General features: G+C 69.5%; 76 protein-coding genes and 4 pseudogenes. 27 read left to right on the top strand and 53 right to left on the bottom strand.

What is annotated here, in order from left to right:
* Positions 1-163: 163 nt before the first annotated feature.
* The 6 genes from FZN60_RS24340 to FZN60_RS24315 all read left to right on the top strand — a co-directional run bounded on the left by FZN60_RS24340 (position 164) and on the right by FZN60_RS24315 (position 6,370).
* Positions 164-1,252, top strand: coding sequence for an ABC transporter ATP-binding protein (locus FZN60_RS24340; protein ID WP_158876112.1), 1,089 nt, complete (start codon positions 164-166; stop codon positions 1,250-1,252).
* A 10-nt stretch (positions 1,253-1,262) separates the two neighbouring features.
* Positions 1,263-2,345 (top strand): ABC transporter ATP-binding protein, encoded by a 1,083-nt coding sequence (locus FZN60_RS24335; protein ID WP_158876111.1) that lies wholly within the window; start codon positions 1,263-1,265, stop codon positions 2,343-2,345.
* Positions 2,342-3,229 carry a carbohydrate ABC transporter permease gene (locus FZN60_RS24330; RefSeq protein WP_158876110.1) on the top strand — a complete coding sequence of 296 codons (888 nt, stop codon included), beginning with the start codon at positions 2,342-2,344 and terminating at the stop codon, positions 3,227-3,229. The genes FZN60_RS24335 and FZN60_RS24330 overlap by 4 nt, the downstream gene beginning before the upstream one ends.
* Before the next feature lie 68 nt (positions 3,230-3,297).
* A complete protein-coding gene (locus FZN60_RS24325) occupies positions 3,298-4,128 on the top strand; it encodes a carbohydrate ABC transporter permease (protein ID WP_246727147.1) in 831 nt (276 codons plus the stop codon).
* A gap of 68 nt (positions 4,129-4,196) precedes the next feature.
* Positions 4,197-4,481: a DUF2160 domain-containing protein gene (locus FZN60_RS24320; RefSeq protein WP_158876109.1), complete on the top strand. Its 285-nt coding sequence runs from the start codon at positions 4,197-4,199 to the stop codon at positions 4,479-4,481.
* Positions 4,482-4,579: 98 nt separating this feature from the next.
* Positions 4,580-6,370 (top strand): ABC transporter substrate-binding protein, encoded by a 1,791-nt coding sequence (locus FZN60_RS24315; RefSeq protein ID WP_158876108.1) that lies wholly within the window; start codon positions 4,580-4,582, stop codon positions 6,368-6,370.
* 745 nt (positions 6,371-7,115) lie between these two features.
* On the opposite strand, the gene FZN60_RS24310 is transcribed toward FZN60_RS24315, so the two are convergent.
* A complete protein-coding gene (locus FZN60_RS24310; RefSeq protein WP_158876107.1) occupies positions 7,116-7,850 on the bottom strand; it encodes a FadR/GntR family transcriptional regulator in 735 nt (244 codons plus the stop codon).
* A 160-nt stretch (positions 7,851-8,010) separates the two neighbouring features.
* Between FZN60_RS24310 and FZN60_RS24305 the strand changes: the two genes are divergently transcribed.
* From FZN60_RS24305 to FZN60_RS24280, 6 genes are read left to right on the top strand one after another with little or no spacing between them, the layout of a single operon-like run.
* Positions 8,011-8,994: an arabinose ABC transporter substrate-binding protein gene (locus FZN60_RS24305; RefSeq protein ID WP_158876106.1), complete on the top strand. Its 984-nt coding sequence runs from the start codon at positions 8,011-8,013 to the stop codon at positions 8,992-8,994.
* A gap of 60 nt (positions 8,995-9,054) precedes the next feature.
* Positions 9,055-10,569, top strand: coding sequence for an L-arabinose ABC transporter ATP-binding protein AraG (gene araG / locus FZN60_RS24300; RefSeq protein ID WP_158876105.1), 1,515 nt, complete (start codon positions 9,055-9,057; stop codon positions 10,567-10,569).
* 6 nt (positions 10,570-10,575) lie between these two features.
* Positions 10,576-11,526, top strand: a complete 951-nt coding sequence (gene araH / locus FZN60_RS24295; protein ID WP_158876104.1) for an L-arabinose ABC transporter permease AraH — start codon at positions 10,576-10,578, stop codon at positions 11,524-11,526.
* 5 nt (positions 11,527-11,531) lie between these two features.
* On the top strand, positions 11,532-12,428 hold the full coding sequence (locus tag FZN60_RS24290) for an aldose 1-epimerase (RefSeq protein WP_158876103.1): 897 nt from the start codon (positions 11,532-11,534) through the stop codon (positions 12,426-12,428).
* Positions 12,425-13,573, top strand: coding sequence for a galactonate dehydratase (dgoD, locus tag FZN60_RS24285; protein ID WP_158876102.1), 1,149 nt, complete (start codon positions 12,425-12,427; stop codon positions 13,571-13,573). Before FZN60_RS24290 ends, dgoD begins: the two co-directional genes overlap by 4 nt.
* Before the next feature lie 5 nt (positions 13,574-13,578).
* The gene (locus FZN60_RS24280; protein ID WP_158876101.1) at positions 13,579-14,358 is read left to right on the top strand and encodes an SDR family oxidoreductase; all 780 of its coding nucleotides are present in this window, start codon (positions 13,579-13,581) and stop codon (positions 14,356-14,358) included.
* A gap of 169 nt (positions 14,359-14,527) precedes the next feature.
* On the opposite strand, the pseudogene FZN60_RS24275 reads toward FZN60_RS24280, so the two are convergent.
* A pseudogene (locus tag FZN60_RS24275) lies at positions 14,528-14,731 on the bottom strand (transposase); the annotation flags it as partial.
* A gap of 260 nt (positions 14,732-14,991) precedes the next feature.
* Between FZN60_RS24275 and FZN60_RS24270 the strand changes: the two are divergent.
* Positions 14,992-15,666: an HAD family hydrolase gene (locus FZN60_RS24270; protein ID WP_158876100.1), complete on the top strand. Its 675-nt coding sequence runs from the start codon at positions 14,992-14,994 to the stop codon at positions 15,664-15,666.
* A 651-nt stretch (positions 15,667-16,317) separates the two neighbouring features.
* Here FZN60_RS24270 and FZN60_RS24265 read toward each other — a convergent pair.
* From FZN60_RS24265 to FZN60_RS24240, 6 genes are read right to left on the bottom strand one after another with little or no spacing between them, the layout of a single operon-like run.
* Entirely contained in the window at positions 16,318-17,007 is a 690-nt protein-coding gene (locus FZN60_RS24265; protein ID WP_158876099.1) for an ABC transporter ATP-binding protein, read from the bottom strand.
* Between the two features lie 3 nt (positions 17,008-17,010).
* On the bottom strand, positions 17,011-17,763 hold the full coding sequence (locus tag FZN60_RS24260) for an ABC transporter ATP-binding protein (protein ID WP_158876098.1): 753 nt from the start codon (positions 17,761-17,763) through the stop codon (positions 17,011-17,013).
* Positions 17,756-18,748 carry a branched-chain amino acid ABC transporter permease gene (locus FZN60_RS24255; protein WP_158876097.1) on the bottom strand — a complete coding sequence of 331 codons (993 nt, stop codon included), beginning with the start codon at positions 18,746-18,748 and terminating at the stop codon, positions 17,756-17,758. Before FZN60_RS24255 ends, FZN60_RS24260 begins: the two co-directional genes overlap by 8 nt.
* Positions 18,741-19,661, bottom strand: a complete 921-nt coding sequence (locus tag FZN60_RS24250; protein WP_158876096.1) for a branched-chain amino acid ABC transporter permease — start codon at positions 19,659-19,661, stop codon at positions 18,741-18,743. Before FZN60_RS24250 ends, FZN60_RS24255 begins: the two co-directional genes overlap by 8 nt.
* 15 nt (positions 19,662-19,676) lie before the next feature.
* Positions 19,677-20,813 carry an ABC transporter substrate-binding protein gene (locus FZN60_RS24245; RefSeq protein ID WP_158876095.1) on the bottom strand — a complete coding sequence of 379 codons (1,137 nt, stop codon included), beginning with the start codon at positions 20,811-20,813 and terminating at the stop codon, positions 19,677-19,679.
* Between the two features lie 52 nt (positions 20,814-20,865).
* Positions 20,866-22,536, bottom strand: coding sequence for an AMP-binding protein (locus FZN60_RS24240; protein WP_158876094.1), 1,671 nt, complete (start codon positions 22,534-22,536; stop codon positions 20,866-20,868).
* Between the two features lie 584 nt (positions 22,537-23,120).
* Here FZN60_RS24240 and FZN60_RS24235 point away from each other — a divergent pair.
* Positions 23,121-23,978, top strand: coding sequence for a hypothetical protein (locus tag FZN60_RS24235; protein WP_158876093.1), 858 nt, complete (start codon positions 23,121-23,123; stop codon positions 23,976-23,978).
* On the opposite strand, the gene FZN60_RS24230 is transcribed toward FZN60_RS24235, so the two are convergent.
* Positions 23,975-24,205 carry a DUF6471 domain-containing protein gene (locus FZN60_RS24230; protein ID WP_158876092.1) on the bottom strand — a complete coding sequence of 77 codons (231 nt, stop codon included), beginning with the start codon at positions 24,203-24,205 and terminating at the stop codon, positions 23,975-23,977. The genes FZN60_RS24235 and FZN60_RS24230 overlap by 4 nt on opposite strands.
* Positions 24,206-24,341: 136 nt before the next feature.
* Between FZN60_RS24230 and FZN60_RS24225 the strand changes: the two are divergent.
* Positions 24,342-24,656 (top strand): annotated as a pseudogene (locus FZN60_RS24225) (transposase); the annotation flags it as partial.
* 250 nt (positions 24,657-24,906) lie between these two features.
* Here FZN60_RS24225 and FZN60_RS24220 read toward each other — a convergent pair.
* The 11 genes from FZN60_RS24220 to FZN60_RS24170 form a co-directional block, all read right to left on the bottom strand.
* Positions 24,907-26,343 carry an NAD(P)(+) transhydrogenase (Re/Si-specific) subunit beta gene (locus FZN60_RS24220; protein WP_158876090.1) on the bottom strand — a complete coding sequence of 479 codons (1,437 nt, stop codon included), beginning with the start codon at positions 26,341-26,343 and terminating at the stop codon, positions 24,907-24,909.
* 13 nt (positions 26,344-26,356) lie between these two features.
* Positions 26,357-27,931, bottom strand: coding sequence for a Re/Si-specific NAD(P)(+) transhydrogenase subunit alpha (locus FZN60_RS24215; protein ID WP_158876089.1), 1,575 nt, complete (start codon positions 27,929-27,931; stop codon positions 26,357-26,359).
* Positions 27,932-28,299: 368 nt separating this feature from the next.
* Positions 28,300-29,928, bottom strand: a complete 1,629-nt coding sequence (locus FZN60_RS24210) for a GMC family oxidoreductase (protein WP_158876088.1) — start codon at positions 29,926-29,928, stop codon at positions 28,300-28,302.
* A gap of 105 nt (positions 29,929-30,033) precedes the next feature.
* Entirely contained in the window at positions 30,034-31,548 is a 1,515-nt protein-coding gene (locus FZN60_RS24205) for an FGGY-family carbohydrate kinase (protein ID WP_158876087.1), read from the bottom strand.
* The gene (locus FZN60_RS24200) at positions 31,541-32,383 is read right to left on the bottom strand and encodes a class I fructose-bisphosphate aldolase (RefSeq protein ID WP_158876086.1); all 843 of its coding nucleotides are present in this window, start codon (positions 32,381-32,383) and stop codon (positions 31,541-31,543) included. Before FZN60_RS24200 ends, FZN60_RS24205 begins: the two co-directional genes overlap by 8 nt.
* A complete protein-coding gene (locus FZN60_RS24195; protein WP_158876085.1) occupies positions 32,313-34,103 on the bottom strand; it encodes a glycerol-3-phosphate dehydrogenase/oxidase in 1,791 nt (596 codons plus the stop codon). The genes FZN60_RS24200 and FZN60_RS24195 overlap by 71 nt, the downstream gene beginning before the upstream one ends.
* Positions 34,104-34,165: 62 nt before the next feature.
* A complete protein-coding gene (locus FZN60_RS24190) occupies positions 34,166-35,161 on the bottom strand; it encodes an aldo/keto reductase (protein WP_158876084.1) in 996 nt (331 codons plus the stop codon).
* The gene (locus FZN60_RS24185; protein ID WP_158876083.1) at positions 35,151-36,131 is read right to left on the bottom strand and encodes a sugar-binding transcriptional regulator; all 981 of its coding nucleotides are present in this window, start codon (positions 36,129-36,131) and stop codon (positions 35,151-35,153) included. Before FZN60_RS24185 ends, FZN60_RS24190 begins: the two co-directional genes overlap by 11 nt.
* 3 nt (positions 36,132-36,134) lie before the next feature.
* Positions 36,135-37,058, bottom strand: a complete 924-nt coding sequence (locus FZN60_RS24180) for an ABC transporter permease (protein WP_246727145.1) — start codon at positions 37,056-37,058, stop codon at positions 36,135-36,137.
* Between the two features lie 80 nt (positions 37,059-37,138).
* Positions 37,139-38,659, bottom strand: a complete 1,521-nt coding sequence (locus FZN60_RS24175; RefSeq protein ID WP_158876081.1) for a sugar ABC transporter ATP-binding protein — start codon at positions 38,657-38,659, stop codon at positions 37,139-37,141.
* 75 nt (positions 38,660-38,734) lie between these two features.
* Positions 38,735-39,748 (bottom strand): substrate-binding domain-containing protein, encoded by a 1,014-nt coding sequence (locus FZN60_RS24170; protein WP_158876080.1) that lies wholly within the window; start codon positions 39,746-39,748, stop codon positions 38,735-38,737.
* A 557-nt stretch (positions 39,749-40,305) separates the two neighbouring features.
* Between FZN60_RS24170 and pqqA the strand changes: the two genes are divergently transcribed.
* From pqqA to pqqE, 5 genes are all read left to right on the top strand, one after another.
* Positions 40,306-40,413: a pyrroloquinoline quinone precursor peptide PqqA gene (gene pqqA, locus FZN60_RS29460; RefSeq protein ID WP_422570069.1), complete on the top strand. Its 108-nt coding sequence runs from the start codon at positions 40,306-40,308 to the stop codon at positions 40,411-40,413.
* Between the two features lie 73 nt (positions 40,414-40,486).
* A complete protein-coding gene (gene pqqB, locus FZN60_RS24165; RefSeq protein ID WP_158876079.1) occupies positions 40,487-41,413 on the top strand; it encodes a pyrroloquinoline quinone biosynthesis protein PqqB in 927 nt (308 codons plus the stop codon).
* A complete protein-coding gene (pqqC, locus tag FZN60_RS24160) occupies positions 41,410-42,165 on the top strand; it encodes a pyrroloquinoline-quinone synthase PqqC (RefSeq protein ID WP_158876078.1) in 756 nt (251 codons plus the stop codon). Before pqqB ends, pqqC begins: the two co-directional genes overlap by 4 nt.
* Positions 42,162-42,455: a pyrroloquinoline quinone biosynthesis peptide chaperone PqqD gene (pqqD, locus tag FZN60_RS29065; RefSeq protein ID WP_246727138.1), complete on the top strand. Its 294-nt coding sequence runs from the start codon at positions 42,162-42,164 to the stop codon at positions 42,453-42,455. Before pqqC ends, pqqD begins: the two co-directional genes overlap by 4 nt.
* Entirely contained in the window at positions 42,452-43,570 is a 1,119-nt protein-coding gene (pqqE, locus tag FZN60_RS24155) for a pyrroloquinoline quinone biosynthesis protein PqqE (RefSeq protein WP_246727136.1), read from the top strand. The genes pqqD and pqqE overlap by 4 nt, the downstream gene beginning before the upstream one ends.
* Positions 43,571-43,662: 92 nt before the next feature.
* Here the strand turns inward: pqqE and FZN60_RS28700 are convergent, their stop codons facing one another.
* The 12 genes from FZN60_RS28700 to FZN60_RS24090 form a co-directional block, all read right to left on the bottom strand.
* Positions 43,663-46,179: a flagellin N-terminal helical domain-containing protein gene (locus tag FZN60_RS28700; protein ID WP_199266640.1), complete on the bottom strand. Its 2,517-nt coding sequence runs from the start codon at positions 46,177-46,179 to the stop codon at positions 43,663-43,665.
* 185 nt (positions 46,180-46,364) lie between these two features.
* Entirely contained in the window at positions 46,365-46,592 is a 228-nt protein-coding gene (locus FZN60_RS24140; RefSeq protein WP_158876076.1) for a hypothetical protein, read from the bottom strand.
* A 244-nt stretch (positions 46,593-46,836) separates the two neighbouring features.
* Positions 46,837-47,934 carry an ABC transporter ATP-binding protein gene (locus tag FZN60_RS24135; RefSeq protein ID WP_158876075.1) on the bottom strand — a complete coding sequence of 366 codons (1,098 nt, stop codon included), beginning with the start codon at positions 47,932-47,934 and terminating at the stop codon, positions 46,837-46,839.
* Positions 47,931-49,877 (bottom strand): glycoside hydrolase family 127 protein, encoded by a 1,947-nt coding sequence (locus FZN60_RS24130; RefSeq protein WP_158876074.1) that lies wholly within the window; start codon positions 49,875-49,877, stop codon positions 47,931-47,933. The genes FZN60_RS24135 and FZN60_RS24130 overlap by 4 nt, the downstream gene beginning before the upstream one ends.
* Before the next feature lie 20 nt (positions 49,878-49,897).
* Positions 49,898-50,740 carry a carbohydrate ABC transporter permease gene (locus tag FZN60_RS24125; protein WP_158876116.1) on the bottom strand — a complete coding sequence of 281 codons (843 nt, stop codon included), beginning with the start codon at positions 50,738-50,740 and terminating at the stop codon, positions 49,898-49,900.
* Between the two features lie 65 nt (positions 50,741-50,805).
* Positions 50,806-51,741, bottom strand: coding sequence for a carbohydrate ABC transporter permease (locus FZN60_RS24120; RefSeq protein ID WP_158876073.1), 936 nt, complete (start codon positions 51,739-51,741; stop codon positions 50,806-50,808).
* 107 nt (positions 51,742-51,848) lie between these two features.
* Positions 51,849-53,102 (bottom strand): ABC transporter substrate-binding protein, encoded by a 1,254-nt coding sequence (locus tag FZN60_RS24115; RefSeq protein ID WP_158876072.1) that lies wholly within the window; start codon positions 53,100-53,102, stop codon positions 51,849-51,851.
* Between the two features lie 109 nt (positions 53,103-53,211).
* Complete coding sequence (locus FZN60_RS24110; RefSeq protein WP_158876071.1) at positions 53,212-54,294, bottom strand: LacI family DNA-binding transcriptional regulator; 1,083 nt, start codon at positions 54,292-54,294, stop codon at positions 53,212-53,214.
* A 354-nt stretch (positions 54,295-54,648) separates the two neighbouring features.
* Entirely contained in the window at positions 54,649-56,661 is a 2,013-nt protein-coding gene (locus FZN60_RS24105; protein WP_158876070.1) for an acetyl-CoA carboxylase biotin carboxylase subunit, read from the bottom strand.
* 26 nt (positions 56,662-56,687) lie between these two features.
* The gene (gene scpA / locus FZN60_RS24100; protein WP_158876069.1) at positions 56,688-58,820 is read right to left on the bottom strand and encodes a methylmalonyl-CoA mutase; all 2,133 of its coding nucleotides are present in this window, start codon (positions 58,818-58,820) and stop codon (positions 56,688-56,690) included.
* A gap of 14 nt (positions 58,821-58,834) precedes the next feature.
* Positions 58,835-59,251, bottom strand: a complete 417-nt coding sequence (gene mce, locus FZN60_RS24095) for a methylmalonyl-CoA epimerase (protein WP_199266641.1) — start codon at positions 59,249-59,251, stop codon at positions 58,835-58,837.
* A 22-nt stretch (positions 59,252-59,273) separates the two neighbouring features.
* Positions 59,274-60,800, bottom strand: a complete 1,527-nt coding sequence (locus FZN60_RS24090; protein WP_158876067.1) for an acyl-CoA carboxylase subunit beta — start codon at positions 60,798-60,800, stop codon at positions 59,274-59,276.
* A 118-nt stretch (positions 60,801-60,918) separates the two neighbouring features.
* On the opposite strand from FZN60_RS24090, the gene FZN60_RS24085 reads away from it, so the two are divergent.
* Together FZN60_RS24085 and FZN60_RS24080 are read left to right on the top strand one after the other, a co-directional pair.
* A complete protein-coding gene (locus FZN60_RS24085) occupies positions 60,919-62,313 on the top strand; it encodes a helix-turn-helix domain-containing protein (RefSeq protein WP_158876066.1) in 1,395 nt (464 codons plus the stop codon).
* A gap of 399 nt (positions 62,314-62,712) precedes the next feature.
* Positions 62,713-64,821 carry a HAMP domain-containing methyl-accepting chemotaxis protein gene (locus FZN60_RS24080; protein ID WP_246727134.1) on the top strand — a complete coding sequence of 703 codons (2,109 nt, stop codon included), beginning with the start codon at positions 62,713-62,715 and terminating at the stop codon, positions 64,819-64,821.
* Positions 64,822-64,926: 105 nt separating this feature from the next.
* On the opposite strand, the gene FZN60_RS24075 is transcribed toward FZN60_RS24080, so the two are convergent.
* The 4 genes from FZN60_RS24075 to FZN60_RS24060 all read right to left on the bottom strand — a co-directional run bounded on the left by FZN60_RS24075 (position 64,927) and on the right by FZN60_RS24060 (position 70,785).
* On the bottom strand, positions 64,927-67,143 hold the full coding sequence (locus FZN60_RS24075) for a GumC family protein (RefSeq protein ID WP_158876065.1): 2,217 nt from the start codon (positions 67,141-67,143) through the stop codon (positions 64,927-64,929).
* On the bottom strand, positions 67,140-68,249 hold the full coding sequence (locus FZN60_RS24070) for a glycosyltransferase family 4 protein (protein ID WP_158876064.1): 1,110 nt from the start codon (positions 68,247-68,249) through the stop codon (positions 67,140-67,142). The genes FZN60_RS24075 and FZN60_RS24070 overlap by 4 nt, the downstream gene beginning before the upstream one ends.
* A 62-nt stretch (positions 68,250-68,311) precedes the next feature.
* On the bottom strand, positions 68,312-69,463 hold the full coding sequence (locus FZN60_RS24065) for a glycosyltransferase family 4 protein (protein WP_158876114.1): 1,152 nt from the start codon (positions 69,461-69,463) through the stop codon (positions 68,312-68,314).
* A 65-nt stretch (positions 69,464-69,528) separates the two neighbouring features.
* Positions 69,529-70,785: a polysaccharide biosynthesis/export family protein gene (locus FZN60_RS24060; protein ID WP_158876063.1), complete on the bottom strand. Its 1,257-nt coding sequence runs from the start codon at positions 70,783-70,785 to the stop codon at positions 69,529-69,531.
* A gap of 406 nt (positions 70,786-71,191) precedes the next feature.
* Between FZN60_RS24060 and FZN60_RS24055 the strand changes: the two genes are divergently transcribed.
* Complete coding sequence (locus FZN60_RS24055; protein WP_158876062.1) at positions 71,192-72,490, top strand: O-antigen ligase family protein; 1,299 nt, start codon at positions 71,192-71,194, stop codon at positions 72,488-72,490.
* On the top strand, positions 72,487-74,580 hold the full coding sequence (locus FZN60_RS24050) for a right-handed parallel beta-helix repeat-containing protein (protein ID WP_158876061.1): 2,094 nt from the start codon (positions 72,487-72,489) through the stop codon (positions 74,578-74,580). The genes FZN60_RS24055 and FZN60_RS24050 overlap by 4 nt, the downstream gene beginning before the upstream one ends.
* Before the next feature lie 37 nt (positions 74,581-74,617).
* Here FZN60_RS24050 and FZN60_RS24045 read toward each other — a convergent pair whose 3' ends face one another.
* The 15 genes and pseudogenes from FZN60_RS24045 to FZN60_RS23980 all read right to left on the bottom strand — a co-directional run bounded on the left by FZN60_RS24045 (position 74,618) and on the right by FZN60_RS23980 (position 92,214).
* Complete coding sequence (locus FZN60_RS24045; RefSeq protein ID WP_158876060.1) at positions 74,618-75,349, bottom strand: response regulator transcription factor; 732 nt, start codon at positions 75,347-75,349, stop codon at positions 74,618-74,620.
* 364 nt (positions 75,350-75,713) lie between these two features.
* Positions 75,714-76,754: a hypothetical protein gene (locus FZN60_RS24040; RefSeq protein WP_246727131.1), complete on the bottom strand. Its 1,041-nt coding sequence runs from the start codon at positions 76,752-76,754 to the stop codon at positions 75,714-75,716.
* A 55-nt stretch (positions 76,755-76,809) separates the two neighbouring features.
* Complete coding sequence (locus tag FZN60_RS24035) at positions 76,810-77,979, bottom strand: DegT/DnrJ/EryC1/StrS family aminotransferase (protein WP_158876059.1); 1,170 nt, start codon at positions 77,977-77,979, stop codon at positions 76,810-76,812.
* On the bottom strand, positions 77,976-78,965 hold the full coding sequence (locus FZN60_RS24030; protein ID WP_246727130.1) for an SDR family NAD(P)-dependent oxidoreductase: 990 nt from the start codon (positions 78,963-78,965) through the stop codon (positions 77,976-77,978). Before FZN60_RS24030 ends, FZN60_RS24035 begins: the two co-directional genes overlap by 4 nt.
* Positions 78,966-78,976: 11 nt before the next feature.
* Positions 78,977-80,092 carry a DegT/DnrJ/EryC1/StrS family aminotransferase gene (locus FZN60_RS24025; protein ID WP_158876057.1) on the bottom strand — a complete coding sequence of 372 codons (1,116 nt, stop codon included), beginning with the start codon at positions 80,090-80,092 and terminating at the stop codon, positions 78,977-78,979.
* On the bottom strand, positions 80,089-81,117 hold the full coding sequence (locus FZN60_RS24020; protein WP_158876056.1) for a Gfo/Idh/MocA family protein: 1,029 nt from the start codon (positions 81,115-81,117) through the stop codon (positions 80,089-80,091). The genes FZN60_RS24025 and FZN60_RS24020 overlap by 4 nt, the downstream gene beginning before the upstream one ends.
* On the bottom strand, positions 81,114-81,665 hold the full coding sequence (locus tag FZN60_RS24015) for an acyltransferase (protein ID WP_158876055.1): 552 nt from the start codon (positions 81,663-81,665) through the stop codon (positions 81,114-81,116). Before FZN60_RS24015 ends, FZN60_RS24020 begins: the two co-directional genes overlap by 4 nt.
* Positions 81,666-81,787: 122 nt before the next feature.
* Positions 81,788-83,071, bottom strand: a complete 1,284-nt coding sequence (locus FZN60_RS24010; protein WP_158876054.1) for a glycosyltransferase family 4 protein — start codon at positions 83,069-83,071, stop codon at positions 81,788-81,790.
* Positions 83,072-83,106: 35 nt separating this feature from the next.
* The gene (locus FZN60_RS24005) at positions 83,107-84,594 is read right to left on the bottom strand and encodes an oligosaccharide flippase family protein (RefSeq protein ID WP_158876053.1); all 1,488 of its coding nucleotides are present in this window, start codon (positions 84,592-84,594) and stop codon (positions 83,107-83,109) included.
* A 263-nt stretch (positions 84,595-84,857) separates the two neighbouring features.
* Positions 84,858-85,763: pseudogene (locus tag FZN60_RS29060) on the bottom strand (glycosyltransferase family 2 protein); the annotation flags it as partial.
* 276 nt (positions 85,764-86,039) lie between these two features.
* Positions 86,040-86,837, bottom strand: a pseudogene (locus tag FZN60_RS29055) (glycosyltransferase family 8 protein); the annotation flags it as partial.
* Positions 86,837-88,603 (bottom strand): glycosyltransferase family protein, encoded by a 1,767-nt coding sequence (locus FZN60_RS23995; RefSeq protein WP_158876051.1) that lies wholly within the window; start codon positions 88,601-88,603, stop codon positions 86,837-86,839. The pseudogene FZN60_RS29055 and the gene FZN60_RS23995, both read right to left, overlap by 1 nt.
* Positions 88,600-89,694: a hypothetical protein gene (locus FZN60_RS23990; protein WP_158876050.1), complete on the bottom strand. Its 1,095-nt coding sequence runs from the start codon at positions 89,692-89,694 to the stop codon at positions 88,600-88,602. The genes FZN60_RS23995 and FZN60_RS23990 overlap by 4 nt, the downstream gene beginning before the upstream one ends.
* A 31-nt stretch (positions 89,695-89,725) precedes the next feature.
* The gene (locus FZN60_RS23985; RefSeq protein WP_158876049.1) at positions 89,726-90,745 is read right to left on the bottom strand and encodes a UDP-glucuronic acid decarboxylase family protein; all 1,020 of its coding nucleotides are present in this window, start codon (positions 90,743-90,745) and stop codon (positions 89,726-89,728) included.
* Positions 90,746-90,780: 35 nt separating this feature from the next.
* Positions 90,781-92,214: a sugar transferase gene (locus tag FZN60_RS23980; RefSeq protein ID WP_158876048.1), complete on the bottom strand. Its 1,434-nt coding sequence runs from the start codon at positions 92,212-92,214 to the stop codon at positions 90,781-90,783.
* Between the two features lie 335 nt (positions 92,215-92,549).
* Here FZN60_RS23980 and FZN60_RS23975 point away from each other — a divergent pair, with 335 nt between their 5' ends.
* The 3 genes from FZN60_RS23975 (at position 92,550) to FZN60_RS23965 (ending at position 95,399) form a co-directional block, all read left to right on the top strand.
* Positions 92,550-93,320 (top strand): WecB/TagA/CpsF family glycosyltransferase, encoded by a 771-nt coding sequence (locus tag FZN60_RS23975; protein ID WP_158876047.1) that lies wholly within the window; start codon positions 92,550-92,552, stop codon positions 93,318-93,320.
* Between the two features lie 131 nt (positions 93,321-93,451).
* On the top strand, positions 93,452-94,435 hold the full coding sequence (locus FZN60_RS23970; protein ID WP_158876046.1) for an NAD-dependent epimerase/dehydratase family protein: 984 nt from the start codon (positions 93,452-93,454) through the stop codon (positions 94,433-94,435).
* Positions 94,436-94,499: 64 nt separating this feature from the next.
* Positions 94,500-95,399 carry a phytanoyl-CoA dioxygenase family protein gene (locus tag FZN60_RS23965; protein WP_158876045.1) on the top strand — a complete coding sequence of 300 codons (900 nt, stop codon included), beginning with the start codon at positions 94,500-94,502 and terminating at the stop codon, positions 95,397-95,399.
* A gap of 78 nt (positions 95,400-95,477) precedes the next feature.
* On the opposite strand, the gene FZN60_RS23960 is transcribed toward FZN60_RS23965, so the two are convergent.
* Positions 95,478-96,638, bottom strand: coding sequence for a polysaccharide biosynthesis/export family protein (locus FZN60_RS23960; RefSeq protein ID WP_158876044.1), 1,161 nt, complete (start codon positions 96,636-96,638; stop codon positions 95,478-95,480).
* A 142-nt stretch (positions 96,639-96,780) separates the two neighbouring features.
* Positions 96,781-97,452 (bottom strand): protein kinase domain-containing protein (locus FZN60_RS23955; protein WP_210253431.1); only part of this gene is annotated, 672 nt, incomplete at its 5' end.

Raw genomic sequence — 97,452 nt, 5'->3', positions numbered from 1 at the left:
GAATGGGCGCGCAGCGCCGACGACATCCTGTGGCGGCGCTCCAAGCTCGGCCTGCGCTTCTCGGCGGAGGAGGCCGAGGCGCTGGAGGATTACGTCGCGCAACGCGTGCGGGAAAGGCTGATGGCCGCCTGAAGCAATAAGGCGGCGCGTCGGGGAGGAAGACGTGCTGGAACTCGATGACGTCAGCCGATCCGTCGGCGGCGAGACCCATATCTCGGACGTGTCGCTGACGCTTGCGCGCGGCAGCCTCAACGTCCTGCTCGGCCCGACGCTGGCCGGCAAGACCAGCCTCATGCGGCTGATGGCCGGCCTCGACCAGCCGACAGCCGGGCGCATCCGCATGGACGGGGCGGATGTTACCGGCGTGCCCGTGCGCCGGCGCAACGTCGCCATGGTCTACCAGCAGTTCATTAACTACCCCGCAATGACGGTCTACGAGAACATCGCCTCGCCGATGCACTTGAAGGGCATTGGAAAAGCCGAGATCGACGCGGCCGTGCGTCGGGCGGCCACCCTCCTCAAGCTCGAGCCCTATCTCGACCGCACGCCGCTGAACCTGTCCGGCGGCCAGCAGCAGCGCACCGCGATCGCTCGCGCCCTCGTCAAGAATGCCGACCTCGTGCTTCTGGACGAGCCGCTCGCCAATCTCGACTACAAGCTGCGCGAGGAGCTTCGCGAGGAGCTGCCGCGGATCTTCGCGCAGACCGGCGCGATCTTCGTCTACGCCACCACAGAGCCGCACGAGGCGCTGCTTCTCGGCGGCACCACGATCACCCTCTCGCAAGGCCGCGTCACGCAGGTCGGACCGACGGCGGACGTCTACCGCCGCCCCGCCGACCTCCTCACCGCCCGCACCTTCTCCGACCCGCCGCTCAACGTCCTGTCGCTGGAAAAGCGCGGAGGCGTCTTTGCCTCGACCTCCGGCTTCCGCGTGGCGGTCCCGCAGCGCTTTGCCGCCTTACAGGATGGCCCCTGGCAGATCGGCATCCGCCCGCACGCGCTGCGGCCCTGGAGCGGCCGGCCGGAAGCGACGCGGCTGAAAGGGCGCGTCGTTTTATCGGAAGTCACCGGCTCGCAGAGTTTCCTCCACGTCGACTGGGACGAGACCCGGCTCGTCGCGCTCCTGCGCGGCGTCCACCGCGTCGAGGCGGGCGATCCGATCGAGCTTGAGTTCGAGCCGGACGACATGCTGGTCTTTTCGCCCGACGGCCGCGCGGCGCAGGCTTGCGCATCCACCCCTTTGGCGGCGTGAGGAGGCAGAGATGGCCCGCATCCGGCTCGACCACATCCGCCACGCCTACACGCCCGAACTCGCGAAGGCCGGCACCTACGCCCTGCGCGAGGTCGACCACGCGTTCGAGGACGGCGGGGCCTACGCGCTTCTCGGTCCCTCGGGCTGCGGAAAGACGACGCTCCTCAACATTATTTCCGGCCTTCTCACCCCCTCGGAGGGCCACGTGCGCTTCGACGAGAAGGACGTGACGCGTCTGACGCCGGAAGCGCGCAACATCGCGCAGGTCTTCCAGTTCCCCGTCGTTTACGACACGATGACGGTCGCGGAGAACCTCGCTTTTCCCTTGCGCAACCGCCGCCTGCCGGCGGGCGAGATCCGCAGCCGCGTGTCCAACATGCTCGCCCGCCTCGGGCTCGAGGTGAAGGCGAACCGCAAAGCGCGTGGCCTCACCGCCGACGAGAAGCAGAAGATCTCGCTCGGCCGCGGCCTCGTGCGCTCGGAGGTCAACGCGATCCTCTTCGACGAGCCGCTGACGGTCATCGACCCGCACATGAAGTGGCAGCTGCGCTCGCAGCTGAAGGACCTCCACCGCCAGTCGCGCATGACCATGGTCTACGTCACCCATGACCAGACCGAGGCGCTCACCTTCGCCGACAAGGTCGTCGTCATGTACGAGGGCGAGGTCGTGCAGATCGGCACGCCCGAGGAGCTGTTCGACCGGCCGCGCCACACCTTTGTCGGCTACTTCATCGGCTCGCCCGGCATGAACGTCCTTCCCTGCCGCGTCGAGAACGGCGCGGCGCTGGTCGGACAGGCGCGGGTGCCCCTGCCCGCCGCCATCGACGGGGCGGGACGCGCCGGTCGGCTGGAGCTCGGCATCCGCCCGGAATTCGTGACGCTGGTGCCGCGCGGCACCGGCCTGCCGGTGAGCGTCGAGCGCGTCGAGGACGTCGGCCACGAGCGCGTCGTGCGCGCCCGCCTGTTCGGGGAGAAGCTGGTCTCGGTGCTGCCCGAGGGAACGCCCGTGCCGGCGGAGGCCGACGCCGCCTTCGATCCCGCCGCCCTCAACCTCTACGCCGATTCCTGGCTCGTCGAGCGGAGGCCCGCATGAACAAGACCTTCGACAACAGGGCCTGGTTCCTGGTCCTGCCGGTGCTTCTCCTCGTCGCGTTCTCCGCGGTGATCCCTTTGATGACGGTGGTGAACTATTCGGTCCAGGACACCTTCGGCAACAACGAGTTCTTCTGGGCCGGCACCGACTGGTTCGTGGACACGCTTACCTCGGACCGCTTCCACGCGGCCCTCCTGCGCAACCTCGCCTTTTCCGCCGTGATCCTCGCGATCGAGGTGCCGCTCGGCATCCTCGTCGCGCTCGCCATGCCCAAAAAGGGCGTCTGGGTGTCGGTCTGCCTCGTCCTGATGGCGCTGCCGCTCCTAATTCCCTGGAACGTCGTCGGCACGATCTGGCAGGTCTTCGGGCGCACCGACATCGGCCTTCTCGGGCGCACGCTCGCCTCGCTCGGCCTCGACTACAACTACGTGCAGGACCCGGTCGACGCCTGGGTGACGCTGATCGTCATGGACGTCTGGCACTGGACGAGCCTGGTCGTCCTTCTCTGCTATGCCGGCCTCGTCTCGATCCCCGACGCCTACTACCAGGCCGCCAAGATCGACGGCGCCTCGCGCTGGGCCGTTTTCCGCTTCATCCAGCTGCCCAAGATGGGGCGCGTCCTCCTGATCGCGGTGCTCCTGCGCTTCATGGACAGTTTCATGATCTACACCGAGCCCTTCGTCGTCACCGGCGGCGGCCCGGGCAACACCACGACCTTCCTGTCGATCGACCTCGTGAAGATGGCGGTCGGGCAGTTCGACCTCGGTCCGGCGGCGGCGATGAGCCTGATCTACTTCCTGATCATCCTCCTGATGTCCTGGGTCTTCTACACCGTCATGACCAATGCCGGTACCGACCGGGCAAACCGGGAGGGCGCGCAGTGACTACGACCGACATCGGCGCCAGAACCGGCGCCGACGCTCTACCCCCGGCCCTCCATTCGGAAGCCGCGATTAAGGCGCGCACGCGGCAGGCCTCCGGGCGCTTCCGCCCGAAGGCCCTGATCCCGATCCTCTACATCGTCTTCCTGCTCCTGCCGATCTACTGGCTCGTCAACATGAGCTTCAAGACGAACACCGAGATCCTGTCGAGCTTCACGTTGATCCCGGCGAACCCGACCTTGCGCAACTACGAGGTGATCTTCACCGATCCCTCCTGGTACATGGGCTACGTCAACTCGATCATCTACGTCGTGATGAACATGGTGATCTCGGTCGCCGTGGCGCTGCCGGCGGCCTACGCCTTCTCGCGCTACCGGTTCCTCGGCGACAAGCACCTGTTCTTCTGGCTCCTGACCAACCGCATGGCGCCGCCCGCGGTCTTCGCCCTGCCCTTCTTCCAGCTCTACTCGGCCTTCGGCCTCATCGACACGCACATCGCGGTGGCCCTCGCACACTGCTTATTCAACGTGCCGCTCGCTGTCTGGATCCTCGAAGGCTTCATGTCGGGCGTTCCGAAGGAGATCGACGAGACCGCCTATATCGACGGCTATTCCTTCCCGCGCTTCTTCTTCAAGATCTTCATGCCCCTGATCGCGAGCGGCATCGGCGTCGCGGCCTTCTTCTGCTTCATGTTCTCCTGGGTCGAGCTGCTAATCGCGCGCACCCTCACCGTCACCGACGCCAAGCCCATCTCGGCGATCATGACGCGCACCGTCTCGGCGTCGGGCATGGACTGGGGCGTCCTCGCCGCCGCCGGCGTCCTCACCATCATTCCCGGAGCGATCGTCATCTGGTTCGTACGCAACTACATCGCCAAGGGCTTCGCCCTGGGGAGAGTGTGAGATGACACAAACGCAAGAATTCGTTCGCAAGACCATCGCCAAGCGCTTCGCCTCAGGGAGAGTGTGAGATGCTCGACTTTTCCTGGATGGCCTGGACCTGGCCGACCGTCGCCTTCTTCCTGACGATCGCCGCGCTGATTGCCGCGATGGGCGTCTGGGAATGGGCCTCGCCGGGAGGTGCCCCGCGCTTCGGCATCCTGCGCTTCCAGACGACGCGCGGTGACCGCCTGTTCCTGTCGCTCCTCGGTTCGGCCTTCATCTGCCTCGGCTGGCTCTGGCTGACCGAGGTGCCGCTCGCTTACGCGCTGGGCGTCTGCGTCCTCTACGCGATCCTCGTCTTCCGCCTCGTGTGAGGCGGCGCCGAACACCCACCCGCGCCCACGGCCGATCGGCGCGCGAAACGGGTTCGAAATCGGTCGGCCCGACCGTTCTCTGGGAGGAGACACCTGCGATGAAGACCCGTGTTCTGATGTCCGGCGCGGCGCTCGCGCTGGTCTGGGCGGCGAGCCCCGCCTTCGCCGGCATGGAGGAGGCCAAGTCCTTCCTCGACGCCGAGATCAAGGACCAGTCGGCGCTGTCGCGCGCCGACCAGGAGAAGGAGATGCAGTGGTTCATCGACGCCGCCAAGCCCTTCGCGGGCATGGAGATCAAGGTCGTCTCCGAAACCATCACCACTCATGAATACGAGTCGAAGGTCCTCGCCCCGGCCTTCACCGCCATCACCGGCATCAAGATCACCCACGATCTGATCGGCGAAGGCGACGTTGTCGAGAAGCTGCAAACTCAGATGCAGTCGGGCGAGAACATCTACGACGCCTACGTCAACGACTCCGACCTCATCGGCACCCATTGGCGCTACAAGCAGGTGCGCAACCTCACCGACTGGATGGCCGGCGAGGGCAAGGACGCGACCAATCCCGGCCTGGACCTCGCCGACTTCATCGGCACATCCTTCACGACGGCGCCGGACGGCAAGCTCTACCAGCTGCCCGACCAGCAGTTCGCCAACCTCTACTGGTTCCGCTACGACTGGTTCAACGACGAGACCAATAAGGCCGAGTTCAAGGCCAAGTACGGCTACGACCTCGGCGTGCCGGTCAACTGGTCGGCCTACGAGGACATCGCGGAGTTCTTCACCGGCCGCCAGATCGACGGCAAGGCCGTCTACGGCCACATGGACTACGGCAAGAAGGATCCCTCGCTAGGCTGGCGCTTCACCGACGCTTGGCTGTCCATGGCCGGTAACGGCGACAAGGGCATTCCGAACGGCAAGCCGGTTGACGAGTGGGGCATCCGCGTCGACGAGAACTCGCGCCCCGTCGGCTCGTGCGTGGCGCGCGGCGGCGACACCAACGGCCCGGCCGCGGTCTACTCCATCACCAAGTACCTCGACTGGATGAAGGCCTACGCGCCTCCCGCGGCGCAGGGCATGACCTTCTCCGAATCCGGTCCCGTGCCGGCCCAGGGCGAGGTCGCCCAGCAGATCTTCTGGTACACCGCCTTCACCGCCGACATGGTGAAGGACGGCCTGCCCGTGGTGAACGCGGACGGCACGCCGAAGTGGCGCATGGCCCCCTCGCCGCACGGCGTCTACTGGAAGGACGGCATGAAGCTCGGCTACCAGGACGTCGGTTCCTGGACCCTGATGCAGTCCACCCCGGTCGACCGCGCGCAGGCCGCATGGCTCTACGCGCAGTTCGTCAACTCCAAGACCGTCGACGTGAAGAAGAGCCACGTGGGCCTCACCTTCGTGCGCGAATCGACGATTCGCCACCAGAGCTTCACGGACCGCGCGCCGATGCTCGGCGGCCTCGTCGAGTTCTACCGCTCTCCGGCCCGCGTCCAGTGGTCGCCGACCGGCACCAACGTTCCCGACTATCCGAAGCTTGCCCAGCTCTGGTGGCAGGCGATCGGCGACGCGGCGGCCGGCGACAAGACCCCGCAGGAGGCCATGGACTCGCTCTGCGCCGAGCAGGAAAAGGTCATGCAGCGCCTAGAGCGCGCCGGCGTCCAGGGCGACATCGGCCCCAAGCTCAACGAAGAGCACGACATGGAGTACTGGGTCGAGCAGGCCAAGGCCAACGGCACGCTCGCGCCCCAACCCAAGGTCGAGAACGAGAAGGAACAGCCGATCACCGTCAACTACGACGAGCTGGTGAAGAGCTGGGCCGACGCCAACGCCGCCGGCGACCCCGGCGACGCGGCCGCGGCGACCCCCGTCTCGGCCCCTGCCGCCAACTGACCCGACCGGCAGACCGAAAGCCGACCACACGCAGAAGCCGGGCGCCCGCCGCCCGGCTTCGTTCCATTGCGCCTCGGCCCGTCACCTGGCCGCGTGTCGTCGGGCGCCGGTTTGGCTGGACCGTCCGAGCGAGCCGAGGCGGTAACACCGGGAACTTCCTCGTTTCCGGTGCGAGCGCCAGCCCGACTCCTCAACCAGTTCACACTTTGGCTTGACGTCCAAGCGGACGCAGCCTGACGAGAGGTCCGGTCAAGCGCGAACGACAACGACGATCTCTGCCTACAGCTGTCAGCATCTGCACGTCTGCTTTAGGGCATGAAGCTTGAGGCCTGGAACGGCTGGATCGGGCGCAAAGCTGCCGCCACGAACCCACAAGCGTGGGTTGGCAAGGCAACTTCTTGAGTTCGCTGATCTTAAGCTGGTGGTTATGCATCGCCGATCAAAAATGCAGGGCGTCCTCGTCCGAGATCGTCCGCGCCATGACCTGATCGAGCACCGCCTGCACAGCGGCCTCGGCGGCCTTCGCTTCGGCGACCGACGTTCAAACGTGGCGGCCGCTTACCTTCACGGTACTTGCTCTTCGACTGGCGGGTTTCGGCTAGGCGAGCGCTCCCGCCTTGGGACCCATCTCGCCAATGGCCCTGGTGTGAAGCGGCAGCAGGCTTCGATGCCGGTCAGCGGCGCGATTTCTTGATCATCCTGATAACCGCGATATCGACGGGCGGCGCCGAATGATAGCCCCGCCTCACGCCAAACGGCGGAGGTCCCGCGCGGCCGTATCCAGCATTTCCTCGGAGGCGCGACGCGCGGCGGGCGCGTCCCGCATCCGCAGGGCCTCGACGAGGCGGCCGTGAACCTCCACGGTGTGGAGGTGCGACTCGACCGAGCGGTTGGCGCGGTCGAGGGCGCGGGTCAGAGCCGCGTCGATGACGCCGGAGAGCTGCACGAAGACGCGGTTGCCGCTGGCCCGCAGGAGGATGCGGTGGAACTCGGCGTCGGCAGCCGTGAAGGCGTCGTCGTCGTGCGGTTCCGCGTCGCGCATCGCCTCCCAGGCCGCGTGAAGCGCGGCGATCTCGGCGAGGCTCGCGCGGGCGGCGGCGAGCTCGGCGGCGAAGGGTTCGACGGCGCGGCGCGCTTCGAGAACGGCGGCGAGGAGCTCGGCGTCGACCACGGCGTCGCCCATCCAGTCGAGGAGATCCGCGTCGAGGAGGTTCCACTCGGCGCGCGAGCGCACGAGCGTGCCGGCCCGGGCTCGCGAGCGCACCACGCCCTTCGACTCCAGCGTCTTCAGCGCCTCCCGCACCACCGTGCGACTGATCGAGAACTCGCCGCATAGGTCCTGCTCGCGCGGCAGGGTCGAGCCTTCGGGATAGCGGCCTTCCACGATCGCGCGGGCGAGCGCCGCGACGAAGTCGCGCCCCACCCGCGGCCGGGGACGCGAGGCGTTCGTACGTGGGGTAAGGGTCGGCGCGAGAGGCATGGCGGTCGGTCCCGTATCATCACCGACGTTGTCTCCCATTTCGCCGGATCCGACAACCGGCCTGTTAAGTCATACATTGCGATTGACTCGTCCGATGCAGCGAGCCTACCAATGACGAGGCGCCGCAGGAGAACCGGCGCCAGCCATTCGGGAGGCACTCATGAAACTCTGGAAGCAGGCGATTCTCGCCGGCGCGGCCCTTCTGGTCGCGGTCGGTGCGGCGAGCGCGCAGGACGTCAAGATCGGCTTCGTCGTGAAGCAGCCGGAGGAGCCCTGGTTCCAGGACGAATGGAAGTTCGCGCAGGAAGCGGCCAAGGAGAAGGGCTTCACCCTCGTCGAGATCGGCGCCGAGGACGGCGAGAAGGTCCAGGCCGCGATCGACAATCTCGGCGCGCAGGGCGCGCAGGGCTTCATCATCTGCACGCCGGACGTCAAACTCGGCCCCGGCATCGTCGCCAAGGCCATGGCGAACGACCTGAAGCTCATGACCGTCGACGACCGGCTGGTCGACAATGCGGGCAACCCGATCGAGGACGTGCCCCACATGGGCATCTCCGCCACCAAGATCGGCGAGACGGTGGGACAGGCCATCGTCGACGAGGTCAAGAAGCGCGGCTGGGACATGGCATCCGTCGGCGCGATCAAGGTCTCCTACGACCAGCTGCCGACCGCCGTCGACCGCGTCGCCGGCGCGACCTCGGTGCTTGAAGCGAACGGCTTCCCCGCTGCCAACATCTTCAACGCGCCACAGGCCAAGACCGACACGGAGGTCGCCCTGAACGCGGCGACGACGGTGATCAACGCCCATCCCGAGATCCAGCACTGGGTCGCGGTCGGCCTCAACGACGAGGCCGTGCTCGGCGCGGTGCGGGCGACCGAAAGCGTCGGCATCTCGGCCGCGAACGTCGTCGGCGTCGGCATCGGCGGCGCGGAGTCGGCGATCAACGAGTTCAAGAAGCCGAGCGAAACCGGCTTCTTCGGGACCGTCATCATCTCGCCGAAGCGCCACGGCTATGAGACCGCGCTCAACATGTACGAGTGGATCGCCAACGACGCCGAGCCGGAGAAGCTGATCCTGACGAGCGGCCAGCTCGCCACGCGCGGCGACTACGAACAGGTCCGCAAGGACCTCGGCATCGAGTAAGGCCTCGCGGCCGGCGGCGCCCTCCGGGCTCGCTGGCCGCCCCTTTCGTGCGGGCGAGCCATGGCATTCCTCGATTTTTCCGGCCTGTCGAAGTCCTATCCCGGCGTGCGGGCCCTGTCCGACGTCGGCTTCTCCGTCCCCGCCGGCCACGTCCACGGGCTGATGGGCGAGAACGGCGCCGGCAAGTCGACGCTGATCCGCATCCTGTCGGGCGACACGCGGGCGGACGAAGGCGCGATCCGCATCGACGGCGTCGAGCAGCGGTCTTCGTCGGCGCGCGACGCCTTCGATGCCGGGGTCGTCGTCGTCCACCAGGAACTTCAGCTCGTGCCCGACCTGTCGGTCGCCGAGAATCTCAGCCTGGGTCGCTTTCCCCGGCGCATGGGCATCGTGGACTTCCGCGCCCTCTACGCCGCGGTCGGGCGCACGCTCGCCGAGATCGGCGTCGACATCGATCCCCGCGCCAAGGTCGCCAGCCTCTCGATCGGCGAGCGGCAGATGGTGGAGATCGCAAAGGCCGTGATGATCGACGCGCGCGTCATCGCACTGGACGAGCCGACCTCTTCGCTCTCTTCGCGCGAGAGCGAGATCCTGTTCCGCCTGATCGGTCGCCTGCGCGAAGCCGGCAAGATCATCCTCTACGTCTCGCACCGCCTGGACGAGATCTTCCGCCTCTGCGACGGCTGCACGGTGCTGCGCGACGGGCAGCTCGCCGCCCACCACCCGACGATGGAGGGGGTAACGCGCGAAACGTTGGTCTCCGAGATGGTCGGCCGCGAGATCTCCGACATCTGGGGCTGGCGTCCGAGGCAGGCCGGCGCGGTGCGCCTGTCCGTCGAGGGCATCGCCGGCACGCGCGTTCCCGAGCCGCAGTCGTTCCAGGCGCGGGCCGGCGAAATCCTCGGCTTCTTCGGCCTCGTCGGCGCCGGGCGCTCCGAGCTGATGCGCCTCGTCTACGGCGCCGATCCCGCAGCGGCCGGAACCGTCCGGATCGACGGCGAGACGCTGTCGCCGGTGACGCCCCGCCGGGCGATCTGCGCCGGCCTCGTCCTGTGCCCCGAGGATCGCAAGGCGGACGGCATCGTGCAGGGGCGCTCGGTGGCCGAGAACATCGCCATCTCCTCGCGCCGCCACCATTCTCCCATGGGTCTCGTGCGCCCGAGCCGCGAGGCCGAGACGGCGGACCGCTTCATCGCGAGCCTTCGCATCCGCACGCCCTCGCGCCGCCAGGACATCGTCAACCTCTCCGGCGGCAACCAGCAGAAGGTGATCCTCGCCCGCTGGCTCTCGGAGCCGGACGTGAAGGTGCTGATCGTCGACGAGCCGACGCGCGGAATCGACGTCGGGGCCAAGGCCGAGATCTACGAGATCCTCTACGCGCTGGCCGAGAAGGGCATTGCCGTCGTCGTCGTGTCCAGCGAGCTGCCGGAGGTGATCGGCATCTGCGACCGGGTGCTGGTCATGTGCGAGCGGCGCATCGCCGCCGAGTTCGCGCGCGGCGACCTCTCCGAGGCCGCCCTTCTCGCCGCGGCCCTTCCCGACCAGGCGACGCCCCGCTTCGCCCAGAAAGCCTGAAGACCCATGACCGCAACGATCAAGCGCATCCTCCTCGGCGAGCAGGGCCTCCTCGTCCTCTTCGTCCTCGCCTTCGCGGTCGTCTCCCTGACCGTCCCGAACTTCCTCACCGAGCGCAACATCCTCGGTCTCCTCCAGTCGGTCGTGACGATCGGCATCGTCGCCTGCACGATGATGTTCTGCCTCGCCTCGCGCGACTTCGACCTGTCGGTCGGCTCCATCGTCGCCTTCGCCGGCATGGTCGCGGTGATGGTGTCGAACGAGACGGGCTCGATTCCGCTCGGCCTCCTCGCCGCACTCCTCGCCGGCACGCTCGTCGGGTTCGTCAACGGCGTCGTCATCGCGAAGCTGCGCATCAACGCGCTGATCACGACGCTCGCCACCATGCAGATCGTGCGCGGCCTCGCGCTCATCGCCTCGGACGGGCGGGCGGTCGGCATCAACGACCCGGCCTTCTATTCGCTGGCGCTGAGCCGCTTTTTTGGCGTGCCCACGCCGGTCTGGATCATGGCGATCCTCTTCGCGATCTTCGCCTTCGTCCTCAACCGGACCGTCTTCGGCCGCAACACGCTGGCCATCGGCGGCAATCCCGAGGCCTCACGCCTCGCCGGCGTCGACGTCGACTGGGGCCGCATCGGCATCTTCGCGCTTCAGGGCCTCGTCTGCGCGGTGGCCGGCATCCTTCTCGCGTCGCGCATCACCAGCGGCCAGCCGAATGCGGCGACGGGGCTGGAGCTCTCGGTCATCTCGGCCTGCGTCCTCGGCGGCGTGTCGCTGGCGGGCGGCCGGGCGACAATGAGCGGCGTCATCGTCGGCGTCCTCATCCTCGGCATCGCCGAGAACGTCATGAACCTCCTCAACATCCAGGCCTTCTACCAGTACGTCGTGCGCGGCCTGATCCTCCTCTTCGCCGTCCTCCTCGACACCCTGCGCTCGCGCGCTCTCGGGCGGCGCTGACGGCGATGGCCATCCTCCACCTCGCGGCGCACGGGATCGAGGCCCGCGTCTCGACGACGGGCGGGCGCGTCCTCGCCCTCGGCTGGCACGGTGGCGGGCGCGGTGCCGTGCCCCTCCTCTGCGAGGCGGTGGAGGGCGCCGGCGCCGACGACCGCTCCGCCTTCCCGCTCGTCCCCTTCGGCAACCGCCTCGCCGGAAACGCCTTTCGCTCCGGCGGCCGCCTCCACAGGCTCGCATCGAACACGGACGACCCATCCTATCTCCACGGCGATGGCTGGCTCGGGGAGTGGCGCGCCGAGGACGCTGGCGACGACGCCCTCACCCTTACCTACCGGCAGGAGGCCGGCCCCTACCGCTACGAGGCGCGCCAGGTCTTCGCAATCGCGGACGGCGCCTTTCGCCTGACCCTCGCCGTCGAGAACCGCGGCGAGGCACCGATGCCCTTCGGCCTCGGCTGGCATCCCTTCCTGCCGCGCACGCCGGAAACGCGCCTGCACTGCCGCGCCCGCGGCTTCCGGACGGAGGCACCCGGGCATCTCCCCGGCCAGGCAGCGCCGCGGCCGGACGATCTCGACTTCGCCGCGCCCGCGCCCCTGCCCGAGCGCTGGGTCAACAACGGCCTGGAGGACTGGGACGGCATCGCGCGAATCCTCTGGCCGGAGCGCGGCGCGACGCTCGTGATCGAAGCCGATCCGGTCTTCGCCCACGCCTTCCTGTTCCTGCCGGACAGCACCTTCTCCCCCGCCCTCGACTGGTTCTGCTTCGAGCCGATGACGCACCGCGCCGGCGCGCACGGCCAGATGGATCGCGGCGGCCTCGTCGTCCTCCGGCCGGGCGAGAGCCTGTCGGCCGCCCTGCGTCTCACCCCCACCATACTTTTCGCGGGGATCGCGAGCCCATGAAGATCACCAAGCTCACAACCTTCCTCGTGCCGCCGCGCTGGCTGTTCCTGAAGATCGAGACCGACGAGGGCGTGTCCGGCTGGGGGGAGCCGGTGGTGGAGGGGCGCGCGGCCACCGTCGAGGCGCTGGTGCACGAGCTAGCCGACTACCTCGTCGGCAAGGATCCATTTCGCATCGAGGACCACTGGACCGTCCTTTACCGCGGCGGCTTCTATCGCGGCGGCGCGATCCACATGAGCGCGCTCGCCGGCATTGACCAGGCGCTCTGGGACATCAAGGGCCGCGCGCTCGGCCAGCCGGTCCATCAGCTGCTCGGCGGGCGCTGCCGCGACCGGATCCAAGTCTATTCCTGGGTCGGCGGCGACCGACCGGGCGACGTCGCCGCGAGCGCGCGTCAAGCCGTCGCAAACGGCTTTAAGGCGCTGAAGCTCAACGGCTGCGAGGAACTTCAGATCGTCGGCGATCACGCCGCTATTGACCGCGCCGTCGAGGTGATCGCGACGGTGCGCGAGGCCGTCGGCCCTCATGTCGGCATCGGCGCCGACTTCCACGGCCGCGTCCACAAGCCGATGGCGAGGACGCTGGTAAAGGAGCTCGAGCCCTACAAGCTGATGTTCATCGAGGAGCCGGTCCTCTCCGAGCATCGCGAGGCGCTGCGCGAGATCGCCGGCCATTCATCGGTGCCGATCGCTCTCGGCGAGCGGCTGTACTCGCGCTGGGACTACAAAGGCGTCCTTCAGGACGGCGTCGTCGACATCATCCAGCCCGACGTGTCCCACGCCGGCGGCATCACCGAATGCCGCAAGATCGCGGCCATGGCCGAGGCCTACGACGTGGCCCTCGCGCCGCACTGCCCGCTTGGCCCCATCGCGCTCGCCGCCTGCCTGCAGCTCGACGCGGTGAGCTACAACGCCTTTATCCAGGAGCAGAGCCTCGGCATCCATTACAACGAAGGCAGCGATCTCCTCGACTACGTCTCCAACCGCGAGGCTTTCGCTTACGAGGATGGCTTCGTCGCAATTCCCGATGGGCCGGGCCTCGGCATCGAGGTCAACGAAACGCACGTAATTGAAATGGCGAAGCAAGGTCATCGCTGGCGAAATCCTGTCTGGCGCCACGCCGACGGCTCCTTCGCGGAGTGGTGAGCGCCATGGCCGGACGGCTCGCAGCAAAGCGCATCATGATCACTGGCGCGGCGCAGGGCATCGGCCTCGCCATCGCCGAGGCCTGTCACCGCGAGGGCGCGCGGCTCCTCCTCCTCGACCGCGACGACGCCCTCCTGGACGAGGCGGCATCGCGCCTGCGGGTGGCGGGCGCAACGCTCGTCCACACTACCGCCGACATCACCGACGCGGAGGCCGTCGCCGACGCTGTTTCAAACACGAGCGCCGCGATCGGGCCGATCAACGCGCTCGTGAACAATGCTGGGATCAATGTCTTCGCCGAGCCCTTGGCCACGACCGACGCTGAGTGGGAGCGCTGTTTCGACGTCAACCTGAAAGGCGCCTGGAATTGCTGCCGCGCCGTCTTGCCGGGGCTGATCGCGGCGGGTGGCGGGGCGATCCTCAACATCGCCTCGACCCACGCCTTCACGATCATCCCGCATACCTTCCCTTACCCGATCGCCAAACACGCGCTGCTCGGCATGACGAAGGCGCTCGGTCTCGAATACGCGGCCAAGGGCGTGCGAGTGAACGCGCTGGCTCCCGGCTACGTCGCGACGCAGAAGGTCGTCGACTACTGGAACTCGTTCCCGGATCCCAAAGCCGCAAAGGCCGCGACGCTGGCGCTCCACCCCGGCGGGCGCATCGCGACGCCTGAGGAGATTGCTCTCGCCGCCGTCTTCATGATCTCCGACGAGTGCCCGTTCATGAACGCCACCTGCCTCACGGTCGATGGAGGCTTGAGCGTCCAACAGCACCAGGTCTGAGCGACCGGGCTTCAGGTGGCGAGGAACGGCGCGACAACCGCGACGTTCCGGCTTCGCTTCATCGGCACCGGCCGCAGCAAACCGCTTCCGTCTTGCTTGGAAAGGGCTGGATACCGCCCCGCCCTGGCTCCTAGCGGCCCGCTTTCATTGCGGAATGAAAATCGGCGGGCTCGTTCTCCTTCTCCAGCTCCTTCAGCCGCTTCACCTGGTCGACCTTCAGCCCGCCATACTCCTTGCGCCAGCGATAATAGGTGAAGCTCGTCACGCCGATCGTGCGCACTGCTTCAGCAAATGGGCGACCTTGCGATACGAAAACGTCCACCTGCCGCAGCTTGGCGACGATCTCTTCCGGGCTCGGCTTCTTCCTCGGCATTCTCGGCATCCTCCAATGGCTCAAAAGCCTACTTCAGGGAGGACCACTTTTCAGGAGGCAGACCAGCGCCAATCAACATAAGATTTAAGCGAACCAGCGGATCAGGGGTCACCTTGGATGTCGAACTCAGCCCGCAGTTAATTCGCGAGCTAGGACTCGGACGAGATCGCTTCTCGATGCAACAAGGTATTCGGCCCACAAAGCGGCGGAAACTCGCCCTATAAGCGCGCGTCCGACACGAGCGATCGAGTTCCCGACAAATGACCGCGACCCTACTCTTCGACATGGACGGCACGATCGTCGAAAGCGACCACCTGCACTTCCGGGCCCTGCGCAGCGTCCTCATGCCCCACGGCATCGACCTTGATTGGGAAACCTACCGGACGCGGGTCATCGGGGTCGCCAACGTCGTCACAGCCGCGACCTTCCTGCCGGCGCTCTCGCCGGCAGAGAGAGCGGCGGTACTGGACACAAAGGAGGCGGCCTATCGCGCCATGATCACGGATCTCGAGGCGGCCTCCGGCCTCCTGCCGCTCCTCGACTGGGCGGACGGCGAGGGGATCGCCTGCGCCGTCGTGACGAACGCGCCGCGTGCCAATGCCGAACTCGTTCTCGAGACGCTACGCATGACCAACCGCTTCGCTTGCTTGGTAATCGGCGAGGAGCTGCCGAACGCCAAGCCGCATCCGCTACCCTACCTCACGGCGATCGAGACGCTGGAGGGCGACCCTGCGCGGGCCATCGCCTTCGAGGACTCGCCTGCGGGCGCAACCTCTGCCTTCGCCGCGGGCGTTGGGGTCGTCGGAATGCTCACCTCCGTCGAGTCGACGGCGCTTCGGAACGCCGGGGCGAGCGTCGTCGCCCATGACTTCAACGACCCGGCACTCCTTTCGTACGTACGAGAGCGGACGCGTGGAGAGCCGAAGAGAGCGTAAACCCGGCAGAATAGGGTGATGTGGTTGTCTAACCGCTTCTCCCTCCTCAAGCGAATGTCTGGTGTCGTGTGTCGCCGGGTGCAGGATTGCCTTCGCGGTCGGCATAGACTGCCGCCTGTTGGAACTCCTTGGCGCGAACCTTCGACGTGGACGACGCGCTCAGCCTACCAATGAGGGGCAGGCCATTGCAGATCGACGGCTCGTCTATTTCCGCGATGAGCTGCGACGTTGCCGTGCATATACCATCATGCTACAATACTGCTGCAGATAAGGCGACTCGCAGCCATAGACATCAATGCGTTAGCGTACTCGGCATCGCTTCCTTTCGGGCGCGCCACTCTCTACATCGAACGCCGTCGCGATCGCTAGGACATCTCGCTTGTCTCCATGGCCGCCGTAACAGGCCTGCTCAAGCAGGCGACGGATGCCGGAGCGCCGACCACCTCGCCGCTCATCGCCGCCGCGCTGATGTACCTGATCCTTCTGCTGCCGGACGTCCGCCTCGTCGCGGTTTTGGACGACCGGACTCGCGTGGGACGCTCATACGCTCCCGGGGAAGCTCAGCCACTTCGCTCCTCGATGGCTCGGCGGAGATAAAAGCCGGCTTACTAGAGCGTCGGTGATGCCTGTCGCTCGCGAGCCGCCTGACCCTCAGACTCCGAGATAGCGAACCTGCATGTCGCGGTCGAGATCGGCTGGGCGGCCGGTCCAGACGGTGCGGCCGTTGGCCAGAACCGTGCAGCGGTCGGCGACGGGCAGCAGCTCGGACAGGGTCTTGTCGACGACGATGATCGACAGGCTCTCGCCCTTCAGCGCGCGGATGGCGGACCAGATCTCGTGGCGGATCAGAGGCGCCAGCCCCTCCGTCGCCTCGTCAAGGACGAGGAGGCGCGGATTGGTCATCAGCGCGCGGCCGATCGCCACCATCTGCTGCTCGCCGCCCGACAGAAGCCCCGCCGACTGGTCGCGCCGCTCGGCGAGGCGCGGAAACAGCGCTTCGACGCGCGCCAGCGTCCAGGGCCCCTTCCGCGCGGCGACGAGGAGGTTCTCGCGCACGCTGAGCGAGCGGAAGCAGCGCCGCCCTTCCGGCACGAGGCCGAGGCCGAGACGGGCGATCTTGTGGGGCGCCACGCCGGACAGGTCCCGCCCGGCGAAGCGCAAGGCGCGGGCGCGCGCCGTCGCAAGGCCGCAGACGGCGCGGATCGTCGTCGTCTTGCCCATTCCGTTGCGCCCGGCGAGCGCCACGACCTCGCCCTCGTTCACCGCGAGGTCGACGCCGAAGAGCGCCTGGCTCGCCCCGTAGAAGGCCGTGAGGTCGGAGATTTCGAGGAGCGGGGTCATGGGTCAGCTCGCCTCGTCGCCGAGATAGGCCTGGCGCACCACGGGATCGCGCCGGATCTCGTCGGGCGTGCCGGTCGCCACGATGCGCCCGTAGACGAGCACCGAGATGCGGTCGGCGAGCGCGAAGACCGCGTCCATGTCGTGCTCCACCATCAGGATCGGCGCCTCGCGGCGCAGCTCGGACAGGAGGGCGGTGAGCTCGCGCGAGCCCTCCGAGCCCATGCCCGCCATCGGCTCGTCCATCAGCAGCGCCTTGGAGCCGAGCGCGAGGACCAGCGCGACCTCCAGCCGCCGGCGCTCGCCGTGCGACAGGACGGCGGCGGGAACATGCGCCCGGTTCTCCAGCCCGACCCGGGCGAGCGCGGCCATGGCGGGCTCGCGCAGCGAGCGGTCGCCGGCGACAGGCCGCAGGAAGCGGAAGCTCGTGCCCTGCCGCGCCTGGACGGCCAGCATGGCGTGGCCGAGCGCGGTGAATTCGGGGATCACGGTGGAGACCTGGAAGGTGCGGCCGAGCCCGGCCCGGGCCCGCGCCGCCGGCGTCGAGGCCGTCACGTCGCGGCCCTCGAAGAACACGCGGCCCTCGTCGGGCGCGAGCGAGCCGCAGATCTGGTGGATCAGCGTCGACTTGCCCGCCCCGTTCGGCCCGATCAGCGCGTGGATCTCGCCGGGCCGCAGGTCGAGGCTGACGCCGTCCGTCACCTTCAGCGCGCCGAAGGTCTTGCGAAGGCCGGAGACGCCGAGGATCGGCTCAGCCATGCCGGACTCCCTTGGGCGCGAGGAGGCTCATCAGGCCGCCGCGCCCGAGAAGCACGACGGCGAGGAGCGCGAGGCCGAGAAAGAACTGCCAGCGCTCGGTCAGCCCGCCGAGGACGTGTTCCAGAAGGACGTAGAGCGTCGCGCCCGCGAGCGGCCCGGCGAGCCGCCCGACCCCGCCCAGCACCACGAGCACGATCAGCTCGCCCGACATGTGCCAGGACAGCATGGAGGGGCTGACGAAGCGGTTGAGGTCGGCGTAGAGGGCGCCGGCGAGCGCCGTGATCATGCCGGACAGGACGAAGGCGACGAGCCGGATGCGGAACGGCTCGACGCCGAGCGAAGCGAGGCGCACGCCGTTCTGGCGCGCCGCCTGGAGCGCCGCGCCGAAGCGCGAGGCCTTGAGCACCGCGAAGAGTGCGAGGCCGAACAGGAGCGCGCCGAAGGATATCAGGAAGAAGGGCATCGGCCGCATGGTGCGCAGGCCGAAGAAGCCGTTGCGCAGCGTGATCGGCAGTCCGTCCTCGCCGCCATAGCCCGGCCAGGCGATGGCGAGGTAGAAGATCATCTGCGCGAAGGCAAGCGTGATCATGATGAAGGCGACGCCGCTGGTGCGAAGGCTGATCGCCCCCATGACCAGCGCGAAGAGGCCGGCGGCGACGGCCGCGAGGAGCCAGACATAGGCCATTTCGGAGATCGCCGGCAGGCCGAGAACGGAGGTGCCCTCCATGGCGTGCGACGCGACGATGCCGGCCACGTAGCCGCCGATGCCGAAGAAGGCGGCGTGGCCGAGCGAGACGAGCCCGCCGAGGCCGAGCGCGAGGTTCAGCCCCGTCGCGGCAAGGCCGAGGATCGCGATGCGGGTGGCGAGCGTGACATAGAAGGTCTCGCCGGCAAAGCTCGCCCACAGGGCCAAGGCGAGCGGCAGGGCGATCACCGCGAGGCTCGCCACGAGGCCGCGGGAAGGGACGAAGGAGCGCTCAGGCATGGGACGCGAACAGCCCCTTCGGCCGCAGTGCGAGGATCAGCGCCATGACGACGTAGATCAGCATGGAGGCGATGCCGCTGCCGACCAGGCCGGCTTCGGCCGGCGGCACGAAGAGCCCGGCGATGCGCGGCAGGAAGAAGCGCCCGGCCGTGTCGACGAGGCCGACGAGGAGCGCACCGAGAAGCGCGCCGCGCACCGAGCCGATTCCGCCGATCACGATGACCACGAAGGCGAGGATCAGCACCGGCTCGCCCATACCGACCTGCACCGACTGGAGCGCGCCGACGGTGGCGCCGGCAAGGCCCGCGAGCGCCGCGCCGAGGGCGAAGACGATCGTGTTGAGCCGGCGGATGTCGACGCCGAGCGCGGCGATCATCTCCCGGTCGTTCTCGCCCGCGCGGATGCGCATGCCGAGGCGCGTGCGGGAGATCAGGAGAAAGAGCCCGAGCGCGACGGCGACGCCGAGACCGATCACCGCCAGGCGGTAGACCGGATATTGCAGGCCGCCCGGCAGCGTCGCCGCCCATTGCAGGAGCGGCGGAATGTCGAGGTAGAGCGGAAAGGAGCCGAAGAGCCAGCGCGTGCCTTCGGAGAAGATCAGGATCAGCGCGAAGGTCGCGAGCACCTGGTCGAGATGGTCGCGATCGTAGAGCCGCCGGATGATGGCGACCTCCACCAGCACGCCCGCCGCGGCCGCCCCGGCGAGGCTCGCGGCGAGCCCTGCCCAGAACGACCCGGTGGCCGCGGCGATCGCGGCGCAGGCGAAGGCTCCCACCATGTAGAAGGAGCCGTGCGCCAGGTTGATCAGCCCCATGACGCCGAAGATCAGCGTCAGCCCGGCCGACATCAGGAAGAGCATGACGCCGAGCTGAAGTCCGTTCAGGAGCTGCTCGACCAGAAGCGCGGGGGACAAGGACCTAGCGTCTCGTCACATCTGGCATTCGGCGGCGTAGGCGTCGCCGTGGTCAGAGAAGATCTTCTCCACGATGTGGTTGGTGAGCGTGCCGTTCTCGTCCACCACCTCGGTCAGGTAGATGTCCTGGATCGGGTGCTGGTTGGTGTTGAAGGAGAACTTGCCGCGCGGCGACTGGATGTCGGCCTTGAGCAGCGCCGCGCGGAACGCCTCCGTGTCCGAGGGCTCGGCGGTCTTGTGGGCGGACAGGATGAGCTGGGCCGCGTCGTAGGCCTGCACCGCGTAGATCGACGGCAGGCGGTTGTACTCGGCCTGGAAGGCTTCGAGGAACTGCTTGCTCGCCGGGTTGTCGAGGTCCTTGGCCCATTGGCCGGAGTTCTTCACGCCGAGCGCCGCCTGGCCGATGGCGCCGAGGACGTCCTGGCTGAAGGAGAAGCCCGGGCCCATCACCGGCACGGTCGAGCCGGACTGGGCGTACTGCTTCATGAAGGCGATGCCCATGCCGCCCGGCAGGAAGACGAAGGCGCCGTCGGCGCCCGAGGCGCGGATCTGCGCGATCTCGGCGGCATAGTCGGTCTGGCCGACCTGGGTATAGAGCTCGCCCGCGATCTCGCCCTTGTAGTAGCGCTTGAAGCCGGTCAGCGAGTCCTTACCCGCCGGGTAGTTCGGCGCCATGATGAACATGGTCTTGTGGTCGCGATTGGCATACTCGCCCATCGCCTCGTGAAGATTGTCGTTCTGATAGGCGGCGTTGAAGTAGAGCGGGTTGCAGCCCTTGCCGGCGAGCGCGGCCGGGGCGGCGTTGGTGGAGACGTAGAACTTGTCCTGCGCCGTCACCGAGGGCGCGACCGCCATCAGGAGGTTGGAGAAGACGATGCCGGTGAGGACGCCGACATCCTCGCTCTGGATCATCTTGTCGGCGATCTGAACGGCGAGCTCCGGCTTCTGGCCGTCGTCCTCCACCAGCACCTCGACATCCGTCACGCCCGACTGCTTGACCGCCAGCATGAAGCCGTCGCGCGTGTCGATGCCCAGCCCCGCGCCCGGCCCCGACAGCGTCGTGATCATGCCGATCTTCAAGGGATCGGCGGCGGCGGCACCGAGGCCGGTCAGGAGCGCAAGAGCCGTCAGGGCGGCGGTCGTCGTCTTCATCGGGGCATCCTTTGTGCTGTCGGGCGGAGCGAAGGGCGGCAGGCGAAGCGTATCAGGTGGCGGCGGCGAGGAGGGCGGCCCCCGGCGGGGTCGCGGCGCCGGCCGGGCCGGCGCGCAGGCGGAAGCGCTGGACCTTGCCGGATTCGGTCTTCGGCAGGGCGTCCAGGAAGACCACCGAGCGGGGATACTTGTAGGGCGCGATCACCGCCTTCACGTGGTCCTGGAGAACCTTCACCATCGCCTCGTCGCCGGTCGCGCCGGGCTCCAGCACCACGTGGGCCTCGACGATGGTGCCGCGCTCCGCGTCGTCCCGGCCGATGACCGCGCATTCGCGCACGGCGGGATGCTTGAGCAGCGCCGATTCGACCTCGGGGCCGGCGATGTTGTAGCCCGCCGAGACGATCATGTCGTCGGTTCTCGCGCGGAAGTGGAAGGCGCCGTCCTCGTCCTGCACGAAGGCGTCGCCGGTAAGGTTCCAGCCCGCGCGCACGAAGTCGCGCTGGCGCACGTCGGCGAGGTAGCGGCAGCCGAGCGGCCCGCGCACGGCGAGGCGCCCGACCGTTCCGCGCGGCACCTCGCGCATCTCGTCGTCGACGATGCGCGCCTCGTAGCCGGAGAGCGGGCGGCCGGTGCAGCCGGGCCGGGCGTCGTCGAGGCGGTTGGAGATGAAGATGTGCAGCATCTCGGTGCCGCCGATCCCGTCGAGGATCGGCTTGCCGGTGCGCGCCGTCCACTCCTCGAAGATCGGGGCGGGCAGCGTTTCGCCGGCCGAAACGGCGATGCGCACCGATGCGAAGTCGGTTCGCGGATCGGCGGAGGCGGCCAGCATCGCGCGATAGGCGGTGGGCGCGGTGAAGACGATCGTCGCCCCCCTGCCCCGGATGATCTCCACGAGCCGCGGGGGCGTCGCGTCCTCCACGAGGATCGCGGCCGCGCCGAAGCGCAAGGGGAAGATCGCGAGGCCCCCGAGGCCGAAGGTGAAGGCAAGCGGCGGCGAGCCGACGAAGACGTCGTCCGGCCCCACCTGCAGCACTTCCCTCGCATAGGCGTCGGCGATGATCAGGAGGTCGCGATGGAAGTGCATCGTGGCCTTCGGCACGCCCGTGGAGCCGGAGGTGAAGCCGAGAAGAGCCACGTCGTCGCGCCCGACCGGCGGGGCCGCGAACACGGTCGGCTTGCCGAGCGCCAGCCGATCCAGCTCGGCATCGTGGGAGGCGGTGCCGTCGAAGGCGACGACGCGCTTGAGGAAGCGGCTGTCGGCCGCCACAGCCTCGATCTCGGAGAGGAGGCGCGCGTCGCAGAGGGCGAAGGCGATCTCGGCCTTGTCGACGATCTTGGCGAGTTCGCCCGCCCGCAGCATGGGCATGGTGTTGACCGCGACGGCGCCGACCTTGGTGACGGCGAGCCAGGCGGCCACCATCGCCGGATTGTTGCCCGAGCGGATGAGGACGCGATTGCCGGGGCGGATGCCGAGATCGTCCACGAGCGCGTGGGCGAGGCGGTTCGTCCAGTCCGCCAGCTCGCGATAGGTGCGCTCCCGCCCGTTGCCGATCAGCGCGACGCGATCACCGAAGCCGCGCTCGACCATGCGGTCCGTCAGCTCGACACCCGCATTCAGCCATTCGGGATAGCGGAAGGGACCGGCCTCAATCACCGGCCAGTCCTCGATCGCGGGAAGGTTGTCTCGCGCGAAGGTATCGGCGTGTCCGGTCGGACCCAGCATGCCTCAGATCCCATGCTTCAATCAGCGCGCCCGCGGCCGGGGCTAGATTTTGAGCATGACACTGCAATGCACGACGATCAACCATATTATTTTAGGTCTATAATATCGAGAGATTGTCGCGGCTCAGGCGAATGGTACGCCTCAACGCTCGCCCGCGAAGCGGTGCTGCTTGCCGCTTGCGAGAGGTGCGTCGGGAGTCAAGCGAACGCGGGCGTGCGCCTTTGCGCTCGTCGTTGCTCCGACCGCACGGCGTTTCGAAGCAGATCGGACCTTTCCGGGCCGAGGCGATCCGGCATCTGGAGCGGGCACTCGCATCCGGGTCTCCCCTCATCAGGCCAGCTCGACGAATGCATTGGGCAATTGTCGGCGTTGCTCTGCTGAGCACGGCTCTGATCGCTGTGGTCGCCCTATGAGCGCTCGCGGCCTGCCCCATTCGGTGGCCCGGTCGGAGTCTCGCGCCCCTATGTAGCAGATGCACGAAGCGTCTGTTGCCGGGGCGGTCCTAAAGAAATGACAGCGCCGATGCGCGCACGGGAATGTTTTAAGACTCCACAAGCGCGGGCGCTCCCGGCTAGTGGTTGTGCATGGGAAAGCTCCTTCGCCTCTTCGGGATTGCCGACAAGAACGTTGACCGGTTCGGCTATTGGGAGCCAGCTTTGCGATGGCTGTGGGCCCTCGCTGGCGGGTCCGCTGTTATGAGCGCGCTCGGAGCCTTCTGGGAAGCGGTATCGTCGCAAGGCTGGGCCGCCGTTCTCATTTTCGGCATCTTTAGCGCCTGCGGGCTTGCGCTCGTGGTCGCCGCCGCAGCCTTTTTGTTCGCCATGGCCTATCGCAAGATGAAACCGGTCACTGGTGGCCCATCATCGCCCCCTGGAGGCACCTTAGCGCCAGTGACTGTAAAATCAGGTCTGATGGGGGTAGCAACAGGAAAGATATCCGACCCACCCGATTTGGTCGGCGATCGCCTTCATGTTGGCCTTGTACGTGTTGATACGCGAGACTTGCTAGACCGACGCGAGCTTGAGTTCTATATTCACAGCTTCAACGGCAGTGGCGCCAGTATCTTGGTGCGAGAAGTGACAGGCAGGATTGAGGTGAACGTAGGCAGCAATCCAACCAAGTTGACCACTACAATCATGTCGGCTTGGTTGGTCGACAACCCTTCGCTCAACAAGATCGAGCCATACAAAGCGTTCTATTTGTCGGCTCGCTGCCGTGTAGGAGAGGATATCGTAGCCGCATTTGAAGAGTTGCACGGCGACAACTCGATTTCATTCATCCTAGAAGAGCTAGACATCAGCGTTCAATCAATTCGCTTCCCGGATCAAAAAGTTCGACTTCCGCTTTGGGATGGGGTTACAGTGTCTCGCGCGGACAACTTCCTCTATAGCAATCAGATAGTGATGCTGCGCCCTGTCGCGATCAAACCAAGAGCGAGCTAGGCGTCCTCCAAGTTGAGTCGCTTGGCATCGAGCGCAACAAGTACTTGGATAAGGAACCCAGCCGTGAACTTGCCGCGGCTAACCTTGTTGCGAAGGTTGCGCTCGTTCTCCTCCACGCCGATTGCCGCCAGCTTCTCGACTAGCTGGGCGTAAGTGACACTTCGCCGGGCCATCTCGCCCCGGATAATCCCCTTGGCTCGCTCTTCCCAGTCAGTCCGCTCGACCATGCAAGCACCCATTGCGACGCGCCGGCATAGGACATAACGCTCGGCGATGCGTTTGTCATCGTCTGAGATGCTTTTGCCCTTGATGCGGTGACAAGCCGTTATCATATTTGATGCACACGCACCGGATATGATGACAATGGCGCAGCATTTCCTTCTCACGGCAGCCTGCCGCACCCTCTCGCTGCGCGCCATCTACAAGGCCGGCGAGGAGAAGGCTTACGAGCAGCTCAAGGCGATCCGCTGGGCTTCGTCCGCTGGCAAGCCGGTCTGCCTGCGCTGCGCCTGCGTGCGCGTCTATCACATCGCCACGCGCCGCCGCTTCAAGTGCGCCGCCTGCTACGCCCAGTTCTCGGTGACGAACGGCACCATCTTCCATTCCCGCAAGATGGCCTTCGTTGACCTCCTCGCGGCCATCGCCCTCTTCGTCAACGTGTGCTCGAAGGTGTCGGTGCGTGCGGCTCGGAACTTCTCCATACCCGCAGCATAGCATCACAGTCGATGACGCTCGACCTGATCGTTGGTGCATCTGCTATATAGGGGCGGAGTCTCTTGCATAGTGGGCTTGCTGGCGGCAGTTGAGGTGGTTGGCGACGCGCGAGGTGGACCTCGGCGTCGCCCCCGCGGCGCGTCTTCATCCGCGCCAGCGTGCTGCCGGCAGGCAAAAGCGCCTGCCGGCAGAAGCCGGACGAGCCGAGGCGGCTTCAGGCGATCTTCGGCAGCAGACTGTCGAGCGAGGCCTTGGCGTCGCCGTAGAACATCCGGGTGTTGTCCTTGTAGAAGAGCGGATTCTCGATGCCGGAATAGCCGGCCCCCTGCCCGCGCTTCGAGACGAAGACGTGGCGTGCCTTCCACACCTCCAGCACCGGCATTCCCGCGATGGGCGAGTTGGGATCGTCCTGCGCCGCCGGGTTGACGATGTCGTTCGAGCCGATGACGATGGCGACGTCGGTTTCGGGGAAGTCCTCGTTGATCTCGTCCATCTCCAGGACGATGTCGTAGGGAACCTTGGCCTCGGCGAGAAGCACGTTCATGTGGCCCGGCAGGCGGCCGGCGACGGGGTGGATGGCGAAGCGCACGGTCTTGCCCTTGGCGCGCAGGCGCCGCGTCAGTTCCGACACGGACTGCTGGGCCTGGGCCACCGCCATGCCGTAGCCGGGGACGATGATGACGCTGTCGGCGTCGTTGAGCGCGGCCGCGACGCCATCGGCGTCGATCGCGACCTGCTCGCCCTCGATCGCCGCGGCCGGGCCCGTCGAGGTCGCGCCGAAGCCGCCGAGGATGACCGACACGAAGGAGCGGTTCATCGCCTTGCACATGATGTAGGAGAGGATCGCGCCCGACGAGCCGACGAGGGCGCCGGTGACGATCAGGAGGTCGTTGCCCAGCGTGAAGCCGATCGCCGCCGCCGCCCAGCCGGAATAGCTGTTCAGCATCGACACCACCACCGGCATGTCGGCGCCGCCGATGCCCATGATGAGGTGGTAGCCGATGAAGAAGGCCAGCAGCGTCATCAGCCCGAGGGCCCAGAAGCCCGCGCCGTTGACGTAGAGGATCAGGAGCAGCAGCGAGAGGATCGCGGCGCCGGCGTTCAGCATGTGCCCGCCCGGCAGCTTTTTCGCCTTGCCGTCCACCTTGCCGGCGAGCTTGCCGAAGGCCACCACCGAGCCGGTGAAGGTGACCGCGCCGATGAAGACGCCGAGAAAGACCTCGACCTTCAGGATGCCGATCTCGACGCCGGTCTTGTGGGCGAGCACGCCGGCAAAGCCGGTGAGCGCCTCGCGCGCCGCCGGCTCCATCGCCAGCACCGCCTGGTATTCCAGGTGCGCGTTGAAGCCGATGAGGACGGCCGCGAGGCCGACGAAGGAGTGGAGCGCCGCGACGAGCTGCGGCATTTCCGTCATCTGGACGCGGCTTGCGACCTGCTGCCCGATCACCGCGGCGACCGCGAACATCAGGAGCACGAGCCAGAGATGGCCGCTGCCCGGCCCGAAGACGGTGGCGACGATCGCCAGCGCCATGCCGGCGATGCCGTACCAGACGGCGCGCTTGGCGCTTTCCTGGCCCGACAGGCCGCCGAGCGAGAGGATGAAGAGGATGGCCGCCGCGATGTAGGCGGCCGAGACGATGCCGAGACTCATGATCGCCGGACCCTCAGGACTTCTGGAACATGGCGAGCATCCGGCGCGTGACCAGGAAGCCGCCGACGATGTTGATCGAGGCGATGAGGACGGCGAGCGCGGCGAGAACCACCACGAGCCAGGACGAGGAGCCGATCTGGAGAAGGGCGCCGAGGACGATGATGCCCGAGATGGCGTTCGTGACCGCCATCAGCGGCGTGTGCAGCGCGTGGGACACGTTCCAGATGACCTGGAAGCCGACGAAGCAGGCGAGCGCGAAGACGATGAGATGCGCCATGAAGCTCGCCGGCGCCACCGCGCCGATGGCGAGCACGACGAGCGTGCCGCCGACGAGGAGCGTCAGCTGCGAGCGCGTCTGCCGGCGAAAGGCCGCGACCTCGGCCGCGCGCTTTTCCTCGGCCGTGAGCTCGCGGGCCTTTTCCTTCGGCTTCTGCGCCGCGATCGCCTGCACCTTCGGCGGCGGCGGCGGATAGGTGACGGCCCCCTCGAAGGCGACGGTGGCGCCGCGGATGACGTCGTCCTCCATGTTGTGGACGATCCGCCCGTCCTTGGCGGGCGTCAGGTCCGACAGCATGTGGCGGATGTTGGTGGAATAGAGCGAGGAGGACTGCGAGGCCATGCGGCTCGGGAAGTCGGTGTAGCCGACGACCGTGACGCCGTTCGGCGAGACGATCTTCTCGTCGGCCACCGTCAGTTCGCAGTTGCCGCCGCGCTCGGCGGCCAGATCCACGATGACCGAGCCGGGCTTCATCGCCGCGACCATGTCGGCGAGCCAGAGCTTGGGCGCGTCGCGGCCGGGAATGAGCGCCGTGGTGACGACGATGTCCATGTCGGGCGCGAGCTCGCGGAACTTCTTGAGCTGCGCCTCGCGGAACTCGGGGCTGGAGGGCGCGGCGTAGCCGCCCGTCGCCGCGCCGTCCTGCTGCTCGCTCGCGAAGTCGAGGTAAACGAACTCGGCGCCCATCGATTCGATCTGCTCGGCGACCTCCGGGCGCACGTCGAAGGCGTAGACCACGGCGCCGAGCGCTGTGGCCGCGCCGATGGCGGCGAGGCCCGCGACGCCCGCGCCGATGACGAGGACCTTGGCCGGCGGCACCTTGCCCGCCGCCGTCACCTGGCCGGTGAAGAAGCGGCCGAAGTTCGCGCCCGCCTCGATCACCGCGCGGTAGCCGGCGATGTTGGCCATGGAGGACAGGGCGTCCATCTTCTGGGCCCGGCTGATGCGCGGCACCATGTCCATGGCGACCACGGTGGCGCCCGTCGCCCGGCAGCGCTCCAGGAGATCCTTGTTCTGGGCGGGGTAGAAGAAGGAGATCAGCGTCTTGCCGGCCGATAGGCGGTCGACCTCGGCCTCGACGGGCGGGCGCACCTTGACGATGACGTCGGCGCCTGCCCACAGCGCCTCGGCCGTCGGCACGACCTCGACGCCGGCGGCGCGATAGCTCTCGTCGGTGAAGCCGGCGGTCAGACCCGCCCCGCTTTCGACCGCGCAGGAGTGGCCCAGCTTCTGAAGCTGCGCGGCGCTCTCCGGCGTCATCGCGACACGCCCTTCGCCCTTCGCGTATTCGCGCGGAGCCCCTATCCTCATGGCCTGCATCCCCCCGCCCGAAGGCTCGTATCGACTTCGGCCGAAATCGAAACGATCCTCGAAGCCTCGATCGTGTTGATATCTGCCCGCAGCGCTTGGTGCCACGGTCGACGCGCTGTTGATAGACGGTTCATCGGCGGGCGGCCTCTTTCGAGCTTCCCGCCGGCGACGTTTGCTAGGACACCGAAATCACGCTCGCGTCCATAGGTCTCTGCGGCAGAGATGGTCGGACAGCGTCGATGCGAGCCCTAAAGACGGCGACATGCATGACCGGAAACCGGCACGCCTCGGCGTCATGTCCTCGCCGCCGCCGTCGTGGAAGGATCGGTGACCGGGCGAGCCCGAGCGCCCTGCCCGTTCCGTGAGCGTCAACGGCCGGCGTGAATCAGCTGCGCAGCCTTCTCCGCGATCATCACCGCCGGGGCGTGGGTGTTGCCGGAGACGATCGTCGGCATGATCGAGCAGTCGGCGACGCGCAAACCCGCCACCCCGCGCAGGCGCAGCTGCGGATCGACCACGGCATCCGCGTCGACGCCCATCCGCGCCGTGCCGACGGGGTGGAAGATCGTGGTCGCGATATCGCCGGCGGCCTGCGCCAGATCGGCGTCGGTCTGGAGATGCGTTCCCGGCTTGAACTCCTCGGGCCGGTGGCGCTCGAGGCGCGACGTCGCCATCAGGCGCCGCGCGGCCCGGATAGAATCGGCCGCAACCTGCCGGTCGCTTTCGGCGGATAGGTAGTTCGGCGCGATCGCGGGGTGCGCCCGCGGATCGCGAGAAACGATATGCACGCTCCCGCGCGAGTCCGGTCGAAGGTTGCAGACGGAAACCGTGATCGCCGGAAACGGGTGCAGCGGGTCGCCGAACCGGTCGAGCGAGAGCGGCTGGACGTGGAACTCGATGTTGGCGGTCTCGAAGCGCGGATCGGACTTCATGAAGATGCCCAGCTGGCTCGGTGCCATGGCCATGGGTCCGGAGCGCTTCAGCGCGTATTGCAAGCCGATCTGCGCCTTGCCGAAAAGCGTGGCCTGCCATTCGTTGAGGGTGCGGGCCCCGGTGATGCGGAAGGCGGTGCGGATCTGCAGGTGGTCCTGGAGGTTCTCGCCGACCGCGGGCCGATCGACGAGGACGTCGATGCCGTGCCGGCGCAGGAGCTCGCCCGGTCCGATGCCCGACAGCTGCAGGAGCTGCGGCGTGCCGATCGCGCCGGCCGCCATCACCACGGTGCCGCGCGCCGCGGCGCGCGCCGGCCGGCCGTCCAGGAGAAGGTCCACGCCGGCGGCGCGGCCGTCCTCGATGCGGATGCGCTCGACCTGCGCCTTGGTCAGGATGCGCAGGTTCTTCCGGTGCCGGATCGGCGCGATGAAGGCGCGCGTGGCGTTGAAGCGGAACCCCGCCTTCTGCGTCACCTCGAAATAGGACGAACCGAGATTGTCGCCGGCGTTGAAGTCGTCGATCTGCGGCACGCCGAGTTCCTCGGCCGCCTCGCGGATCGCGTCGAGGATCGGCCAGGACAGGCGCTGCTTCTCGACGCGCAGCTCGCCGTCTTGGCCGTGGAACGGCCCGCCCGACCCGTGATGGTTCTCCGACTTCACGAAGAGCGGCAGCACGTCGTCCCAGCCCCAGCCGACGTTTCCGAGCTGGCGCCAATGGTCGTAGTCGGCCGCCTGGCCGCGCATGTAGATCATGCCGTTGATCGAGGAGCAGCCGCCCATGACCCTGCCGCGGGGATAGGCGAGGCTGCGCCCGTTGAGGCCCGTCTCCGCCACGGTCGAATAGCCCCAGTCGGTGCGCGGATTGCCCATGCAGTAGAGGTAGCCGACCGGGATGTGGATCCAGTGGTAGCGGTCCGACCCGCCGGCCTCGAGCAGCAGCACCCGCCGGGCGGGATCGGCGCTCAGCCGGTTGGCGAGGACGCAGCCGGCCGAGCCCGCACCGACCACGATGTCATCGTAGTCGCCGAGATCGACCCGCTCCTGCGTGGAAGCCCTATTGCTCATCGTCTTCGACTCCGGCGCGGTCGCGCTGAACCTGGATCTTTGGCGGGGCGCGCCCGGCCGGCGCGGCCGATCGCGGGACCGGCCGGCGGGGCGGCGCCCCTGGCCTCACGCGGCGTGACCGCCGACGGCCTGCTCGCTCCAGAAGGAGGACAGCGCCTCGGACAGCGCCAGGAATGCCCGGTAGCGCCGGTCGTAGTGCGCCTTCATGGCCGGATCGGGGGTGTAGACCGCCCGCGCCCGCGTCATCGCGGAAACCCCCGCTTCGTAGTCCGGGAAGAGGCCCGCCGCGAGGCTCGCGCCGATGGCGGCCCCCAGCGCGCCGGTCTCGCGCGCCTCGGGCACCGTGATCGGCAGGCCGAGGCCGTCGGCGAAGATCTGCGGCCAGTGCGGGCTGCGCGACCCGCCGCCCGACAGGACGGCCGTGTCGATCGTGAGTCCCGAGCGGCGCAGGACGTCGATGTGGCGCCGATGCTCGAACATCACGCCCTCGAACAGGGCGCGCAGCAGGTGGCCCTCCGTATGCCAGCCGGCGACGCCGTAGAAGCCGGCGCGATGATCGGCGCCGAGGCGCGACCCGTAGAGGAAGGGGTGGAAGATCGGATCGTCCGGGGCGGGCGCGACCGTGCCGACCCGCTCGTTGCAGTGGCCGAACGGATCGTCGTGATGGTGGCCGCGCTCGACCAGCTCGCGCACGTACCATTCGAGATTGGCCGCCGAGGTGGCGCTCGACTCGATGTTGACGAAGCGGCCGGGGCCGAAGCGGGCGGCCATGAAGACCTCCGGATCGTTCACCGGTTCTTTCGAGAAGGTCTGGTTGATCGACCAGGTCCCGACGATGATCGACGCCTCGCCCGGCCGCACGACGCCGGCCCCCATGGCGCTCGACACCACGTCGAAGTAGCCGGCGATGACCGGCGTGCCCTCGGCGAGGCCCGTTTCCCACGCGGCCTCGGCGCTCACGCGGCCGGCTATGTCGGCGGGATCGAGAAGGCGCGGGAGCTTGGGCGCCGCGTCCTCCAGTCCGTAAAGGCCGAGGAGCTCGGCATCGTATTCGGCTCCGGGCATGCGCACGAAGCCCGCGCCCGACATGTCGGACACGTCGCTGACGCGCTCGCCGGTCAGGCGGAAGGTCACGAAGTCCTTGCACAGCATGATCGTGCCGGCGTCGCGATAGGTGTCCGGCGCGTACTCCTTGACCCAGGCGAGCAGCGTCGGCGTCTGGGCCGGCCAGGGCTTCTGGAGGCAGATCGCGTGGAGCGCGTCGGCCTGTGCCGAGAGGCGCGCTGCCGTCGGGGCCGCGCGCGTATCGAGCGATTGGATGCCGAGAAGCGGCTTGCCCGCGCCGTCGATGAGGTAGAGCCCGTTGCCGTGGCCGGCGCAGCCGACGGCGGCGATGGCCCCGGGCTTGATGCCGGCCTCGTCGATGCAGCCGCGGATCGCATCGCGGGCGTTGCGCCACAGCTCGTTCAGGTCGCGCTCGACGTGCCCGGGCTTGGGGCTGTGAGACTGCCCGTCGATCGCCCGCATGGCGATCTGGCGGCCCGAAAGGTCGAAGAGCACCGCCTTGATGACCGTGTTCCCGGCGTCGAGGCCGAGGATGAAGCTCTCCCGGTCAGCCATTGTTGTAGATCTCCCAGGCTTCCTCGCCGCCGGCGCCCGAATGGATCATCGCCATCAGCGCGTTCACCACCGCCCTCGGATTGTCGTGCTGATAGATGTTGCGGCCGTAGACCAGCCCCTTCGCCCCTTGGCGAAGCAAGGCCGAAGACTTGGCGAGCACGGTCTTGAGGTCCTCCTTGCCACCGCCGCGAACGAGCACCGGCACCCGTGCCGCCTCGACCACGCGGTGGAAATCCTCCGCCCGGTCGGTCGGATCGGCCTTGATGATGTCGGCGCCCATCTCGGCGGCGAGGCGCACCAGCGTCACGATCTTCTCGGCGTCGCCGTCCACCTGGTAGCCGCCGCGCACGTCGTTGGGCAGCATGACCAGCGGCTCGATCATCAGCGGCATGCCGTACTTGTGGCAGGCGGCGCGAACGCGGCTGATGTTCTTCACGCACTGACCGAACAGGTCCGGCTCGTCCGGCAGCATGAAGAGGTTCACCACCACGCAGGCGGCGTCCATCTCAAGCGCGCCGAGGATCGGCTCCTCGTGGTTCTGGAGATGCGACCACATCACGCGATGGCGCTGGGCGTTGTAGGGATTGCCCATGTCGATGCGCATGACGAGGGCCGGCTTGTCCTTCTCGGGACGCGCCTGGAGGAGGTCGGCCTGCCCGTAGGCGAGCTGCAGGGCGTCGGGCTTGGCTTCGATCAGCGCGCCGACGACGCCGGCCATGTCTTCGAGGCCTGCGAGGAAGCTCGGCTCGTTGCAGACGCCGTGGTCAAGCGCGACGTCCAGACAGTTGCCGTTGGTGAACATCCTGTTCATCCGGGCCTTGGCGCTGATCTTCATGCACTGCTCCCAAGTTCGAGCGGCGGTCGAGCGCTTCGCGCGACACGCCGTGATAGGTGACGAGGTCTTCGATGACGGTTTGCGCTTCGCTGGCCGTCCGGTCGGCATCCCAGCCGAGCTCGCCGGCCAGCGCCTGCGCGACGCGCTCGACGACGGGCCGACTGACGTCGCCCCGGATCGCGAGCGAGGTGCGGCGGAACACGATGTCGGTGGCGCGCGCGACGAGCTCGTGCCGGGCGAGATAGACGACTTCCGCGAGCGTCGTGCCGATGCCGGCGTCCAGCCCCACGTCGTCCGGCCGGTTCCGGCAGAAGGCGATGACGTGGCGCGCCCTGCTGCCGTAGCGGTCGACGAGATGGCGGGCGCGCCCGAGCGAGATCGAGAATTCGGCGGCGAGCGCCGAGACGAGCGCCTCGGCATCGCGGGGAAAGCCGGCGCCGCCGCCGATCGGCAGCTCCAGCGTGCTCTGCCGACGCGGGGTCCCGAGCTCCGCCAAAACGGCGTCGGCCGTCTGCTCGGCGAAGGCGCGGAAGGTCGTCCATTTGCCGCCGACCATGCAGATCTGCGGCACCCGGCCCTCGATGCGCGCGACGGAGTGCCCGCGCGAGATCCGGCCGGTAAAGGCGTGATCGCTTCTCGGCAGAGGCCGGATGCCGCTGTAGCTGTAGACGACGTCGGCGGGGTCGATCGGAATCGAGGGGAACACCTCGCGCGCCGCCGCCAGGATGTAGGCCGTCTCGTCCGGCTCGCAGCGCACGCGCTCGGGCTTTGCCACGCGGATGTCGGTCGAGCCGACGAGCACGCGGCCGAGATAGGGGAACATGATGCAGACCCGGCCGTCCGCGTTCTCGAAGAAGATCATGTGGCCGCCGAGCGCCTCGAGGAGCCGGGCGTTGTCGAGGATGAGGTGCGAGCCCTTCGTACCCTCGACGAGCCGCTCGACCGGGCGGTTTGCGCCGTCCAGTTCGGCGACGGCCGTGTCGAGCCATGCGCCGGCCGCGTTGACGACGATCCGCGCCGTCACCGCCAGTCGGTTTTCCCCGACGCCGTCGCGGACCTCGAACCCGTCGCCGGCGGGACGCACCTCGGCGTAGTTCAGCGCGGCGCTTTGCGGGGCGAGCCGCTTCGTGTCGAGGAGAAGCTCGACGCCGAGGCGCTCGGGATAGCTGATCCAGGCGTCGTAATAGGTCGCCGAGAAGCGGAGCGTCGGATCCAGCGCCGGCCACCGGGCGAAGGTCGCCTTGGCGCCCCGGAAGACGTGGCGGGGCAGGAGCCGGCGGGCGCGGGTGATCCAATCGTAGAGCGCAAGGCCCGTCTTGACCGCGAGTGCGCCGCGCGGCGCGGGCTTGCCGGTCCAGCCGAGAAGGCCGGCCGCGCCGTTGAGGAGCCCCGAGCCGATCGAGCGCACGGGGATCGTGGTCGGCAGCGGCCGGACCATGTGCGGCGCGTTCGTCAGAAGCGCGTCGCGCTCGCGCAGGGATTCCCGCACCAGTTCGAACTCGCCGTTCTCCAGGTAGCGCAAGCCGCCGTGGATCATGCGCGAGGGCGCGGCGCTGCAGCCGGAGCAGAAGTCGTTCCGCTCGACCAGCAGCACCCGAAGGTCCTGCAGCGACAGGTCGCGATAAACGCCGATGCCGTTGATGCCGCCGCCCACGACGAGGACGTCGAACGCGGCATCGGCGCGGATCTCGTCGAGGGTCTCAGCTCTTTGATCGGGCATGGCTTCGCCGTTCGGCCGGCGGGCGCCAACCGTTCCTGTTGATCGAAAAAGGCGGCTTTGATTCAGCCGTCGAGGTTCACGAGGTGGAGCTTTGCGGCGCGACTGATCTGGGCGACCTCGTCGGGAGCCAGCCGAATGCGGCCGGCCCGTGCGTTCTCGCGGGCCTGCTCGACGGTCCGGGCGCCACAAAGGGCGAAGGTGATGCCGGGCTGCTGGAGCGTCCAGGCGATCACGACCTGCGCCTCGCTCGCGTCGTGCGCCTCGGCGACGAAGCGCACGTCCTCCATCAGCCGCGCGACCTTGCGGCGGTTCTCGAGGGAGAAGCGGGGATTGTCCCGCCGCTGGTCGTCGCCCGAGAACTCGCGCTCCGGCCCGATCTTGCCCGACAAGAGGCCGAGGGCGAGCGAGGAGTAGCTCAGCACCGACACGTCGTTCTCGATGCAGCAGGGCAGAAGATCGGCCTCGATGCCCCGCGCGATCATGTTGTATTCCTGCTGGACGGCATCGAGCCGGCCGGCCGCGAGATAGGCGCGCACGTCCTCGACGGTCACGTTGCTCGCGCCGATCGAGCGGATCTTGCCCTGCACCTTCAGGCGCTCCAGCGCCTCCATCGTCTCGGCGATGGGGGTCGTCGGATCCTGCCAGTGGGTGATGTAGTGGTCGATGCAGTCGACGCCCAACCGGCGCAGGCTCTGCTCCACTTCGTAGACGATCGAGTCCGCTCCGAGATAGCGATGCACTGGCTCGCCGTCATAGTCGAAGAAGTGGTTGCCCTTGCGGGTGTGCCAGACGAGGCCGAGCTTCGTCGCCAGCACCACCTTGTCCCTTCGGCCCTTGATCGCCTTGCCGACGATCTCCTCCGACAGGCCCTTGCCGTAGGCCGGCGCCGTGTCGATCAGCGATACGCCCTCGTCGATCGAGGCCTGGATGGCGGCGATGGATTGCGCCTCGTCGGTGCCGCCCCACATCCAGCCGCCGATCGCCCAGGTTCCGAGGCCGATGGCGGAGGCGGAGATGCCGGAGGCGCCGATTTCGCGGTTCAACATGTCAGGCGACATCGCGCATGCTTCCATTAAAGCTGAGGAGGGCGTTGGCCGTGTCCTCGTCCACCACCAGCGACTTGAGATAGCCGCCATTCAGAACGGCCCGGATCGGCCGCACCTTCTCCGCGCCGCTCGCCACGCCGATGACCGATCGGCAGCGGCCGAGATCGGCCGGCGCGAGCGCGACGAGGCGGTCGTTCAGGGCGTAGCTGGCGAGCTTGCCGTCGTCGCGGATGAGGTGGGCGAGGAACTCCGCCGCCGCGCCGCTGGCCGTGAGCGCGTCACGGTCCGGGCTGCGGTCGGGATGGAGGTCGTAGTAGCTCGACCCCGACTCCCGGATCGATCCGATGCCGGCGAGCACCACCGCCGCCCGGCGGGCGAGGTCGAATGCCGCCTTCACCGGCGCCATCTCCAGAAGGAGGTCGCGCTGCTCGCGGGTTTCGGCGAAGAGCGGCGCGTGGAGAAGCATTGTCGAGCCGCCGAGCTTCTCGGCGAGGCGTGCCGCCAGATGGTTGACGTCGGTGTAGTGCTTGCCCTGGACGCCCCCGGTCAGGGGCACCACGGTCACGTCGAAGGCCCGTTCCGGCTGAAGGTTCTGGACGATCGCGCTGATCGCCTTGCCGCCGGTGATGGCGAGAACGTCGCCGTCGCGGATGGTCTCGAGGAGCTGGCCGGCGGCGACGCGGCCGACCTGCTGGAGGGTGCTTTCGGGACTGCCGGGAACGGTCGGCGTCACGACGGCGCTCGCGAGGCTCCCCTTCTCGCGCACCTGCCCTTCGATCTCCACCAGCCGCTGAAAGGGACTTTCCACCGAGATCTTCAGCATGCCGAGCTTGCGCCCCTGCGCGATCAGCCGGTTGACCTTGGAGGCCGACAGGTTCAGCGCCTCGGCGATTTCGTTCTGCTTGAGGCCATCGACGAAGTGCAGGGTCAGAACCGTCTGGATCTGCCGGATCGTCTCGAAGTCGTGCCTGCTGTCGGCCATCGGTCAGCCCCGGCGCTTGTTGAAGTACAGATCCGCGGTGACGGCGGTGAGAAGAATGGAGCCGCGGATGATGTCCTGCCAGTAGACCGAAACGTTGAGGAGGGCGAGCGAGGAGGAAACCACCGAGAGCAGGATCGTTCCGAGGATCGCGCCGAGGATCGTGCCCGAGCCGCCCTTGAGGCTCGCCCCGCCGATCACCGCCGCGGCGATGACGTTCAGCTCCATGCCGACGCCGAAGGTGGGCTGGGCCGAGCCGAAGCGGGCCATGTAGATGACGCCGGCGACGCCGCACAGAGCCGAGCAGAGGGTCGTCGTCAGGAACACGACCTTCTTGGTGCGGATGCCGGAATAGGCCGCCGCCTTTTCGTTGCTGCCGGTGTAGAAGACCTTGCGGAAGGCCGTCGTGCGGCGCAGCACGAAGTCGGACACGGCCACGAAGACGACGAAGATGATGATGACGACCGGGATGCCGGCGACCGCGCCCTGCCCGATGAACTTGAACTCGGGCGGCAGCGTGAAGAGCCCGATCGGCCGCCCGCCGGTGCCCAAGAGACAGAAGCCGCGCGCGATCACCATCACGGCCAGCGACACGATGAAGTGGTGGAGGCCGACCTTCGTGACGAAGAAGCCCATGGCCGCACCGATGGCCGCGCTCGCCGCGATGGCCGCCGCGGAGGCGAGCCAGGGATCGACGCCCGAAAGAAACAGGAGGCCGGCGATCACCATGGCCAGCGCCGTCACCGAGCCGACGGACAGATCGATGCCGCCCGAGATCAGGAGGACGGTCATGCCGACGACGACGATACCCTCCACGGCGAAGGCCATGGCCATCGCGCGCATGTTGTCCCAGGTCAGGAAGTAGGGCGAAGCGAAGGACATCACGAGGAACAGGAGCGCGATGATGAGGATCAGTCCCGTCTCGCGCATCTTCAGGAGATGGCCGATCCGAATGCCCTGCCCGGCCGTCTCGCTTATTCCCGCCGGCGCCTCTGCCACTCTCTGCGTCCTCATGCCGCCCTCTCCTGCTCGTCGGCCAGCGACGCCAGCACCATGATGTTCTCCTCGGTCATCCGGTCCCCGGTGACCTCTCCCGCGATCCGCCCCTCGCGCACGACCAGCACGCGGTCGCACAGGCCGATCAGCTCCGGCAGCTCCGACGAGATGACGAGGATGCCGACGCCGCTTCGCGCGAGTTCGCGCAGGATGCGGTGGATCTCGGCCTTGGCCCCGACATCGACGCCCCGCGTCGGCTCGTCCAGGATGATGACCTTCGGCCCGACCGATAGCATCTTGGCGATCGCGACCTTCTGCTGGTTGCCGCCCGACAGCGTCGAGACGGGGTCGGAAACATTGCCGCATTTCAGCGCGAGCTTGCGGCCGAGCTCCTCGGCCTGGCCGCGCTCGCGGCGCTCGCTGACGAGACCGAAGCGCGTGCCGACGCGCTCCACGGCGAGCGCCGAGACGTTGGCGGCGACCGACAGATCGAGGAACAGCCCGTCGCCCTTGCGGTCCTCCGAAAGGTAGACGATCCCCGCCGCGATGCTGTCGGCGTAGGTCTTCAGCCGGAGCGGCCGGCCATGCAGGCTCACCTGCCCCGTGACCTGCCCTTCGAGCCGGCAGATGCCCTTGACGATCTCGCTGCGTCCGGCGCCGATCAGCCCGCCGATCCCGAGAATCTCGCCCTTCCGCAGCTCGAAGCTGACATCGTGGAAGGCACTCGCCTCGCTGAGGTTCTCGACCGCGAGCACCACCTCGCTTGAGCGTTCGTCGTCGGTGAGCTTGTCAGGGTAGAGGCTGTCGAGCACGCGCCCGACCATCGAGGCCACGACCTCTTCGGGCGTGGTTTCCGCGACGTCGAGCGTCCTGACGTAGCGGCCGTCGCGCATGACGGTCACGCGGTCGCAGTTCTGGAAGATTTCGGCCATCCGGTGCGAGATATAGATGATGCCGATGCCCTCCGCCGCGAGGCTGCGGATGATGACGAACAGCCGGTCGGCCTCGCGCTCGGTCAGCGCGGCGGTGGGCTCGTCGAAGATCAGGATGCGGCAGTCGAGCGTCAGGGCCTTGGCGATCTCGACCAGCTGCTGCTGGGAGATCGACAGGTCGCGCACCATCGTCGCGGGGTCGATGTCGCCGAGCCGCCGGATGATCGCGTCGGCGCGCCGCTCCAGGGCGCGATAGTTCATCAGGAGCGACCGGCTGCTGTTCGTCACCGACATGAAGATGTTCTCGGCGACCGAGACGTCCGGGCAGAGGGCGATCTCCTGGTGGACGAAGCCGATGCCCATCCGCTGGGCCTCCAGCGGCGAACCGATCACGACGGGCCGGCCGTCGAGGCAGATTTCACCGCTGTCGGGCTGGAGGATGCCGTCGATGATGTTCATCAGCGTCGACTTGCCCGCGCCGTTCTCGCCGGCCAGGGCGTGGATCTCCCCGGCCCGCAGTTCGAACTGGGCGTCCCGAAGGGCGCGAACCGGTCCGAACGACTTCGCAAGGTTGGAGACTTTCAGGAGAACGGGTTTGTCCACGGCCTGGCTCTTCGCGAGAAAGGGAAACCTTTGGCATCCGCGCCGCGAGGGGCGCGGATGCGGCGTCGCCCGAGCCTAGTTCGGATCGCGGCCTTCCATGTACTTGTTGAGGTCGAAGGAGTCGGCGTTCTCCTTGGTGATCACCGCGAAGCCATTGTCGGCGAAGGGGATCGCCATCGGGTTGGCGCCGGAGGTCTTGTAGTCGTTGAACGGGTCGATGAGATCGGGATGGGCCGCCATGAAGGTGGCGACGAAGCCGAGATAGCCCTGCATGCCCTGGTTCGGGTTCAGCGCCATGTGGATGTTGCCGGCCTTGATCTGCTCCAGCGTCGCCGGCGTGATGTCGGCGTGCATGATCAGCACATCCGCGTTCGCTTCGAGAACCGCCGCGACCGCGCCTTCGGCCGACCCGGCCTCCGGGATCCAGAGGGCCTTGAGGTTGGGATTGGCCTGAAGCATCGAGGCGACCGCGCGGTTGGCGACGGTGGCATCCTGGTTGGACGCCTGGCGCCCGACCAGCTTCATGTTCGGATAGGTCTTCTCCATGTAGTCGATCAGAGCGGTGACGCGCAGGTCGTGGTTGCTCTGGCCGGGATTCTCCAGAACCGCGTACTCGGCGCTGTCGCCGACCTGGCGGACGATCTCCTCGGCGGCGAACTTCGCCTCCGCCAGGTTGTCCGAGGTGATGTAGGAGACGCGCTTGGAGTTCGGGGAGTCGGCCGCGAAGGTGACGACGCTCGTGCCGTTGTCGACGGCGCGGTTGATCGGGTCGATGAACGGATCGGCCTGCATGGGATGCAGGAGGATGCCGGCCGGCCTCTTGATCAGGTCCTGCTCGAACGATGCGATCTGCTTGGCGATGTCGTAGTCCGGCGTTCCCGAAAACACGGCCTGGCAGCCCATCGCCTCGGCCGCCTGCTTGAAGCCCTGATAGACCGGGATCCAGTAGGGGTGCGCCGAGACCATGACGTTCATCACGTAGGTCTCGTCGGGCTTGCACTGGAACTTGCTCTGCGCCGCGGCGGTGCCTGCCACCGTCAACGACAAGGCCATCGCCAGGCCGGATGCGGCCAGCATGAGCGTCTTCATATCGTCCTCCCGAAGAAATCCGTCCCCCGAGCCCGCTCCCACGGACTCTCTGCAAGAAAATTCGCTTATCGATAAATCTTGCAAGACGAGTTCTACCCGTGGCTGCTCCCACCCGTCAACTGCTCCGATGGAAAAATCATTTACTGAAATTTATTTCACCTTGATGCGGCAGAGCGGATTGCCTGAGATGTTCAAAGGCCGGCCGCGGGACGCGCTTCTCAACGAGACTACGCTTCTGCGACCACCGACTTCGGCGAAACTTACTCCTTGAACGAAACCGTCATGGCGAAGAGCGCGGTCTACGACGCCTGCGGCAAGCGGGTCGGCCAGGCCGAAGAGGACACCGTTCGAAGACGGCCGCCGCCTCCGGACCGGGCTGGCGACGCAGTTCCGAGATTCGCGGGGCGAGGCTCGTTTGCCGGCTTCGGGAGCGCGGCGATCGGCATTCCGGCCGATCGGCAGGAACGCCGCCCGGCCTCGCGTTGTTGACGAGGAGGCGCGACTGTCCCTAGTCTGGGGCGGGCGCCGTCTACGACCGACGATACAGGGGAGAACGCATGACCAAGACCTGGAAGAAGCCGCAGATGTGCCAAGTCGCCGCCGGCTTCGAGATCACGCGCTACGCAGAAGCCGAGATCGCCGTTCGCAAGGACGGCCGCAAGTAATTCTTGCGTCTATGCTTGGCAACGGCTCGCGGCCGGTGCCGCGGGCCGTTTCTTGTTCGGGGTTTGACGCGACGTGCGACTGAAGATCCTGGGATCGGCCGCGGGAGGCGGCTTCCCGCAATGGAACTGCAACTATCGGCTCAGCCGGGCCGCGCGCGCCGGCGAGCTGCGACCCCGCCTTCAATCGAGCCTGGCCGCCACGTCCGGCGCGGATGCGGGATGGGTGCTGTTCAACGCCTCGCCGGACGTCCGCCAGCAGATCAACGAGACTGTCGAGCTCCAGCCCGCCCCCGACGCGCCGCTGCGCTCGACGCCGATCCGCGCCGTCGTGCTCACCAACGCCGACGTCGATCACCTCGCCGGGCTCCTGTCGCTGCGCGAGCGTCAGCCCTTCCATCTCTACGCCACGGCGCGGGTGCTCGCCGTCCTGGCGGCCAACCCGATCTTCCGCGTCCTCGATGAAGCCGTCGTGCGGCGGCTGTCCGTCGAGCTCGGGCAGCCCTTCGCGATCGAAGGGCCACAGGGTCCGACGGGGCTGACGGCCGAGCTCTTCGCCGTGCCCGGCAAGGTGGCGCTGTTTCTGGAAACGGGCCGGGCCGAGACGGATTTCGAGGCCGATCCGGAAGACACCGTGGGCGCACGCATCTCCGATGCGCAAGGGCGCTCGGCCTTCTACGTCCCGGGCTGCGCCCGCGTCGACGCCGACTTCCTCCGCCGCATTGCGGGCGGCGACCTCCTCCTGTTCGACGGAACCGTGTTCGCCGACGACGAGATGGCCGCGGCCGGGGTCGGCACGAAGACCGGCCGCCGCATGGGCCACCTGCCGATCGGCGGCGAGGACGGTTCGCTGCGGGCCCTGGAGCGGGCCGAAGTCGCGCGCCGCGTCTTCGTCCACATCAACAACACCAATCCCATCCTCGACGAGGCCTCGCCCGAGCGCCGGACGGTCGAGCGGGCGGGCTGGGTCGTCGCCTTCGACGGCATGGAGATCACGCTGTGACCGCCGACTTTCGCCTCGACCGCACGCTTTCAGCGCCGCAGCTCGAAGACGTGCTGCGCCAGGTCGGCGCCGAGCGCTACCACATAAGGCACCCCTTTCACCGCTTGATGGTGGACGGCGCGCTGACGCGCGGCCAGATGCAGGCCTGGGCGCTGAACCGCTACTGCTACCAGGCGACGATCCCGGCCAAGGACGCGATCATCCTGTCGCGCATCGAGGACCGTGCCCTGCGCCGCGCCTGGCGCGAGCGCATCGTCGACCATGACGGCGACGCGACCTCGCCGGGCGGGATCGAGCGCTGGATCCAGCTGGCCAGGGGCCTGGGGCTCGACGCCGAGGTCGTGGCCTCCCAGCGCCTGGCGCTGCCCGCGACGCGCTTCGCCGTTCTGGCCTATCTGCGGCTCGTGGAGAAGCGCACGCTTCTGGAGGCGATCGCCTCCTCGCTGACGGAGATGTTCTCGCCGCAGGTCATCGGCGAGCGCGTCTCGGCCATCCTGCAGCGGTATCCCTACATCGACGCGGACACGCTCGGCTACTTCACCCCGCGCCTCACCCAGGCGCCCCGCGACGTCGACGTGGCGCTCGCCTACGTGCGCGAGCATGCCCGCACCCAGGACACGCAGCAGCAGGTCGTGGACGCGCTGATCACCAAGTGCGACATCCTTTGGAGCATGCTCGACGCCCTGCATTTCGCCTATGTCGAGCCGCGCTTCGTTCCGCCCGGCGCCTTCGTGCCCGAGGATGCGGGATGACCCGGCCGCAGCGCCCGATCGCCGGCGCGCAGTCGCGGCCGGCCCTGCCGCGCCACGTGCGCATGCACTTCGACGAGCGGCGCGGCGCCTGGGCGCTGTTGTCGCCGGAAAAGGTGCTCTGGCCCGACGAGATCAGCCTGGCGATTCTGCGCCGCTGCGACGGCCGGTCGGAGGCCGGTGCGATCGCCAGATCACTGGCCCTCGACTACGAGGCGGACGAGGACGAGGTGCTGGCCGACGTGCTGGCCTTCCTGCAGGACTGGAGCGATCGCATGGTGGTGCGGCTGTGAGCGAGGCGGGACCCGGCCTTCCGATCGGCATCCTCGCCGAGCTCACCCACCGCTGCACGCTGCAATGCGCCTACTGCTCGAACCCGCTCGAACTGTTGAAGGCCGACAAGGAGCTCGGCACCGCCGAGTGGCGATCGATCTTCGAGCAGGCGGCCGATCTCGGCATCCTCCAGGTTCACCTGTCGGGCGGCGAGCCGATCCTGCGGCCCGACCTCGCCGAGCTCGTGGGCGTGCTGGCCTCGCGCGGCCTCTATTCCAACCTCATCACCGCCGGCGTCGGCCTCGACGAGACGCTGACGGCGCGGCTGGCCGCGGCCGGGCTCGATCACGTGCAGATCTCGTTCCAGGGCGCCCGCCCGGAAACGACGGAGGCGATCGGGCGCCTGCGCGGGAGCCACGAGAAGAAGCTCGCCGCCGCGCGCGCCGTGCGGGCGGCAGGCCTGCCCCTCACCGTCAACGCGCCGATCCACCGGCGCAACATCGAGGAGGTCGAGCTGTTCATCGACCTCGCGCTCGAGCTCGGGGCGGAGCGCCTGGAGATCGCCAATGTCCAGTATTACGGCTGGGCGCTCCTGAACCGGCCGGCGCTGATGCCGCCGCGCGAAGCGGTGGAGCGGCAGATCGGGATCGTGGAGGCCGCCCGCGCGGCGCTGCGCGGCGTTCTCGCCATCGACTTCGTCGCGCCGGACTATTATGCGAGCTTCCCCAAGGCCTGCATGGGCGGCTGGGCGCGCGACGCCTTCATGATCACGCCCGACGGCACGGCGATGCCCTGCCACGCCGCGGCCTCGATCCCCGGCCTGCGCTTCGACAACGCCGCCCGGCTTCCCTTGACCGAGATCTGGAACCGCTCGCCCGCCTTCGAGGCCTATCGCGGCACCGGCTGGATGAACGAGCGCTGCCGCGGCTGCGAGCGGCGCGACATCGACTTCGGCGGCTGCCGCTGCCAGGCCATGGCCCTGACGGGCGACCCGACCGAGACCGACCCCGCCTGCTCCTTGTCGCCCCTCCACGCCCACGTCCTGGCCCTCGCCGAGAGCGACGCCGCGAGCGCCGAAGCCACCATCCACCCCCGCCGCATCGGCGGAGCGCGGGCCGGCGAGCTGACGCGATAACCGTCAAACGAAGAAACCCCCGGATCGCGAGATCCGAGGGTGCCGATGCTCCGGCCGCACCGCGAGGATGCGACCGGCAATGCCTTCGCCGCTTACTGGAAGAGGCGGAGGAGCTGCTGGGCCGACTGGTTGGCGATCGAGAGCGCCTGCACGCCGAGCTGCTGCTTGACCTGCAGAGCCTGGAGCTTGGTCGACTCTTCCGACATGTCGGCGTCCACGAGGTTGCCGACGCCCTTCTCGATCGTGTCCATCAGCGTCTGCGCGAACTCCTTCTGGAGGTCGATGCGCTTGGCCGTGGAGCCGAGCTTGGCGGCGGCGGCCGTTACGCTCTTGGCGGCCGAGTCAACGATGTTGACGTAGGCTTCGATCGCCTGCTTCTGCTGCGAGGTCGTCAGCGAGGTGAACGCGACGCTGGTGAGGTCAATGTCCACGACCGAGACCGTGTTCGAGCCAGACGTGTTGACGACGTTCGAGATCGCCAGGCTGCCGTCGCCGGCCGTCGCCTTCGTCAGCTTCAGGTTGCCGCTGACGTCCGAGGCGGTGACCGCCGCGGCGAGGCCGGCATTCTGAAGAGCCTTGTTGACGACGGTGGCGAATTGGGTGCCCGAGGACACGGTGCCGGCGGAGCCGCCGAGGGCCGCGTCGACAGTCGCCTTGTTGATCGTCACCTTCGTCGCCGTGCCGCCGTCGATCGCGAGATCGAAGGTGAGCGCGTCCCCGTCATCGAACACCATCGGACCGGAGAAGGTCGAGCCGGCCAGGGCCGACGCGTTCGTGGCAGTCGCCACAGCATCGCGGCCGGCGTTCGAAACGTTCGCCGTCAGGAAGCCGGCGGTCGAGCTAACGGCGCCGTTGCCGTCGAGCGAGACGAAGTTGTCGAAGGCAATACCCGCGCCGGAGCCCAGGGCCGTCGTGTTGAAGCGGATCGTGTTACCCGCTGGGTTCGCAACCGTCACCTTACCGGCGCCATAGGCCGTATCGAAGGCCGACTGAAGGTTGTTCTTCATGTCGGTGACGTTGGCGGCCGAAGCGATCGTCACCGTCTTCTTGTTGGCGATCGGCGCGCCGGTCACCGCATCCGGCGTGTAGAGCGTGACTTCGAACTGCAGGCGGTCGCCGGCGTCGTAGCCGGTGGCGTCGTAGGTGAAGTCGATGTTCTTCGAGGTACCGGAGCCTGCCACCACGCCCGCAGTGATGTGGGCGCCGAGATGCGACTGCGTCGAGAGGGTGCCGTCGTTGTCGGTATCGATGAAGGTCTGCGACAGGATGCCGAAGTTCTTGTTCGGACCCTCGCCGACGGTCGAGAAGGTCAGCTTCTCGGCACCGCCCGTGATATCGGCCACGACGTTGACCTTACCGGCGCCGAGGATGGTGCCGTCGCTGATCTTCGTCGCCGACGCGATGGCGGTCTTCAGATCGGTGGCGAAGGCGGCGGTGGCGGCAACGCCGCCGTTGGTCAGAGCAACGGTCGTCTCGTAGGTCTCGCCGTCGTACTGGAAGCGGAACTTCAGAGAGTCGCCGACATCCTGCGAGGCGGTAGCCGTGAGGGCGTTGACCGGGCCGGTCGTCGCCGCCGCGGACGTGCCGAAGCCGCCGTTCGGGACCATGCCGAGGTTGGAGGTGGTCACGCCGTCACCGTCCACGGCCGCAAGGCTGGTGACCGCAATGGAGGAACCAGCGCCAGTGGCGTCCGACGTGAACTTAATCTTGTTTGTCGTGGGGTCGATCGTGGCCGTGACGCGGCCAGCGCCGACGGCGGCATCGATCGCATTGTTGAGGTCGGTTTCAAACGTAGCGCGCGTGGCGACGTTGGTCAGGGCGACGCGAACCGCAGCCGGCGCACCACCGTCGACGGCGATGTTGAAGGTCAGCGAGTCGTTGACGTCAGCGCCGGTCGCGCTCCAGGTGCCGAGGGTGACCTCACCGGCCTTGACGGTGCCGACCGAGAAGCCGGCCGTCGAGACGGCGGTGTCGAGGCCCTGCTTGGCCGGAGCCGGACCGGAAGCCGCATTGCCGCCGAAGCCGAGGCCGAGAGAGACCTGACCGTCGAGGATGCCGTTGGCGTTGGCGTTGGCGTCGAAGAGCTTCACGTCCGAGATGTCGACGGAGATAGTACCGATCGAGATCGAGCCGCTTGCCGAGCGCGAGAAGGAGGCGACGACCTCCTTGGAGGCGCTATAGGTCGAGTTGTTGGACGAGTCGACCGAGAGCCAGTTCTCGCCCGAGAACGAGGCGCCGCCGGCGATCGACTTGAGCTGGTTCTGGAGATCCTTGATCTCCTGCTGCAGCTTGGTGCGGTCGATGCCTTCCTGGCGTGCCGAAGTGATTTTGGCGGAGAGCTCGTCCAGAACGTCCTTGGTCGAGTTCAGAGCTTCGTAAGCGACGTCGACGGTGGCGGCGCCGAGGCCGAGCGCGTCCTTGACGGTCGCGAGCGACTTGTTGTCGGACTTCAGGGTCGTGGAGATCGACCAGTAGGCCGCGTTATCCTTGGCCTCGCCGATCTTGTAGCCGGTGGAGATGCGATTCTGGGTCGCATCCATGGCATTGTTGGTCTGCTGGAGGGTGCGCAGCGCCGTAAGGGCGGCCGCGTTGGTGTTCACGCTGGTCATGTTTGGGGAAGTCCCTGATACGTAACACGTAGGGACATGCGGCCTGGCCGCGATCGGCAGAGCGGATGCATCTCCTCGACCGCTGCATCGCGGTCGCTGCCGATGAGCTGAAGCTAGTCGTCGACGGTGAAGAATTGCCTAACCGGCGCTCGGATCGGTCACGCAGACTTCGTTTCGCCCCGCGCTCAGGTCCAGTCGTCGAGCGTGCCGAGAAGCTTGTAGCGTGCGTGCTTCTCCAGGGCTTCCTTGCCCGCCTCGAAGGCGTCCGCCTCGCTGGCATAGGCCATCGGCCCCTCGCGCTCGACGGTTCCCGCCTCGCGGCTCCGGATGCGCCAGTGCCATCCTTCCGGCTCGCCCGGCACCGCCTCGACCTCCAGCGCGTACAGCTTCTCGACTTCGTCCGGGATGCTCAAGGATGGTTCTCCGCACCGATACCGACCTGAGGACGAGATAGGGCGCGATCGCGTCGCGACCTCCCGTCGGGAGCGCGGCTTCGACGGAACGGGAGCCGCGAGGCGAAAGGGATCGGGCATCGGGGCTTGAACGCTTCCGTCAAGCTGGCGGCCTGCCCCCTCCCCTCGCCTCCTCTTTCGTCTCGCGGAGCGGCGGGGAAACTGAAGCAGCTCGGCGGTTTCATTCCGGCGCGCCGTCGACCCGTCACCGCAGCCGCTTGCCCGAGGCGTCGAAGACGCGCATGTCGCTCGGGTCGCAGGCAATTGCGAGGCTCGTGCCGGCGGCCGGCACGGGGCCCCGGCCGGCCTCGACCACGAGCGAAAGATCCGGGCCGCATTGGCCATAGAGATAGGTCGTGCCGCCGAGGAACTCGGCGAAGTCGACGGTGAAGGGAAGGCCGGGCTCGTTCTCGCGCGCCGGGCGCAGGTGCTCGGGGCGGATGCCGAGCTTGACGTCGAGCCCCGGGCCGGCGCGGGTGCCGAGCGCAGGCGCCGGCAGGCGGCTGTCGCCGACGAGGAGGCTTGCCCCCTCCAGGCGGGCGTCGAGGACGTTCATCTTGGGAGAACCGATGAAGCCCGCGACGAAGAGGTTGTCGGGATCGTCGTAGAGCGCGGCGGGCGAGCCGACCTGCTCGACGCGGCCGGCGCGCAGGACCACGATCCGGTCCGCGAGGGTCATCGCCTCGGTCTGGTCGTGGGTGACGTAGATCATCGTGTTGCCGAGACGGCGGTGCAGCTTGGCGATCTCGATGCGCATCTCGACGCGCAGCTCCGCGTCGAGGTTGGAGAGCGGCTCGTCGAACAGAAACACCTGCGGATCGCGCACGATCGCCCGGCCGATGGCGACGCGCTGGCGCTGGCCGCCGGAGAGCTGGCCGGGCTTGCGGTCGAGAAGCGGCTGGAGGTGCAGGATCTCGGCGGCCGCCCCGACATCGCGCGCGACCGCGGCCTTCGGGCGGCCGGCCATGCGCAGGCCGAAGCCCATGTTCTCCGCCACCGTCATGTGGGGGTAGAGCGCGTAGGACTGGAACACCATCGCGATGCCGCGGCGCGAGGGGTCGACATCGGTGACGTCGCGCCCGCCGATGGCGATCTCGCCCTCGCTCACCTCCTCGAGCCCCGCGATGGTGCGCAGCAGCGTCGACTTTCCGCAGCCGGAGGGCCCGACGAAGACCACGAACTCGCCCGGGCGGATGTCGAGGTCGATGTTTTTCAGCACCTCGACGGCGCCGAAGCTCTTCGACACGCCCCGCAGCTCCAGCCCGCCCGCCCTGGCCGCCGGGTGGCGCGCCGGCGCGCTCACGCCCCCTCCTCCTGCCGGATCCAGACCAGCATCTCGCCCGGCGCCCGGTTGTCCCAGGCATAGTAGGGCACGGCGAGGATGGTAGCCGCGGCGCGCGAAGGGGCCTCGGTCCGGTAGAGCGGCCCTCCTGCGTCGGCCGCCTCGCGCGAAGCCTCCGCGACCAGCGCCACCGCCCCGCCGAGGTCCTCGGCCGGCTCGCAGCGGAAGGCGCTGCCCGGCCGCAGCACCACGGAGTTCAGGAAGGCGCCGTTGTCGGCCTCCTCCAGGCAGTAGACGAGCGGCCCGCGCTGGAGCGCGACGCGCCCCTGGTCGGCGCCGACCTTGGGGTGGGCGCGCAGGCGCTCGACCGGCATGTCGATGTCGAGCTCGACGACGTCGCCCGCGGCCCAGACGCGGCGCAGCGTCAGGTAGCCGTTCGCCGTGCCGGCCGCGAGATCCACCGGCTCGCGGTTGACGTGCACCGACACGCCGGGCGACCAGCCCGGCAGGCGCAGATGCAGGGCGAACTCGGCCGGCGAGGCCAGGTCGACGGTCAGGCGCACCGCGCCGTCGGCGGGGTAGCGCGTCTCCTGCGCGATCCGCACCTTGATGCCCGCCGCCTCCAGCTCGGCGATGCTCTCGCAGTAGAGGTGGACGGCGATCTCGTTCTCGGCCTCGCCGTAGATGTAGGTGCCGACCGAGGCGACGAGGCGGGCGATGTTGGGCGGGCAGCAGGGGCAGCGGTGCCAGCGCCAGCGATGGTGGCCGCCGCGGCTTTCCAGCGGATTTTCGTAGAAGAAGGTCGTCCCGTCCAGCGAGAGCCCGGCAAGCGCGCCGTTGTAGAGCGCCCGCTCCATCACGTCGGCATAGGCGCGGTCCGGCCCGGGGCCGAGCATCCGGCTCGCCCAGAAGACCAGCGACACGGCCGCGCAGGTCTCGGCATAGGCGGTCTCGTTGGGCAGGTCGTAGTCGAAGGTCAGGCCCTCGTTGAAGTGCGAGGGCCCGAAGCCGCCGGTCACGTAGAGGTTCTTGTCGGTGAGGTGCTCCCAGAGCGAGCGCAGCGCCGGCTGGAGCGTCTCGTCGCCGAACTCGGTGGAGACGTCGGCCATGCCGGAATAGAGATAGGCGGCCCGCACCGCGTGGCCGACGACGCGGCGCTGGTCGCGCACCGGCTCGTGGCTCTGCGTGTATTCGTGGCTGCCGAAGTAGTAGTCCTTCGGCCCCTCGCCCCGCTTCTCGGCCTCGCGGTCGAAATAGTGCGGCGCGCGGCCGCGCTGGTCGACGAAGAACTTCGCCAGGTCCAGGTAACGCTGCTCGCCGGTCGCGCGGCCGAGCCGGACGAGGGCGAGCTCCACCTCGGGATGCCCGCAATAACCGGGGATCTCGCCCTCGCCGGTGCCGAAGACGTCGATGATGTGGTCGGCGTAGCGCGCCATGATGTCCATCAGCCGGCGCTTGCCGGTGGCGTGGTAGTAGGCGACGGCGCCCTCGATCAGGTGCCCCGCGTCGTAGAGCTCGTGGCAGTCGCGCAGGTTGGTCCAGCGCTTGCCGGGCTGGATGCGCTGGTACCAGGAATTGAGGTAGCCGTTCTCGTCCTGGAGGCGCGCATAGGCCTCGATCACCGCGTCGACGCGCGCTTCGAGGGCCGGGTCGGGCTTGCGGAACAGGGCATAGGCCGCCGTCTCGATGCTCTTGCCGAAGTCGGAGTCCCAGAACATCTGTGTGGAAACGGTGCTGTTGTTCTGGAACGGGATGCGGATGCCGGGATTGGGCCGGTCCGGATCGATCTGGTCGAGCATGCCGGCTTCGATGCAGCGGTCGAGCAGCGTGTGGGCGGTGACGGTCGCGACGGTGTCGATGCGCGGGCCGAAGAATCCCCCGACGCGCACCTGATGGACGGCGGGCGGGCGGAACTTCGACTTCGGGCGAACGGCGTCGCGGGCGATGTCGGCGTGCTGGTTCATGGGATGTGACCTTCGGTGGTTCACTTCACCGCGCCGGCCGTCAGGCCGCGGATGTAGAAGCGCTGGAGGGACAGGAACAGGAGGAGGCAGGGGACCATCATCAGCGTCACGCCCGCCTGGAGCGCGCCCCAGTCGATCGAGCCGAAGCGGCCCTGGCGCACCACCATCATCATGACGGGGAGCGTGTAGTTGCGCTCGTCGGTGAGGAACACGAGGGCGGCGAGGAACTCGTTCCAGGCGTTGAGGAAGGCGAAGAGGCCGACCGAAACGATGCCGGGCAGCGCCAGCGGCGTGAGCACCCGAAGGAGGAGCTTGAGCCCCCGCACCCCGTCGATGCGCGCGGCCTCCTCGATCTCCTTGGGGATCGCGTCGAAGGCGTTCCGCATCATGAAGACGGAAAAGGGCAGCTGCAGCGTGACGTAGATGAGGACGAGGCCGACCAGCGTGTTCTGGAGGCCGAGCTTGGCCAGCACCAGGAAGAGCGGCGTCAGGATCGACTGGAAGGGCACCATGATCGTCGCGAGGATCATGACGAAGACGAGGCTCTTCAAGGGGAAGCGGTAGCGCGAGAAGCCGTAGCCGGCGAGCACCGAGACGAGGATGGTCAGCGCGGCGGTCGCGAGCGCGACGATCAGCGAGTTGCCGGCATAGTGCCAGATGCCCTCGCCGAAGCCGTCGAGCCGGGCGAAGCTGTCGAGGCTCGGCCCCGCCTTCGGCCAGGGCGGCAGCGGCGGGTTCACCGCCTCGGCGGCCGGGCGGAAGGCGGCGAGCACCAGGAAGGCGATCGGCGCGAGGAACAGGACCGCGACGAGGATGCCGGCGAGGTGGAACAGCGCGCGGTGGAGGCGATCGGCCGGGCGCAGCCTCCTGCGGGGCCGGGGCGGCGTTGCACCGGCGGACGCGGCGGCGGGCGTGTCGAGGGCGAGGCTCACCGCGCCTCCTCCTTGTCCCGGAGGAGCCACATCTGGACGACGCTGAGCGCGACCAGGATGACGAGGAGCACCATCGACAGCGCCGCGCCGTAGCCGAGGCGGAACGACACGAAGGAGGTGTTGAAGATCCAGTAGACGGCCGTCACGGTCTGGTTCTGCGGGCCGCCGGCCAGGATGATGTAGAACTGGTCGAAGGCCAGCATCGAGCCCGAGACGCACAGGACCAGCGCCAGCGCGAAGGGCCGGCGGATCAAGGGCAGGGTGATGTGGCGGAAGCGCTGGAGCGCGCTCGCCCCGTCGATGCGGGCGGCCTCGGTGTAGTCGGCGGGAATGGACTGAAGGCCGCTCATCAGGATCACCATGTAGAAGCCGGCCATCTTCCAGACGACCATGACCGTCACCGACCAGAAGGCCGGATCGAAGGTGGCAAGGATGTTGACGCGGCCGCTCGTCAGCCCGAGCGCCTCGAAGAGCGCGGGAAAGAGGCCGGAATCGACGTTGGCGAGCCAGGCCCAGAGGAGGCTCGCCGAGGCGAAGCCGATCACCACCGGCAGGAAGAAGGCGGTGCGGTAGAGCGCGACGGCGCGGCCCGTGCCTTGCGCGAAGAGGGCGAGGGCGAGGCCCGTGCCCAGAAGCCCGATCGTGGCGAAGAGCGTGTAGTAGCTGGTGAAGCCGAGGGCCCGCCAGAAGGCCTTGTCGTTCCACAGGGCCTTGTAGTTGGCGAGGCCGATCCAGCGGGGCAGCCCGAGGAGCGGCCAGTTGTGCAGCGACATCCACACCGTCGTGCCGAGCGGCAGGACGAAGAACACGAGAACGAGCGCGAGCGCCGGCGCCACGTAGAGGAGGCCGGCAAGGTCGCGCCGCCGGCGCCTGGAACGTCGGGAGGAAACCGCCGGGCGCGCGGCAAGGGCCTGTCCGGTGATGGCCGACATGAGGCGAGCCTTTCTCCGCCGACGGGGCGTCGGGGCGAAGCTGTGGGATGATGGAGTGCGGCGGCGGGCGGACCGGGAGGCTGTCCGCCCGCCGCCGCGGCGACGTGTCAGCCGGCGGTGTCGATGATCGACTGCATGGCCGCCTGGCCCTCCTCGACCGCGGGGCCGATCGAGGCTTCGTCGCCGAAGAAGGCCTTGTTCAGCATGCTGATCCAGGGGCCGTTCGCGGAGTTGATGAGGTCGTTGAACACCACGGAATAGGGCGTCTTGCCGTTCGCCATGGCTTCCGCCGCGATGAGGTAGCGCTCGTCGAGCCCGGCGAGCGCCTCCTTGGCGACGTCGGCGCGCACCGGCAGCGAGCCGTTCCGGGCGAGCAGCGTCTGGCCTTCCGGCGAATAGGCGTAGTCGAGGAAGGCCTTGATCGCCTCCATCTTGTCCGTGCCGTTGGACACGACGAAGTTGTCGCCGCCCGCGAAGGAGGAGGAGCCGCCGTCCTTGCCGGGCAGGAAGGTCACGCCGTATTCGAGGTCGGGGAACTGCTCGTTGAGGGCGCCGATGGCAAACGCGCCGGAGGGCGAGATGCCGATCTTGCCGGTGGCGAAGGCGGCGAAGAAGTTCGAGCCCGTGTCGGTCTGCGAGCCCGCGGGCACGAGGCCGTCCTTCACCATGCCCTGGTAGAAGGCAAGGGCGTCGCGCATCTGCGGCGTGTCGATGGTCGCCTCTGTGCCGTCGGCGTTGAAGATGTCGCCGCCCGACGCCCAGATCAGCGGCGTGAAGGTGAAGATGTTGCAGCCGCCGCAATTGCCCGAGAAGTAGAAGCCGTCGACGCCGTTGCCGAGCGCGTCGACCTTCTCGGCGTCCGCGCGGATCTCGGCCCAGGTCGTCGGCCCCTTGTCCGGATCGAGCCCGGCCTCGCGGAAGAGCGTCTTGTTCCAGACGAGGACGGAGGAATCGGCCGAGAAGGGCAGGCCGTAGATGCGGTCCCCATAGGTGCCGACCGACAGGTGCGCCTTGGAGAGCTGGTCGAAGTAGGGCAGCGACTTCGCCAGATCCGTGATGTCCTGAAGCTGCCCGGACGCGGCGAAGGAGGGCGTGTAGATGAGGTCGAGCGAGAGCGCGTCCGGAGCCGTGCCGCCGGCCGCGGCGACGGCGTACTTCTGGACGAGCTCGTTGGTCGGGACGATCTGCAGCTCGGCCTTGTGCCCGCTCTGGCTCGCGTTGAAGGCGTCGACGAGCTTGGGCATGAAGGTCGAGCTGTCGGCGCGCGCCCAAAGGGTGAAGGTGTCGGCCTGCGCGCCCGGCGCGAAGGCGGAGACTGCGGCGGCGAGGGCGCCGAGCCGCGCGAAGTGGCGGATGATCATTGGTCTGCACTCCTCCCTGGATGCGCCCGCCCCTCGGCGGTGCGCGATTCATGTCTGCTGCGAGGCCCGCCCCGTTCCTCCCGGACGGCGCCTCGGCGACGGCTCGGCCTCAGCCGCCCGCGCCGCCGCAGGAGCGGCGCACCACGAGGCGGCACGGCAGTCGCCGCGTGCCCGGCTCGACCCGCTTCCCGTCGATCATGTCGAGAATCGTCAGGCCCGCCTGCCGGCCGACTTCCTTGAGCGCCATGTCGACGCTGGTCAGGGCCGGACGGGTCGCCTGCGCGAAGATCTCCCAGTTGTCGAAGCCGACGACGGCCACGTCGTCCGGCACGCCGACGCCCATCAGCGCCAGGGCGTCCATGAGGCCGCGGGCGATCTGGTCGTTTCCGCAGAATACGGCGTCCGGGCGCTCCGGTCCGGTCTCCGGCCCGAACAGGAGGCCGGCGGCGCGAAAGCCGAAATCCTCCGACCACTCGCCCGACAACGGCTCGCCGAAGGGCGAAAGGCCCGCCTCGGCCAGCGCCCGGCGCCAGCCGGCCTCGCGCATGGGGACGGCGGCGAAGCCGACCGGACCGGTGACGTGGGCGATGCGCCGACGCCCGAGCCCGGCAAGGTGCGCGACCGCGAGCGCGGCGCCCGCCTCGTCGTCCGGCTCGAAGCCGATGCCGCCCGGCGGCCGGGCCGAGTAGACGTGGACGACGGGCAGGCTCAGTCCCGAAAGGTCCAGCGGCAAGGCGCGATCGACGCGCTTGCCGGCGAGAACGAGCCCGTCGACGCACTTCTCCTGCATGGCGTCGAGGTTGACCCGCGCCCGCTCGGGATCGTCCTCGATGGCGCAGAGAAAGACCGACACGCCGCGATCGACCATGGCCTCCGAAAGGCCGGCCGCGACCGGCAGGGTGAAGCGACCGTAGGTGTCGTTGGTCAGAAGGCCGAGGGTGAAGGAGCGCTGCGAGACGAGCGCGCGGGCCATGGCGTTCGGCCGGAAGTTCAAGGCGCGGGCGGCGGCCTGAACCCGCTCGCGCGTTTGCGGCATCATGCTGCCGCGCTCGTTCAGCGCCTTGGAGGCCGTCGCGACGCTGACGCCGGCCATGCTCGCGACCTGCCGGATGGTGACGCGCCCGGCCCGACCAGGTGCATCGTCCTTGTCCGAAGGCGGATCGCCCGCAGGTTCCGAATCGTCAAGCGCCATTGTGTGCGTCGCAGAAAAACGTTTTCCTCAACCAAGGAAACCGTTTTCTTTGGTTGTTGTCAACGGAGAATTGTGGACTCGGGTAGCGGGATCCGGAATGCGGTGGATCCCTCGGTCCGTCTTGGCCGCTCGAGACTGGCCGGACCCCGCCCTTGCCGACCACCATCCCGACAAGGACCTTCGGCTCCTCGGTGGGGCACACGCAACAGGATACCGAAATAACGCAAAGGTCGAGCGGAAATCGATCGCGCCGACGCCCGAGCCTTCCGCGCCAGGGACATGGCCGGGCGCTCGCGCTTGCGCGCTTGGTTTGGTCCGGTCGGGGTCAGGGATCGGAGCGGACGAGGCGGCCCGTCAGCTCATTTCCAGGATGATCTGATCGACGGCGAGGCTGTCGCCGGGCGCGGCCGCGACACGGGCGACGGTGCCCGGCTTGGTCGCGCGCAGGATGTTCTCCATCTTCATCGCCTCGACCACGGCCAGCGGCTGGCCCGCCTCGACGCGGTCGCCCGCCTTGACGTGGAGCTGCGTGAGAAGGCCCGGCATCGGGCAGATCAGGAGCCGCGACAGGTCGGGCGGCGTTTTTTCCAGCATATGGGCCGACAGCTCGAAGAGCCGCGCCGTGCCGATCGTCGCCCGGTGAGTCGCGCCGCGCGCGACGAGGTCGAAGCCGCCGGGGCGCCGGCGCAGGCGCATCGCGACGGGCTCGCCGTCGATCGTCCCCTCGAAGACCGCCTGCCCCGGCCGCCAGGCGCTGCGCACCTCGGCGGACAGGCCGGCGAGATCGACGCGCCAGAGCCCCTCGCCTTCGCCGCGAACCCGAACGTCGTGCCGCGTGCCGCCGATCGAGACGATGCGGGCCTCCGCAATGGCGATCGGCCCGCCGAGCTGCCCCGACAGGCTCGCGTCGCGCGCCCGCCAGGCATGGTCCGCCACGGCCGCGACGACGGCGAGCCGGTGCCCGAGCGCCTCGGAGGCGGGCGCGCCGGAAAAACCCTCCGGATACTCCTCCGCGATGAAGCCCGTGGTCAGGTGCCCCTCGCGGAAGCGCGGGTGCTGCATCAGCGCCGACAGGAAGTCGACGTTGTGGCCGATGCCCTCGATCCGGAACCGGTCCAGGGCCTCGACCTGGAGGTCGGCGGCCGCCTCGCGGGTCTCGCCATGCGTGACGAGCTTGGCGATCATCGGGTCGTAGAAGCGCGAGATTTCCGAGCCCTCAGTGACGCCGTCGTCGACGCGCACCGTGCCGCCGTTCGGGCGCGTGCCGGCCGGCGGCGGCCCGTAGCGCACGAGGCGCCCGGTCGAGGGCAGGAAGCCGCGATAGGGATCCTCGGCATAGACGCGCGTCTCGATCGACCAGCCGTCGAGCCGCACGTCCTCCTGCGCGACGCGCAGCTTCTCGCCAGCCGCCACGCGGATCATCTCCTCGACGAGGTCGAGGCCGGTGACGAGCTCGGTCACGGGATGCTCGACCTGGAGGCGAGTGTTCATCTCGAGGAAGTAGAAGCTCTCTCCGCTCGGATCGGCGCCCGAGACGATGAGCTCCACCGTGCCGGCCGAGTGGTAGCCGACGGCCTTCGCCAGCGCCACGGCCTGCTCGCCCATGGCGCGCCGCATCTGCGGCGTCACGAAGGGCGACGGCGCCTCCTCCACGACCTTCTGGTGCCGGCGCTGGATCGAGCATTCGCGCTCGCCGAGGTAGAGCACGGTGCCGTGCTTGTCGCCGAGCACCTGGATCTCGATGTGGCGCGGCTCCTGAATGAACTTCTCGATGAAGACGCGGTCGTCGCCGAAGCTCGCGAGGCCCTCGCGCTTCACCGCCTCGAAGCCCTCGCGAACGTCCGCTTGCGTCCAGGCGAGGCGCATGCCCTTGCCGCCGCCGCCGGCCGACGCCTTCATCATCACGGGAAAGCCGATCTCACCCGCGATCGACACGGCGTCCTCGGTCGAGGCGATCTCCCCGAGATAGCCCGGCACGACGTTGACGCCGGCTTTCGCCGCGAGCTTCTTCGACTGGATCTTGTCGCCCATCGCCGCGATGGCCTCCGGCGGCGGCCCGACGAAGGCGATGCCGGCCTCGGCGCAGCTCCTCGCGAAGCTCTCGCGCTCCGACAGGAAGCCGTAGCCGGGATGGATGCAGTCGGCGCCGACCGCCTTCGCGGCCTCCAGGATCAGGTCGGCGCGCAGGTAGCTCTCGGCGGCCGGCGCCGGCCCGAGCCGCACCGCCTCGTCGGCCATCTGAACGTGCGGCGCCCGCGCGTCGGCGTCCGAATAGACCGCGACCGTCGCGATGCCCATCCGCTTGGCGGTCCGCATGACCCGGCAGGCGATCTCGCCGCGATTGGCGATGAGGATCTTCTTGAACACGGTGAACTCGATCCTTCGCGTTGAACTCAAGCCGGCGGCATGTTGTGGCCGAGGAGGCGGAGCACCCGCCCCGCGGCGTCCACGAGGTTGGTGCCGGGGCCGAAGATCTCCGCGACCCCCGCCGCGCGCAGCTCGGCATAGTCCTGCGCCGGGATGACGCCGCCCGCGACCACCCGGATGTCGGCCCGCCCGGCGTCCCGCAGGTGCCCGATCATCTCGGGGATCAGCGTCCGGTGGCCCGCCGCCAGCGAGGAGGCGCCGACGACGTCGACGTCGCTCTCGATGGCAATGCGCGCGGCCTCCTCCGGCGTCTGGAACAGCGTGCCCGGCACGACCTCGAAGCCGAGATCGCCGAAGACGGAGGCGACGAGGTTGGCGCCGCGGTCGTGCCCGTCCTGGCCCATCTTGGCGACGAACAGGCGCGGCGCGCGCCCGAGCCGCCGCGACACCGCCTCGACGCCCTCGCGCAAGGCCTGCCATTTCGGGTCCGCCCCTTGCGCCGCGCCGTAGACCCCGGAAACCGGCGTCGGCTTCGTCTCGAAGCGCCCGAAGACGTCCTCCATCGCCGCCGAGATCTCGCCGAGCGTCGCCCGCGCCCGCGCGGCTTCGATCGCAAGCTCCAGGAGGTTGCCCTCGCCCCGCGCCCCCTGGCGCAGGGCCTCCAGCGCCCGCCTGCAGGCCGCCTCGTCGCGCCCGCGCCGGTTCGCCTCCAGCCGCCGCACCTGCCCTTCGCGGACCAGATGATTGTCGACGGCGAGGATCTCCAGCGCGTCCGCTTCGCCCTCCGGCAGGCGATACTTGTTGACGCCGACGACGACGTCCTCGCCCCGGTCGATCCGGGCGGCCTTGGCCGCGGCGGCCTCCTCGATCATCGCCTTCGGCCAGCCGGCCGCGACCGCCTTGGCCATGCCGCCTTCGGTCTCCACGCGCTCGACGATCGCCCAGGCCGCGTCCGCGATCTCGCGCGTCAGGCTCTCGACGTAGTAGGAGCCGCCGAGCGGATCGACGACGTGCGGAATGCCGCTCTCCTCGGCGATCACGAGCTGGGTGTTGCGCGCGATCCGGGCGGAAAAGTCGGTCGGCAGCGCGATCGCCTCATCCAGGGCATTCGTGTGCAGCGACTGCGTGCCGCCGAGCACGGCCGCCATGGCCTCGATCGTGGTGCGGATGACGTTGGTGTGCGGGTCCTGCTCCTGCAGCGAAACGCCGCTCGTCTGGCAGTGGGTGCGCAGCACCTTGGAGCGCTCCTCCCGCGCGCCGAGCTGCGTCATCGCCCGGTGCCACAGGAAGCGCGCGGCCCGGAGCTTCGCGACCTCCATGAAGACGTTCATGCCGATCGCGAAGAAGAAGGACAGGCGCCCGGCGAAGGCGTCGACGTCGAGACCCCTGGTCTTCGCCGCCCGCACGTATTCCATGCCGTCTGCGATGGTGAAGGCGAGCTCCTGCACCTGCGTCGCCCCGGCCTCCTGCATATGGTAGCCGGAAATCGAAATGGAGTTGAACTTCGGCATCCTCGCGCTCGTGAAGGCGATGATGTCCGCGACGATCCGCATCGAGGGCCCGGGCGGGTAGATGTAGGTGTTGCGGACCATGAACTCCTTGAGGATGTCGTTCTGGATCGTGCCCTCCAGCCGCTCCATCGGCACGCACTGCTCCTCCGCCGCCACGACGAAGAAGGCGAGAACCGGGATCACCGCCCCGTTCATGGTCATCGACACGCTCATTTCCCCGAGCGGGATGCCGTCGAAGAGGATCTTCATGTCCTCGACGGTGTCGATGGCGACCCCCGCCTTGCCGACGTCGCCGGACACGCGGGGATGGTCGGAATCATAGCCGCGATGGGTGGCGAGGTCGAAGGCGACCGACAGTCCCTTCTGGCCGCCCGCGAGGTTGCGCCGATAGAAAGCGTTCGACTCCTCGGCCGTCGAGAAGCCGGCATATTGCCGGATCGTCCAGGGCCGGCCCGCATACATCGAGGCCTTCACGCCGCGGGTGAAGGGCGCAAAGCCCGGCAGGCCGGGATCCCAGCCGTTCAAGTCCTCCGCCGTGTAGAGGGGCTTCACCGCGATGCCCTCGGGCGTTTCCCAGGTCAGGTCGCGTCCCCTGGTCTCCTTTGCGGCCAGGGCCTCCCAGTCGGCGCGCGTCGGTTTGTCGCCCATGGCTCGATCCTCCTTCAATGGCCGGCCGCCGGCGGCTCCATCAGCTCCACCAGGACGCCGCCCATGTCCTTCGGGTGCAGGAACAGGACGAGGCTGCCATGCGCTCCCGGCCGCGGCTCGCCGAGCGCCCGGACGCCGAGGCCGGCGAAGGCGTCCCGCGCCGCCTCGACGTCGGGCACCTCGTAGGCGACGTGATGCTGCCCGCCGGCCGGGTTGCGCTCCAGGAAGCCGCGCAGCGGCGAGTCCGCGCCGAGCGGGGCGATCAGCTCGATCTCGGTGTTGCCGGCCGAGACGAAGCAGACGCGAACGCCCTGGGGCTCCAGGTCGAAGGGCGCGCCCACCGCGTCCGTTCCGAACAGCGCGCGGTAGCGCCCGAGCGCCGCGTCGACGCTCGGCACCGCGACGCCGACGTGGTTCAGCCGGCCGAGCAGGCCCGCGCGGTCCCCGAAAGGTTCAGAGCGGGATGTTGTCATGCTTCTTCCACGGATTGGCGAGCTGCTTGTGCCTGAGCTTGCGCAGCGCCAGCGCGACGCGCCGGCGCGTCGCGCGGGGCATGATCACCTCGTCGACGAAGCCCTTGGAGGCCGCCACGAACGGGTTGGCGAAGCGCGCCTCGTATTCGGCGGTGCGGGCCGCGATCTCCTCCGGGCTCCTACCGCGGAAGATGATCTCGACAGCGCCCTTGGCGCCCATCACCGCGATCTCGGCGGTCGGCCAGGCATAGTTGAGATCGCCGCGCAGGTGCTTGGAGGCCATCACGTCGTAGGCCCCGCCATAGGCCTTGCGGGTGATCACCGTGATCTTCGGGACCGTCGCCTCGCCGTAGGCGAAGAGGAGCTTCGCCCCGTGCTTGATGATGCCGTTGTGCTCCTGGCCGACGCCCGGCAGGAAGCCGGGCACGTCGACGAAGGTGACGATGGGGATCTCGAAGGCGTCGCAGAAGCGCACGAACCGCCCCGCCTTCTTGGAAGCGTTAATGTCGAGGCAGCCGGCGAGCACCGTCGGCTGGTTGGCGACGAAGCCGACCGTGCGCCCCTCGATCCGACCGAAGCCGGTGATGATGTTGCCGGCATGGGTGGGCTGGATCTCGAAGAACTCGCCGTCGTCGACGGTCTTCACGATCAGCTCGTGCATGTCGTAGGGCTGGCTCGCCGAGGGCGGGATCAGCGTGTCGAGGCTCGGCTCCAGCCGGTCGAACGGATCCTGGCAGGGTCGCACCGGCACGCCCGAGCGATTCGAGGCCGGCAGGAAGCCGATGAAGTCGCGCGCGGCGAGAAGCGCCTCGATGTCGTTCTCGAAGGCGCAGTCGGCGACGGCGGACTTGGTGGTGTGGGTGACGGCGCCGCCGAGCTCTTCCTGCGTGACGACCTCGTTGGTCACCGTCTTCACCACGTCGGGACCGGTGACGAACATGTAGGACGAGTCCTTCACCATGAAGATGAAATCGGTCATGGCCGGCGAATAGACCGCCCCGCCGGCGCAAGGGCCCATGATCAGGCTGAGCTGGGGCACGACGCCGGAGGCAAGGACGTTCCGCTGGAACACCTCGGCATAGCCGCCGAGCGAGGCCACGCCCTCCTGGATGCGCGCCCCGCCCGAATCGTTGAGGCCGATCACGGGGGCCCCGACCTTCATGGCCATGTCCATGATCTTGCAGATCTTCTGCGCGTGACGCTCGGACAGCGAGCCGCCGAAGACCGTGAAGTCCTGGCTGAAGACGAAGACCAGCCGACCGTTGATCGTGCCCGATCCCGTGACGACGCCGTCGCCGGGGATCACCTGGGTCTCCATGCCGAAGTCGGTGCAGTTGTGCTCGACGAACATGTCGAGCTCCTCGAACGAGCCCTCGTCGAGCAGCACCTCGAGGCGCTCGCGCGCCGTCAGCTTGCCCTTGGCATGCTGGGCGGCGACGCGGCGTTCGCCCCCGCCGGCCCGCGCGCGCGCACGCTTCTGTTCGAAACCCGTCAGAATGTCCTGCATCCGCACCCTTTTCGGTGAACGCTTGGCATCGTCCTCGTCTTCTTCCAGCCGGACGGCGCCCGTGCAAATGTGGTGTTGCGAAGTTGCGAAGCGAACATTTTGCAAGGGGCGGTGAACCGTGGGAGATTACGTCGGCGCGGACCTGCGCGCCCTGCGGGCCTCGCAAGGCCTGCGCCAAGCCGAGATGGCCCGGCGCCTCGACATCTCCGTCAGCTACCTGTCCCAGCTCGAGAACGACGTCCGGCCCCTCACCGCGGCCGTCGCGGCGCGCCTGGCTGAAACCTTTCCGCTGGACTGGACGGACCGCCGCATGGCGAGGGGCCGCCGGGCCGCCTCGCTGGTCGACCTTCTCGACGATCCGCTGTTCGACGGCCTCGACGACCGTGGACGGATCCTCAAGGTGCTGGAGCGCCAGCCGGTCCTGGCGGAGCGGATCGTCCGGCTGCATTCCTCGTGGCGCGAGATGCAGGAACGCCGGTCGATGGCCGACGAGGAGCTCGCCGTCAGCGCGGCCGAGCGCGGACGCCTGCCCTGGGAGCGGGTGCGCGACTGGTTTCACGAGGCGGGCAACTACATCCATGCGCTGGACGTCGCGGCGGAAGCCCTGTCCGCCGAGATCGCGGGGGCGCCGCCGCGCGAAACCGACCTCGCGGCGTTTCTTCTCGCCCGGCACGACGTCGTCCTGCGCGACGACAGCAAGGCGATTGGCGACGGGGTCCTGCGCCGCTTCGACGCCGACAGCCGCCGGCTGACGCTCGGCCGCGCGCTTCCCCCCGAAACCCGGCGCTTCATGATCGCCAACCAGATCGCCCAATTGTCGTTCGGCGGCATCATCGCGCAGATCGTCTCGGCGTCAGGGCTTCCGAGCGTCGAGGAGCGCCATCTTCTGGAAGCCGGGCTCGCGAACTACGGCGCCTCGGCGCTGCTGATGCCCTACGGGCTCTTCCGGCGCCACGCCCGGCTCGTCAGGCACGACATCGACCGCCTGCGCGAGCGCTTCGCCACCAGCTTCGAGCAGACCTGCCATCGCCTGTCGATGCTGCAAAGGCCGGACGCGCTGGGCGTGCCCTTCTTCTTCTGCCGGGTCGACATGGCGGGCAACATCACCAAGCGCCATTCCGCCACGCGCCTGCAGTTCGCCCGGTTCGGCGGCGCCTGCCCCTTGTGGATCGTTCACGAAGCCGTCGCCATCCCCGACCGGGTCCTCGTCCAGCTTGCCGAGATGCCGGACGGGGTGCGCTACGTGTCCATGGCCAAGGGGCTGGTCAAGCCGTCCGGATCCTATTCCCGGCCGCCGAGGCGCTACGCCGTGGCGCTCGGCTGCGAAGCGGACCACGCCGCCTCGTTCGTCTACGCTGACGGGATCGACGTCGAGGGGCCGGGAACGCCGATCGGCGCGACGTGCCGCCTGTGCCCGCGGCGGGACTGCGATCAGCGCGCCTTTCCGCCGACCGAACGACCGATCGCGGTCGACATGCACCTGCGCCGCTTCGTGCCCTATCGCGTGCTTTGAAGCGCGCTCGGATCGCGCCGAGCCGCGCCCGGCTCCCGAGGCCGCAAGCAAGCGCATCAGCTTGCTTACCCCGTAGACCGGCATCCCGGGTCGAAATACGTCCTGCTGCCTTCGACTTGCAAGATCAGCCGGCATCTGCCGACACGCGAGACCTACCTATACATCCAAAATGTCCAAACAGATCGAACAGTCGGGGTGGAATGACGCATGCGCCCGATCAAGCCGGCGACATAAAACCTGAACGGGTATTGTACAGAAACCTCTACCTCAGAATGCGTAGTGGGTTATACTTAGCCGCATGATAAGCTAAGGATAAGCTCTGTCCCTTACAAGCGGTGCGCGAGTTCCATCCCAGCTCAGGAAACATGCGATTCCCGGGCGATAAAGGGTTTCATCGTCGTGCGCCTGACAATCAACGCAAAGCTTGCCGGCGCTTTTGCCGGCACACTCCTGATGCTGGCCGGCTCGGGTTATCTCGGCATATCGAGCCTCGGCTCGGCCAACGAGACGATAATCTCGTTCGCCGAGCGCCCCTACACCCAGTCGAACCGTCTCGGCGACGTCGGGCGGGAAATCGAGGCGCTGGGGCGTTCGCTCAACGCGCTGATCATGACCAACGTCGATGAGCAGAAGACAGAGCTGCGCAAGACGATCGAGGACACCTACAACCAGACGAAGAGCGGCCTCGTCGTTTATCGCGAGGCGATCGCCAAGACCGACACCGCGTCGATCGCGCGAACGAACGAGGTTCTCGCCAATCTGGAGACGTGGATCCAGAACGCCACCAAGGCGATGGATCTGTCGCAACGCAATTCCATCACCCGGGCGCTCGAACTCAACGCCGCGAAGGGCGAGCCGCTCGGCTCGCGCCTTTTGAACGAGCTGACGCAGACGCGCGAGCAGATGCTGGCCGCGCGCTTCGACGGCCCGGCTCGCCCGATCAACGCGGATCTGCGGACCGAGCTCCAGACCGTTCGCTACCTGATGATGGATGCCGTTGCGGAAAACCAACCGGCGCGTCTCCAAGCGGCCGAGACCGCCTTCGAAGCGAGCGTCGCCTCCTTCAAGGAGCACCTCGCGGACTACGAGGCGGCCGGTAAAGGCACGCCGTACGCCGGCGACATCGCCCAGTCGGCTGCGACCGGAGGCGAATTCCTGGACGTCGCGCGCCAGATCTTCTCGCTCGGGTCCGCCAATACCGACGCCGATGCCGGCACGCTCGCCATCGAGCAGGTTCGCCCGGTCACCTCGACGATGAGCAAGCAAGTCTCCGAGCTTCTCGGATACGAGCAATCCGTCGCGAAGAGCATGCGCGAAGAGATGGAGGCCAACTACGCCTCCACCAGGACCATGCTCGTCGCCGTGGTTCTCGCGGCGCTCCTGGCCGGCACGATGGCCGCCGCCTGGATATCGATCTCGCTGCGACGCGGCCTGAAGCTGGCCATGCACCACGCGGAGAAGATCGGCCGCGGCGACATCTCCGAGCGCATCGTCCACAGCTACAACGACGAGATCGGCGACCTTCTCACGACGATCTGCCAGATGCGGCTGAAGCTGAACACCATCGTTTCGGGCGTTCTGGGATCGGCGACGCAGATGGCGTCGAACTCGCGCCAGTCGGCGACGACGGCCGAGCAGCTGTCGTCGGGCTCGACGGAGCAGGCGGCGGCCTCGGAGGAAACCTCGGCGGCGGTGGAGGAGATGACCGCGAACGTGCGGCAGAACGCCGACAACGCGACGCAGGCCGAGACCACCGCCCGCACGGCGCGCGATCTCGCCGAGGACGTGGCGGGCGCCACCGCCAAGGCCGTCCAGGCCATGGGCGAGGTCGCCGACAAGGTGCGCCTCGTTCAGGAGATCGCCCGCCAGACCGACCTCCTGGCGCTGAACGCCGCCATCGAGGCGGCCCGCGCCGGTAGCCACGGCAAGGGCTTTGCTGTCGTCGCCTCGGAGGTCCGCAAGCTCGCCGAGCGGGCGCAGGCGGCCGCCACCGAGATCGGCGAGCTGTCGACCGGCACCCTGGACGTCGCCTCGGGCGCCGGCCAGAAGATGACCGCACTGCTTCCCGCCATCCAGCGCACGGCCGAGCTGATCTCGGAGATCTCGGCGGCCTGCCGCGAGCAGTCGATCGGCATCGAGCAGATCAACCAGTCGATCGTGCAGCTCGACCAGGTGACGCAGGCCAACGCCGGCGCGGCCAACGAGATGACGGCCACCGCCGAGGCGCTGTCGGGCGAGGCCTCCAGCCTCAACGAGCGCGCCGGCTTCTTCAAGCTCGACGCGACCGCGAACCTCGGCACGCCGTCCTCTCAGGCGACCGCCGCGCCGGGGCTCGCTCCCCTCGATCCGGTCGGCGGCGACGCGCGCGCGCTGCAAGCGCAGGCGGCTCGCTTTGCCGGCACGCGCTCCGCGCCGGGCAAGGCGGCGCGCCCGGCGAGGACCTCGCCGGCCAGCGGCGTCAGCCTCGATCTCGACAGCGACTCCAACTTCGAGCGCATGAGCGGCTGACCGCCTCATCTCCCCAAGCCGTCGGCGAGCCCCCGCTCGCCGACGGCATATCTCGTTGAAGCGAACGCTACCCAAGCGATCCGGCGGCGCGCAGCCCGCGACCCCTCACGGTCCGGCGGCATAGGATCGAAAGCGGGCCGACCAGCCGATCGGATCGTTGAAGCCGTAGAGCGCGTGGCGGCCCGGATCGACCCTGTTCATGACGACCGCGATCGGCCGGGGCTCGCCGTCCCGCAGGCGCTCGATCGCCGCTTCCGCACATCGCAGTTCGGTCTGTCCCCATCGCAGGACCAGGAGGACCGCGTCGACCGCTTCGACGAGAAGCGCGGGCGTGAGCGTCGCCAGGACCGGGGATGCGTCGAGGATCGCCACCCGCTTGTGCTCCTTGGCATAGGCGAGCACGGCCTCCAGCGCCGCGGCATCCAGCGGCCGACCGGGGGACGAGCCCCGCGTCAGGAAGGCGATGCCGCTCGTCTCGTCGGTTCGAACGGCCTCGGCGACGTCGATCCGGCCCTCGATCACGTCGACGAGCCCCGGCCCGGCCGCGGTTCCGAACAGGTCATGGACGCGACCGCGCGTCGGGTCGCAGTCCACGAGAAGCACCGGGCGCGAGGCCGCCAGCTCGGCCGCGAGCGCCGCCGCCAGGGCGGTCTTGCCCTCGCCCGGCAGCGGCGAGGTGACCAGCAGGCTGTCGGGAAGCCGCCCGCCGTTCGCCCGCTTCACGCCCGCGAGCACGCCGCGGATCGCGTCGGCGAGGGCACCGTCCCGATGGCGCGAGAGAAAGCGGGGCAGATCCCGCGCGACCCGCCGGGGAAGGCGGTGCACCAGACCGGCGGGGAGGACGTCGAAGACGTGGCGCAGCTGGGACGGGCTGCGGACGGAGCGGTCCATCACCTCGGCCAGCGTCGCGGCCGTCAGCGCGGCGAAGGCCGCGCCGGCCAGAACCAGCACGAACAGAAAGGCCCGGCCGCGCCCGCTGGGGCGAAGCGGCATCGTGGCGGGCGACAGAACCTCGACCTCGGCGGAGGGCAGTGCGCGCTCGGCCGCGAGCGCCCGGCGCCGATCCTCGAGAGCCGCGAGCGCGCCCAGCTCGCTCGCGGCGTCCGCCTCGAGCTCCCGCCGGCGCGCGGCCGCGGCGGACTGGTCCTGCAGCGCCGCGCCGGCCGAGGCGAGCCCGGCCTGCATCTGCACCTCGTCCCGCGCCATGCCGGCCAGGCGCACGTCGATCGCCTTCGCCGCGCGCGCCGCCTCGATCTCGATGGCGGCAGTTGTGGTCCGGATCGCGCCCTGCGCCGCTACGACCTGGGGGCTTGCGGCGCCGTAGACCTCCAGAAGGCGCTGCAGCTCGCCGCGCTGCAGCTGCAGCTGCCGGCCGAGATCCGCTGCGACCGGCGTGTCCACCAGCACGATCCTGTCCTCCGGCGCGAGAGGCCGGCGCAGCGCCGCGCTCGTTTCCGACAGGTCGCGGCGGGCGCGTTCCATGCCGGCGCGCTGCGCGTTGAGGTCGCCGATCGTCCGGACGCTGCCGGCCAGAAGCTCGCTGGAGGCGAGCCCTCCCGCCGCCGCGAAGTCGCTCACCGCGCGCTCGGCCTCCGCCACGCGCCGGCGCTGCGCCTCGATGCGGCCGGACAGCCAACTGTCGGCCGCGGCCAGGCGCCGGACCCGCTCGGCTTCGCGCGCCTCCAGGTAGACGCGCAGGAGCATGTTCGGGACGGCCGCGCCGAGCGCCGGATCGTGCGAGGAAAAGCCGATCTCGATCACGTTCGAACTCGGATCCCGGCTGATCCGCAGCGCGTCGAAGAAGGAGCGGACCACCGGGTCCAGAGGATCGCGCCCCGCGGAGGCCTCTTCGCCGGCTCCCGGCGCCGCGGCCTCTCCCGTCAGGGCGCCGAGAGCCGACGAGATGGCGCTCCTCAGCTCGTCGACGAGCGAGGGCGAGCCGAGAGCCGGGTTGAACTCGGCCCGGTCCGCGAGGCCGAGCCGTTGGATCACCTGCACGGCGGCCTCGCGCGACAACAGCCGCTCGACCTCGGTCTGGAGGTTCAAGGGATCGGGGTCCAGCCGGTCGGTGCCCGTGAGCGCCGCCGAGGATGGCGGGTGGATCAGGACGCGGGAGGCGGCGACGAAGATCGGCTGGTGCGCCAGGATCGGCGGCAGGGCGGCGGCGGCGACGAGCGCCACGAGCGCGACGATCAGCCAGATCCGACGGCGCAGCATGCGGGCGATGCCGGCGAGGTCGAGCTCGCCCCCGTCCGGCTCGGCCGGACGGGGCGCCGCGTAGCGCAGGTGCATGGCTCGGGACAGGTCGTCGGCGCGGGTCATGTCGTCTTCCGTTCCAGGAGCCCCGACGGAGCCGGGGCGAGCGAACCGTAGAGAGCGCCGAGCCGTCCGATGTAGGCGCCCATGCTGAAGCGCTCGAGATAGCTGGCGCGCGCCGCCGCCCCGAGGCGCGCCCGCAGCGCGGGATCGACGACGAGGCGGGCGAGCGTCGCCGCCAGCGCCTCGGCATCGCCGACCGGCGCGAAGAGGCCGTTGACGCCGTGCTCGATGGCCTCCTCGTGCGCGCCGACGCGCGTCGCGACGACTGCCCGGCCGTGAGCCAGGCCCTCGATGACCGCCATCGCCATGCCTTCGGCGTGCGAGGGCAGGACGAGGATGTCGGCCCCGGCGAGGAGCGCACCGGCTTCCGCACGGCCGAGCCAGCCCGGCATCGACACGCGCTCGCCGAGCCCGAGGCGCGCAGCCTCGCGCAGATAGGACGCGACGGCTCCGTCGCCGGCGAGCACGGCGCGCCAGTCGAGCCGGGTCATGGCGGGACTGGCGAGCGCCGCCAGAAGCTCCGGCACGCCCTTTCGCGGCCCGAGCGTGCCGAGAAAGAGGATGGTCGGCACCGGCCGGTCCGGCGGACCGGCGGGACCGGGATCGGGGACGCAGTTTCGCAGGACGAGGGTCCGCGAGGGCGCGACGCCGAGGTGCTCGACGACCGTGGCGCGGTCCCGGTGCCCGAGCACCACCACCCGGTCGGCGCCCTGGAACATGCGGCGGATGCGCGCCAGCTGCCGGGGCGTGCGCGCGGCGAGGTCGGCCGCGTAGTCGTTGTCGTGGAGATGCAGGACATGGGTGCAGCCGATCGCTCGTGCGAGGCGCGCCAGGATCAGCTTCCGGATCGTGCTCCCCCGCCCGGCGACGTGGATGTGATGGATCCGGCCCGGCGCGACGATCCGGTCGCCCAGCATCGCGGCGAGCGCCAGCCCCAGGCGCGGCAGGGAGCGCGGCGGCGACCAGCGGGGCCCGCGCGTGTCGGACAGGCGGTGCGCCTGATCGGGCCCGGCCGCGTCGACGACGTAGCCGACCAGCCGGCCGATCCCGCCGGCGAACTCGCGCCCGCCGGCGAGGTAATGGCGCACCTTGACGCTTTTCTCGTGCATGAGGCCCTCGCCGGCTCTGATTCGTTCGTTTCGGATGCCGCCCGCCTCGGGATCGATCCACCTCAGCCGGGAAGCGCGGGACTGTCGCCGGCGAGCGGCGCGCCCTTCGCCGTGGCGGCGCCGGCGGCGATCTGCCGGTAGAGCGTTGCGGCCTGCGCGCCCACCGTCGCGGGCGCGTTCGGGCCCTTGGCCCAGGCCCGGGCGGCGCGGCCGAAGGCGGCGAGGCGGTCCGGCCGCTCGGCGAGGTCGGCGATCGCTTCGGCGAGGCGTTCGGGGTCGCCGGGAGGCACGAGCGCGCCGAGGCCGTGGTCGCGCACCGTGCAGCCGAGCTCCCCGACATCGCTCGCCACCACCGGGCGGCCGAAGGCGGCGGCGACGTTCAGGACCCCGCTCTGCGAGGCCTCGCGATAGGGCAGCGCCACGAGGTCGGCGTCGAGAAAGAGCTGCGCCACTTCGCGATCCCCGACGAATCGGTTGCGCACGTCGTAGCGCGACGGGTCGCCCATCAGCGGCTGGAGCGCCCAAGGATCGTCGCCGCGCCCGGCCAGGACGATCCGCAGGCCGGCGACGCGCCCGGCGAGGAGCGCTTCGGCGCGCAGGAGAACGTCGAGCCCCTTGTAGGAAAAGAGCCGGCCGAACATCAGCACCGTGAAGACGCCGGGCGTTTCGCGGCGCGTCATCCCTTCCGCCCGCGCGAGATCCGCATAGCGTCCGATCGCGGGATGGGGGAGGACGTGGACGCGCTCGGGCGCCTTGTTGAAGCGCGCAGTTGCCCGGCGGGCGAGCGCCTCGCCGTGAACCACGACGTCGCCCGAGAGCCGGCAGGCGAGATCGCCGCACCAGCGGGGGATCGTGCTCGTGTCGGTATCGCCGGGGTGCAGCTCGACGTCGTGGACGGTGGTCACGATCGGCATCGGCCGCCAGAAGGGCAGAGCGAGGTTGAGCCAGACGACGGTGTGACTGAGAAGATGGATGACGTCCGGCCGCTCGGCGCGCACGAGCCGCGTCAGGGCGAGAAGGAAGCGCGGATTGGCCAGGTCGCGGTGGCGCGGCCAGTCGAGGAGCCTCAGGTCGATGCGCGGGTCGATCGCCGCTTTGAGCCGCGCGTAGCGACGTCGCGGAACGGCGAGCAGCACGTCGGCATGGCCGACGAGCCCGTTGGCGAAGGCGATGGTGAAGTCCTCCAGCTCGGACACGAGCAGGAGCACCCGCAGCCGAGCCCGCCCATCGCCGCTCCTCCGGCCGCCCGGCGCGTCGCGCCTCGCCTCAAGGAGCGTCGTCATCGGCGCGGTCTCGGCGCGATCGTGACCTGGACGACGTCCCCGGGATCGATCGCGGTGTCCATCGCCGCGGCCAGAACCGTTTCCTTGCCGTCCACGATCCTGTGCAGGGTCACCGTGGGCTCCGCCAGCTCGGAGGCGTCGGGATCGGTGATGGCGATGCCGGCGGCGAGGAGGGCTCCGGCGAGGACGCCGCTCTCGGCCCGGAGCTTGGCGCGCTGTCCGATGGCTTCCACGAGCTCGCCGCGGACCTCGACGCGGCGCTTGGCCTCGACGACGTCGAGTTCGTAGCGGATGGTTTCCTTGCCCTGGCGGGCCCGCGCGGCGAAGGCGCGGTTGTCGAGAAGGTCGCGGGAGATCTGCGATCGCTGCCGCTCCAGCTCCTGCAGCCGGCTTTCGGGCACGAGGCCCTTGGCGAGCAGCGTCCGCGCCTTTTCGATCTGGGCGGCCTGGATCGCCTCCTCGTTCTGCTCGAGATCGGCCTGCTTGCCGAGGATGTCGATCTCGAGGTCGGCGAGAACGAGCCCGTTCTCCAGGTGGTCGCGGCTGCTCTCCGACTGCTTCACGCGGTCGGCGAACTGGCCGGTCTCCAGGTCGACGATGGCCTGCGTTTCGTCCGGCGCGGTGGTCGCGGCCTCGATCTCCGAGAAGTCCGGCGCCTTGAGGTCGTCGAGCTCGGCGCGAAGCCTGGCGATCCGGCTCTCCACCTGGAGCAGCGAGACGGCGTTGCCTTCCCAGCGGGCTCTCAGGTCGAGAAGGTCCGTCGCCGACATCGGCTCGGCCCCGCGCGTGCGGTCGAGCCCGCCGGCGAGGATGATCGCGTGGCGCACGGTGAGGCCCGGCGAAAACGGGACCGAACCGGGATTGGCCACCATGCCGCCGACGTAGAAGGGCCGATAGGACGCGATCTCGACGAGAACCGTTGGGACGCGCACGAGGCCGCGCCCCGCGATCGCCTCCTGGATGCGGGCGCGCGCGCCGTCGAGGTCGAGCCCGGCGACCTCGATCCCGCCGACCTGCGGGAGCATGATGCGGCCGTCCGCATCGACGGGCGCCTCGCGGTTGAGGTCTGGCGCTTCCGACACGGAGACCCGGATCACGTCGCCGGGCGCGACCGGCGAGGCCGCGCGGGCGAAGCCGGTCGGAGCGCCGGCGACGAGAAGGCAAAGGGCGGCGAGCGCGAGCCGGCCGGCCGGTCCGTGGCCACCCGGCGATCGACGGGAGGAACGCGCAGGGTCAATCTCGTGGCCGATCATCGAAGGTCCGCCGTGGTTTCGCGATGGGACGGTGCGGGGCCGGCCGCGCGGCCGTGCTCCTCGCTTCGCCTCCAGGCGGATCAGCCTATCCGGGGCATGAAACGGGACCAGCGGCCCATTCGGCGGTGCCGGAGCCGATCGCGGATCCCATGGGTCGAGGCTCTCCCCCGAACGGCGGATGGCGGGCGCGGTCGTTCGGAGGACGCCTCGTGCGATTTGCCGAGTTCGCACGGTCGCGGGCCCGGCGATCCTGGTCCCGCGACCGCATCGAAACACGAGGAGCGCGGCGAGCGGCCATGCGAGACGCGGACGACGATCGGCCGGTACCGCCCCGCGCGGCAGCCGTGTTCCCGGCCCGCCCGCCCCGGCGGCCGGATCGGCCCGAGCGTTCGTGACGGGCCGGCCGATGAGCGGCGGACTGCGGATTTCCTGGCGGCGCCTCGAATGGTGGGGCTGCGGATTGGCGCTCTTCCTTCAGACCGGCGCGGCGTTTCCGCTCCTGATGGACAGCCTTCGCGGTCCATCGGATCCGGGCAACCTCACCGAGCTGCGCCTCTTGGCGCTGCCGCCCTACGCCATCACGATCGCGCTCCTCGCGCGCCATCGCCTCCAACTGCTTCTGGCGCTGCGCCGCAACCTGCCGCTCGTTCTTCTTCTCGCCCTTCTGACGGCCTCCGTCCTGTGGTCCGTCGCGCCGGGCGTGTCGCTGCGCCGGGCGGTGGCGCTGCTCCTGTCCATGGGACTGGCCTGCGTCATCGCCATCCGCTTCACGCCGCGCCAGATGCTCGTCCTCGTCGCCGCGGTGCTCCTGCCCTGCATGGCCGCGAGCCTCTGCCTCGGCCTCCTCGCGCCCCAGCTCGCGCGGATGCCGGACGACATGCAGCTGCGCGGCATCTTCCTCCACAAGAACGTCCTCGGCTGGTATTCCGCGGTGGCTGTCCTGGTCAGCGGCTTCATGGTCCTGCAAGGCTCGGTCGTCCGGCGCCCCGTCGCCTGGGCCGGCCTCGGCGTCAGCCTCGCATGCCTCCTGTCCTCGACGTCCATGACCGGCCTCCTAGCGCTCCTGGCCGTCGCGGTGCTGGCGCCGTTCTACGCCCTCCTGCCCCGGCTGAGCGGTTCGGCCCGCCTTCTTCTGGTGCTCGTGGTGCTCGAAGCGGCCTCGCTCCTGATGCTGGGCCTGCAGGCCTATCTCGTGCCCGCGCTGGAAGCGCTGGGAAAGGACGCGACGCTGACGGGGCGCGTTCCGCTCTGGGACCTCGTCGACGCCGCCATCGCCCGGCGGCCACTTCTCGGCTTCGGCTACAAGGCCTTCTGGCAGAGCCCCGAGGCCTGGTCGATCTGGGGCGCGATCGGCTGGAACGCGCCCCATTCCCACAACGGCTACCGCGAGATGCTCTTGAGCGGCGGCGTCGCCGGCCTGGCGCTCATGCTCGTCGTTCTCGCCACCGCGTTGCGGCGGGGCGCGGCCCTCCACTGCGCCGACCCGCGCGCGGGCTGGATCTGGCTCAACGTCCTCGTCGGCATGTTCGTCGTGATGAACCTCACGGAGTGCCTGTTCATGGAACAGAACGACTTCCTGTCGATCCTCTGCGCCACGGCGATCCTGTCCTTCGGGCTGCGCGCGGCCGAGCTGGGCCGCGCGCCGGCTCTCGCCTCCGACGGACTGGATCTCGGACCCGCCGCATATCCGGCGAGGAGCCTGTGAGGCCGCTTCGGCTCGCGGCGGGCCTGACGGCCGCCTGCCTGACAAACGGACTGCCCGTGCTCGCGCGCCCGGTGGCGGCGCCGCCCGCCATCCTGCGCATCTTCGTCTCGCCGTCGGGAAGCGACGCCGGGAGCGGCGAGCAAACGGCGCCGGTGGCGACGCTGGAGGCGGCGCGCGACATCGCCCGCGCCCATCCCGGCCCGGACGAGATCGTGCTGCGCGGCGGCGACTATCATCTGAGCCGGCCGGTTCTCCTCGATGCCGCCGACAGCGGCCTGAGGATCGTCGCGGCCGCCGGCGAGCGGCCGATCCTTCACGGCGGTCCGCGCCTGTCGCGCTGGCGCCGCGAGGGCGAGGGCCTCTGGTCGGCCGAGCTTCCTTCTTCAGGGGACAGCCCCGTCGCCGACCTGTTCGTCGGGGGTAAGCGGCAGGTCCAAGCCCGCTATCCGAACGCGGATCGGGCGGAGGACGGTCGGGGCGGCTGGCTCTTCGCTGCGCCGCAGGCGCCCGGTCCGGACGGGATCGGCAAGCGGCAGTTCCGCTTCCGCGCGGGCGACCTCCCGCCGATCGAGGGCGTCGGGGGGCTCGTCGCCCACATCGTCGGGGGCGGCTCCCCCGGCATGCAGTGGGGCAGCGACACCCTGCCCGTCACGGCGATCGACCGCCGCTCCCGCACGGTCCACACAGAGGGCACCGACTACTTCCAGACCGGCGAGGGGAGCCGCTACTTCCTGTCCGGCCGTCGCGAATTCCTCGACGCACCGGGCGAATGGTGGTTCGACGCGGCCGCCCGGCGCCTGCTCTACAGGCCCCGGTCGGACACGTTCGACGGGACGGCCGCCGTCGCCGGCATCCTGCCGACCCTTTTGCAGGTCGAGGGCGCATCGGACGTGACCATCTCCGGACTCGGCTTCGAAAACGGCGCGCCGCAGGGCACCGGCAAATTCGGCACCGACACCCGCGGCGGCGGCGCCATCCGACTGGAACGGGCCGACCGCGCCCGCCTCCTCGACAACAGCTTCGAAAACCTCGGCGTCGCGATCCACGTCGCGGAGAGCGCGGACGTCCTGATCGACAACAACGAGATCTCCGGCACCGCCGGAAACGCGATCTATCTCGGCACCAGCTGGGGCAGCTTCGGCCGATCCGACCGCGCGGTGATCACGAACAACCGCATCGCCGACGTCGGCCGCGACTACTTCGAAAGCGCGGCGATCTGGTTCCAGGCCGCCGACGACGTGCGGATCGCGCACAACCTCATCGAGCGGACGGCGCAGTTCGGGATCGCCGGCGGCTCCATCTGGGGCGCGCAGGATGCCTGTCATCGCAGCCTGATCGAGTTCAACGTCGTGCGCGACGCCAATCGGCGCACCGGCGACGGCGGCGCGATCAAGCTCATGGGCGCGCAAGGCGACCGACAGGACAGCATCATCCGCCACAACCTCGTCGGCGGCACCGACCAGCTGATGAACCGCCCGGACGGCACCTTCTGGCCGCCGCGCTACGAGAACACGGAGGAATGGCCGGGGCCGATCAGCTGGGCGATCTATCTCGACGGGCGGGCGAGCGGCGTCGCCATCACCGGCAACCTCCTGCGCGGCAACGTCGCCGGCATCGGCATCAACGGCGGCTGGAGCAACCTCGTCTCCGGCAACGTCGTCGCGGACGGGACCGGCGCCGCCTTCCGGTTCGACGACGCGACCGGCCGGGGCTGGCGCCCCGATTTGGCCGCGCCCAACCGCGTCGAGCGCAACGTCGTCCTGGCCGCCTCCGGTGCCGACCGCGTCGTCGACATCCACGCGCCGGACCACGGCTCGACCTTCGTCGCCTTCGCCGACAATCTCTACTGGGGAGCGCTCGGCCCGAAAAGCTTCCGGGCCTTTCCGGTCGGCGGAACCGGCGACCTCGACCAATTCCGGCTCGCGGGCTGGGCGACCGGGGACCGCATCGCCGATCCCGGCCTCGCGACGGCTGCCGACGGCGGCTACGCCCTTGCCGGAACGTCCGCCGCCGCGCGCCTGGGCATCGATCTCGCGCCCTTGCGCCGCGCCGGCCCGACGGACCGCCCGCGCGTGACCGGCGCGCCGTGACGGGCCGCTCCGGCGGGCAAAGCTGCGCGCCGCGGCGTCAGTTCGGGCGCCCGAGGACCGTGCTACCGCTCAGCGCCGCGAGGAGCCTGTGCGGCGCCTCGGAACCGGGAAGCAGCTGGCTCAGCTTGTAGCCCGCTTCCGTCCGGTTGCGGGCCTGCAGCTTCTTCATGATGTTGCGGATGTGGACCTTGACCGTGCTCTCGCACATGTTGAGATCGTAGGCGATGAGCTTGTTCGGCTTGCCGCGGCGCAGCCCCTCGGCGACGGCCGCCTGACGGCAGGTGAAGCTGGCGACGCCTTCCGGAACCGGGCGGTTCGCGACCACTTCGCGGATCGCGGCGAGGCTGGTGGCCGGCATGCAGATCGTCGCGACGCCGGCCAGTTGCACGGCGAGAAGCGTGGCTTCGATGCCGAGGCTCGCCGGGATATAGCCCCGCGCGCCGATATCGATGGCCGCGACCATCTCCGAGAGATCCTCATAGGGCGACAGCACGACGACCGGCGACGGGCCGCTGGCCAGAAGTTCGCCGATGTCGGATCCAACGCGCGGCTCGGACATCCGTCGTCCCTGCGCGTTGTAGAGGACCGTGTCCGGAGCTTCCACGGCACCCATCGCGGCGATCCACTCGGCCACCGAAGCGAAGGAGGCGACCCGCGTTTTCGGCCGCGCCGCTTCGATGCCGCGCGCGAAGCATTCCCGCTCCAGCGCCCGGCTGTCGATCACGACGATCGACATCGCCCGTCCCTTGTCCGCTCGCATGCCGCTCATCCTTTGACCCTCCCACTCGCGCCATGGCGGCGCCAGCGCCGCCTGCGAGCAGCGCCCAGCAAAACTGACGTTGAGGAATTTGAAGAGAAACCCCTTCGGATACCTGCTCCTTCGCACGGCTCCCGACCGGACGACTGAACAACGACCGACAGGCAAAATATATAACTCAGAAAAATGCACGGACGTTATTCCCGGTTAACGACGGCCGGGATGGCGGGCGAAACGGACGCGAACGGCTTAGCGAGCTAAACTTGAGCCGCCATAGGGATCGAAACGCGCCTTGAGCGCCACGCGGGTCCTGCAGGCCGCCCCGCCTGACGCTCGTCGTACCCGTCTCGCGCCGAACCGCTCGGCCGGGACGCTTCTAGAGCAGTTCGGCGACGCCGCCCGGCGCCGGCCGGGCGCCGCGCCGGACCAGTTCGGCCGCGCGCAGCCCGCCGGCTTGGAGCCGGATCACCGGCTCGTGGCCGAGCGAGCTCAGGAGAATGCCCATATGGCCGCGGGCCGGCTCAATGGGCGGGCAGAGAACGAGGCCGAGCCGGACCGCCGCAAGCCGGTCGACGTCGCCCCAGACCTGCGCGAGGAGGGCACCCGGCGCGATCGAGGCGAGGCGGGCGAGGTCGCCCTCGCCGAGCGGCGGCGAGCGCCCCGGATCGAGGGCGATGACCACCGCGTCCCAGGAGCCCGCGTCGGCGTCCCCGATCCGCTCGGCGATGCTCACGCTGGCGCCGGCCTGAGAGAGGCCCCGTTCGATGAAGGGCGCGAAGGGATTGTCGCACAGGAGAAGGATTCGCCGCCCATCGGGCGGCAGGCCGGAATCGGCGAGAAGATGCGCGCAGAGCGGGCCGAGAAAGGCGAAGACGCCGACCAGCGGATGGCGCTCGTTGACGGCCGCGACGCGGATCCCCTTCTCGCGGCAGGCCGCAAGGTCGAGGTCGCTCTCGCGGAACTCCCAGGCCTCGAACATCAGCGCGATCACCGCATGCCGCGGCAGGCCGTCGATGATGTCGCGACCGATCGGACGCAGGTGCCCGGAATTGGTGAGGATATCGCATTCGCCGAGCATGGCGGGCGTGACGGCCCGCGCGACCTCGATCCGGGACGACACGCCCGCGGAGGCCGCGAGGCCGAGCGTCGCGGCGGCGGCGTCCTCGAAGCGCCCGTGCAGGGCCGAGTCGCGCGCGATGGCGAAGACCCGGCTCGCATTCGCCATGGCGGCGATGGTCGCGGTCACGGCATAGATGCCGGTGGCGGCCTCGGTCACCACCGTCAGGCCCGACAGGTCGAGGCCGAGCCGGTCGACCCGCCGCCGCATGCGGTCGACTGCGTCGATCGTCGCCCTCCCCTCCCCCGTCCAGTCGCGTTTGTTGACGGACCTCGAATCCGCCTGCACCGTTCCGATCATGGGAATGCCTCCGTGCGGTGATCCCTGCGCCTGCGAAAGGCGCCGCGCGGCGCCGTCAGCCGGTCGCGCGCATTCGCGGGCGGCAGAGCGCCGCCAGGGCATCCGCGAGAACCTCGATCACCCGAAGCTGCTCCGCGTCCGTCATCTGGGCGAAAAGCGGCAGAAGCACCGTCCGGTCCCGGGCGCGCTCGGAGCGGTCGAGCCGGTGGGGCGCCGGGTGATCTTTATAAGCCGGCTCAAGATGAGCGCACATGATGCCGCGCCGGATGGCGACGCCGCCGTCGAGCATGGCCTGCATCAGCGCCAGCTGATCGACGCCGTCGACGAGCGCCACGCAGTAGCTCTGCCAGTTGGAGCGGGCCCAGGACGGCTCGGCGGGCGCCGTCACGCCCTCCACCCCCGTTAGGAGCTCGCGATAGCGCTCGGCAAGGGCTCGGCGGCGCACGACGATCCCGGGAAGCCGGGACAGCTGCGCGCGGCCGATCGCGGCCTGGACGTCCGTCATGCGGTAGTTGTAGCCGCGGACCGGATAGGTCTCGACGATCACCCGGTCGCTGGCGTGGCGCACGGTGTCGGACACGGACATGCCGTGCTGGCGCCGGCGCCGGAAATCGGCGTCCCAATCGGGATTGCGGGTGGTCAGCATGCCGCCCTCGCCGGTGGTCAGGACCTTGCGCGGATGGAAGGAGAAGGCGACGACGTCGCCGTGGACGCCGCCGATGGCGCTCCAGCGGCCGTCGAGGCGGATCTGCGAGCCGATGGCGCAGGCCGCGTCCTCGACGAGCGGGATGCCGTGCGCCCGGGCGATCGCCAGGAGCGCGGCGAGATCGCAGGGCATCCCGATCTGGTGGACGCAGAGGATCGCGCGCGTGCGCCTCGTGATCGCCGCGGCCGCCGCCGAGGGATCGATGTTGAAGCCGCCGGGCTCGATGTCGACGAAGACGGGCACCCCGCCGCATTGGCGCACGACGTTCGCCGCCGCGATGAAGGAATGGCTCGCGGTGATCACCTCGTCGCCGGGACCGATGCCGACGGCGAGAAGCGCCAGGTGCAGCGCCGTGGTGCAGTTCGACACCGCGCAGGCGTGCGGCGCGCCGACGAGCTCGGCGAATTCGCGCTCGAAGGCGGCGACTTCCGCCCCCTGGCTCAGCCAGCCCGACAGGACGGCCGCGCGGGCCGCCTCCGCTTCGGCCTCGCCGATGAGCGGCTTGGCGATCGGGATCACGAGGCCTTCTCCCCGATCAGTCCGGCCCGCTCGGCCAGCCACCAGTCGACGAGATCGCGGATCCCCTCGCGCAGCTCGATCCGAGCCTCGAAGCCGAGGAGGTCGCGGGCGGCCTCGATGCCGGCAAGGCGGCGCGGCACCGGGTTCACCGCCCGTGCCGGCTCGTGGATCGGACGAAGGCCGGGGCGCCCGAGCGCCGCCGACAGCTCGGCCGCGAGGTCGAGCAGCGAGGTTTCCCGGCCGCTGCCGACGTTGAGAGCCACGTCGCCGACCGGCGCGCGCGCCGCCAGGATGTTGGCGCGGGCGACATCCGCGACGTGGATCATGTCCATCGTCTGCAGGCCGTCGCCGAACACGAGCGGCGGCTCGCCCGCCTCGATCCGCTCCATCCAGCGCACCATCACCTCGGTGTAGCGGCCGTGGAGATCCATGCGCGGCCCGTAGACGTTGAAGTAGCGCAGCGCGACGTAGTCGAGGCCGTCCATGTCGTTGAAGGAGCGAAGGAGCCCCTCGCCGATGGTCTTGGCGGCGCCGTAAAGGGTGCGGTTGTTGTAGGGGTGGTGGCTTTCCGTCGTCGGAAAGACTTCGGCCATGCCGTAGATCGAGGCGGAGGACGCGAAGACGACCTTGCGCACCCGTTCCTCGACGCAGCGCCGCAGGAGCTCGTAGGTCGCGTCGACCATGACCTCCATGGCCGCGTCCGGCTCGGCCGCACATTGGGTGATGCGCAGCGCCGCCTGGTGGAAGACGAGATCCGTGCCCGCCACCAGCCGGCGCATGAGGTCGGCGTCCCGGATGTCGCCCTGGATGAGCTCGACCCGGCGGCTCTGCAGGGCGGAGGCGAGGTTGGCGACGCGGCCGCGGACCATGTTGTCGACGACGACGATCGACCCCGCCCCGGCATCGACCAGGGCGTCGACGATGTGCGAGCCGACGAAGCCCGCACCGCCGGTCACCAGGATCCGCTTGTTTCGAAGATCGTTCACGGCCTTCTCCCTCATTCGGCTGCGATGGCGGCGCGGGGCGCCAGCAGGTTGACGGCCGCGACGACCTCCGCCGCCGCGTCCGGCGGAAGCTCGGGATAAAGCGGCAGGGACAGCGTCTCGTCCGCCAGGGCCTCCGAGATCGGAAAGGCGCCCCGGCCATGACCGAGCCCGGCATAGGCGGGCTGGAGATGGACGGGCCGGGGATAATGGATGCCGGTCGCGATGCCGGCGGCGGCGAGGCGCTCGCGCGCGGCGTCGCGGCCGCGCAGGCGGATCGCGTAGACGTGGGCGGCATGGTCCGGCCCGAGCGGCCCGGCCGGCCGCTCGATCTCGCCCGCGAGCCCGGCGTGATAAAGGTCGGCGATGCGCCGGCGGGCGTCGTTCCAGGCGTCGACCCGGCCGAGCTTGACCCCGAGCGCCGCGCCCTGGACGCCCTCCATCCGATAGTTGAAGCCGTGCCGGACGTGGTTGTAGCGCCCTTCCTGACCCCAGTCGCGCAGCGAGCGCAGGAGATCGGCGAGATCGGCCCTGTCGGTGGTGATCGCTCCCCCTTCGCCGCAGGCGCCGAGATTCTTGCCGGGATAGAAGCTGAAGCAGCCCATGTCGCCGAACGCGCCTGCCCGCACGCCGCCGCGCTCGGCGCCGTGGGCCTGGGCCGCGTCCTCGATCACGAGGAGCCCGTGGCGGTCGGCGACGGCGCGGATCGCCGCCATGTCGGCGAGCCGGCCATGGAGGTGGACCGGCATCACCGCCCGGGTCCGGGGCGTGATCGCCGCCTCCAGCCGGTCCGGGTCCATCGTCCAGGTCTCGGGGTCGATGTCGACGAAGACCGGCGTCGCACCGGCATAGACGATCGCCGCCACCGTGGCGACGAAGGTCATCGGCACGGTGATCACCTCGTCGCCCGGCCCGACGTCGCCGGCGAGGAGCGCGAGGTGCAGCGCCGCCGTGCCCGAGCTGACGGCGACGGCGTGATCCGTGCCGCAGAAGGCGGCAAAGCGCGCCTCGAAGCGCTCGACGGCCTCGCCCAGCACGTAGCTGCCGCTGCGCAGCGTCGCGACCACCGCTGCCTCGAGCTCGGGGCCGAGCGTCCGGTACTGCGCCGACAGGTCGAGAAACGGGATCATGACGCCAGCCTTTCGGGCGCGAGTTCCATCGGTTGGCCGCGCAGCGCCATGGAGCGCGTGGCGGCGGCCAGCATCTCGACGACCCGCAGGCCGCTCTCGCCGCAGGTGATCGGGCGGGCGTTCGAGGCGATGCAGCGGGCGAACTCCTCCATCTCCGTCACGAGCGCTTCCCTGGACGAGATGACCGGCGCCGACATCTCGCCGATCCGGTACGACACGAGGCTCTCGCGCGAGGGGCTGGCGCACTCGCCGGCCATGACGCCGCGGTCGTAGACCTTGACCTTCTCGCTGGTCTGCATGTCGTCGTAGATCACCATCCGTCGGCTGCCGCCGATCAGGGTCTGGCGGATCTTCACCGGGGCCAGCCAGTTGACGTTGAGGTGGGCCAGCGCGCCGTCGTCGTAGTAGATCGACAGGTGCGCCATGTTCTCCGGACTGTCCGGCACGAAGCCGGCGCCGCTCGCGGACACGGCGACGGGCCGCGCCGTCAGGAGATGGTCCAGGATCGAGAAGTCGTGGACGGCGAGGTCCCAGATCACGTTGACGTCGCGCTGGAACAGTCCGAGATTCACGCGGGTGGAGTCGTAGTAGTAGACGTCGCCGATCGCGCCGGACGAGACGAGCTCGGCGATCTTCCGCACCGCGCCGGTATAGACGAAGGTGTGGTCGACCATCAGGACGAGGCGCCGGCGCGCGGCTTCCTCGACGAGGATGGCGGCCGTCGCGACCTTGTCGGTGATCGGCTTCTCCACGAGGACGTGCTTGCCGGCCTTGAGGGCCGCGAGCGCGATCTCGAAATGCGTGTCGACGGGTGTCGCGACGAGCACCGCGTCGATCGAGGGATCCGCGACGAGGCTGCGCCAGTCGGTGGTCATGCGGGTGGAGGGGTGCCGGCGGCCGGCGCGCTCCAGCGCCGGGGCCGACCGGTCGGCGATCATCTCCACAGACAGGAGGCCCGATTCCGCCACGGCGCGCGCGAGGTTCGGCCCCCAATAGCCGTAGCCGACGATGCCGGCCCGGATCATCGGGCGTCTCCCGCCGCGAGGGCGACACCGCCGCCGGCGCGGCGCAGCCGGTTGGGATGTGGGCGGGCGTCGGCGAGGCGCACGCGCACGTCCCCGATCACCCGCGCCGGGTTGCCCGCGACGATCGCGTGGTCGGGCACGTCGCGCGTCACCACGGCGCCGGCCGCCACGAGCGCGCCCTCGCCGATCGTGACGCCGCAGACGATCGTCGCGTTGGACCCGATGGCGGCGCGGCGGCACACGAGCGTCGGCGTGCATTCCCAGTCGCCGTCGCGCTGGATGGAGCCGTCCTCGTTGGTGGCGCGGGGAAGGAGCCCGTTGGTGAACATGACGCCGTGGGCGATCATGACCTCGGCCTCGATCGTCACCCCCTCGCAGACGAAGCTGTGCGAGGAGATCTTGCAGCGCTCGCCGACGACGGCGTTCTTCTGGATCTCGACGAAGGGCCCGATGCGGGTCCCCGCCCCGATCCGGCAGCCGTAAAGGTTCACGAGGTCGGGATGGGTGACGACGACGTCGTCGGCTATGTCGCTGGAATGGATCGGCATGCGGCTCCCCCGGTCGCTGGTCCGTTCATCGCCGCGATCATGCACGCCATCCGCGGGGCAAGGCATCTCGTCCAATGGGGGGCTCGAACCGCATCGCGCTCCGCCATTCGACGGGAGCGCACCTACGCCTTTCGGGCAGGGGGGATCGGCCCATTCGGCATGGCGGCCAGGCGCCGGGCTGCGGCGCGCGGGGTCTGGTAGAAGCGCTCGACGATCGCCTCGACATGGGCGGGGTAGCCCAGCGCCTCGGCACGCTCGAAGGCGCCGAGGCGGGCGCGCTCCAGCGCCTCGGGCGCGACCAGGAGGGCGTCAACCGCTTCGGCAAGCGCCGCCTCGACGTCCGACCGGCTGCGGCCGCCGGTTTTGACCACCGCACCGCACCTCTCGGTCACCGCGATGGCCGGCCCGCCGAGGTCGAGGCAGACGACCGGCAGGCCGTGCGCGAAGGCCTCGCCGATGACGTGCGGCCCGGAATCGTGGAGGCTCGGAAAGAGCAGGAGGTCGTGCGCGGCGTAGACCGCGCCCATCGCCTCGTGCGGCACGGCGCCGAGGAAGCGGACGGCCTCGCCGAGGCCGAGCCGCGCCGCTTCCGCGCGAAAATAGGCCTCCTCGGGACCGGAACCGGCCACGGTGAAGACGAGGCCGGAACGATGCCGGCGCAGCCGCGCGACGGCGCCCAAGGCGAGATGGACGCCCTTCCAGCCTTCGAGCCGGCCGGCAAAGAGGATCGCCGGATCCTCCCGGGCCGGCCGCTCGATCGCGCGCCGGGCCGGCGGAGCGGTGACGTCGACGACGACGTGGGCGCGCCCGCGCAGCCAGACCGGCACGTGGCGCAGGGTCGCAGCGTCCGTGACGAGGATCGCGTCGGCGCGCGACAGGGCGCCCAGAACCAGCGGATCGACCCGGCTCCAGAGATTGATGGCGTCGCGCCGTCGCTCGGCACGCAGGCAGCGGCGCGGCAGCCCCTTGCGCAGCGGCTTCGGCGAGCCCTGGCCGCCGCCGACGGGGCCGAACACGAAGCGGGGGCCGAGGCCGCCGAGAAAGGACGGCCAGCGCAGAACGGTCCAGGTCAGGTGGTGGACGACGTCGAAGGGCGCCCGCGCGAGCAGCGCCGCCGCGGTTCTTCGCACTGTCAGCTGCCAGGCGAGATAGTGCTGGCGGATGTGGCGCGCGTTCGCGTAGCCCGGGCCGGACCAGCCGGGAACGTCGTGCCAGGCGAAGCGCAGGCCCTCCGGCAGGCCGTGGGCGGCGGCGTGCCGCTCGATCGCGTCGCGATGATGCGAGCCGCAGGTCAGGACCGTCACCTCGTGGCCCTGGCGTGCCAGCTCGCAGCTGAAGTTCCACCCCTTCCCCAGTTCGGATCCGGCGCCGGGCTCGCAGGCATAGGCGGAGATCAGGACGCGCATGTCGTGTGGTTCCTCGGCCAGGCGGACGGGTCGCCTCACCCTCCCTCGTTCGCGCGGGCGGGAAGCCCGGTCGTCCGCCGCGAAAGACGCCGGGCGAGAAGCTCCACGAGGCCGTCGATCTCGGCGCAGACGGGATGACGGACCAGCCGGACCGCAGCGAGCCAGCCGAGCCCGCCGCCCAGGAGCGCGACCGCGGTTTCCGGCCAGCTCGGCGCGAGCCCATTCGGCGACAAGGCAACGATCAGCCCGGGAATGAAGGCCGTGCCCAGCGTCGCCGAAAGGCTCGCCCGGGAGGCCTCGACGAGATCGCGAATGCTGATCCCGATCGCCCGGCGCACGAAAAACAGGGCGGCGCCCATCTGCAGCGGCGCGGCGATCAGAAGGCTCGCCGCGGCGGCCTCGACGCCGGAATTGGCCGCGATCCAGAAGATCAGCACCGAAGGCGGCAGCGCGATCAGGCTCGAGGTGAGCGTGTCGCGGATGCGCCCCGTGGCGACGAGGACGGGATAGGTCATGAAGGCGGGAGCGAGCGCCATCGTCGCGACCGCCATCAGGCGCACGAGCGGCACCGAGCCGAACCATTGGGAGCCCAGCAGGACGCGGACCACCGGCTCGGCGAGGAGCGCCAGCATGACGAGCGCCGGCCACTGGAACACCGACATCATGGCGTGCCCGTGGAGATAGCTCCGCTTGAGGTCGCCGCCCTGCCGCCGGTGCGCCGCCATGGCCGGCAGCACCACCGGCTGCAGCGCCTGGACGAGCGCCCGGTCCGGCAGCTGGCAGATCGTCGTCGCGCGGCCGTAGAGGGCGACCGCGTCGAAGCCAAGGAGGCGGCCGAAGATCAGCCGCGGCAGGAGGTCGTTGGCCATGTTGACGACGGTGACCGCCGCGGAGGTGGTTCCGAAGGCGAGGATGCGCCCGGAACCGGCGAGGCACGGCCGGAAGACCCAGGGCTCGGGCCGCTGCGCCAGGACGACGAGCGTCGTAACGAAGCCCGACGCGATGAAGCCCCAGACATAGCTCGCCGCCCCGAAGCCGGCGAGGCCGAGCCCGACCGTCACGGCCGCGCTCGCCACCGCCGCCGCGACGTTGGCGACGGCGAGCGGCCGGAAGGCGAGGTCGCGCTGCAGGAGGGCGATGAGCGGCGTTCCGAAGGGAACCGCGAGGAAGCTGAGGGCGGAGAGGCGCAGGAGACCCGCCAACTCTGCATCGCCGTAGAAGTCCGCCATCGGGCCGGCCGCCGCGAACACCCCCGCCCCGGCCAGGACGGACAGAAGAAGAGTGATGGTGAAGGCCGAGCGGACCGTTTCCGGCTGCAGGTCCGGCGCCTGCACGATGAAGACGCCGACCCCGAAGGTGCGGAAGTTGTCGACGAGGAGGATCATCGCGCCGGCGACGAGGTAGAGCCCCGTCTCGGCCGGCGTCAGGATCCGCGCCATCACGGCGGTCGTCGCGACGAGAAGGATCTGCGCCACGTACTTGTCGACCGCCGAGAACAGGATGGAGCGGCGGACCGCGCTCATGGCCGCCCGCCCCGCGGGCACGCGACGCGGGCTCGCTGCGGCCGAAAGGGCAGCGCCTGCCCGTCCTGGCTCGACAAAGGACGTCCGGTCATGAAGCTCCCGTGCCGCGTCGCCGCGAGCGCCTCGTGTCTCGTTCCGCTCGAGCAAGCGATGCCGCGGCGAGCGATGCGGCCTCACTCTGGCGGCGAAGACGCGCCGACCGCGACCTGACCGTTCGGCTGAGGTCGGCCATCCGTTTGGTTGTGTTGCATCGAGACCGGTTGCAACCCGGGCCCGGTGAGCTGCCGCGCCGTGCGCAGCGTGTCGCGCAGGCGGCGGAGCGGGTTGGGCTCGCCCGCGAAGGCAAGGCCGGCGAGCGCGATCCGGACCCGTTCGGCAAGCGTCGCGCCGCGAAGGCTCGCCGCAGCGACGCGCAACGGCAGGTGGTCGGCGCGGTCGAGGCGGCTCGGCAGGCCGCGCGCCTCGAAATAGCGGTTGGTCGCATCGACCACCGCAGCCCAGTGCGCCATGCGCCGGCGCGTCATCGCGGGATCGTCGGTCTCGCGCGACCAGGCATTGTCGTGAAGCCGGTAGGTGCCGAGCGCGTCGGGGATCGCCGCGACGCGCCCGAGAAAGGGATAGATCCCGACGAGCCAAGCATCGGCCGAGATGCGGAAGGCTTCGGGGATGTCGCCGGCCCGCTCCCAGGCCGAGCGGCGGACGGCGACCGCCGAGGTCATCGGAAACGGCCACCAGCCCGCCGAGCGGAAAAGCCGCGGCGCGATATCGCCGCGGCACAGGGCGCGCGGGATCGCGCGGCGGGGTCGGACGTCCCCGGCGCGCGCCGGCTGAAGACGATGATAGGCGAGAACGGCGCCCGGATCGGCCGCGAAGGCCGCCGCGACGCGGGACAGCTTGTCGGGGTTCCACCGGTCGTCGGAATCGAGGAAGCACAGGATCTCGCCCCGGCTCGCCCGAACGCCGGCATTGATCGCGGCCGCCTGGCCGCGGTTCTCCTGGAAGACGGCGCGCACGCGCTCGCTGAAGCCGAGGATGCGCGCCCGCGAGTCGTCGCTCGAACCGTCGTCGACGACGATCACCTCGAAGGACGGATGGTCCTGCTGCAGGGCGCTCTCCACCGCCTCGGCCAGGAAGGCGGCGTAGTTGTAGTTGTTGACGATCACGCTGATCGCCGGCGGCTCGGAGGCGTCCGGACGAAGCCCGGCCGCCGCGCCTGTCCGCGGGGCTCGGCGGCTGCGGCCCGAAAGCCGCGCGGAGGCGGAGGCGAGCCGCGTCGCGACGCGGACGTGGTCGATGCCCGCCGTCAGCAGCATTCGTCCCAGGCGATGTTCGAGGCGTGCGAGCCGGCCCGCCGTCGCCGGAGCCGCGTCGGCCCAGTCCGTCAGGCGCAGGTGGCGAAGATAGTCGGCCTTGCGCGCGGCGTTCGAGCGGAAGAGCCAGGGCTTGTCGGCGGTGGTGTAGTGGAGGATCGCCGGGTGCCGACGCGCGTGGCGGGTCGCCGCGAACTCGTCGGGAAAGGCCTTGCGCGCGAGCCCGATCATGCGGGCCTGGAGGTTCCACCGGCAGTCGAGGAGGTGGATGTCGCCGCCGAGAACGGCGTTGAGGGCGTCCTGGTCGGGAAAGACGAGATCGCACGCGTGGCGCTCGGCGAAATCGAACAGGCGAGGCGCGATCGCGTCCCGGCGCCAGCGCCCGAGGTCGAGGAGGAGGACGCCGGAATTGACGTAGGGACGATCCAGAGCGATCCCGAGGGCACCGCGCCGCGCCGCGTCCGACCCATCGGGATCCCAGGGAAAATCCGACGCGGCACCAAGAGCGCGGCCATCGAGGTCGGTTTGCCAGAGCGGCCGGATGTCGTCGAGCACGACGAGGTCGCAGTCGAGATAGAGCACCCGCTCCAGGGATGCCGGCAGCACGTCGGGGGCGAGATAGCGGAGATAAACGTCGGGCGTCCAGTAACGAGCGACCGGCAGGCGGCCGAGATCCGCGGCATCGACGTGGTGGATGGTGAGCGACAGGTTCGGGAAGGCGGCGAGGGAGCGCGCGAGCCGGGCTTCGACCGCCGGGTCCCGCGCCCGGGCGAGGAGATGTACGTCGAGGGTGCAGTCCGGGTTGCTTCGGGCCAACGAGACGGCGGCGACGGCGAGGTGCTGGACGTATCCCGGATCGGCGCAGAACAGGACGCTGATCGGCGGCTCCCCGGCTCGCACACGGGCTCGGGCCGGCGCCCCGGCCCCGCTCATCACGCGCCTCCGGGCCGGCGCGAGCGCCACCGGCACGTCAGCCATTCGGGCACGAGGTAGCGCCAGATCCGGAGCGGGGAGCGGGTGCGGAGCTGGCGACGCCAGGCGAGACCCGCGAGGTGGCGCAGGCGCCAGCGCATCGGCGCGATCTTAAGAACGAACTCGGTCGACAGGGCGCGCCGATCCGCCGCCGTCGCGCCCTGCCCCGCCGTTCCGAACAGGAAGGGCGCGAAGACGTCGATGTCGTCGAAGTGCAGGGATGGGCCGAGACGGGACGATGCGGGCGCGTCGCGCCGGCGCGGCAGATCGAGAACGCGCCCGTAGACGGAGGCGAGGTCGTCCGCCCAGCCCGGTCCCATGTTGACCGCCTCGATATGGGCTCGGGTGCGGCGGCCGACCGCTTCGCGCAGATCCGCGTCGGCGAGGAGGCGGCGGAGCTGGTCCCGGAAGTCCGCGAGAGTCTCGGTGCGCAAAAGGACGTCGTCGAGGCCGAGCGAGTCGGCGCCGGCGACCGCCGCTGCGGGGCCGAAGGCATGGTGGGTGAGGAGCGGCAGGCCGGCGAGCCCCGCCTCGGAGAGCGAGGTGATGGAGGCGAAGGGGAAGGAATCGACGTAGACGTCGGCGGCTTCCAGGAAGGTCGCGGTGTCCGGCCGCTCGGCGAAGGCGTGGATGCGGCCGGGAACCGCGGACATCGCGGCGGACCAATTCTCCGTGCCGCCGGGGCCGACGGCGACGAGATGGGCGCGAGGGTGCTCGCGCAGCACCGGCACGAAGGCGTCGGCGAAGCTCGCCCCGGCGATCGGGCGAAACTTCAAAGCGCGCGCCACGCTGAGGATCACCGTGGCGTCGTCCGGCAGGCCGAGACGGCGTTTGGCTTCGCTTCGCGAGAGCTGCCGCTCCGGCGCGGCTTCCAGGCAGAGCGGAAGAAGGAGGTTGCGCTCGGGCGCGATGCCCCGGCGCGTCGCCGACAGCGCGTGGCCGGAGCGGCGGGAACTGGCGACGACGTCGGCAGACTCGGCGCCGATCCAGAACAGGTGGTCGCCGTGGTTCAGGAGGATCGTCGGGGGGCTGCGCTCCAGGCCGCCGAGGGCGAGAAACGGCACGACGTCCATGTTGTGGACGTGGAGCACGACGAGATCGGCATCGCCGAGGTGGGTCTGGAGCTCCCGCGCCCAGGCGATGAGCCCGCCCAGCCGCCTGTTGACGCGGTGAAGCCCGCCGCCGGCCCTCGCCACGGTCTCGGCGAGCGGCGCGGGCACAGGCTCGATCTGCCGGGTCAGCGCGAGCGAGTGGGTGTTCTCGCCGTCCCGCGCGATCCAGCGCCGGATCATGCGGGAATGGCCGCCGATCGCGCCCACCTGGCTGGCGACGTGGAGGACGCGCAGCCGGCCGCGACCGGTGTCCGGCAGCGGCGCGGGTCTGGGCGCGGACAAGGCGGCCGCGCCCAGCCGACGCAGGAGGCGCTCGAGCTCGCCGCTCGCGAAGATCCCGGGATGCCACAAAACGGCGTGGTTGGCGGCGACCTGTGCTGCCGCCGCCGCGTCCCCGTGGCGGCCCGCCTCGATCAAGGGCTCGACGACGCTCAGGAGATCCTGGAACTCGCGCCAGTGCGCCGCGACGCGCGCGCGGCCCTCGATGCGCCAGCCCTCGAGCGCCGCGGCGAGCGTCGGATCCGATCGCGCGTCGGCGCGGGCGTCGCGGGGCGGCGCGGCCGGTCCGCGTTCCTCGCGCGCCACCAACCGGGCGGCTCGGCTCGCCGGGCTCACGCGGCCGCCTCGATCGCGGGCGCCGCCACGCGCTCGAACCGGCCCGGCGCGTAGATCCGGTCGAAGGCTCGCAAGCGATCCTCCATCACGGCGGCCCGATCCGGCGGAACGAAACCCGACCGGCACAGGGCGTTCAGCCTGTCGCGCAGTTCGGCGTACTTGCCCCGGTCCGCTCCCGGCTTCGGAAACAGGATCCTGTCCGACCCGCCGTCGAGGCAGCGCAGGATGTCGCTCCAGGCCGGGATTTCGGGATAGGGGCCGTCCGGATCGAAGCCGTCGATCAGGAGCCGCAGAAGGGGGATGATGAAGCGCTCGTCCTCGAACCGGCGCCGGACCTTGAGGAAGTCGCGATAGGTGCAGATGACGTAGTTGAAGTGGACGAAGCCGTGCTCGACCGTCTGCCACTCGATCTCGTCGGGCGCGGTGCGGCACTGGGCAAACAGCATGGTGTCGTGACCGCCCAGGCGGCCGCCGAGGCTCCGCGTCCCGCTTCTCAGCTCGGACGGCTGGAAGCGCCTCGCCCAGTCCGACCGGAAGACGAGTTCCCAGGTGGCGGCGACGTGGGCGAAGCCGTTGCGCCGATACCAGTCGTCCTTGGCGCCGTCGACGCCGAGGAGGCTGAGACGCCCCGCGGCGGCGATCTCGTGCTGGCGGTCGAGAAAGTCCGGCTCGGTGAGAAACAGGTCGGCATCGTGAAGGACGAGGTACTGCGAGGTCGCGTGGTCGATGCCGCGGACGATCTGCGTGAAATGGTTGTAGTGCGGCCGCCCGACGGCGCGCCGCAGGGCGTCCCGCCAGGGATGGCTCGAGATGCAGCGCACGGGTAGCGGGAGCTCGAACGGCGTTCCGGCCGCGACCAGCGAGCGGAACGCATCGATGTTGGCGTCGGGCAGGACGAGGATCTCGTTGGCCCCGCGCAGCGTCTGGCGCGACAGGGTTGCCATGGCCAGGCGGTAGAAAAGCGGGAGGTCGGCCGGCACCGGCAGGAGGATCGAATAGCCCTCCCGGGCAGCCTCACGCCGGGGCCGCCAGCGCCGATGCGGGAGGGCCAGGGCGTTCTGGAACGCGAGCGTCGTCAAGGTCCGGAGCATCGGGCGGACGTGTCCTTCCACTTGGTCGGCGTCAGGCGCCGAGCGCGAGTCCGGGCGCCTGCACGAGGCGGCTGCGCCGCGCGCCTTCCACCGAGGCGCCGCTTCCGGCATCGCCGAGCTTGGCCTCGAAGTAAGCGATGGTGCGGGCGAGACCGGCGCGCAGCTGCACCGTCGGCTCCCAGCCGAGCGCCTCGCGGGCGAGTCCGATGTCGGGCCGGCGCTGGACCGGATCGTCCTGCGGGAGCGGGCGGAACTCGAGGCGCGAGCGCGATCCCGTCAGCTCGATCACCATCTCCGCGAGGTCGCGCACGCGAAACTCCACCGGATTGCCGAGATTGACGGGCCCGGCCAGCCCGTCCGCGGCCATCAGCCGGACGAAGCCCTCGATCAGGTCGTCGACGTAGCAGAAGGAGCGGGTCTGCGAGCCGTCGCCGTAGAGCGTGACCGGCTCGTTCTTCAGCGCCTGCACGATGAAGTTGGACACGACGCGCCCGTCGTTCGGGTGCATGCGCGGGCCGTAGGTGTTGAAGATCCGAGCGACGCGGATGTCGACGCCGAACTGGCGGTGGTAATCGAAGAACAGCGTCTCGGCGCAGCGCTTTCCTTCGTCGTAGCAGGCGCGCGGGCCGATCGGGTTGACCGAGCCGCGATAGGTCTCGACCTGCGGATGGACGGCCGGGTCGCCGTAGATCTCGCTCGTGGAGGACTGGAAGATCCGCGCGCGGGTGCGCTTGGCCAGCCCCAGCATGTTGATCGCGCCGTGGACGTTGGTCTTCACCGTCGCCACGGGATCGAACTGGTAGTGGACCGGCGAGGCGGGACAGGCGAGGTTGTAGATCTGGTCGACCTCCACGTAGAGCGGGAAGGTCACGTCGTGGCGCATCAGCTCGAAGCGATGGTCGTCCATGAGGTGCAGGACGTTGTCGCGCGTGCCGGTGAAGAAGTTGTCGACGCACAGGACGTCGTGCCCGTCGCCGACGAGGCGCTCGCACAGGAAGGATCCGAGGAAGCCGGCGCCGCCGGTGACGAGGATTCGCTTTCGCCCGTTCATCGCGTAAGTCTCCGCTCAAGTGCCGGGGATGATCGTCAGTAGGCGCCGCGTCCGCGAAGGATCGCCGAGACCGTGTTCAGGATGATGTGGAGGTCGAACCAGAAGGAGCGGTGCTCCATGTAGAAATCGTCGAACTGCTGCTGCAGCGAGACGTCGACGGCGCTGCGCCCCGAGATCTGCCAAAGACCGGTGATGCCCGGCTTCATCCGGCAACGCCGCGCCCGGAACTCGGCGTCCATCGCGGCGAGATGGTAGCCCGGAAAGGGACGCGGGCCGACGATGCGCATGCTGCCGGCGATGACGTTGAAGAGCTGGGGCAGCTCGTCGATGCTGCTGGCGCGCAGGAAGCGCCCGACATAGGGCAGGATGCGGGGATCCTGCCGCAGCTTGAAGTGCGTGTTCCATTCCCGCCGCGCCGCCGGGTCGCTGCGCAGGAGGTCGTCGAGACGCGCCTCGGCGTCGAGATACATCGTCCTCAGCTTCAGGACCGGAAAGGGCCGGCCGCCGAGCCCTTCGCGCATCTGCCGATAAAGGACGGGGCCGGGATCGACCAGGCGGATCGCCAGGGCCGCGAGCGCGATCACGGGCAGGAAGAGAACGGCGGCCGGCAGGGCGATGGCGAGGTCGAGCACCCGGTCCAGCGGGGCCGGCGCCGGGCCGCGACGGCCCGCCAGCGTCAGACCGATCTCGCCCGGGCGCCCGACGCTCGTCATGTCCGCGACGCCTCCGACGAGGATGATCTCGGCGAAGTCGCGGCGCAGGCGCTCCAGCTCGTCGGGTGTCGGGATCGTCGCGAGGACGGCGACGCGGCACCGTTCCTCGCGCGCCGGCCTGAGACCGTAGCGCCAGTCGCGGCGAAGAAAGGTCCGAAGGCGCTTGGCCTCCGGCGCGCTGCCGATGATCGCGGCGTTCTCGCCCCACAGGCCGGCGCGGTGCAGCAGCGCCCTCGCGATCTCCTGGGCGGCGAGCTGGAAGCCGAGGGCGAGCCCGAGAAAGGCCGCGAGAAAGCCGGCCTTCGATGCGTCGGCCGCCAGGAGCCAGGCGGCCAGCCCCGCCGCGGCGCCGAGTTCGAGCGTCGCCAGCGCGCGGCGGCGGAGGCGCTCGTGATCGTGGAGCCGGTATCCCGGATAGAGCCGGGCCAGCCAGAACATCGCGATCGCGGCCGCCGCCGCGACGAGAAGGGCTGCGGGCGGCAGCGCCTGGGAGACGCCGAAGGGAAGAAGCACGATCAGGCTCGCCAGGAAGGCCGCGGCGTCGCCGGCGGCGAGCGCCAGTCCGGCGGCGAGGCGCCGCGTCGAACGGGAATGAACGCGGCGCCGGGCGGAACGGCGCGCGCGGGTGGCGGACCGTTCCCGCGAGGCGATCTCGGCCGCTCCCGTCCCGGTCGCTCCTCGAGGGCCGAAGAAGCGGGTCGGCCGCGATCGTTCCGAGGACAGCCCGTCCAGGCCGTTTCCGAGCAGAGCCGTCATGTCGAGCCCCCTTGCAGCCCGTCTTCCTCGCGTGCCCCATCGCTCGTGCTGACGGGTCCGGACATCGCCTGACGCTAGGGCAGATCCCTGGCGATGCGGAACTCATCCGTTCGGGCGCGGCCGCCTCCTTTCGGCGCGCGCAGTGCGACGGAATGCCGCCGCGGGCGCCCCGCATCCGCCATTCGGCCGATCGCTCCACCCCGCAAAGCCGGACGGGGATCATCCGATTTGCGCCCTCCTGTCACGACGAGCGGCGGCGCTAGGGAGGGGCCGGGACGACGATGCCGCAGTTCCGGGAACGAGCGCGCATCCGGCCCGGGTCGTGGGGGCTGATCATGTCGAAGCTTGCGTCCATCAATCTCCTCGGCATCCGCGTGTCCGCCCTCGACCTGCCCGGCGCGACGAACCGCATCCTGGACGCCGTGGCGGCGGGCGAGCGCGGCTATGTCTGCGTCACGGGAGCCCACGGCGTGGTGGAGGCGCAGCGCGACGAACGCCTGCGAACTGTCCACAACGACGCCTTTCTCGTCACGCCGGACGGCATGCCCCTCGTCTGGGCGCTGCGCGGCCATGGCCATCGCCATTGCGGCCGCGTCTATGGTCCCGACCTCATGGCCGACCTGATCGACCGCGGGCGCGAGCGTGGCCTGAAGCACTTCCTCTACGGCGCGACGCCGGCCACGCTTCAGCGCCTGGAGGCGCGTCTGGCCGAACGCTATCCCGGCGTCGAGATCGCCGGCAGCTGGTCGCCGCCCTTCCGGCCGCTCAGCGCCGGAGAGGACGCATCGGTCGCCAAGCGCATCGATGCGTCGGGCGCCGACATCGTCTGGGTCGGCCTCGGCACGCCCAAGCAGGAACTCTGGATGGCGCGCATGCGCGAGCGGCTGCGCGCGCCGATGCTCGTCGGCGTCGGCGCCGCCTTCGACTTCCACGCCGGCACCCTGCGCCAGGCACCGCGCTTCGTGCAGCGCAGCGGCTTCGAATGGGCCTTCCGGCTCGCCTGCGAGCCCCGCCGGCTGTGGCGGCGCTACGCGGTGACCGTGCCCGCCTTCATCGGCCTGAACCTCGCGCAGATGCTGCGGCTGCGGGACTTCCCGACGGATTGATCCCGGCCCCTCCCCGCGCCCGGCGAAATCCTGCGGCCGTCCGCACCGGCGGCCGATCCATCGAGACCGGCTGCCCGCCGTCCGGCCGCCGGCGACATCGAGCATCGCGGCGGCGTCGAACGGAGAATGCGATGGCCTTCGATCAGAACCGCACCGCCCTCGTCCTGGGAGCCGGCGGCTTTATCGGCTCCCACCTCGTCAAGCGCCTGAAGCGCGAGGGGTTCTGGGTGCGCGGGGTCGACCTGAAGTTTCCCGAGTTCGCGCCGACCGAAGCGGACGACTTCGTCGTCGGGGACCTGCGCGAGCAGCAGCTGGTGCGCTCGGTGATCGACCGCCGCTTCGACGAGGTGTACCAGCTCGCCGCCGACATGGGTGGCGCCGGCTACATCTTCACCGGCGAGCACGACGCCGACGTCATGCACAATTCGGCGACGATCAACCTCAACGTCCTCGACGCCGCGCACAAGCGCAACATCCGCAGCGTCTTCTATTCCTCCTCGGCCTGCATGTATCCGGCCTACAACCAGGAAGACCCGGACAATCCGAACTGCGCCGAATCCTCCGCCTATCCCGCCGCGCCCGACAGCGAGTACGGCTGGGAGAAGCTCTTCTCCGAGCGCGTCTACCTCGCCTACAACCGCAATTTCGGGATGCAGAACCGGGTCGCCCGGTTCCACAACATCTACGGCCCCGAGGGCACCTGGCAGGGCGGCAAGGAAAAGGCGCCGGCGGCGATCTGCCGGAAGATCGCCCGCGCCCGAAGCGGCGAGGCCATCGAGATCTGGGGCGACGGGCTCCAGACCCGCTCCTTCCTGTTCATCGACGAGTGCGTCGAGGGCGTCCTGCGCCTGACGCGGTCCGACTTCGAAGGACCGGTGAACGTCGGCTCGGACGAGATGGTGACGATCAACCAGCTCGTCGACCTCGTCGCCGACATCGCCGGCAAGACCATCGAGCGCGATCACATTCCCGGCCCGACCGGGGTGCGGGGCCGCAACTCCGACAACCGGCTCATTCGCGAGCGGCTCGGCTGGCGCCCCTCGCAGCCGCTCCGCTCGGGCCTGGAGCGGACCTATGACTGGATCGAGCGGCAGGTCCACCGCAACGCGGCCTGAGAGACCGCGCTCCCTCGGCGTCCGTTCTCACATCCATCCGCAACCGTCACCCGGATCTCAGATCATGGAACCCATCGTCCGCGTTTCACCTGCCGCGCCCGCGCGAAGCGCGGAACTCGAAGCCATGCGCGCGCAAGGCTTCTCCGTCGTGAAGGACGCCATACCCGCCGGGCTGATCGAGCGGCTGCGGGCATCGGTCCGGCAGCATTTCCGCTCCGCCGGCCAGGCGAAGTACGGTGGCAAGTTCCAGCTGAGGGGCTTGCACGCGCGACCCGACGTGGCCGAGATCATCCTGTCGGCGCCGGTGATCGAGGTGATCCGGCGCCACGTTCCGCCCGGCGCGGTGCTGCTGACCGGGGAGTGCGACCTGATGATGAACACCACCTCGGGGTGGCACAAGGACATCACCGCGGACATGGGCTACGGCCCGGGCCTCTTCGAGGACGCAGCCTTCGGTGTCTACAAGCTCGGCATCTACCTGCAGGACCAGGAGGAATCGTCGCCGGCCGCTTTCCGCGTCCGCCCCGGCTCCCACATGCGCCGCGACGGCACCGGCATGCGGGAGAAGCGGCTCGCCACCCGCGCGGGAGACGTCGTGGTCTTCGACGTGCGCATCGATCATTGCGGACAGCCGCAGAGCCCGTCCGACCAGATCCTCCACCGCCTGGCGCGCTTCGTCGCGCCGGCCCTGCGCGACGATCCGGAAGTCTGGTTCACCCGCCTGCGCGCGATGCTCGGAAGGTTCGCCGGCCGTTCCGAGCGGCTCGCGGTGTTTCTGACCTTCGGCCCCGACGCGCCGGCGACCCGCGCCTACGAGGCGGCGGGGCGTCACCGCCACGGAGCGCCGTCGAGGCCCCTCTCCGCCCAGGCCGCGTCGGCCGTCGAGCGACTCGACGTCCGGATCCTCGACGCGGTCGGCGGCGGTCCGCGCCTGGCGCCCGTTCCGGAGCCGGGATCGGCCTGAGCCTCGCGCCTCTGGTGCTTCCCGGCGCTCGGCGGCTGGCGGGACCAGGTGCCCCGCCCGACTGAGACTGCCGCGCCGTTATTCCGGAAGCGGAGCTGCTGCGGTGGGCGGCGACTTCTGGAAGATCTGGAAGATCTTGCCGATCTCGGCCGAGCGCGTGTTGGGCACGTAGAGGAGGTCGCCCTTGCGCATGGGGAAGGACTGCATCTGGAAGAAGGACGGCGTCTTCGTCATGTCGACGCGGTAGGTGACGGGCACCGGCGAGGCGCGCATGTCGCTCGCCGGCAGGGCGCCGACCGAGCGGGCGACCGCCGCCGGCTCGTAGCGGAAGAGGTAGAGCTCGCTCGGGTTCGCCCGGTCGTCGAGAAGCCCGCCCGAGCGCGCCACGGCCTGGGCGAGGCTGAGGGTGCCGGGCTCGAAGGCGAACTCGCCCGGGCTCTTGAAGGCGCCGAAGGCGGTGTAGCTCGTCGCCTGCTTCGTCAGGAAGATCTGGTCGCCGGGCTGGACGTAGATGTTCTGGCGCGCCTCGGCGAGGAGGCGGTCGAGACCGACGCTCGCCTGGTCGGAGCCGCGGATCACGCTCACCTCGGTTTCGCCGGGCGCGCCGGCCGGGCCGCCGGCGAGCGCGATCGCGTCGAGGACGCGCTCGCCCTGACTCGTCAGCTTGAACTGGCCGGCGCCGTTCACCGCCCCGCTCACCGTGAAGCCGCTGCCGCCCGCTTCCGACACGAAGACCGAGGCCTGGGGCGAAACGGAGGAGCCGCGAAGGCCGGCGGCGATGCGGTCCTGCAGCGCCGCGGAGGACGAGCCCGCCGCCTTGAGGCGCCCGACGAAAGGCAGGTTCACCTGGCCCCTCTGGTCCACCTTGAAGGTGCCGAGCTCCAGTGCCTTGGAATCGGCGGAGGAGATCAGCCCGCTCTCGCCGGTGTCGAAGATCTTGACGTCGATCGTGTCGCCGGGCCGCAGGGTCGAGGCGTCGAAGCGCCGGCCCGCGAGGCGCGCGAGCCCGTCGCCGGAATAATCGGGGGAATAGCTCAGCGGCAGGGTGGCGAGGTCGACCACCGGCACGCTGCCGACGGGCGAGCGGCGTGCCGAACTCTCGACGCCGCCGGGAACCGGGCCGGCGCCGGGCGTCGCGCAGCCCGACAGAAGGGCGAGGACGAGGAGCCCGGCGAGTTCGCGCCCGCGCCTTGCTCCACTCGTCGCCGTTGCATGGGCGGTGGCTCCGCTCGGTGCCATGGGTCCCCTCGTTCATCCGGCCCGGCGCCGGCCATCCCCTGCCCGCGCCACAACCGAAGCTTATAGTCGAGAGCCAGGCATCTTCCATCGCCCCTCCGGCCACGAAGCCGCGGGATCGTTGATCCGCCGACAATCGAACCCGTTAATGTTGCGTGAATGCCGCAACGCCGGGAGCCGCCGTCCCCAACGCGGCGGCGAGGCGCGCGAGCTCTGCGGCCGCGCCGGGCATATGCGGCCGGGTGGCCGGATCCTGCGCGGCGAGGCGAGCGGCAAAGCGGTGAAGGCGGCTGTCGGCGCCGGCGGGCAGGGCCGCGAGAAGGGTTCGGCCGAGACCGTAGAGGTCGGCGCGCACGTCGAGGGGGTGGCCCGGATCGGCCGCCTCGGGCGCCGCGAAGCCGGGCGTGCCGGCATGATCGAGGCCTGGCGACCGGGTCCGACTCGCGGCACCGACCGGCAGGCACAGGCCGAAATCGCAGAGCAGCGCGCGCCCGGGATCGCCGCCGGGCAGGAGCACGTTCGCCGGCGCGAGGTCGAGATGAAGACGGCCGCTAGCGTGGACGGCGGCGAGCGCGTCGAGGAGCCGCGCGGCGAGTTCCATCCAGTCGCCCGGCGAGAGCGGCGGTCCATCCGACAGGCGCTCGGCGAGGCTCGGGCCCTCGACGAGGTCCAGCAACAACCCCGGCGAGCTGGTCTGCCCCCTGAAAAGTGGCCCTCCCTGAAGTAGGCTTTTGAGCCTTTGGAGGATGCCGAGAATGCCGAGGAAGAAGCCGAGCCCGGAAGAGATCGTCGCCAAGCTGCGACAGGTGGACGTTCT

Source organism: Antarcticirhabdus aurantiaca (genome assembly GCF_009765365.1).
In the GTDB taxonomy this organism is placed as follows: Bacteria; Pseudomonadota; Alphaproteobacteria; order Rhizobiales; family Rhizobiaceae; genus Antarcticirhabdus; species Antarcticirhabdus aurantiaca.
Note: the sequence above shows the minus strand (reverse complement) of the source record. Positions and strands in the feature narration are given on the sequence as shown.

Bases quoted from the DNA above. Each gene is read 5' to 3' on its own strand.
- FZN60_RS23985 (WP_158876049.1), bottom strand. From the start codon at position 90,745: ATGAACGGGCGAAAGCGAATCCTCGTCACCGGCGGCGCCGGCTTCCTC.
- FZN60_RS23975 (WP_158876047.1), top strand. From the start codon at position 92,550: ATGTCGAAGCTTGCGTCCATCAATCTCCTCGGCATCCGCGTGTCCGCC.
- FZN60_RS24115 (WP_158876072.1), bottom strand. From the start codon at position 53,102: ATGATCATCCGCCACTTCGCGCGGCTCGGCGCCCTCGCCGCCGCAGTC.
- FZN60_RS24280 (WP_158876101.1), top strand. From the start codon at position 13,579: ATGGCCGGACGGCTCGCAGCAAAGCGCATCATGATCACTGGCGCGGCG.
- FZN60_RS24005 (WP_158876053.1), bottom strand. From the start codon at position 84,594: ATGAGCGCGGTCCGCCGCTCCATCCTGTTCTCGGCGGTCGACAAGTAC.
- araG (WP_158876105.1), top strand. From the start codon at position 9,055: ATGGCATTCCTCGATTTTTCCGGCCTGTCGAAGTCCTATCCCGGCGTG.
- FZN60_RS24020 (WP_158876056.1), bottom strand. From the start codon at position 81,117: ATGATCCGGGCCGGCATCGTCGGCTACGGCTATTGGGGGCCGAACCTC.
- FZN60_RS24220 (WP_158876090.1), bottom strand. From the start codon at position 26,343: ATGAGTCTCGGCATCGTCTCGGCCGCCTACATCGCGGCGGCCATCCTC.
- FZN60_RS24235 (WP_158876093.1), top strand. From the start codon at position 23,121: ATGGGAAAGCTCCTTCGCCTCTTCGGGATTGCCGACAAGAACGTTGAC.
- FZN60_RS24205 (WP_158876087.1), bottom strand. From the start codon at position 31,548: ATGGCTGACCGGGAGAGCTTCATCCTCGGCCTCGACGCCGGGAACACG.
- FZN60_RS24110 (WP_158876071.1), bottom strand. From the start codon at position 54,294: ATGGCGCTTGACGATTCGGAACCTGCGGGCGATCCGCCTTCGGACAAG.
- FZN60_RS24330 (WP_158876110.1), top strand. From the start codon at position 2,342: ATGAACAAGACCTTCGACAACAGGGCCTGGTTCCTGGTCCTGCCGGTG.
- FZN60_RS23990 (WP_158876050.1), bottom strand. From the start codon at position 89,694: ATGCTCCGGACCTTGACGACGCTCGCGTTCCAGAACGCCCTGGCCCTC.
- FZN60_RS24305 (WP_158876106.1), top strand. From the start codon at position 8,011: ATGAAACTCTGGAAGCAGGCGATTCTCGCCGGCGCGGCCCTTCTGGTC.
- FZN60_RS24230 (WP_158876092.1), bottom strand. From the start codon at position 24,205: ATGGTCGAGCGGACTGACTGGGAAGAGCGAGCCAAGGGGATTATCCGG.
- FZN60_RS24290 (WP_158876103.1), top strand. From the start codon at position 11,532: ATGGCCATCCTCCACCTCGCGGCGCACGGGATCGAGGCCCGCGTCTCG.
- FZN60_RS24215 (WP_158876089.1), bottom strand. From the start codon at position 27,931: ATGAGGATAGGGGCTCCGCGCGAATACGCGAAGGGCGAAGGGCGTGTC.
- FZN60_RS23960 (WP_158876044.1), bottom strand. From the start codon at position 96,638: ATGGCACCGAGCGGAGCCACCGCCCATGCAACGGCGACGAGTGGAGCA.
- FZN60_RS24120 (WP_158876073.1), bottom strand. From the start codon at position 51,741: ATGTCGGCCATCACCGGACAGGCCCTTGCCGCGCGCCCGGCGGTTTCC.
- FZN60_RS23980 (WP_158876048.1), bottom strand. From the start codon at position 92,214: ATGACGGCTCTGCTCGGAAACGGCCTGGACGGGCTGTCCTCGGAACGA.
- FZN60_RS24055 (WP_158876062.1), top strand. From the start codon at position 71,192: ATGAGCGGCGGACTGCGGATTTCCTGGCGGCGCCTCGAATGGTGGGGC.
- FZN60_RS24060 (WP_158876063.1), bottom strand. From the start codon at position 70,785: ATGATCGGCCACGAGATTGACCCTGCGCGTTCCTCCCGTCGATCGCCG.
- FZN60_RS24315 (WP_158876108.1), top strand. From the start codon at position 4,580: ATGAAGACCCGTGTTCTGATGTCCGGCGCGGCGCTCGCGCTGGTCTGG.
- FZN60_RS24200 (WP_158876086.1), bottom strand. From the start codon at position 32,383: ATGAAGATCAGCGCCAAGGCCCGGATGAACAGGATGTTCACCAACGGC.
- FZN60_RS24335 (WP_158876111.1), top strand. From the start codon at position 1,263: ATGGCCCGCATCCGGCTCGACCACATCCGCCACGCCTACACGCCCGAA.
- FZN60_RS24245 (WP_158876095.1), bottom strand. From the start codon at position 20,813: ATGAAGACGACGACCGCCGCCCTGACGGCTCTTGCGCTCCTGACCGGC.
- FZN60_RS23965 (WP_158876045.1), top strand. From the start codon at position 94,500: ATGGAACCCATCGTCCGCGTTTCACCTGCCGCGCCCGCGCGAAGCGCG.
- pqqA (WP_422570069.1), top strand. From the start codon at position 40,306: ATGACCAAGACCTGGAAGAAGCCGCAGATGTGCCAAGTCGCCGCCGGC.
- FZN60_RS24310 (WP_158876107.1), bottom strand. From the start codon at position 7,850: ATGCCTCTCGCGCCGACCCTTACCCCACGTACGAACGCCTCGCGTCCC.
- FZN60_RS24265 (WP_158876099.1), bottom strand. From the start codon at position 17,007: ATGACCCCGCTCCTCGAAATCTCCGACCTCACGGCCTTCTACGGGGCG.
- FZN60_RS24240 (WP_158876094.1), bottom strand. From the start codon at position 22,536: ATGCTGGGTCCGACCGGACACGCCGATACCTTCGCGCGAGACAACCTT.
- FZN60_RS23970 (WP_158876046.1), top strand. From the start codon at position 93,452: ATGGCCTTCGATCAGAACCGCACCGCCCTCGTCCTGGGAGCCGGCGGC.
- pqqD (WP_246727138.1), top strand. From the start codon at position 42,162: ATGACCCGGCCGCAGCGCCCGATCGCCGGCGCGCAGTCGCGGCCGGCC.
- scpA (WP_158876069.1), bottom strand. From the start codon at position 58,820: ATGGGCGACAAACCGACGCGCGCCGACTGGGAGGCCCTGGCCGCAAAG.
- FZN60_RS24040 (WP_246727131.1), bottom strand. From the start codon at position 76,754: ATGATCGGAACGGTGCAGGCGGATTCGAGGTCCGTCAACAAACGCGAC.
- FZN60_RS24190 (WP_158876084.1), bottom strand. From the start codon at position 35,161: ATGTCGCCTGACATGTTGAACCGCGAAATCGGCGCCTCCGGCATCTCC.
- araH (WP_158876104.1), top strand. From the start codon at position 10,576: ATGACCGCAACGATCAAGCGCATCCTCCTCGGCGAGCAGGGCCTCCTC.
- FZN60_RS28700 (WP_199266640.1), bottom strand. From the start codon at position 46,179: ATGACCAGCGTGAACACCAACGCGGCCGCCCTTACGGCGCTGCGCACC.
- FZN60_RS24270 (WP_158876100.1), top strand. From the start codon at position 14,992: ATGACCGCGACCCTACTCTTCGACATGGACGGCACGATCGTCGAAAGC.
- FZN60_RS24010 (WP_158876054.1), bottom strand. From the start codon at position 83,071: ATGCGCGTCCTGATCTCCGCCTATGCCTGCGAGCCCGGCGCCGGATCC.
- FZN60_RS24045 (WP_158876060.1), bottom strand. From the start codon at position 75,349: ATGAGCGGCATGCGAGCGGACAAGGGACGGGCGATGTCGATCGTCGTG.
- FZN60_RS24260 (WP_158876098.1), bottom strand. From the start codon at position 17,763: ATGGCTGAGCCGATCCTCGGCGTCTCCGGCCTTCGCAAGACCTTCGGC.
- FZN60_RS24320 (WP_158876109.1), top strand. From the start codon at position 4,197: ATGCTCGACTTTTCCTGGATGGCCTGGACCTGGCCGACCGTCGCCTTC.
- FZN60_RS24170 (WP_158876080.1), bottom strand. From the start codon at position 39,748: ATGAAGACGCTCATGCTGGCCGCATCCGGCCTGGCGATGGCCTTGTCG.
- dgoD (WP_158876102.1), top strand. From the start codon at position 12,425: ATGAAGATCACCAAGCTCACAACCTTCCTCGTGCCGCCGCGCTGGCTG.
- FZN60_RS24180 (WP_246727145.1), bottom strand. From the start codon at position 37,058: ATGCGCGAGACGGGACTGATCCTCATCATCGCGCTCCTGTTCCTCGTG.
- FZN60_RS24210 (WP_158876088.1), bottom strand. From the start codon at position 29,928: ATGAGCAATAGGGCTTCCACGCAGGAGCGGGTCGATCTCGGCGACTAC.
- FZN60_RS24090 (WP_158876067.1), bottom strand. From the start codon at position 60,800: ATGCAGGACATTCTGACGGGTTTCGAACAGAAGCGTGCGCGCGCGCGG.
- FZN60_RS24185 (WP_158876083.1), bottom strand. From the start codon at position 36,131: ATGGCCGACAGCAGGCACGACTTCGAGACGATCCGGCAGATCCAGACG.
- FZN60_RS24130 (WP_158876074.1), bottom strand. From the start codon at position 49,877: ATGAACCAGCACGCCGACATCGCCCGCGACGCCGTTCGCCCGAAGTCG.
- FZN60_RS24075 (WP_158876065.1), bottom strand. From the start codon at position 67,143: ATGACCCGCGCCGACGACCTGTCCCGAGCCATGCACCTGCGCTACGCG.
- FZN60_RS24195 (WP_158876085.1), bottom strand. From the start codon at position 34,103: ATGCCCGATCAAAGAGCTGAGACCCTCGACGAGATCCGCGCCGATGCC.
- FZN60_RS24070 (WP_158876064.1), bottom strand. From the start codon at position 68,249: ATGCACGAGAAAAGCGTCAAGGTGCGCCATTACCTCGCCGGCGGGCGC.
- FZN60_RS24255 (WP_158876097.1), bottom strand. From the start codon at position 18,748: ATGCCTGAGCGCTCCTTCGTCCCTTCCCGCGGCCTCGTGGCGAGCCTC.
- FZN60_RS24025 (WP_158876057.1), bottom strand. From the start codon at position 80,092: ATGATCCCGTTTCTCGACCTGTCGGCGCAGTACCGGACGCTCGGCCCC.
- FZN60_RS24015 (WP_158876055.1), bottom strand. From the start codon at position 81,665: ATGCCGATCCATTCCAGCGACATAGCCGACGACGTCGTCGTCACCCAT.